This is a genomic window from Rhizobium sp. AAP116, from assembly GCF_001295785.1.
GTDB lineage: Bacteria > Pseudomonadota > Alphaproteobacteria > Rhizobiales > Rhizobiaceae > Allorhizobium.
In genome coordinates this window covers 1-115343 of sequence record NZ_LJIB01000020.1, presented here as the reverse complement: position 1 = coordinate 115343, position 115343 = coordinate 1, and the positions used below count along the sequence as shown (strand labels likewise).

General features: G+C 60.7%; 98 protein-coding genes (1 of these 98 running past the window's edge). 42 read left to right on the top strand and 56 right to left on the bottom strand.

What is annotated here, in order from left to right; all coding sequences use genetic code 11:
* The 3 genes in view from IP85_RS12740 to ccmA are tightly spaced (at most 59 nt apart) and all read right to left on the bottom strand, a layout consistent with a single transcriptional unit that may run on beyond the window.
* Positions 1–289, bottom strand: the beginning of a protein-coding gene (locus tag IP85_RS12740) for a heme ABC transporter permease (protein WP_054150055.1). 479 nt of this gene lie to the left of the window's left edge; only the first 289 of its 768 coding nucleotides appear in the window; it begins with the start codon at positions 287–289; its stop codon lies off the left edge, out of view.
* Between the two features lie 59 nt (positions 290–348).
* Positions 349–1008 (bottom strand): heme exporter protein CcmB, encoded by a 660-nt coding sequence (ccmB, locus tag IP85_RS12735; protein WP_054150054.1) that lies wholly within the window; start codon positions 1006–1008, stop codon positions 349–351.
* On the bottom strand, positions 1005–1652 hold the full coding sequence (gene ccmA, locus IP85_RS12730) for a heme ABC exporter ATP-binding protein CcmA (protein WP_156322870.1): 648 nt from the start codon (positions 1650–1652) through the stop codon (positions 1005–1007). Before ccmA ends, ccmB begins: the two co-directional genes overlap by 4 nt.
* 273 nt (positions 1653–1925) lie before the next feature.
* Here ccmA and acnA point away from each other — a divergent pair, with 273 nt between their 5' ends.
* Together acnA and IP85_RS12720 are read left to right on the top strand one after the other, a co-directional pair.
* Positions 1926–4619: an aconitate hydratase AcnA gene (acnA, locus tag IP85_RS12725; protein ID WP_054150053.1), complete on the top strand. Its 2694-nt coding sequence runs from the start codon at positions 1926–1928 to the stop codon at positions 4617–4619.
* A 162-nt stretch (positions 4620–4781) separates the two neighbouring features.
* Complete coding sequence (locus tag IP85_RS12720; RefSeq protein ID WP_054150052.1) at positions 4782–5570, top strand: thioredoxin family protein; 789 nt, start codon at positions 4782–4784, stop codon at positions 5568–5570.
* A 271-nt stretch (positions 5571–5841) separates the two neighbouring features.
* Here IP85_RS12720 and IP85_RS12715 read toward each other — a convergent pair whose 3' ends face one another.
* The 9 genes from IP85_RS12715 to chvE form a co-directional block, all read right to left on the bottom strand.
* Positions 5842–6474, bottom strand: a complete 633-nt coding sequence (locus IP85_RS12715; RefSeq protein ID WP_054150051.1) for a 2-dehydro-3-deoxy-6-phosphogalactonate aldolase — start codon at positions 6472–6474, stop codon at positions 5842–5844.
* A gap of 3 nt (positions 6475–6477) precedes the next feature.
* A complete protein-coding gene (locus IP85_RS12710; protein WP_054150050.1) occupies positions 6478–7410 on the bottom strand; it encodes a 2-dehydro-3-deoxygalactonokinase in 933 nt (310 codons plus the stop codon).
* A gap of 9 nt (positions 7411–7419) precedes the next feature.
* Positions 7420–8934 (bottom strand): aldehyde dehydrogenase (NADP(+)), encoded by a 1515-nt coding sequence (locus tag IP85_RS12705; protein ID WP_054150049.1) that lies wholly within the window; start codon positions 8932–8934, stop codon positions 7420–7422.
* 21 nt (positions 8935–8955) lie between these two features.
* A complete protein-coding gene (locus IP85_RS12700) occupies positions 8956–9885 on the bottom strand; it encodes a Gfo/Idh/MocA family oxidoreductase (RefSeq protein ID WP_054150048.1) in 930 nt (309 codons plus the stop codon).
* A gap of 11 nt (positions 9886–9896) precedes the next feature.
* Positions 9897–11642, bottom strand: a complete 1746-nt coding sequence (gene araD / locus IP85_RS12695) for an L-arabinonate dehydratase (RefSeq protein WP_054150047.1) — start codon at positions 11640–11642, stop codon at positions 9897–9899.
* A gap of 49 nt (positions 11643–11691) precedes the next feature.
* Complete coding sequence (araD1, locus tag IP85_RS12690; RefSeq protein WP_054150046.1) at positions 11692–12657, bottom strand: AraD1 family protein; 966 nt, start codon at positions 12655–12657, stop codon at positions 11692–11694.
* Positions 12658–12667: 10 nt separating this feature from the next.
* Positions 12668–13879, bottom strand: coding sequence for a multiple monosaccharide ABC transporter permease (gene mmsB / locus IP85_RS12685; protein ID WP_054150045.1), 1212 nt, complete (start codon positions 13877–13879; stop codon positions 12668–12670).
* Entirely contained in the window at positions 13879–15414 is a 1536-nt protein-coding gene (gene mmsA, locus IP85_RS12680) for a multiple monosaccharide ABC transporter ATP-binding protein (protein WP_054150044.1), read from the bottom strand. The genes mmsB and mmsA overlap by 1 nt, the downstream gene beginning before the upstream one ends.
* Positions 15415–15535: 121 nt before the next feature.
* Entirely contained in the window at positions 15536–16606 is a 1071-nt protein-coding gene (chvE, locus tag IP85_RS12675; RefSeq protein ID WP_054150043.1) for a multiple monosaccharide ABC transporter substrate-binding protein, read from the bottom strand.
* 171 nt (positions 16607–16777) lie between these two features.
* Between chvE and IP85_RS12670 the strand changes: the two genes are divergently transcribed.
* Complete coding sequence (locus tag IP85_RS12670) at positions 16778–17716, top strand: LysR family transcriptional regulator (protein WP_054150042.1); 939 nt, start codon at positions 16778–16780, stop codon at positions 17714–17716.
* Between the two features lie 94 nt (positions 17717–17810).
* Entirely contained in the window at positions 17811–18209 is a 399-nt protein-coding gene (locus IP85_RS12665; RefSeq protein WP_054150041.1) for a DUF2794 domain-containing protein, read from the top strand.
* A gap of 3 nt (positions 18210–18212) precedes the next feature.
* Here IP85_RS12665 and IP85_RS12660 read toward each other — a convergent pair whose 3' ends face one another.
* The gene (locus tag IP85_RS12660) at positions 18213–18764 is read right to left on the bottom strand and encodes a GNAT family N-acetyltransferase (protein ID WP_054150040.1); all 552 of its coding nucleotides are present in this window, start codon (positions 18762–18764) and stop codon (positions 18213–18215) included.
* Between the two features lie 411 nt (positions 18765–19175).
* On the opposite strand from IP85_RS12660, the gene IP85_RS12655 reads away from it, so the two are divergent.
* Together IP85_RS12655 and IP85_RS12650 are read left to right on the top strand one after the other, a co-directional pair.
* Complete coding sequence (locus tag IP85_RS12655) at positions 19176–20207, top strand: aspartate-semialdehyde dehydrogenase (RefSeq protein ID WP_054150039.1); 1032 nt, start codon at positions 19176–19178, stop codon at positions 20205–20207.
* A gap of 177 nt (positions 20208–20384) precedes the next feature.
* Positions 20385–21206 (top strand): lytic transglycosylase domain-containing protein, encoded by an 822-nt coding sequence (locus IP85_RS12650; protein ID WP_054150038.1) that lies wholly within the window; start codon positions 20385–20387, stop codon positions 21204–21206.
* A gap of 72 nt (positions 21207–21278) precedes the next feature.
* Here the strand turns inward: IP85_RS12650 and IP85_RS12645 are convergent, their stop codons facing one another.
* A complete protein-coding gene (locus tag IP85_RS12645) occupies positions 21279–21932 on the bottom strand; it encodes a carbonic anhydrase (RefSeq protein ID WP_054150037.1) in 654 nt (217 codons plus the stop codon).
* Between the two features lie 65 nt (positions 21933–21997).
* Positions 21998–22882 (bottom strand): pyridoxal kinase PdxY, encoded by an 885-nt coding sequence (gene pdxY, locus IP85_RS12640; protein ID WP_054150036.1) that lies wholly within the window; start codon positions 22880–22882, stop codon positions 21998–22000.
* Positions 22883–23069: 187 nt separating this feature from the next.
* Between pdxY and IP85_RS12635 the strand changes: the two genes are divergently transcribed.
* On the top strand, positions 23070–27857 hold the full coding sequence (locus IP85_RS12635) for an NAD-glutamate dehydrogenase (RefSeq protein ID WP_054150035.1): 4788 nt from the start codon (positions 23070–23072) through the stop codon (positions 27855–27857).
* A gap of 100 nt (positions 27858–27957) precedes the next feature.
* Entirely contained in the window at positions 27958–29289 is a 1332-nt protein-coding gene (locus IP85_RS12630; protein WP_245280863.1) for an MFS transporter, read from the top strand.
* Positions 29290–29346: 57 nt separating this feature from the next.
* Here IP85_RS12630 and purH read toward each other — a convergent pair whose 3' ends face one another.
* The 4 genes from purH to htpX form a co-directional block, all read right to left on the bottom strand.
* Positions 29347–30963, bottom strand: coding sequence for a bifunctional phosphoribosylaminoimidazolecarboxamide formyltransferase/IMP cyclohydrolase (purH, locus tag IP85_RS12625; protein WP_054150033.1), 1617 nt, complete (start codon positions 30961–30963; stop codon positions 29347–29349).
* A 100-nt stretch (positions 30964–31063) separates the two neighbouring features.
* Positions 31064–32740 carry a heparinase II/III family protein gene (locus tag IP85_RS12620; protein ID WP_054150032.1) on the bottom strand — a complete coding sequence of 559 codons (1677 nt, stop codon included), beginning with the start codon at positions 32738–32740 and terminating at the stop codon, positions 31064–31066.
* Positions 32741–32930: 190 nt separating this feature from the next.
* Positions 32931–34319 carry a transcription antitermination factor NusB gene (locus IP85_RS12615; RefSeq protein WP_054150031.1) on the bottom strand — a complete coding sequence of 463 codons (1389 nt, stop codon included), beginning with the start codon at positions 34317–34319 and terminating at the stop codon, positions 32931–32933.
* Positions 34310–35272 (bottom strand): zinc metalloprotease HtpX, encoded by a 963-nt coding sequence (gene htpX / locus IP85_RS12610; protein WP_054150030.1) that lies wholly within the window; start codon positions 35270–35272, stop codon positions 34310–34312. The genes IP85_RS12615 and htpX overlap by 10 nt, the downstream gene beginning before the upstream one ends.
* A 125-nt stretch (positions 35273–35397) precedes the next feature.
* Between htpX and IP85_RS12605 the strand changes: the two genes are divergently transcribed.
* Positions 35398–35604 (top strand): DUF1674 domain-containing protein, encoded by a 207-nt coding sequence (locus IP85_RS12605; RefSeq protein WP_054150029.1) that lies wholly within the window; start codon positions 35398–35400, stop codon positions 35602–35604.
* 88 nt (positions 35605–35692) lie between these two features.
* A complete protein-coding gene (locus IP85_RS12600) occupies positions 35693–36109 on the top strand; it encodes a thermonuclease family protein (RefSeq protein WP_245280862.1) in 417 nt (138 codons plus the stop codon).
* A 54-nt stretch (positions 36110–36163) separates the two neighbouring features.
* Here IP85_RS12600 and acs read toward each other — a convergent pair whose 3' ends face one another.
* The gene (gene acs, locus IP85_RS12595) at positions 36164–38116 is read right to left on the bottom strand and encodes an acetate--CoA ligase (protein WP_054150027.1); all 1953 of its coding nucleotides are present in this window, start codon (positions 38114–38116) and stop codon (positions 36164–36166) included.
* A gap of 233 nt (positions 38117–38349) precedes the next feature.
* Here acs and IP85_RS12590 point away from each other — a divergent pair, with 233 nt between their 5' ends.
* The gene (locus IP85_RS12590) at positions 38350–39051 is read left to right on the top strand and encodes a DUF1013 domain-containing protein (protein ID WP_054150026.1); all 702 of its coding nucleotides are present in this window, start codon (positions 38350–38352) and stop codon (positions 39049–39051) included.
* Between the two features lie 72 nt (positions 39052–39123).
* On the opposite strand, the gene IP85_RS12585 is transcribed toward IP85_RS12590, so the two are convergent.
* Both IP85_RS12585 and IP85_RS12580 read right to left on the bottom strand, forming a co-directional pair.
* Positions 39124–41061 carry a propionyl-CoA synthetase gene (locus tag IP85_RS12585; RefSeq protein ID WP_054150025.1) on the bottom strand — a complete coding sequence of 646 codons (1938 nt, stop codon included), beginning with the start codon at positions 41059–41061 and terminating at the stop codon, positions 39124–39126.
* Positions 41062–41172: 111 nt separating this feature from the next.
* Complete coding sequence (locus tag IP85_RS12580; RefSeq protein ID WP_054150024.1) at positions 41173–41832, bottom strand: YggS family pyridoxal phosphate-dependent enzyme; 660 nt, start codon at positions 41830–41832, stop codon at positions 41173–41175.
* A 193-nt stretch (positions 41833–42025) separates the two neighbouring features.
* On the opposite strand from IP85_RS12580, the gene leuS reads away from it, so the two are divergent.
* From leuS to holA, 3 genes are read left to right on the top strand one after another with little or no spacing between them, the layout of a single operon-like run.
* Positions 42026–44647 carry a leucine--tRNA ligase gene (leuS, locus tag IP85_RS12575; RefSeq protein ID WP_054150079.1) on the top strand — a complete coding sequence of 874 codons (2622 nt, stop codon included), beginning with the start codon at positions 42026–42028 and terminating at the stop codon, positions 44645–44647.
* The gene (locus IP85_RS12570; protein WP_054150023.1) at positions 44637–45152 is read left to right on the top strand and encodes a hypothetical protein; all 516 of its coding nucleotides are present in this window, start codon (positions 44637–44639) and stop codon (positions 45150–45152) included. The genes leuS and IP85_RS12570 overlap by 11 nt, the downstream gene beginning before the upstream one ends.
* Before the next feature lie 9 nt (positions 45153–45161).
* Entirely contained in the window at positions 45162–46208 is a 1047-nt protein-coding gene (gene holA / locus IP85_RS12565; RefSeq protein ID WP_054150022.1) for a DNA polymerase III subunit delta, read from the top strand.
* Here holA and IP85_RS12560 read toward each other — a convergent pair whose 3' ends face one another.
* From IP85_RS12560 to hemE, 8 genes are all read right to left on the bottom strand, one after another.
* A complete protein-coding gene (locus tag IP85_RS12560) occupies positions 46209–47090 on the bottom strand; it encodes a ParB/RepB/Spo0J family partition protein (RefSeq protein ID WP_054150021.1) in 882 nt (293 codons plus the stop codon). It abuts the gene before it with no gap.
* Positions 47091–47111: 21 nt separating this feature from the next.
* On the bottom strand, positions 47112–47906 hold the full coding sequence (locus tag IP85_RS12555; protein ID WP_054150020.1) for a ParA family protein: 795 nt from the start codon (positions 47904–47906) through the stop codon (positions 47112–47114).
* Between the two features lie 15 nt (positions 47907–47921).
* A complete protein-coding gene (gene rsmG, locus IP85_RS12550) occupies positions 47922–48554 on the bottom strand; it encodes a 16S rRNA (guanine(527)-N(7))-methyltransferase RsmG (RefSeq protein ID WP_054150019.1) in 633 nt (210 codons plus the stop codon).
* Between the two features lies 1 nt (position 48555).
* Positions 48556–50427, bottom strand: coding sequence for a tRNA uridine-5-carboxymethylaminomethyl(34) synthesis enzyme MnmG (gene mnmG, locus IP85_RS12545; RefSeq protein ID WP_054150018.1), 1872 nt, complete (start codon positions 50425–50427; stop codon positions 48556–48558).
* A gap of 28 nt (positions 50428–50455) precedes the next feature.
* Positions 50456–51781, bottom strand: coding sequence for a tRNA uridine-5-carboxymethylaminomethyl(34) synthesis GTPase MnmE (gene mnmE, locus IP85_RS12540; RefSeq protein ID WP_054150017.1), 1326 nt, complete (start codon positions 51779–51781; stop codon positions 50456–50458).
* A 51-nt stretch (positions 51782–51832) separates the two neighbouring features.
* Positions 51833–53098 carry a transcription termination factor Rho gene (rho, locus tag IP85_RS12535; protein ID WP_085942900.1) on the bottom strand — a complete coding sequence of 422 codons (1266 nt, stop codon included), beginning with the start codon at positions 53096–53098 and terminating at the stop codon, positions 51833–51835.
* Between the two features lie 192 nt (positions 53099–53290).
* Positions 53291–53827, bottom strand: coding sequence for a protoporphyrinogen oxidase HemJ (gene hemJ / locus IP85_RS12530; RefSeq protein ID WP_054150016.1), 537 nt, complete (start codon positions 53825–53827; stop codon positions 53291–53293).
* 2 nt (positions 53828–53829) lie between these two features.
* On the bottom strand, positions 53830–54861 hold the full coding sequence (hemE, locus tag IP85_RS12525; RefSeq protein ID WP_054150015.1) for a uroporphyrinogen decarboxylase: 1032 nt from the start codon (positions 54859–54861) through the stop codon (positions 53830–53832).
* A gap of 405 nt (positions 54862–55266) precedes the next feature.
* Here hemE and IP85_RS12520 point away from each other — a divergent pair, with 405 nt between their 5' ends.
* The 5 genes from IP85_RS12520 to dnaQ are packed head-to-tail and all read left to right on the top strand — an operon-like array spanning position 55267 to position 58868.
* A complete protein-coding gene (locus IP85_RS12520; RefSeq protein WP_054150078.1) occupies positions 55267–56088 on the top strand; it encodes a pyruvate, water dikinase regulatory protein in 822 nt (273 codons plus the stop codon).
* 31 nt (positions 56089–56119) lie between these two features.
* Positions 56120–56719, top strand: a complete 600-nt coding sequence (locus tag IP85_RS12515) for a Maf family protein (RefSeq protein ID WP_054150014.1) — start codon at positions 56120–56122, stop codon at positions 56717–56719.
* The gene (locus tag IP85_RS12510) at positions 56712–57572 is read left to right on the top strand and encodes a shikimate dehydrogenase (protein WP_054150013.1); all 861 of its coding nucleotides are present in this window, start codon (positions 56712–56714) and stop codon (positions 57570–57572) included. Before IP85_RS12515 ends, IP85_RS12510 begins: the two co-directional genes overlap by 8 nt.
* The gene (gene coaE / locus IP85_RS12505; protein ID WP_054150012.1) at positions 57569–58174 is read left to right on the top strand and encodes a dephospho-CoA kinase; all 606 of its coding nucleotides are present in this window, start codon (positions 57569–57571) and stop codon (positions 58172–58174) included. Before IP85_RS12510 ends, coaE begins: the two co-directional genes overlap by 4 nt.
* Positions 58167–58868, top strand: coding sequence for a DNA polymerase III subunit epsilon (dnaQ, locus tag IP85_RS12500; protein ID WP_054150011.1), 702 nt, complete (start codon positions 58167–58169; stop codon positions 58866–58868). Before coaE ends, dnaQ begins: the two co-directional genes overlap by 8 nt.
* A 49-nt stretch (positions 58869–58917) precedes the next feature.
* On the opposite strand, the gene secB is transcribed toward dnaQ, so the two are convergent.
* Positions 58918–59394 carry a protein-export chaperone SecB gene (gene secB, locus IP85_RS12495; protein ID WP_054150010.1) on the bottom strand — a complete coding sequence of 159 codons (477 nt, stop codon included), beginning with the start codon at positions 59392–59394 and terminating at the stop codon, positions 58918–58920.
* An 86-nt stretch (positions 59395–59480) separates the two neighbouring features.
* Positions 59481–59969 (bottom strand): FxsA family protein, encoded by a 489-nt coding sequence (locus tag IP85_RS12490; protein ID WP_054150009.1) that lies wholly within the window; start codon positions 59967–59969, stop codon positions 59481–59483.
* 148 nt (positions 59970–60117) lie between these two features.
* On the opposite strand from IP85_RS12490, the gene IP85_RS12485 reads away from it, so the two are divergent.
* The 5 genes from IP85_RS12485 (at position 60118) to gyrB (ending at position 65428) form a co-directional block, all read left to right on the top strand.
* Positions 60118–60816 carry a Tim44/TimA family putative adaptor protein gene (locus tag IP85_RS12485; protein ID WP_054150008.1) on the top strand — a complete coding sequence of 233 codons (699 nt, stop codon included), beginning with the start codon at positions 60118–60120 and terminating at the stop codon, positions 60814–60816.
* Positions 60813–61928 (top strand): murein transglycosylase A, encoded by a 1116-nt coding sequence (locus tag IP85_RS12480; RefSeq protein ID WP_054150007.1) that lies wholly within the window; start codon positions 60813–60815, stop codon positions 61926–61928. The genes IP85_RS12485 and IP85_RS12480 overlap by 4 nt, the downstream gene beginning before the upstream one ends.
* Positions 61929–62486 carry a Smr/MutS family protein gene (locus IP85_RS12475; RefSeq protein ID WP_054150006.1) on the top strand — a complete coding sequence of 186 codons (558 nt, stop codon included), beginning with the start codon at positions 61929–61931 and terminating at the stop codon, positions 62484–62486.
* Positions 62486–62851 carry a helix-turn-helix domain-containing protein gene (locus IP85_RS12470; RefSeq protein ID WP_054150005.1) on the top strand — a complete coding sequence of 122 codons (366 nt, stop codon included), beginning with the start codon at positions 62486–62488 and terminating at the stop codon, positions 62849–62851. The genes IP85_RS12475 and IP85_RS12470 overlap by 1 nt, the downstream gene beginning before the upstream one ends.
* Positions 62852–62992: 141 nt before the next feature.
* Positions 62993–65428, top strand: a complete 2436-nt coding sequence (gyrB, locus tag IP85_RS12465; protein ID WP_054150004.1) for a DNA topoisomerase (ATP-hydrolyzing) subunit B — start codon at positions 62993–62995, stop codon at positions 65426–65428.
* A gap of 117 nt (positions 65429–65545) precedes the next feature.
* On the opposite strand, the gene IP85_RS12460 is transcribed toward gyrB, so the two are convergent.
* On the bottom strand, positions 65546–66136 hold the full coding sequence (locus IP85_RS12460) for a nitroreductase family protein (protein ID WP_054150003.1): 591 nt from the start codon (positions 66134–66136) through the stop codon (positions 65546–65548).
* 275 nt (positions 66137–66411) lie between these two features.
* Between IP85_RS12460 and IP85_RS12455 the strand changes: the two genes are divergently transcribed.
* The 8 genes from IP85_RS12455 (at position 66412) to IP85_RS12420 (ending at position 74258) form a co-directional block, all read left to right on the top strand.
* Entirely contained in the window at positions 66412–67695 is a 1284-nt protein-coding gene (locus IP85_RS12455; RefSeq protein ID WP_054150002.1) for a polyhydroxyalkanoate depolymerase, read from the top strand.
* A gap of 144 nt (positions 67696–67839) precedes the next feature.
* A complete protein-coding gene (locus IP85_RS12450; RefSeq protein WP_054150077.1) occupies positions 67840–68271 on the top strand; it encodes a DUF2852 domain-containing protein in 432 nt (143 codons plus the stop codon).
* 93 nt (positions 68272–68364) lie between these two features.
* Positions 68365–69123: a SprT family zinc-dependent metalloprotease gene (locus tag IP85_RS12445; RefSeq protein WP_054150001.1), complete on the top strand. Its 759-nt coding sequence runs from the start codon at positions 68365–68367 to the stop codon at positions 69121–69123.
* Positions 69124–69196: 73 nt separating this feature from the next.
* Positions 69197–69871, top strand: coding sequence for a phosphoribosylanthranilate isomerase (locus IP85_RS12440; RefSeq protein ID WP_054150000.1), 675 nt, complete (start codon positions 69197–69199; stop codon positions 69869–69871).
* A complete protein-coding gene (trpB, locus tag IP85_RS12435) occupies positions 69868–71088 on the top strand; it encodes a tryptophan synthase subunit beta (protein ID WP_054149999.1) in 1221 nt (406 codons plus the stop codon). Before IP85_RS12440 ends, trpB begins: the two co-directional genes overlap by 4 nt.
* 2 nt (positions 71089–71090) lie before the next feature.
* A complete protein-coding gene (gene trpA, locus IP85_RS12430; RefSeq protein WP_054149998.1) occupies positions 71091–71930 on the top strand; it encodes a tryptophan synthase subunit alpha in 840 nt (279 codons plus the stop codon).
* Between the two features lie 38 nt (positions 71931–71968).
* Complete coding sequence (accD, locus tag IP85_RS12425) at positions 71969–72877, top strand: acetyl-CoA carboxylase, carboxyltransferase subunit beta (RefSeq protein ID WP_054149997.1); 909 nt, start codon at positions 71969–71971, stop codon at positions 72875–72877.
* Positions 72878–72917: 40 nt separating this feature from the next.
* Complete coding sequence (locus IP85_RS12420) at positions 72918–74258, top strand: folylpolyglutamate synthase/dihydrofolate synthase family protein (RefSeq protein ID WP_054149996.1); 1341 nt, start codon at positions 72918–72920, stop codon at positions 74256–74258.
* Positions 74259–74310: 52 nt separating this feature from the next.
* On the opposite strand, the gene trxA is transcribed toward IP85_RS12420, so the two are convergent.
* From trxA to IP85_RS12360, 12 genes are all read right to left on the bottom strand, one after another.
* Positions 74311–74631 (bottom strand): thioredoxin, encoded by a 321-nt coding sequence (gene trxA / locus IP85_RS12415; protein WP_006724193.1) that lies wholly within the window; start codon positions 74629–74631, stop codon positions 74311–74313.
* A 75-nt stretch (positions 74632–74706) separates the two neighbouring features.
* The gene (gene addA, locus IP85_RS12410; protein WP_054149995.1) at positions 74707–78261 is read right to left on the bottom strand and encodes a double-strand break repair helicase AddA; all 3555 of its coding nucleotides are present in this window, start codon (positions 78259–78261) and stop codon (positions 74707–74709) included.
* On the bottom strand, positions 78254–81442 hold the full coding sequence (gene addB / locus IP85_RS12405; protein ID WP_054149994.1) for a double-strand break repair protein AddB: 3189 nt from the start codon (positions 81440–81442) through the stop codon (positions 78254–78256). Before addB ends, addA begins: the two co-directional genes overlap by 8 nt.
* A gap of 1 nt (position 81443) precedes the next feature.
* Complete coding sequence (locus tag IP85_RS12400) at positions 81444–82178, bottom strand: nucleotidyltransferase family protein (protein WP_054149993.1); 735 nt, start codon at positions 82176–82178, stop codon at positions 81444–81446.
* Between the two features lie 4 nt (positions 82179–82182).
* Positions 82183–83712, bottom strand: coding sequence for a tRNA (adenosine(37)-N6)-threonylcarbamoyltransferase complex ATPase subunit type 1 TsaE (gene tsaE / locus IP85_RS12395; RefSeq protein ID WP_054149992.1), 1530 nt, complete (start codon positions 83710–83712; stop codon positions 82183–82185).
* Positions 83709–86195: a PAS domain-containing sensor histidine kinase gene (locus IP85_RS12390; protein WP_245280861.1), complete on the bottom strand. Its 2487-nt coding sequence runs from the start codon at positions 86193–86195 to the stop codon at positions 83709–83711. Before IP85_RS12390 ends, tsaE begins: the two co-directional genes overlap by 4 nt.
* Before the next feature lie 294 nt (positions 86196–86489).
* Positions 86490–87887 (bottom strand): adenosylhomocysteinase, encoded by a 1398-nt coding sequence (gene ahcY / locus IP85_RS12385; RefSeq protein ID WP_054149990.1) that lies wholly within the window; start codon positions 87885–87887, stop codon positions 86490–86492.
* 160 nt (positions 87888–88047) lie between these two features.
* Positions 88048–88335, bottom strand: a complete 288-nt coding sequence (locus tag IP85_RS12380; RefSeq protein WP_054149989.1) for an HPr family phosphocarrier protein — start codon at positions 88333–88335, stop codon at positions 88048–88050.
* Positions 88332–88733, bottom strand: coding sequence for a PTS sugar transporter subunit IIA (locus tag IP85_RS12375; RefSeq protein ID WP_006724185.1), 402 nt, complete (start codon positions 88731–88733; stop codon positions 88332–88334). The genes IP85_RS12380 and IP85_RS12375 overlap by 4 nt, the downstream gene beginning before the upstream one ends.
* 105 nt (positions 88734–88838) lie before the next feature.
* Positions 88839–89309, bottom strand: coding sequence for a serine kinase (locus tag IP85_RS12370; RefSeq protein WP_054149988.1), 471 nt, complete (start codon positions 89307–89309; stop codon positions 88839–88841).
* A complete protein-coding gene (locus IP85_RS12365; protein ID WP_236759379.1) occupies positions 89306–91060 on the bottom strand; it encodes a sensor histidine kinase in 1755 nt (584 codons plus the stop codon). The genes IP85_RS12370 and IP85_RS12365 overlap by 4 nt, the downstream gene beginning before the upstream one ends.
* A 79-nt stretch (positions 91061–91139) precedes the next feature.
* Entirely contained in the window at positions 91140–91865 is a 726-nt protein-coding gene (locus IP85_RS12360) for a response regulator transcription factor (RefSeq protein WP_006724182.1), read from the bottom strand.
* Positions 91866–92205: 340 nt separating this feature from the next.
* Here IP85_RS12360 and IP85_RS12355 point away from each other — a divergent pair, with 340 nt between their 5' ends.
* The 3 genes from IP85_RS12355 to IP85_RS12345 all read left to right on the top strand — a co-directional run bounded on the left by IP85_RS12355 (position 92206) and on the right by IP85_RS12345 (position 95003).
* Complete coding sequence (locus IP85_RS12355) at positions 92206–93816, top strand: phosphoenolpyruvate carboxykinase (protein ID WP_054149986.1); 1611 nt, start codon at positions 92206–92208, stop codon at positions 93814–93816.
* 120 nt (positions 93817–93936) lie between these two features.
* Entirely contained in the window at positions 93937–94371 is a 435-nt protein-coding gene (gene arfB / locus IP85_RS12350) for an alternative ribosome rescue aminoacyl-tRNA hydrolase ArfB (protein ID WP_054149985.1), read from the top strand.
* 2 nt (positions 94372–94373) lie between these two features.
* Positions 94374–95003 (top strand): alpha-ketoglutarate-dependent dioxygenase AlkB, encoded by a 630-nt coding sequence (locus IP85_RS12345; RefSeq protein WP_054149984.1) that lies wholly within the window; start codon positions 94374–94376, stop codon positions 95001–95003.
* A 15-nt stretch (positions 95004–95018) separates the two neighbouring features.
* On the opposite strand, the gene coaA is transcribed toward IP85_RS12345, so the two are convergent.
* From coaA to hisB, 6 genes are all read right to left on the bottom strand, one after another.
* Positions 95019–96014 (bottom strand): type I pantothenate kinase, encoded by a 996-nt coding sequence (coaA, locus tag IP85_RS12340; RefSeq protein WP_054149983.1) that lies wholly within the window; start codon positions 96012–96014, stop codon positions 95019–95021.
* Complete coding sequence (locus IP85_RS12335; RefSeq protein WP_054149982.1) at positions 96011–96334, bottom strand: phosphoribosyl-ATP diphosphatase; 324 nt, start codon at positions 96332–96334, stop codon at positions 96011–96013. The genes coaA and IP85_RS12335 overlap by 4 nt, the downstream gene beginning before the upstream one ends.
* A gap of 16 nt (positions 96335–96350) precedes the next feature.
* A complete protein-coding gene (gene hisF, locus IP85_RS12330; RefSeq protein WP_054149981.1) occupies positions 96351–97127 on the bottom strand; it encodes an imidazole glycerol phosphate synthase subunit HisF in 777 nt (258 codons plus the stop codon).
* Positions 97128–97137: 10 nt separating this feature from the next.
* The gene (gene hisA, locus IP85_RS12325) at positions 97138–97872 is read right to left on the bottom strand and encodes a 1-(5-phosphoribosyl)-5-[(5-phosphoribosylamino)methylideneamino]imidazole-4-carboxamide isomerase (RefSeq protein WP_054149980.1); all 735 of its coding nucleotides are present in this window, start codon (positions 97870–97872) and stop codon (positions 97138–97140) included.
* 17 nt (positions 97873–97889) lie between these two features.
* The gene (gene hisH / locus IP85_RS12320) at positions 97890–98540 is read right to left on the bottom strand and encodes an imidazole glycerol phosphate synthase subunit HisH (RefSeq protein ID WP_054149979.1); all 651 of its coding nucleotides are present in this window, start codon (positions 98538–98540) and stop codon (positions 97890–97892) included.
* 83 nt (positions 98541–98623) lie between these two features.
* Positions 98624–99220 (bottom strand): imidazoleglycerol-phosphate dehydratase HisB, encoded by a 597-nt coding sequence (gene hisB / locus IP85_RS12315; RefSeq protein ID WP_054149978.1) that lies wholly within the window; start codon positions 99218–99220, stop codon positions 98624–98626.
* Between the two features lie 200 nt (positions 99221–99420).
* Here hisB and hslV point away from each other — a divergent pair, with 200 nt between their 5' ends.
* The 6 genes from hslV (at position 99421) to IP85_RS12285 (ending at position 108258) form a co-directional block, all read left to right on the top strand.
* Positions 99421–99948, top strand: coding sequence for an ATP-dependent protease subunit HslV (gene hslV / locus IP85_RS12310; protein WP_054149977.1), 528 nt, complete (start codon positions 99421–99423; stop codon positions 99946–99948).
* 69 nt (positions 99949–100017) lie between these two features.
* Positions 100018–101325, top strand: a complete 1308-nt coding sequence (gene hslU, locus IP85_RS12305) for an ATP-dependent protease ATPase subunit HslU (protein WP_054149976.1) — start codon at positions 100018–100020, stop codon at positions 101323–101325.
* 189 nt (positions 101326–101514) lie between these two features.
* Positions 101515–102441 (top strand): DUF1402 family protein, encoded by a 927-nt coding sequence (locus IP85_RS12300; RefSeq protein ID WP_054150076.1) that lies wholly within the window; start codon positions 101515–101517, stop codon positions 102439–102441.
* Positions 102442–102480: 39 nt separating this feature from the next.
* Positions 102481–103884, top strand: coding sequence for a cytochrome P450 (locus IP85_RS12295; RefSeq protein WP_054149975.1), 1404 nt, complete (start codon positions 102481–102483; stop codon positions 103882–103884).
* Positions 103885–103982: 98 nt separating this feature from the next.
* Complete coding sequence (locus IP85_RS12290) at positions 103983–105986, top strand: hydantoinase/oxoprolinase family protein (protein WP_054149974.1); 2004 nt, start codon at positions 103983–103985, stop codon at positions 105984–105986.
* Between the two features lie 103 nt (positions 105987–106089).
* Entirely contained in the window at positions 106090–108258 is a 2169-nt protein-coding gene (locus IP85_RS12285; RefSeq protein WP_054149973.1) for a malate synthase G, read from the top strand.
* Positions 108259–108334: 76 nt separating this feature from the next.
* On the opposite strand, the gene IP85_RS12280 is transcribed toward IP85_RS12285, so the two are convergent.
* Positions 108335–109000, bottom strand: coding sequence for a L,D-transpeptidase (locus tag IP85_RS12280; RefSeq protein WP_054149972.1), 666 nt, complete (start codon positions 108998–109000; stop codon positions 108335–108337).
* A gap of 177 nt (positions 109001–109177) precedes the next feature.
* Between IP85_RS12280 and IP85_RS12275 the strand changes: the two genes are divergently transcribed.
* On the top strand, positions 109178–109660 hold the full coding sequence (locus IP85_RS12275) for an MmcB family DNA repair protein (protein ID WP_054149971.1): 483 nt from the start codon (positions 109178–109180) through the stop codon (positions 109658–109660).
* On the opposite strand, the gene IP85_RS12270 is transcribed toward IP85_RS12275, so the two are convergent.
* From IP85_RS12270 to IP85_RS12255, 4 genes are all read right to left on the bottom strand, one after another.
* A complete protein-coding gene (locus IP85_RS12270; protein WP_054149970.1) occupies positions 109661–110257 on the bottom strand; it encodes an ActR/PrrA/RegA family redox response regulator transcription factor in 597 nt (198 codons plus the stop codon).
* A gap of 71 nt (positions 110258–110328) precedes the next feature.
* Positions 110329–111630 carry an ActS/PrrB/RegB family redox-sensitive histidine kinase gene (locus IP85_RS12265; protein ID WP_054149969.1) on the bottom strand — a complete coding sequence of 434 codons (1302 nt, stop codon included), beginning with the start codon at positions 111628–111630 and terminating at the stop codon, positions 110329–110331.
* Between the two features lie 25 nt (positions 111631–111655).
* On the bottom strand, positions 111656–114118 hold the full coding sequence (gene hrpB, locus IP85_RS12260; protein WP_082347672.1) for an ATP-dependent helicase HrpB: 2463 nt from the start codon (positions 114116–114118) through the stop codon (positions 111656–111658).
* Positions 114115–115068: an ornithine cyclodeaminase family protein gene (locus IP85_RS12255; protein WP_054149968.1), complete on the bottom strand. Its 954-nt coding sequence runs from the start codon at positions 115066–115068 to the stop codon at positions 114115–114117. The genes hrpB and IP85_RS12255 overlap by 4 nt, the downstream gene beginning before the upstream one ends.
* Positions 115069–115343 lie beyond the last annotated feature (275 nt).

The window sequence follows — 115343 nt, the reverse complement described above, 5'->3', positions numbered from 1 at the left end:
TGACATCCGCCAGCGGATGACGCCAGACCAGCGTGCCGATCGCCGAGAGTGCCATCACGGAATAACACATCATCGAGAGCCAAGCGGCAGGCACATGCACATACATGATGCGCACGGTATCACCCTGCTGGTAGTCCGTCTCTGACGTGAAACCAAGGTATAGCCCCACGACAAAGAGGAGCGCGGTGATGCCGACAAACCACGGCAGGGCCCGCTCGACAAAAGCGAGGAATCGCGTCGGGTTGGCGAGATCGATAATCTTGGTCAGGGCGATGCTATTGTCGGTCATGCCTTGTTCTAGCCTGTCTCAGCCGGCCCTGCAATTGATCCTAGTCAAGCCGAATTGTCTCAATCGCCTGAACTGCGCAAGGCGGCGGCCGCACCCACGGGTCCGATCACGGCAAAGAGAAGCGTGATGGCCGAAAGGAACATGAAGGGCGGCAGGAAAGGGGCAGGATCCTCCACCGCCGCATAGGAGGCACTGACACCGAAGATCAGCACGGGGACGGCAAGCGGCAGCACGAGAATGGACACCAGCAGACCACCGCGGGGCAGGGCGACGGCGACCGCGGCACCGGCCGCACCGATGAAGGTGATCGCCGGCGATCCGACCAGCAGTGTCAGCATCACGGCGCCGATGGCGACCTCATCCATGTTCATGAAAAGGCCGAGAAGGGGCGAGGCGATCACCAGCGGCAGACCGGTAGCAACCCAATGCGCCAGGCATTTGACAAGCACTGTGAGCACGAGCGGTGTTTCCTGCATCAGCAGAATGTCGAGCGACCCGTCGTCGCGTTCGGCCTGGAACAACCGATCGAGGCCGAGCAGGGCAGAGAGCAGGGCCCCGATCCAGACGATGGCAGGTCCGATCCGCGAGAGCAGATTGAGATCCGGCCCCACACCGAAGGGGATGACGGCAACGACCGTGGTGAAGAACAGGACACCGATCATCGCGCCGCCGCCGGCACGGACGGAGAGTTTCAGATCCCGGAGAAAAAGCGCCATCATGCGGAATACTCCAATTCGACGCCATCGAAGCCGAGCATCTCCAAGGTCTGGGCTCCTTCCATCCCGAGCGGCTGATGGGTTGCGGCAAGTGCGATACCGCCAGACTGCCGGTGACGGCGCACGAGCTCTTCGAACATCGCGTCCGCCTTGCGGTCGAGTGCAGCCGTCGGCTCGTCGAGGATCCAGACCGGGCGATGCGCGACAAGAAGCCGCGCCATGGCGAAGCGCCGCTGCTGTCCGGCAGAAAGATAGCCGTACGGAAGATGCGTGATGCCGGAAAGATCGACGGCCGCAGCCGCCTCCTCCACGCTGAGCCCCACTCCTCCGCCGATATCGCCGAGGAAGGATTTCCAGAAGGCGAGGTTCTCGGCGACCGTCAGTTCGCGCTTCATGCCGTTTCGATGGCCGAGGTAATGGCTGAATTCTCCGGCGGGCCGGGCCTCTACGTCCGCGTCGGAGACACAGACCGCCCGGCCTGTCTCCGGACGAAGAAGTCCGGCAATGACGCGCAGAAGCGTCGATTTTCCGGAGCCGTTTCGGCCCGTCAGAACCATCGCTTCTCCTGGAGCCAACTTAAAGGAAACATTAACGAAAATCAGATCCTCGCGACGGCGCGCTGAGAGATTTTCGGCTTCGAACCTGATCATGGTCGCCTTCTGGCAGGATGAGGCCTGCCTCATAAAAAATTCCGTTTTCGTCCTTCGTCGGTCTGGCGCCTTTCTTAGAAATTATCTATAAGACCTGCAACCACGCCAGCGGCCGGCGTGAAGTTCATCCTTGTGCCGAACTTGAATATCGCGAGGAGCGATTTTCACGTGCGGACAGCGGAAATGGTCGTACCCGCATCCTGATGTGCATGAAGTGCATAGGCGTCCGCACGATTGTGTTGGCTATCAGAATATGCGGGGTTTCTATCCGTGGCTAAATCTCTCGACAGCTTCAATTGCCGGTCGGTCCTGACCGTCGACGGCAAAGACTATGTCTACTACAGCATCCCGAAGGCCGAAGCGAACGGTCTTGCCGGTGTATCGAAGCTCCCTTACTCGATGAAGGTGCTTCTCGAGAACCTTCTCCGTAACGAAGATGGCCGTTCGGTCACCAAGAAGGACATTCAGGCCGTTGCCGAATGGCTTGCTAACAAGGGCCTGACCGAGGCAGAAATCGCCTATCGTCCGGCCCGCGTGCTGATGCAGGACTTCACCGGCGTTCCCGCCGTCGTCGACCTCGCTGCCATGCGCGACGCCATGGTCAATCTCGGTGGTGATCCGGAAAAGATCAATCCGCTGGTTCCGGTCGACCTGGTCATCGACCACTCTGTCATCGTCGACGAATTCGGCACGCCGACGGCCTTTGCCCGCAACGTCGAGCTCGAATACGAGCGCAACGGCGAGCGCTACCGCTTCCTGAAGTGGGGCCAGCAGGCGTTCAAGAATTTCCGCGTCGTGCCGCCCGGCACCGGCATCTGTCACCAGGTCAATCTGGAATACCTCGGCCAGACCGTCTGGACCAAGGATGAGGACGGCGAAACCACCGCCTACCCGGACACCTGCGTCGGCACGGACAGCCACACGACGATGATCAACGGTCTCGGCGTTCTCGGCTGGGGTGTTGGCGGTATCGAAGCCGAAGCCGCCATGCTCGGCCAGCCGGTCTCCATGCTGCTGCCTGAAGTCATCGGCTTCAAGCTGACCGGCAAGGTCAAGGAAGGCGTGACCGCGACCGACCTCGTTCTGACCGTCGTGCAGATGCTGCGCAAGAAGGGCGTCGTCTCCAAGTTCGTCGAATTCTACGGCCCCGGCCTTGATTCGATGTCGCTCGCCGACCGTGCAACGATCGGCAACATGGGTCCGGAATACGGCGCGACCTGCGGCTTCTTCCCGGTTGATGGCGAAACCATCAACTACCTGACCATGTCCGGCCGCACCAAGGACCGTATCGCCCTCGTCGAAGCCTATTCGAAGGTTCAGGGCATGTGGCGTGACAGCGACGGTTCGGATCTCGTCTTCACCGACACGCTGGAACTCGATCTCGGCGACGTTGTCCCGTCCATGGCCGGCCCGAAGCGTCCGGAAGGCCGCCTGCCGCTCGAAACCATTGCTCCGAACTTCGCAACGGCTCTCGAAGGCGATTACAAGAAGCCCGGCCAGCTCTCGAACCGCTACGCGGTTGAAGGCACGGACTTCGATCTGGGCCATGGCGACGTGGCGATTGCCGCAATCACCTCCTGCACCAACACCTCGAACCCGAGCGTGCTGATTGCAGCTGGCCTTCTCGCCCGCAACGCCGTTGCCAAGGGCCTGAAGTCCAAGCCGTGGGTGAAAACCTCGCTTGCGCCGGGATCTCAGGTCGTTGGCGAATATCTCGCCAAGTCTGGCCTTCAGACTTCGCTTGATGCACTGGGCTTCAACCTGGTCGGCTTCGGCTGCACGACCTGCATCGGCAATTCCGGCCCGCTGCCGGCACCGATCTCGAAGACGATCAACGACAAGGGCCTGATCACCGCAGGCGTACTTTCGGGTAACCGTAACTTCGAAGGCCGCATCTCGCCTGACGTCCAGGCCAACTACCTGGCATCTCCGCCGCTGGTCGTTGCCTACGCGCTTGCCGGCACGGTCCAGAAGGACCTGACCACGGAGCCGCTCGGTGAAGACCAGAACGGCAACCCGGTCTTCCTCAAGGACATCTGGCCGACCTCGCACGAGATCCAGGAGTTCATCCTGAAATACGTCACGCGCGAACTTTACGAATCGAAGTATGCCGACGTCTTCAAGGGCGACGAAAACTGGCAGGCCGTTCAGGTCCCCGCAGGCCAGACCTATGCCTGGGATGACAAGTCGACCTATGTGCAGAACCCGCCTTACTTCGTCGGCATGGGCAAGACTGGCTCGGGCCTGAAGAACATCAACGGCGCCCGCGTCCTTGGTCTCTTCGGCGACAAGATCACCACCGACCACATCTCTCCGGCCGGTTCGATCAAGGCAGCGTCTCCGGCAGGTGCCTACCTGACCGACAACGGCGTCGGCGTGGCGGACTTCAACCAGTACGGCACACGCCGCGGCAATCATGAAGTCATGATGCGCGGCACCTTCGCCAACATCCGCATCCGCAACCACATGCTCGGCCCGAACGGCAAGGAAGGTGGCTACACCGTCCACTATCCGTCCAAGGAAGAGCTGTCGATCTATGATGCAGCCATGATGTACAAGGAAGAGGGCGTTCCGCTCGTCATCTTCGCCGGCGTCGAATACGGCAACGGTTCGTCGCGCGACTGGGCAGCCAAGGGCACCAACCTTCTCGGCGTCAAGGCCGTGATCGCCCAGTCCTTCGAGCGCATCCACCGCTCGAACCTCGTGGGCATGGGCGTCGTGCCCTTCACCTTCGAAGAAGGTACCACCTGGGCTTCGCTGAACCTCAAGGGCGACGAGATCGTGACGATCGAAGGCCTGGAAGGCGACATCAAGCCGCGCGAGAAGAAGATCGCCAAGATCACCTACTCCGACGGCACCGTGAAGGACGTACCGCTGCTCTGCCGCATCGATACGCTCGACGAAGTGACCTACATGAACAATGGTGGCATCCTGCAGACCGTTCTGCGCGATCTCGCCGCCTGATCGGTTAAATCACAAAACCAAGAAAGGCCGTCGGGAAACCGGCGGCCTTTTCTTTTGCACCAGCACGCTCGGCCGGTGCCGAAAGTTTCACCCCATCGTGACTTCCCGCATGGCGCTCTTGGCGCTATCAGTGCTGCACTCAAGTGAAGGCATCTCGATAGCATGCGGCACAAGAATTCTGACAAGACAACGGCATGGGTCACGGCATGGGCAATGGTGGCCCTCGCCGCCGCAAGCCTGTTCCTCTTTCCGGGGCAAGGCACGGCCGAGGAATTTGTCGAACCTAAGGGTGTCGTCGAGCTCTTCACCTCGCAGGGCTGCCGTTCATGCCCACCTGCCGATCGCGCCTTCGAGAAACTGGTCCGCCAGGGCGAGGTGGTGGCACTCTCCTATCACGTCGATTACTGGAATTATCTCGGTTGGGCCGATACGCTTGCCACGCCCGAGAACACCGAGCGGCAATATGCCTATGCGAAGGCCTTTGGCCGAAGCGGCGTTTACACGCCCCAAGCGGTTCTCAACGGTCGGGAGCACCTGAAGGGTACCGACGCAACGGATATCGACCGCCGCCTCCAGAAGCTCCAGTCTGCCGGCAAGGGCCTGCTTGTGCCCATCCGCGCCTCGCGGCACGACGACCAGCTGACGATTTCGGTGGGTGCCGGACGCGGCAAGGCCAATGTTGTCGTCGTTTACTTCCGCCAGCATCAGACCGTCGAGGTCCTGAAGGGTGAAAACACCGGACAGAACCTGGACTACTGGCACAGCGTGACCGATGTGCAGACTGTCGGCATGTGGGACGGGAAGCCTCTGGACATCACGCTGCCCGCCAGACGAATGGGCGACGACAAGAGCGACGGCTGTGCGATCCTGCTGCAAACGGCAGATGAAAAAGGAAACCCCTCCCATATCGTCGGTGCGACGATGATGATGGTGAAGCCGAATACGCTGTGAGGGAAAACAACCTGGTGTGGTCCGGCCCGGAAGCATTGGGGGGCTGGGGGTAAGGGGTCAATGCGCCAGACCGGACCTTTTGGCGCACCGCGCCAACCAAGTTAGTTATACTATATCGCAAAAAGCGGCGCAGGTATGTTCAAATTTGGGCAGCTGCACGTTTATCTGATTTGACGCGTGATATCGGTCACACGCGATATTCATAAGTTGAAACGAAAAAAGCCCGTCCGGCAGGCGGACGGGCTCTTAATGCAGATAAGGTCGTTCCCACTTAGCCCTGCAGGGCGTCGTAGGCCTCCACGCTTTTAACCGCACGCTCGCCAATCAGCTTGGCATCGTCGCCCGGCTTGTACAGGCTGGAGCCAAGACCGAAGGCACGAACGCCGACTTTCCAGTAATCGGCAAAGTTGGAATCGGAAACACCGCCGACCGCGCCGATCGGCAGATTCGGTGGCAGGATGGCCTTGATCGCCGAAATACCGCCTGGTCCGAGAACGCTTGCCGGGAAGAACTTCAGCGCAGCAGCACCACACTTGGCAGCGAGAAGCGCTTCGGTCGGCGTGAACACGCCCGGCATTGCGACCATTCCATGGGCGACGGCACGCCTGATAACGTCGGGTTCGACATTCGGGGTGACGAGCAGATTTCCGCCGACGTCATGAAGACGATCGACCTGGGCAACCTCGAGCACGGTGCCGGCGCCGATCAGCACGTTTGCGGGAGCGCGCTTGCGCGCCTTTTCGATCGAGACGAAGGGATCAGGGGAATTCAGCGGCACTTCGATCGCTTCGAAGCCAGCCTCGATGAGAACATCGACGGTTGCCTCGATCTCGGTCGGCTTGATGCCGCGCAGGATGGCAACGAGGTTGCGGCGAAGGGCGGGCCAGGCAACGGAGGCAGTCATCGTTCAGTCCTTGAATTCATGATCGAAAAGCGAAAGCGCCGAGGCGAGCAGGCCACGGCGTACGAGCAGGCCGCCATCAAGCAGTACAGGCTCACCGCCGGCCTTGGTGATGGCGCGCGCATAAAGACGAGTCAACTTGCCCGTACCGATCAGATAGGCCTTTCCGTGGCGCAGAAGGTCATCGCGGATGGCAGCGATCTCGGCACCGATGAGAAGGCCAGAAAGACGAGCTGCCGGATTGACCTTTGCGCCTTGGCCAGCAAGCAGGCTTTCGGCACGGATCGAAAACAGCACGGAGGTCAGCGCAAACCCGGGCTGCAGCGCCTGATCGACGGCAGCGTCGAAAATGTCGGGATCGGCTTCCGCATCACCGTCTTCCGGAACGGAAAGCCGCAGGATCGATTGCCGGCTAATCAGATTGAACAGCTCACCGGTCATGACGGTCGAGAAGCGTTTCACCTGACCGTTCTCGACCAAGGCCCATTTGGAATGGGTTCCAGGCAGGCAGAAGAGGGCATTGTCGAGGCCCTGCTCCAGGGCACCGGCCAACTGCGTTTCCTCGCCGCGCATGACGTCAAAGGCACCGCCCTCGCGCTGGCAGACGCCAGGCAGGATATAGACCGGGCGATTGACGCCCTCCGGCTGGACCGCATGCTGGAACAGGCCGACCAGGGGTGCTGGCGTTTCCACATAGGGCGCTTCCCGCCAGCCGGTGCGGGCACCGGCCATGCCGGCCACCACCACCGGCAGATCCGATGGTGCGCCGAGTGCGGAAAGATGCCCTTCCAGCACGGCAGGATAGGCAGCCTTATCCAGGCTGCCCATTCCCTCGGGTGACTGCCTTTCACCAAGGACCGCGCCCTGGCTGTCAACGAGCCAGATACGCAGGTTGCTGGTGCCCCAATCGACGAGCGCGGCAAAGGCTGATGCAGTCACGGGATGTCCTCAGGCGAGATCGGTCGGCAGAAGCGCCGCCGGGATGTCCTGGAAGCAGACCGGCCGCAGGAAGCGACGGATCGACAGCGTACCGACCGAGGTCGCGCCGAAGTTCGTGGACGCCGGGTAGGGGCCACCATGAACCATGGAATCGGCCACTTCGACACCAGTCGGGAAACCGTTGGCGAGCACGCGGCCAGCCTTGCGCTCCAGGATCGGCATCAGCCGCTTGCCAAGCGCTTCGTCACCGGCGTCAACATGCAGAGATGCCGTCAACTGGCCGGAAAGGCTGCGGGCCATGGCAACCATTTCGTCTTCGCTTTCCGCGATGACGATCAGGCCGAGCGGTCCGAAGACTTCCTCGCCGAGCACGTGATTGTCGAGCCAGTCCTTGGCTGTGGTCTGGAACAGGTAAGGTGTAGCGTTGCGCAGGTCGCAGGTCGAGGTGAGCACCGAGCGCACGCCCTCGGTACCGGCGATGCGGGTTGCGCCGTCACGATAGGCCTTGGCGATGCCGTCGGTCAGCATGGTCTGCGGTCCGACACCCGAAAGGGCCTCGGTTGCCGTCTCGACGAACTTGTCGGCGTCGGCGCCCTTGAGCAGCACAACGATACCGGGGTTGGTGCAGAACTGGCCGGCACCCATGGTCAGCGAACCGACCCAGCCCTTGGCGATGGCTTCGCCACGGGTGGCAACAGCCTTGGGCAGCATGAACATTGGGTTGACCGAGCCGAGCTCGCCGAAGAACGGGATCGGTTCAGGGCGCTGGGCGCAGAGATCGAAGAGCGCGCGACCACCACCGAGCGAACCGGTGAAACCGACCGCCTTGATCAGCGGATGCTGGACCAGTGCCTGGCCGACGTCACGGCTGCCACCATGCACCAGCGAGAAGACGCCCGGATGCACGCCGCAACGCTTGATCGCGGCATCGATCGCGGAAGCCACGATTTCGCCGGTGCCCGGATGGGCATCATGCGCCTTGACGACGACGGGGCAGCCGGCAGCAAGGGCTGCAGCCGTATCACCACCAGCCGTCGAGAAAGCGAGCGGAAAGTTTGAGGCACCGAAGACGGCGACAGGGCCGATCGGGCGCTGGACCATTCTGAGGTCCGAGCGAGGAAGCGGCTTGCGGTCGGGCAGGGCTTCATCGTGACGGCGGTCGAGATAATCACCCTTGCGGATATGGGCAGCAAACAGACGAAGCTGGCCGGTGGTGCGGCCGCGCTCGCCGATCAGGCGGGCTTCCGGAAGACCGGTTTCCTGGGAGCCGATCTCGGTGATGGCATCGCCGCGTGCATCGATCTCCTCAGCGATGGCATCGAGGAAAGCGGCACGCTCTTCGCGCGTCGAATAGGCATAGGTTTCGAAGGCCTCTTCAGCGGCCTTCACCGCCTGATCGACCAGGGCAGGTGTGCCCTTCGAAAACGTGTGGGAGGAGCCCGTGGCAGGCGACGAGGTGAAAGTATCCGTGCTGGCAACCCAGTTGCCGGCGATCAGGTGTTTTCCAGTCGGTGTATAGGCCATGGGATGGGCCTCCTTTTGATGTCAGTCTTCAAAGTGAGCGACGACTTTTCGTTCCCCGCAAAGGAACGAATCCGCCACGATGCGCAGCGGCTGATAGTCGGTGTCGCTCTGGCGGGAGCGGATGAGGTGGGCGAAGCGTTCGTAGATTCCAGCATATTCGCGGTCCGGGCCGGACGCCTGTTCCTTACCCCCGATATAGAGTTCCGAGCCGCCCTTTGAAAGGCGCAACTCGCCGGCATTCGTCTGGACTGTGATGTCCCACGTCTGCGGGCCTTCCTGTCGCCAGTCGAATTCGGCCGTAACCGGCGCACCTTCGACGGTCCGCATGGCGATGGAAGCGGCGATCGGCTGCTTCTTGTTTTCCGGGAATTCGAGGACCGACGTCTCGACCATGATATGGTCGGGAACGATCTCGGTGAGGATGGAAAGAGCATTGATACCGGGATCGAAGACGCCGAAACCACCCGGCTCCCAGATCCAGGCCTGGCCCGGATGCCAACGGCGGACGTCTTCCTTCCAGACGATCGAAATCGACTGGATGACCTTGTCTGCGAGCCACTGGCGAGCAGGCTCGACACCGAGCGCAAAGCGCGAATGCCAGGTGGCAAACAAGGTGACACCGGCCTTGGCGGCAAGCTCCGAAAGGGCCTCCGCTTCGCCGAGTGTGGTTGCAGGCGGCTTTTCCATCAGCACATGGCGACCGGCAGCAATCGCAGCCTTTGCCATGTCGAACCGCACTTCCGGCGGCGTGCAGAGCGACACGACCCTGATATCCGGCCTTGCAGCCAGGAATGCATCGAAGTCGGTGAAGTTCTCGGCACCGTCGACTTTGCCGTGACGGCTGACCCCGACGGCAACGACGAAGTCGTCACCGCCTGCGATCGACGGAATATGTTGGTCGCGGGCAATCTTGCCGATGCCGACCAGCGCCAGCGGGATACGTTCTGCCATCTTGATATCCCTCAGTGTGCGTCCTTGCCGACCGGCGAACCGCGGCACCCCTTCAGGAAGTCGAAGTCTGCACCGGTATCGGCACCCTCGACGTGATCGTGGAAGAGCTTGGCATAACCACTGGCCGGCGGCTCGACCGGCGGACGCCATTCGGCCAGACGCCGCTGCATTTCCTCGTCCGAGATGTCGAGATGCACCCGACGGGCTTCGACATCGACTTCGATGAAGTCACCGTTCTTGACGATCGCGAGCGGACCACCACGCGCCGCTTCCGGCGAGGTGTGCAACAGGACAGTGCCGTAGGCGGTACCGGACATGCGCGCATCGGAGATGCGGACCATGTCGGTGATCCCCTTGCGCAGGACTTTCGGCGGCAGGCCCATGTTGCCGACCTCGGCCATGCCCGGATAACCACGCGGACCGCAGTATTTGAGGACCATGACGCAGGTTTCGTCGATATCGAGCGCCTCGTCGTTGATTTTCGCCTTGTAGTCATCGATGTCTTCGAAGACCACGGCACGGCCGCGATGCTTCATCAGATGCTGAGAGGCAGCCGACGGCTTCAGCACGCAGCCCTTGGGTGCGAGATTTCCACGCAGGACGACGATACCGCCCTGCTGGGTCAGCGCCTTGTCGACCGGCAGGATGACGTCCTCGTTCCAGTTGCGGACATCCTTGACCTCGTCCCAGATGTTTTCGCCAGAGACAGTCAGTGCGTCCTTGTGAAGCTTGCCGGCTTCACCGAGCATCTTGATGACGACAGGCAGGCCACCGGCATAGAAGAACTCTTCCATCAGATATTTGCCCGACGGCATGAGGTTCACGATCATCGGTACATCACGGCCCAGGCGATCCCAGTCGTCGAGGGTGAGATCGATGCCGACACGGCCCGCCATGGCGAGCATGTGGATGACGGCATTGGTCGATCCACCGATCGCGCCATTGACGCGGATCGCGTTTTCGAAGGCTTCCTTGGTCATGATGTCGGAAGGCTTCAGATCATCCTTGACCATCTGCACGATGCGACGACCCGAAAGCTGCGCCATCACCTTGCGGCGGCTGTCGACGGCCGGGATCGCGGCATTGCCGGACAGAGCCATGCCGAGCGCTTCAACCATGGAGGCCATGGTCGAGGCGGTGCCCATGGTATTGCAGGTACCACTGGAACGGGACATCGAGGCTTCCGCTTCGACGAATTCTTCCTGGGTCATCTCGCCGGCCTTCACGGCTTCGGAGAACTTCCAGAGGTGGGTGCCGGATCCGACGCGCTCACCACGGAAATAGCCGTTCAGCATCGGACCGCCAGTCACGACGATCGACGGAAGGTCGGTGGAAGCGGCAGCCATCACCAGCGACGGCGTGGTCTTGTCACAGCCGACTAGCAGGACCGCACCATCGATCGGCTGCGCGCGCATGGCTTCCTCGACGGCGAGCGCCGCAAGGTTGCGATACATCATGGCCGTCGGGCGGAAGGTATTTTCCGACGCCGAGAAAACCGGGATCTCGACCGGGAAGCCGCCGGCTTCCCAAACGCCGGCCTTCACCTTTTCGGCCAATTCGCGCAGATGGCCATTGCAGGGGGTGAGGTCGGACCAGGTGTTCAGAATACCGATGACGGGACGACCGTCGAACAGGTCGTGCGGGTGACCCTGGTTCTTCATCCAGCCACGGTGGTAGATGGTGTCACGCGACGTGCCGCCATACCAGTGCTGCGATCTCAGTTGGCGCGGCCAGGCCGCCGGTTTGAACTTGCTCATGGCTATCGTCCTGTCTCTGTTGAATGGGCGGGTCGGAGGGCCGATCCGCTCAGAGCATCTTCACCTTGACGGTCTCTGCAGCAGCCTTTGCCAGGCGATTGCGCAGCGGAAGACCGAATTGCGGCGACTCGATTTCAAACACGTCACCTTCCTGCGTGACGAACCCGTCAGCGACCGAAAGCGTGGCCGTGCCGTACATGTGGATGTGAAGGTCGCCGGGCTGGCAGAAGAGCGCATACTTGAAATGGTGGTATTCAAGGTTCGCGATCGTGTGCGACATGTTTGCCTCACCCGAGAGGAACGGCTTCTCCCATACGGTCTGGCCACCGCGCACGATGCGCGAGGTGCCTTCGACGTGGTCGGGGAGGGCGCCGACGCGCAGTTCCGGACCAAAGGAGGCCGGACGCAGCTTGGAGTGGGCGAGGAAGAGATAGTTGATCTTCTCGGTCACGTGGTCGGAAAATTCGTTAGCAACGGAGAAGCCCAGGCGATGCGCGGTGCCATCGTCGCCGATGATGTAATAACCGGCCATCTCGGGTTCTTCACCACCATCGAGAGCGAACGATGGCGACACGAGGTCGTCGCCGGGTGCGACAGCGTTGAAACCGTTGCCCTTGTAGAACCACTCGGGCTGTACGCCGGTCTCGCCGGGCTTCGGCTTGCCGCCTTCCAGACCCATGCGGAACATCTTCATCGAGTCGCTCATGCCGGCGGTGTCCGCATGCATGTTGTCTCGCGCAGATGCCGAACCCGTATGGGTGAGACCCGTACCGGTCAGGTACATGTGGGCCGGATCCGGATGACGGACCGGGCAATCGAGCTTGCCTTCGGCCGCAAGCGCGACGAGGTCGACGGTGTCGCCTTGGCCATGCTTTTCGATCAGGGCGGCCACGGTGGTCCCGGCGGCTATCGCCGCCTTGGCCAGTTCGTATGTGGAGTTAAATCCAGGGACAAGGCGCGCAGCCTCACCCTGGCGGCAAATGATGCCGCCAGCCTTCAATTGCGAGAGAAACATAAGCCTATCCTCAGACTGCTTTGTTCTTGTTGTAAACGTCGAAGAAGACAGCAGCCAAAAGCACGAGGCCCTTGATGAGCTGCTGGTAGTCAATGCCGATACCCATGATCGACATGCCGTTGTTCATGACACCCATGATCAGGGCGCCGATGACAGCACCGGTAATCTTGCCCACGCCGCCGGATGCAGAAGCACCGCCGATGAAGCAGGCCGCGATGACGTCGAGTTCGAAGCCGACACCGGCTTTCGGCGTCGCCGAATTGAGGCGCGCCGCAATGATCATGCCGGCGAGCGCTGCGAGAACGCCCATGTTGACGAAGGTCAGGAACACCAGACGTTCGGTGTTGATGCCGGAGAGCTTTGCGGCCTTCTCGTTGCCGCCCAGCGCATAGATGCGACGGCCAATGGTCGTGCGGGTGGTGACGAAGGAATAGAGGGCAATCAGAATGCCCATGACGACGAGCACGTTCGGCAGACCGCGATAGGTCGCCAGCTGATAGCCGAGGAAGATCGCGACAACGCTGATGATGCCCATCTGCACGGCGAAGAAGACGAAGGGTTCGTTTTCCGTGCCATGCTCTTCGTTCAGGCGACGGTGCTTCATGCCGTTAAAGATGGCGAGGGCAACGAGCAGCACGACCACGATGATCGCGACATGGTTGGCGATACCCGTCGTCGCAACATCCGTCAGCGGCATGAAATCCGGGATGAAGCCGGTCGACAGCAGCGTGAATTCCTTCGGGAACGGACCGATCGGGCGTCCCTGCAGGACCACATAGGTCAGACCGCGGAACACCAGCATGCCGGCGAGCGTCACGATGAAGGACGGGATCTTCTGATAGGCGACCCAGTAGCCCTGGGCGGCGCCCATGATGCCGCCGAGCATCAGACACAGCGGAACGACGAGGGAGAAATGCCAGCCCCATTTGACCAGCATGATCGCCGATATGCCGCCGATGAAGGCGACAATCGAGCCGACCGACAGATCGATATGCCCCGCCACGATGATCAGCAACATGCCGAGCGCCATGATGACGATGAACGAGTTCTGCAGCACCAGGTTGGTGATGTTGACCGGGCGGAAGAGAACGCCGTCGGTCAGGAACTGGAACAGCAACATGATGACGACGAGTGCAAGCAGCAGTCCGTATTCGCGGATGTTGTTGCGCAGATAGTCGCCCACGGAGACCTTGGGGGTTTCGGTTCTTGTGTCGATGGCCATTAGTGTTTCTCCCCAGAGCGCATGATGGCACGCATGATGGACTCTTGGCTTGCTTCTTCCTTGGACAGTTCCGCGACGATGCGACCTTCGTTCATGACGTAGATGCGGTCGCAGGTGCCGAGCAGTTCCGGCATTTCCGATGAGATCATCAGAATGCCCTTACCTTCGGCGGCAAGCTGGTTGATGATGGTGTAGATTTCGAATTTTGCGCCAACGTCGATGCCGCGGGTCGGCTCGTCGAGGATCAGGATCTCGGGGTTGGTGAACAACCACTTCGACAGCACAACCTTCTGCTGGTTGCCGCCGGACAGGTTGACGGCTTCCTGGTAGATCGAATGTGAGCGGATCCGAAGCTTCTGACGATAGTCGGCCGCCACCTTGGCTTCCTTGCGATCGTCGATGACGGTGCCGCTGGAAACGCCGTCGAGATTGGCGAGCGTGGTGTTTTCCTTGATGTTGTTCTGCAGGACCAGACCGAGATGCTTGCGGTCTTCGGTCACGTAGGCAAGTCCCGCATCGATCGCCTTCGGGATCGTCGAGACGTCGACCGGCTTGCCATGCATCCAGACGTCACCGGTGATCTTGTGACCCCAGGACTTGCCGAAGATGCTCATCGCCGTCTCGGTGCGGCCGGCGCCCATGAGCCCGGCGATACCGACGACCTCACCCGCCCGAACGTTGAAGGCAATATCGTGCAGGAACTGACGATCACGGTGGTTCTGGTGGAAGACGTTCCAGTTCTTCACTTCGAGAAGCATGTCGCCGATTTTCGGATCGCGCTTCGGATAACGGTCTTCCATGTCACGGCCGACCATCCCCTTGATGATCCGGTCTTCCGTGATTTCCTGCGTGTGACAGTCGAGCGTTTCGACAGTGCCACCGTCACGAATGATGGTGATCTTGTCGGCGACCTTGCGGATCTCGTTGAGCTTGTGGGAGATGATGATCGAGGTCATCCCCTGCTTGCGGAATTCCATCAGAAGCGTCAGGAGTGCGTCCGAATCCGTTTCATTGAGAGAAGCGGTCGGCTCGTCGAGGATGAGCAACCGGACCTTCTTCGACAGCGCCTTGGCGATTTCGACCAGCTGCTGCTTGCCGACACCGATGTCGGTTATGCGGGTGGAAGGAGAATCCTTCAGGCCAACCTTCGCCAGCAACTCTTTCGTCCGCGCGAAGGTCTGGGGCCAGTGGATCACGCCCTTGTCGGCGATCTCGTTGCCGAGAAAGATGTTTTCGGCGATCGACAGGAGCGGCACGAGTGCCAGTTCCTGGTGAATGATGATGATGCCGAGTTCCTCGCTGTCGGAAATCCGGCCGAAGCGACGGACTTCGCCGTCGTAGTAGATATCGCCGTCATAGGTGCCCGCGGGATAGACGCCGCTCAGGACCTTCATCAGCGTGGACTTGCCGGCGCCATTTTCGCCGACCAGCGCGTGGATCTCCCCCTCGCGCACCTTGAAGCTGACATTGTCCAGCGCTTTCACGCCGGGGAATGTCTTTGTGATGCCGCGCATCTCGAGAATGATGTTGTCCATGTACAGAATTCCTGCGCCAAGCCAGCGATCCTATCTGGATCGAGCCGGAGGCGCGAGCTCCCTCAATGCGTATAGAAAAGGGGTCCGCGACGGATCGCGGACCCGGATGCGATCCGAAGGATCAGTTGTCGATCTGATCGGCGGTGTAGTAACCGGCGCCGACGAGAACGTCCTTGGCATTCGACTTGTCGAGAGCGACAGGCTTCAGCAGGTAGGACGGAACGACCTTAACACCATTGTTGTAGGTCTCGTTGTCGTTGATCTCGGGCTCCTTGCCTTCCATGATGGCTTCGACCATCGAGACGGCAACCTTGGCGAGTTCGCGGGTGTCCTTGAAGACGGTCGAGTACTGCTCGTCGGCAAGCATCGACTTGATCGAGGGCAGCTCGGCGTCCTGACCGGTGACAACCGGCATCGCCATGTCGCCCGAACCGTAGCCTACGCCCTTGAGAGCAGACAGGATGCCGATCGAGAGGCCGTCATAAGGAGACAGAGCGCCATGCAGCTTGTCTTCGGTGTAGGTCGAGGACAGCAGGTTTTCCATACGAGCCTGGGCAACGGTGCCGTCCCAACGCAGCGTACCGACCTGGTCCATGCCCTGCTGGCCGGACTTGATCACGATGTCGCCGCTGTCGATGAGCGGCTGCAGAACCGACATGGCGCCGTCGTAGAAGAAGAAGGCGTTGTTGTCGTCAGGCGAACCGCCGAAGAGTTCGACGTTCCACGGCTTGGTGTCCGGGAACTTGGCCTTGAGGCCATCAACGAGGCTGGTTGCCTGGAGAACGCCGACCTGGAAGTTGTCGAAGGTGGCGTAGTAGTCGACATTGCCCGAGTCACGGATCAGGCGGTCATAAGCGATGACCTTGACGCCGGCATCGGCGGCCTTCTGCAGGATGTCGGAGAGCGTGGTGCCGTCGATGGCGCCGATCACGAGAACCTTGGCACCCTTGGTGACCATGTTTTCGATCTGGGCCAGCTGGTTCGGAATGTCGTCGTCAGCGAACTGCAGGTCCGGCGTGTAGCCAGCGTCCTGGAACAGCTTTTCCATGGTCTCGCCATCGGAGATCCAGCGGGTCGACGTCTTCGTCGGCATCGAAATGCCGACCATGCCCTTGTCCTGTGCGAAGGACGCGGGCGCGAATGATGCGATGCCGATTGCGAGCGACGCAATCAGGGCGCCAAGTTTCTTCATGGTAACCTCCCTGGTCATACCGTGCGAGGCCAAGCTCCTCCTGGCACTCGCTGAAACAAGAACGAGCGGCTGACGCGGCAGCCCCCAGCTCCGTGGCGAGTCTTATCGTGGCCAATATACCGATCAAATGATTATTTTGACTTTCTGCATACCATGGTTGATATGTCCTTTATGGCCGAAATTCATGTCCACCGATTGCAACCAAAGCATCTGAACCTCATCCGCTCGATCGCGGAGCTCGGGCAATTAAGCTTGGCCGCTCAGGAGCTTGCGCTGACGCAGCCTGCGGCTTCCCGCATGTTGGGCGAAATCGAACGCTATGTCGGGTCACCGATCTTCGTCCGCACGCCCAAAGGCATGGAGCCGACAGCTGTCGGCAGTGCGCTTGCTCGGCGTGCACAGAACGTACTGGAGGAAATGCGCGAAGCCGCCCGCGAGGTGGAAGCCATCCAGCGCGGGCTGACAGGCAAGGTCAGGATCGGCGCCGTCACCGGCGGAGCGGTCGGTTACGTTGTGCCCGCCATCCGCGCGTTGAAGGCTGAAGCCTCCACCGTCGACATACATGTCGACGTTGCACCGAGCGGCGAGATGATCCGCGATCTTCTGTCAGGCCAGTACGACTTCGTTCTCGGGCGCATCCCGGCCGGCATCGACGCGCGACAGTTCCATGTCGACGGCGCGACCATGGAAGAGGTGGAGATCGTCGTGCACCGCATTCATCCGCTGGTCAACGTGGACCGGCTCAACATCTCGGACATGGCCCATTTCCCCTGGGTCATGCAGGCGCCCGGCACCCCCCTGCGCCAGGCGGTGGAGAATGTCTTCATCGAAGAAGGCGCCCCCATTCCGCGCAACATTGTCAACACCACATCTCTTCTGGTCATGATCGCGATGCTCGCCTCGTCCAACGCGATCGCTCCCATGTCGCGTGAAGTCGCCGATCTTCTCTGTCGACAGACGCCCGTCGGCGACCTGACCACGCTGAAACTCGATACGCCGATCGAAGTGACGCCCTATCATCTGATCACCCTGAGCGGCAAACGTCTGTCGCCGATCGCAGCACGGCTGCGTGAGCTGCTGCTCAGTCGATTCCTGAGCAGAGGACGCTGAGACCATGGTCGCGGGACCCCGATAAGCTTGCAATTTCGGGCATGTCAGGCACACTGTCACCCAGCCGTCATGAATCGCAGCTCATGGAGCATTGATGACAGAGCAGCCGGAAGGGCAGCGCCGTGAAGACGAGGGAGCCGAGAAAAGCGCCACCGGCGTAGTCGATCTCGGCATATACAGGCAATCCCTCGACCCTCTTCCCGTCACGTTCCATCGCCGCGAACTGGACGCGATCCTCTGGATCTATGGCCGCATGGTCGGGGAGGGTGAATGGCGCGACTATGCGATCGATCACCTCAAGGATCGAGCCGTTTTTTCCGTCTTCAAAAGGTCAGGCGAATATCCGCTCTACCGCATCGAAAAGAATCCGAAGCTTGCGGCCAAGCAGGGCGCATTTTCGGTCATCGCAACGGATGGCCGGATCCTGAAGCGCGGCCACGACCTTCGCCAGGTCCTCAAGATTTTTGACAAGGCATTGAAAGCCCTCGACTGACGATCAAGGCATCGTGCCGGGATAGCTGGACAGATCGGGCGTGGTGGAATTCCCCTCGCCCAGCACCTTCTGCATGAAGACGGTGTCGAGCCACAGGTCATGCTTGAAGCCGGTTCCGACCAGGCGTCCGGCGGGTTCGAAGCCACAACTGCGATGCACCGCCATGGACGCCTCGCTCGCACCGCCGATGACCGCGATCATCTGGCGAAAACCCAGCGCCTCGCACCGTATCAGCAGTTCTCTCAGCAGAGCCTTCCCGACACCGCGACCGCGAGCCGAAGGGGCGATATAGATGGAATCTTCGACGAGCCATCGATAGGCCGGACGGGTTCTGAAGGCCGATGCATAGGCATAGCCTGCAAGCGATCCCTTTTCATCGACCGCCGCGAGATAGGGATAGCCCTTGGCCTTGAGGGCGGCAAATCTCCCCGACATCTCTTCGAGATCGGGCGAAACGAGCTCATAGCTTGCGGTTCCGTTGACCACGGCGTCTGCGTAGATTGCAGTGACCTGCGGAAGGTCATCAGGGATCAGATCGCGAATTTCGAGATTCATGCAACTACTCCGGTCAACCTGCTTGTTTATCCACGTGCTGACAGGCGAGACAAGCGCCGGAGTGTAACGGTGACACTGCGATCGATCCCAACACCTTCGCTTTTCGCCGAAGCGGCGGGTGTGTCGGCTTGACTCGCGCTGAAAACCTTGTAATCCCTCGCCGCGAAGAGGAATTCGGTCCATGCACGCTTTCGGGCAACCCTTTGCGGTCTTCCACCCCCTGCAGCAGTCTGCTGCCGGTGGCGCATGCCTTTCTCTTGCATCCACGACCAAGGCCAAAACGACGACGAAAACCGTCTGACGTCTTCGGCCACCGCTCTCTCCCCGGCACGGCCGGGGACAAGGAAGGTTGCGCACCCGTCGCGAGCTTCCCCCTCACCACCCGAGGAGAGACAGAAAGAGAGCATAGACATGGGTTTCAAGATTGCAGTCGTAGGCGCAACCGGCAATGTCGGGCGCGAAATGCTGAACATCCTCTCCGAGCGCGGCTTTCCGGCATCGGAAGTCGTGGCACTTGCCTCGGCGCGCTCGCAGGGCACGGAAGTCTCCTTCGGTGACAAGGTCCTGAAGGTTTCCAACCTCGACAATTACGATTTCTCCGACACGGACATTTGCCTGATGTCGGCCGGTGGCACCATCTCCCAGAAGTGGTCGCCGAAGATCGGCGCGCAGGGCTGCGTCGTCATCGACAACTCCTCGGCCTGGCGTTACGATTCGGACGTTCCGCTGATCGTTCCGGAAGTCAATCCGGACGCCATCGTCGATTTCAAGAAGCGCAACATCATCGCCAATCCAAACTGCTCGACCGCCCAGCTCGTTGTAGCACTGAAGCCGCTGCATGATGTCGCCAAAATCAAGCGCGTCGTCGTCTCGACCTACCAGTCGGTTTCCGGCGCCGGCAAGGAAGGCATGGACGAACTGTTCACGCAGACCCGCGCCGTTTTCGTCGCCGATCCGGTCGAGTCGAAGAAGTTCACCAAGCGCATCGCCTTCAACGTCATCCCGCATATCGATAGCTTCATGGAAGACGGCTACACGAAGGAAGAGTGGAAGGTTCTGGCCGAGACGAAGAAGATGCTCGATCCGAAGATCAAGGTGACCTGCACTGCCGTGCGGGTTCCGGTCTTCATTGGTCATTCGGAATCCGTCAACATCGAGTTCGAGAACGAGATCACAGCCGATCAGGCCCGCGACATCCTGCGCGAGGCTCCGGGCTGCCTTGTCATCGACAAGCATGAAAACGGCGGCTACATCACGCCCGTCGAATGCGCCGGAGAAGATGCCACATTTATTTCCCGTATCCGCGAGGATGCGACGGTTGAGAACGGTCTCAACATGTGGGTCGTCTCCGACAACCTGCGCAAGGGTGCAGCCCTCAACGCCATCCAGATTGCCGAGCTGCTCGTCAATCGCGGCTTGATCAAGCCCCGCGCAGCCGCTTGATCTATTGCAGCAGAGGCTTCCCGATTGAACACGGGAAGCCTCGAACGGCGCTTTCAGCTGAAAGTGATCCGATTTGAGACCTTCACGGCCCTACATTAGCTTTGGACGGATGACAGAGTCATCTTTCACTGGCATGGTGCGGCCGAATCGCCCTCCACAGTCCGTTATGAGGCATCAATGCGACTGACATCCACTTTGTCGGCGGCTCTCGTTTCCGTCGTCGCGCTGTTCGCCGGCACGCAACACGCCGCCGCCGCTGCTTGCAGCAACACTTCCGCTGGCTTTGAAGATTGGAGCGCCGCTTTCAAGCAGCAGGCTGCTGCCCAGGGCTTCAGCCCGCGCATGCTCGATAAGGTTTTCTCCGCGGTCAACTATAGCCGCAGCACCATCAGTGCAGACCGCGGTCAGAAGAGCTTCAAGCTCTCCTTCGATCAGTTCATGCAGAAGCGCGGCGGACAGACTATCATCAACCGCGGCAAGACGATGAAGAAGAACAACGCGGCTCTCTTTGCACGGCTTGAGAAGCGTTATGGCGTCCCGGCAGGTCCGCTGATCGCCATCTGGGGCATGGAGACCGGATTCGGCTCCTTCCTCGGCAAGGAGCACACCCTCTCGGCCGTCGCCACGCTCGCCTTCGATTGCCGCCGCAGCGCATTCTTCACCGACCAGTTCTACGCAGCGCTGGAACTCGTTCAGGCCGGCAACCTCGATGTCAACGCCAAGGGCGCAGCCCACGGCGAAATCGGCCAGACGCAGTTTCTGCCGCGCAACGTCATTCGCTTCGGTGTCGACGGTGACGGCGATGGCCATATCGACATGGTCCGTTCGCGCGCCGACGCTCTCGCATCGACCGCAAACTTTTTGCGCGGCCATGGCTGGCAGCCAGGCGCCGGCTATCAGCAGGGTGAGCCGAACTACGCCGCCATCCAGGGTTGGAATGCCGCAAGCGTCTACCAGCAGGCAATTGCCTATATCGGCGCGCGGATCGACGCCGAATAATCGACAAGCAAACGGCGGCCACGGGCCGCCGTTTCGCATTTCAGGTAAAGGTGAAAGTCGATAACAGGCTGATCAATTGCCGGTCTCGGCACCGAGCCGTTCGAAGTCCCTGGTCTTCGGGTCCATGACCCACAATTCCCCATTGCTGATGTCGAACCAGGCACCGTGGATGCGCAGCTTGCCGCGCTCCTCAAGGATCTTCACGCAAGGGAAAGTCCGCAGATTGGCAATCGAATTTCGGATGGAGATGCGCTCGAGGGCCGTCTGGCGCTCGGCTGGCGTCATGGTGGAGTTGCTCTGGATCTGCTCGGCAGCGGGCGCGACGAGGTTCATCCACTTGCCGATGAAATCTCCCGGCGAGAGTGGCTCGGCGTTCGGATCAAGGGCTGCACGAATACCGCCGCATCGCCCGTGGCCCATGACGATGATGTCCTGCACACGCAAGGCCTGGACGGCGAATTCGAGGGCAGCCGAGGTTGAGTGGTACTGCCCGTCCGGCTCGTAGGGCGGCACCATATTGGCAACATTGCGGACAACGAAGAGCTCGCCCGGAATGGAATCGAAGATCACCTCGGGCGCAGCCCGGGAATCGCAGCACGCAATCACCAGCGTATTGGGCTTTTGCCCCTGCTCGGCAAGGACGCGATAGCGGTCACGCTGATCGTGATACCGGCCGCTCATGAAGTTGCGATAGCCGTTGAGAAGTGCGGAGGGAAATTGGCTCATCGCTACCGATTACAGCGCGTGAACGGCACTGGCAACCAAGTGCCGCCAGAGAATTGCCTGGGAAATCAGAAGCCGCTACCGGGCCTCCGCAGGGCGGGATGCAAGAGGCGGCGCATCTGTACCATGGCCATGGGGGTCGAAAGGCTGGAGGCGTCACTCTCCAGAGTCAGCTCGTCACCGCCGCGCTTGGCTGTTTGCATCAGAATTTCGAAGACACTGGACGTCGCCAGTTGCAGCGCTTTTTCTTCGTCCATGCCTTCGAGAAGACGCGCCAGAAAGACGGCGGCCAGGAGATCGCCTAGACCGTTTGGCGGATTGTCGATGAGCCGGTGCTCGGCGAGCAGGGCCGAGCGACCGCTGAGCAGGAGGTTTCCTGTTCCCTTGGCCATCATTGGCACCGCGGAGGTGACCAGCATGCGTTTCGGTCCGAGATCGCCCGCCGCTTCTATGATCGCCTGGTTGCTTGGCAGCTCGCGTCCTGCCATCCACTGCAGTTCATAGCGATTGGGTGTCGCAAGATCGGCAAGCGGAATGAGCCGCTCTCGGATGGCCGTTGCGGTTTCGACCGGCACGTAAAGTCCTCCGAGATCGCCAATCACGGGATCGCACACATAGATCAGATCCGGATTCTTTTCTTTTGCAGCTTCGACGAGACGAGCCACGGCTGCCGGCTGGCGGGCGCTGCCGAAGTATCCGGATAATATCGCGGAAACCTCTCCGAGCCAGGGCGCCCTGATCAGGTCATCGATCACGCTGTCGAAGTCGTCATCGGAAAATCGCAGACGCGTCGCCGGACCATGTCCCGGATGCCAGGGAAGCACGATTGTCGGAAGTGCCCAGACTGGCCGACCCAGGACTTCCAGGGCGAACACGGCGGCTCTGTTGCCCACGGATCCTCGGACCACATGGCTCGAAATGACGATAACTGCACCCTTGCTGAATTCGCGCATTTTATGTGATTCGCTTTCTAAGCCAGCAATCGAACTGGAAAGACACCATCTGGTACAAAAATTTCCTGAATCTTACGAATTTGACCGCATATTTTCGCCTGATTTTTTCCTATTCCTGTTCCATACATACTTTTGCAAGCCATTTGCGTGAAGATGAAGCGCAAAGGCGCGATTTACGGAGGGGTACATGGGCAGGACCGGGTTCAGCAAGCGGGATGAATTGCTGGAAAATGCGGAGCAGATGGCGCGAGAACAGGGCGGTGCCCATGTATCGCCCAAAGTCATATTCGGAAGGGCAAGCAACGACGACCTGGATCGCTACGAAGCGTCCATGCTGGCACGATCGGCCTCGAGAGCCGCAAGTGACATTGCGGGTTGGGATCGCACGACACCCCATATCAGCATCGATACCATCGAGGACGTGAGCCCGAACGGCATTCCGGTCAGCGTTCTCTCCATCGTCGACCATAACAAGTCCTTCCTCTACGATTCGCTGATGGGCGAGGTGACCAGCCACTATCGCGACATCTATATGGCGGTCCATCCTATCCTTGCCGTGACACCGCGCGGTGACATCTCGCTGTCGAACCCGGACTCCGATCCGGAAGGCGCGATCAAGGTCAGCTATATTCAACTTCATCTGGCGCCGCTCTCAGCGGAGCAGTCCGCCGATTTGATAGGGCGGCTCCAGAACGTGCTGGCGCAGGTCAAGATGGCGGCGACCGACTGGAAGCCCATGCTCAATCTGCTGGAAACAGCGCTTTCCGAGCTTCGGGACTTGTCTGCCGGACGGACCGAAGCCGAGCGCGACGAGGCGGTTGCCTTCATCGAGTGGCTCCGTAACAACAATTTCACCTTCCTCGGCATGCGGGAATACACCTATTCGGGCGATGGAGCCGAAGCGACCGTTGAGCGCGACAAGGGCAGCGGCCTCGGCATTCTCTCGGACCCTGATGTTCGCGTGCTTCGCCAGGGGCAGAATCAGGTCACGACGACCCCCGAGATCCTCGCCTTCCTGCAAGGTCCCGACTACCTCATCGTCACCAAGGCGAATGTCAAATCCGTCGTCCACCGCCGCGCCTACATGGACTATGTCGGCATCAAGCGCTTCGGACCGAACAGCAAGGTCGCAGGCGAGCTCCGCATCGTCGGCCTGTTTACAGCCACCGCCTATACGCGCTCGGTCAATCAGATCCCGCTCTTGCGCGCCAAGGTCGAGAAGGTCGTGTCCCATTTCGACTTCGACCCTCGTAGCCATTCCGGCCGCATGCTGCAGAACACGCTGGAAAACTATCCCCGCGACGACCTCTTCCAGATCACACCGGACCTGCTGGCAAAGTTCTGCGAACAGATCAACGATCTCTCCGAACGCCCGCGGGTGCGCGTCTTGCCGCGCATCGACCATTTCGATCGTTTCGTCTCCCTGATCGTTTACGTCCCCCGCGAAGACTACAACTCCATGGTCCGCGAGAAGATCGGCCTCTATTTCCAGTCCGTCTACAAGGGGCATGTTTCAGCCTTCTATCCGGCCTTCCCCGAAGGCGGCGTGGCCCGCGTGCACATTATCATCGGCCGACGCGAAGGGACGACGCCTCAGATCCCCCAGGCGACGCTTGAAGAGGCGGTTCGCCAGATCACTGCTCGCTGGGCGGATCGGTTCGCGGCCCTTGCCGGCAAAGGCGCGCCGACGCTTGAAGTGGGGCAGGCATTCGAGGAAGCCTTTACCCCCGAAGAGGCGGTCAGCGATCTCAAGCACATCAAGGCCTGCATCGCAGGAGCCCCGTTGTCGCTCGAATTCCACCAGGTGACGGACGAGCGCGGCCCGCTTCTCTATCTCAAGATCTTCCACATGGGTGATCATCTGCCCCTGTCGCGTCGTGTCCCTCTGCTTGAAAACCTCGGTTTCCGGGTGATCAGCGAGCGTACCTTCGACATCGGCATCGGTCGCTCCGACGACGACCAGAGTGTTGTCGTTCTCCACGACATGGAACTGCAGGTTCCAGACGGGATAAACTTCGACATCAAACAGCATGCGATACAGGTTGAAGAGGCCTTTCTTGCGGCCTTTACGGGTGCGGTCGATAACGACGCATTCAACCGCCTGATACTGGCGGCAAGCGTCACTGCCCGCGAAGCATCGGTACTGAGGGCCTATGCCGCCTATCTCCGGCAGACCGGCGCGGTCTATCCCCTGACCTACATGGCGGAAACGCTGACCAAACACCCGGCCATCGCAGCCGACCTGGTGACCCTCTTCAAGAACCGCTTCGATGTCTCGCTGGCTGAGAAAAGCCGCAAGACCCGCCACGCAGAACTGCTTGACGCGCTGGAAAGCAAGCTGAACGACGTCAAGATCCTTGATGAAGACCGCATCGTGCGTCGCTACATCAATGCGATCGAGGCGACACTCAGAACCAACTTCTACCAGAAGGGCTATCAACAGAGCGATCGCCCGATGCTTGCCTTCAAGTTCGATCCGCACAAGCTGGAAGGCCTACCCGAACCGCGTCCGTTCCGCGAAATCTTCATCTACGGCGTCGAGGTCGAAGGCGTCCATCTGCGCTTCGGCAAGGTCGCCAGAGGCGGTCTGCGCTGGTCGGATCGCGCGCAGGACTACCGCACGGAAGTGCTTGGCCTCGTCAAGGCGCAGCAAGTCAAGAATGCCGTGATCGTGCCGGTCGGTGCGAAGGGCGGCTTCTTCCCCAAACAGCTCCCGCCTGCGACCAACCGCGAAGCCTGGTTCGCAGCCGGCACGGAAGCCTACAAGACCTACATCCGCACCCTCCTGTCGATCACCGACAACATCGTTGCCGGTGAGATCGTTCCGCCAGCAGACACCCTCCGGCCGGATGGCGATGATCCCTATTTCGTCGTGGCCGCCGACAAGGGCACGGCGACCTTCTCCGACACGGCGAACGGCCTCGCTCAGGAAGCCGGCTTCTGGCTCGACGATGCCTTCGCCTCTGGCGGTTCCGCCGGATACGACCACAAGAAGATGGGCATCACCGCCCGCGGCGCCTGGGAAACGGTCAAGCGTCACTTCCGTGAAATCGATACCGACATCCAGAAGACGCCGTTCACCGTGGCTGGCGTCGGCGACATGTCGGGCGACGTCTTCGGCAACGGCATGCTGCTGTCGGAACAGATCAGGCTGATCGCGGCCTTTGACCACCGCGACATCTTCATCGATCCCAATCCCGATCCGGCCATCTCGTTTGCCGAACGCAAGCGGATGTTCAACCTGCCGCGATCCAGTTGGCAGGACTATGACCGCTCGACCCTGTCGGCCGGGGCGATGATCATCTCTCGTGCAGAGAAATCCGTGAAACTCACCCCGGAGGCGGCCGAGGCAATCGGCCTTGCAACGACCACCGCCACGCCGATGGACATCATGACGGCAATCTTGAAGGCGCCGGTCGATCTCCTCTGGTTCGGCGGCATCGGCACCTACATCAAGGCGGCGGCGGAGACCGACGCCGAGGTCGGTGATCGCGCCAATGATGCGATCCGTGTCAGCGCCGCGGATGTCCGCGCCAAGGTCATCGGCGAAGGTGCCAACCTGGGTGTGACCCAGAAGGGCCGTATCGCCTACGCCTTGAATGGTGGCCGCTGCAATTCCGATGCGATCGACAACTCGGCCGGGGTGAATTCCTCGGACGTCGAGGTCAACATCAAGATCGCCCTGAGCCCGGCCATGCTGGAGGGGCGTCTGCCACGGGAGAAGCGCAATGTGCTGCTCGCCGAGATGACGGACGAAGTTGCAGATCTCGTGTTGCGCAACAACTATCTCCAGTCGCTGTCGATCTCACTTACTGAAGCCAAGGGTGCCGGCAACCGCGAAGAGCTGAGCCGGCTCATGGATTATCTCGAGGGCATGGGACGCCTTAACCGCAAGGTCGAGACACTTCCGGATTCCGCAGGCGTCGCAGAGCGCTACGTCTCGGGCAAGGCGCTGACCCGACCGGAAATCGGCGTGCTTCTCTCCTATGCGAAGATCGTGCTCTTCGATCAGTTGATCGAGTCGGATCTTCCGGACGACAGTTATTGCGAGGCGACGCTGTTCAACTACTTCCCGGCCGCCATGCGCGATACCTTTGCGACCGACATCGCTGCACATCGCCTCCGCCGTGAAATCATCGCGACGGTTCTTGCCAACCACGCCATCAACCGAGGCGGCCCCGGCTTTGTCGTTTCGGTCTGCGACGCGACGGGGAGCTCTCCTGACACCGTCGTCAAGGCAGCACTGGTCACCCGCGAGGCGCTCGGTCTGACGCCGCTCTGGGACAAGATCGACGCCCTGGACGCCCGCATCCCGGGGCAGACGCAGAACAGGCTCTACGCGATCATCTCGGAGATCTATGCGGCCATGACCCGGTTGCTGATCGATACCGGCTTCGTCAAGGGATCGATCGGCGATGCCGTGACGCAGTTGAAGGCTGCGGTGGCTTCGGCGTCACCCGTGTTCAAGAAGACGGTTCCGGCCGCCCTTCGCCAGCATTTCGATGACCAGATTGCCGCCCTCATCGAAGCCGGCGCACCGCAAGCCCTGGCGGCTGAGGTCGTCAATCTGCAGACCATGCAGCTGCTGCCCGAGATCCTGCAGATTGCCGAACGAACCGGCGCCGATTTCGCCGGAGCCATGCGCGGCTTCTTCGCTGTCTCCGAGGCCTTCCGTATCGGCCGCATCATCGAGAATGCCGGACGGATCCAGACGACGGACCACTATGACAGTCTGGCCCTGACGCGCAGCCTCGACCGGATCGGTCAGGCACGCAGACAGATCGTCTGTGTGGCGCTGACGAGCCACGGCCAGGATCCACAACCGGTTCAGGCATGGATCGCGACGGACAAGAACCGTGTCGAGCGGATCGGCAAGGAACTGGCATCGATCGTCGACAGCGGCGAACCGAGCATTTCCAAACTCGCGGTCGCTGCCGGACTTCTGGGTGATCTTGCACAGGACCACGTGAGGTGACACTGTCCCGGGGCTTTAGAGCCTCTGGGGGATGCCTGTGACGACAAGTGAAGACGTGAAGACCAGCCACGGCCCCATCGACAGGGGTGTCCGTGGCTGGATGTTTTTTGACTGGGCAGCGCAGCCCTTCTTCACCGTAGTCACGACCTTCATCTTCGGTCCGTATTTCGTCTCACGGATGACCGATGATCCGGTGAGCGCCCAGACCGCCTGGAGCAATGCCGCGACGATTTCCGGCGTCATCATTGCCATCCTTGCACCCATTCTCGGTTCAATCGCCGACGAGTCCGGGTCCAGGAAGCCCTGGATCGCCTTCTTCGCGCTGATCAAGATCGCCTGCCTCGCCCTTCTCTGGACAGCCGCTCCGGGCTCGCCCGTCGCTCTCGTGATGCTGTTGATGATCCTCGCCAGCATCGCAGCGGAGTTTTCCATCGTCTTCAACGATTCCATGATGCCGCGCCTCGTCAGCCAGCAGGATGTCGGGCGCGTGTCCAACATTGCCTGGGGCATGGGCTATATGGGCGGCATGATCGTGCTGATCTTCGTGGTGCTCTTCCTTGCCGGCAATCCGACGACCGGAAAGACGCTGATCGGCTTCGATCCGCTGTTCGGGCTGGACCCGGCAGCTGGGGAGGATGCTCGCATCACCGGCCCGATTTCCGCGGTCTGGTATCTGATCTTCATCTTGCCGATGTTCTTCTTCACCCCGGATGCAGCGAAGGGCAAAGCTTTGGGCGCGGCCGTCCGGTCGGGTCTTCGCGAGATCCGCTCGACACTTGGCGAATTACGCCACCGCAGCAATATCCTGCGTTTCCTCGTCGCCCGGATGATCTACCAGGACGGCGTCAACGGACTTCTCGTGCTGGGCGGTGTCTTCGCTGCCGCCATGTTCGGCTGGTCGACGATGGAAATCGGCATCTACGGGATCATCCTCAACATCGTCGCGATCTTCGGCTGCCTCGTGGCCGGTCGCGTGGATAGGGCACTCGGCTCCAAAGTGGTGGTCCTGGTGAGCTTGGGATTGCTGATCATTGCCACCTTCGGGATCATCTCGACCGGCGTCGACTTCACCCTCTTCGGGCTGGTAAGCCTGCCGATCACAGGCACCGACGGACTGTTCGCCACCCCCGCCGAAAAGGCCTACGTCCTCTACGGCCTGTTGATTGGCATGTCCTTCGGCCCTGTCCAGGCCTCGTCGCGCTCCTATCTCGCCCGCAGCGTCGAACTGCACGAAGCCGGCCGTTATTTCGGTATCTACTCCTTGTCAGGTCGCGCGACGAGCTTCCTCGCGACGCTCTCCTTTTCGGTGGTAACGGCCTGGTCGGGCTCGCCACGCGCCGGCATGGCCACACTGCTGGTTTTTCTGATTGGCGGCCTCGTCCTTCTCTTGAGGACGAATTACCCGGCAACGGACAAGGGGACGAGCCTATAAAAAAAGGCCGGTGGATCGCCCCACCGGCCATTTGTTTTCATCAGCGATCGGGCTTCCTCAATGGCGGAAGTGACGGACGCCGGTAAAGACCATCGCCACGCCGTGCTCGTCGGCGGCTGCAATCACTTCTTCGTCGCGCATCGAACCACCGGGCTGGATGACAGCCGTGGCACCTGCTGCGATCGCTGCCAGAAGACCGTCAGCGAAGGGATAGAATGCCTCGGATGCAACGGCCGAACCCTTGGTCAGCGGTGCCGCAAGGCCGAGAGCCTTGGCAGCGTCTTCGGCCTTCAGCGCTGCAATGCGGGCGGAATCGACGCGGCTCATCTGGCCGGCGCCGATGCCGGCGGTCTGGCCGTCCTTGGCGTAGATGACGGCATTCGACTTCACGTGCTTGGCGATCTTGAAGGCGAACTTCATGTCCTCGAGCTCGGTGGCGGTCGGCGCGCGCTTGGTCACCACCTTGAGGTCGAGATCCTCGACCATGACATTGTCGCGGCTCTGGACAAGCAGACCACCGGAGACCGTCTTGGCCATGACGCCGCGGGCGCGCGGATCGGGCAGGGCGCCCGTGGTCAGCAAGCGCAGGTTCGGCTTGGCGGCGATGATCGCCTTGGCCTCGTCGGTGACTTCAGGGGCAATGATCACTTCGGTGAAGAGCTTGACGATTTCCTGCGCGGTCTCGGCATCGAGGATCTGGTTGAGCGCGATGATGCCGCCGAACGCCGAGGTGCTGTCGCAGGCGAGCGCTCGCTTGTAGGCCTCGACCATGCTTGAACCTGTCGCGACGCCGCAAGGATTGGCATGCTTGATGATCGCGCAGGCCGGGCCGTTTTCCGGCGGGAATTCGGCGACGAGTTCGAACGCCGCATCCGTATCGTTGATGTTGTTGTATGAAAGCTGCTTTCCCTGCAGCAGCGTCGCGGTCGCAACACCGGGACGGTTGTCGCCGGTGACATAGAAGCCCGCGCTCTGATGCGGGTTCTCGCCGTAGCGCATCTTTTCCTTCAAGACGCCGCCAACGGTCCGGTAGGCAGGCATCTCGATCTCGAGCGCTTCTGCAAACCAGTTGGAGATCGCAGTGTCATAGGCAGCGGTGCGGGCATAAGCTTTGGCCGCAAGCCGTTGGCGCAGCGCATAGGTCGTCTGGCCGTCATTTTCGGAGAGCGCGGCAATCACCTCGGCATAGTCGGCAGCATCGGTGACGACCGTGACATAGGCGTGGTTCTTCGCCGAAGCGCGGATCATGGCCGGTCCACCAATGTCGATGTTTTCAACGGTGGTCGGATAGTCGCCACCGGCCGCGCGAACCTGCTCGAAGGGATAGAGGTTGATCACCGAGAGATCGATGGCTTCGATGCCATGCGCCTTCATCGCCTCGACATGCTCTGCATCATCCCGGATCGACAGCAGACCACCATGGACCAGCGGATGCAGCGTCTTGACGCGGCCATCCATGATCTCGGGGAATCCCGTGATCTCGGAGACGTCGATGACCGGCAAGCCGGCCGCAGCAAGAGCCTTGTGGGTACCGCCAGTCGACAGAAGACGTACGCCGCGCTGGTGCAGCGCCTGCGCGAATTCGACGATACCGGTCTTGTCGGACACCGAGAGAAGTGCGGTACGCACGCGCACGAGGTCAGGGGCGGGGATCTTTTTGGAAACGACGGCCATGGTTCACTCCGAGCTGGCGGGCGCCCGGAAATGCGGCAGCGGGCGCTATGCCGCCGCCTAGCACAGCTTCACCTGTGAGGAAACCGCAAGATGCCCGCCATCAGGCGTGATGCGCGAGAAACCAGCGTATTTCCGGCCCCTCGAAGACGATCTCCAGCTGCTGCGACGGACGGATGCCCGAAACATCGGCGAAGAAGACATCTTCACCAATGGCGATTTCGCCGACCGGGATGGAGAAGGACCAGCTCTCGCCATCAGGAGCCACCAGCCTGATCTTCCGATCGTCGGAACGCTCGACGGTGATTGTCGGATGAACATGGAAACGCGCAATGACCTCTGCACCCGGCAGATTGGGAGTCGGCAGGCCGTCCGGCAACAGCAGGCGGTCCCGCCCGGCGATCTTGGTGCCCTGCTCGTTGATCCGGATCTCTCGCTCATGCAGGACACCGAAGCGCTTCACATAGCCGTCGTGCCGTGCCGACAGCCGGTCACTGCCATCGGGACCGGTCTGTCGTTCGACCTCGATTTTGGAGGGGCCCGACAGCATGATCGTGCCGAGGCGGGACGACTGCGCGATCCGCGCCGAGGAAACGTCACCAATGCACACGGTGCTATGGGCAGCCGTAGCACGCGCCAATTGACGGAGCCGCTCCCCTGCAAAGCGCGGTGAGCCGCTATTGATGAGGAAACGGTTTCGTCCAGAGGACAATTCGAACGAGAGACAACCGGCGTGGGCCGTGCTCGAAAGCCGCGCCGAGAGGGGTTTGCCTGTGTCGACCAGGATCGTCGTGTCACCACCGGAAAGCCGCTGATAGCCCCCATGCGGCAAGGCCTTGAAGGGCTGCCCAGCCGTTTCGTCATATCTGAGAACACTCATGAGATCGGTGGCCAGCGAGGAACTTGCACCGTTGAACAGAGCCACATCGCCGCTGCTGTGGCGGAAGAAACGCACGGCCGGGTACATGCGGTCGATGACCGGAATAAGCTTGGCGGGAACCTCATGACCGAGATTGATATAGCTTTGGCGCAGCGGCAGAAGGTCGAAAAGCAGATCGACAGAGGCCTGCGGATTGCGGGAGACATGGCTTCCATCCGCCAAAACCTGCCGCTCAAGCTCCCGGTCAAGCAACCGTCCCGCGCGGCGGACTGCCGCCGGACGCGCCTCGGCTGCGATCGACGCCATGGCGATGGCGATGCGCGCCTTGAGGCGCGGGAGACCGTCGGGCATCGAATCGGCACGGCGCTGAAGGTGGCGCACCTGCTGCCCAAGTGAGGACGTGAACCGACGGTAGAAGCCCGCATCGGCTTCGTGCAGCACGATCGGTGAATGCGAAAGCCAGCTGATGATCCGCCGGGACACGACCTCATTGTCCCAGGCGACACCCTTGCTACGGCCGCCATGCAGGCTGATCCACTGGTCCGTGATCCATCGCGCGTTGTCGCAGGCGGCAGCCGTCTTGTCGGCGCGAATATGGCGCAGCCAGCCAAAACCGTGCAGGCGGCGTGCAAACTGGACGGACGGCAGCTCCAGTTCGAAGGGAGATTGACCCCCGGTATCCAGAACACGCCCGGCGAGTGGAAAGCGCCCGTTGACGATCTCATCCGCCACAAACGAGTCGATCGCCCTGAGATCTGTCGGTGCCACGACGACTCGGTTTACGCGGAAAGCCCCGCGCTGCACCGCCGAAGGCATAACGATGGCAGCCGCCTGCCGCATGCGTCGCCAGGTTTCGGCGACGTGCAGCGAGATCAGTCGGGCGCGATCATTGATTCGCATAATGGTTCCTGTCACCAGATCATGATGATCCAGCCATTCCGGTTGTCCGAGCCCGAGCAATGCGAAGGGATAGGGCCTTCGGGCTCCTGGCGATGGGCACGAAATGACAAGTCATATCGCCGTGCCCCGGTCATGCGGAGCAACGGTCCACGTTCACGCAGACTTCCCAACAGGTTTATTGAGATATTAGTTAAGTTTTAGCAATGACCGCTGCGTAGAAGCCATCAAGTCCGCCATTTTCTCGAAGCATGTCGGGCGTGGTCCTGAACTCACCCTTGGCGGTGATCGCTGCTTCCAGCCCGAGCCAGTCGGCCGGATCGATCGACTGCAGGCGCAGGTCAGGGATCTCCGCCAACACCCGGGCAACAATCTCTTCGCCTTCGGAAGGGTCAATGGAGCAGTTGGAAAAGACCAGACGGCCACCCGATTTCAACAGTGTTACGGCGTGACGCAGCAACTTCTCCTGCAGCTCGGCGAGCTTGGCGATATCGGCCGCATTCTTCGTCCAGAGAACATCCGGGTGGCGACGCGTCGTACCGGTCGATGAACAGGGTGTATCGAGCAGGATCGCATCGAACGTCTCGTTCTCGTCGAGGTCGAGCAGGTTCGCACACCGGATTTCGACCGAAACTCCCAGGCGCTGGAGATTGGACTCCAGACGCTTCAGGCGCGACTTCGATTGCTCGACGGCCAGAACATCGCCGCCGGCGAGCACCAGCTGTGCCGTCTTGCCGCCAGGTGCGGCGCAAAGATCGGCAACCCGTTTTCCTGTGAGATCACCGAACAACTTTGCCGGAATCGCGGCGGCGGCATCCTGCACCCACCACTCACCATCCTCGAAACCTTCGAGCGCGGTCACCGATCCACGAAACCGCTCGAGACGGACACTGCCGGTCGGCAAAACCTGTCCGCCAAGCCGCGCAGCCCAGCCGGCTGCATCCGACTTTACGGTCAAATCGATCGTCGGGGACTCCAGCTGGGACGCAGCGATCGCAAGTGCTCGCTGATCACCATAGACTGCCGTCAGGCGCGCCATAAACCAATCCGGCATGCAGGGAAGATCATCCACGGCAGCGAGAAGCTCCGCCTTCTCACGACCGATGCGGCGAAGGATGGCATTCACCAGCTTCGAGAAACGACGGCTTCTGGGATCGCCATTGGCCTGCTCCACGGCAAGGTCAACAGCCGAATGATCGGGCACATCGAGATAGAGCATCTGCGCCGCAGCCACGATCAGAAGGTGATGCAGGGAGCGGGCACCGTCCGGCAGCGGGGTGTCGAGCAGTTCCGCGATAATCGCCTCGATGCGCGGCAGATGGCGCAGTGCGCTCTGAAGGATGGCCTTCACGAGGCCGCGATCGGCATCGTTCAACGGCAAAAATGCAGGATTGCCATGCTCTGAATCCAGCATGCCGTCGAGCGACGTTTTCCGATCAATTACGGCTGCCAGGATCCTGCTTGCGGCAATTCGGGCTTCGAGCCCCGGCTTCAAGGGCTGCCGAGAGGCATGATCTCCATGCTTCCTGTTGCCATTGTGCTTGCTTTTCGGTTTGCCCGTCGATGTGTCGTTCAAGACCATGGTCCCTTGGGTGGTTCGGCTTTACCGCGTCCCCAACCGGTGGTCGGAACAGAACGCGCAGTTCGCGTTGCCTTAACAGGGGCCTCAGGCGGCGTCGATCCCCCAGGCCGGATATCGCTCATGGCCATCAGCGCTTCGATGCGATTGCGCGTGTTGGGATGAGTCGAAAAGAGATTGTCCATCCGCTGACCGTTCAAGGGATTGATGATGAACATATGGGCGGTCGCCGGATTGCGCTCCGCCTCCACATTCTCGATGTGAGACGCGTCGCCGGCGATCTTCTGCAGGGCCGATGCGAGCCAGCGGGGCTGCCCGCAGATCTCCGCCCCGCGGCGGTCGGCCGCATATTCGCGCGTCCGGCTGATTGCCATCTGGACCAGCATGGCAGCCAGGGGGGCAACAATCATCGCGATGAGGACACCGACAAAGCCGAGCGGATTGTTGCGATCGTCACGCCCGCTGGAAAACAGGAAGGCGAAGTTCGACAGCATCGAGATCGCACCCGCCAGTGTGGCGGTGATGGTCATGGTGAGCGTGTCGCGGTTCTCGATATGGGCCAGCTCGTGGGCCATGACACCTGCGACCTCTTCCGGGCTGAGCCGCTGCAACAGTCCGGTGGAAGCAGCAACGGCTGCATTCTGCGGATTGCGCCCTGTCGCAAAGGCATTCGGCTGCGGGTTGTCGAAGACATAGACCTTTGGCATGGGCAGACCGGCATTGCGGGCCAGATCCCGCACCATGACGTAGAATTCGGGAGCCGTCCGCTCATCGACCTCCTGGGCGCGATAGGCGCGAAGCACCATCTTGTCAGAATTCCAATAGGAAAAGAAGTTCATGCCCGCGGCGATGACGAAGGCAATCATCATGCCGCCCCTGCCACCGATCAGGAAGCCAACGCCCATGAAGAGGGCGGTCATGAAGGCGAGCAGCATGGCAGTCCGCATGGTATTCATGTCGTGGTCCTCTAAAAGCAGCGCTCTTGGCAATTCTGTTGCCGTTTTCGCCTGTTGATTTAAAAAGCGCCGACCCCAATTTCAATGTTTGCGCATGAAATGCCGTCTCAGCAAAGGACGATGTGATGTCAGAAGATCGTGAAGCCGAAGTCAGTGTCGAAGAAATGCCGCGTGAACTGAGCCCGGCTGCGAAACGGGCACTCGCGGAAGCGGAGGAGCGACGCCGGAAGGAGGAGGCTCAGCAGATGCCGCCCGAAATTGGCGGACGCGGTGGTGCCGATCCTGCGCGCTTCGGAGATTGGGAGATCAAGGGTCGCGCGATCGATTTTTAAGGAATAATTACCCATTGATTTGCGTCAGATATCGGAATACATTCCTATAATGTTCCGATCAGCACTTGTTCCTTTGACAGTTTTCCTGATGCTGGCGTCCGAAGCGCCGGTAAGCGCATCCAGCCGCCAGATCGAAGGGCCTGTTACGGCCGAGGTCGTGAAGATCATCGATGGCGACACGGTCCTTGTGGAAGCAATGCCTTGGCCAGATCACAAGGTTAGCACCTATGTGCGCCTGCGCGGCATCGATGCGCCCGAGCTGCGGTCGAAATGCCCCGCCTTTCGTGAGGCGGCCCTTGAGGCGAAGAGCGAGCTCACGAGCCTGGTCGCGGGCGAGCGGATGGTGCAGTTGACCGCAATCTCCGGCGACAAGTATTTCGGCCGCGTAGTCGCCGATCTCAAATTGTCGAATGGCACTCGACCGGCGGAGCTTCTCCTACAGGCAGGTCTGGTCGAGCCCTATAACGGGCGGACGAAAAGCAAGCGGCCCTGCCCGAATGACTGACACGAAAAAGGGGCTCCCGGCGGAAGCCCCTCTTTTGATTGAGATCTGTATTGATCAGGCGATCTTGTTCTGGCGGTTCGCGATCAGGTCGTCCACGACAGCCGGATCGGCCAGCGTCGAGGTATCGCCAAGCGCGCCGAAATCGTCCTCGGCGATCTTGCGCAGAATGCGGCGCATGATCTTGCCCGAGCGCGTCTTCGGCAGACCAGGTGCAAACTGGATCTTGTCCGGCGTCGCGATCGGACCGATTTCCGTCCGCACATGCTTCACCAGATCGGCTCTGAGCGCATCATTGCCCTCGTGACCCGACATCAGGGTGACATAGCAATAGATGCCCTGGCCCTTGATGGTGTGTGGATAGCCGACGACGGCCGCTTCGGAAACGAGATGGTGCGAAACCAGAGCCGATTCGACTTCCGCCGTTCCCAGGCGGTGACCGGACACGTTCAGGACGTCGTCGACGCGGCCCGTGATCCAGTAATACCCGTCTTCGTCCCGGCGGCAGCCGTCACCCGTGAAGTACTTGCCCTTGTAGGTGGAGAAGTAGGTCTGCACATAACGGTCGTGGTCGCCATAAACAGAGCGTGCCTGACCAGGCCAGCTGTCGGTGATGCAGAGATTGCCGTCGGTCGCCCCCTCCAGAACATTGCCTTCATTGTCGACAAGCTCAGGCTTGATCCCGAAGAATGGCTTGGTTGCCGAACCCGGCTTGAGATTGGTCGCACCCGGCAGCGGCGTGATCATGATCCCGCCGGTTTCGGTCTGCCACCAGGTATCGACAACAGGCGACTTCTGCTCGCCGACGACGTTGTAATACCATTCCCAGGCTTCCGGATTGATCGGCTCGCCGACGGAACCCAAAAGACGGAGCGACGAACGGTCCGAACGCTTGACGAAATCGTCACCCGCACCCATCAGCGAGCGGATCGCGGTCGGGGCGGTGTAGAAGATGTTGACCTTGTGCTTCTCGATCACTTCCCAGAACCGTCCCTGATCGGGGAAGGTCGGAATGCCTTCGAACATCAGCGTCGTCGCGCAGTTCGAAAGCGGCCCGTAGACAATGTAGGAGTGCCCGGTGACCCAGCCGACATCGGCCGTACACCAGTAGACGTCCCCATCGTGATAGTCGAAGACATATTCATGCGTCATCGAGGCATAGACGAGGTAACCGCCCGTGGTGTGCATGACACCCTTCGGCTTGCCCGTTGAACCGGAGGTGTAGAGGATGAACAGCGGATCTTCTGCCTTCATCTTCACCGGCGGGCAGTCTGCCTTGACCGTATGCACTTCCTGGTGATGCCAGATGTCGCGGCCCGGTGCCCAGCCGATCTTGCCACCGGTGCGGCGCACGACCAGAACCTTGTTCACGATGACGTACTGCTTGGCGGCGATGTCGATCGCGATGTCGGTGTTTTCCTTGAGCGGCACCGGCTTGCCGCCGCGAACGCCCTCATCGCAGGTAATCACGAAGGTTGATTCGCAGTCGACGATACGGCCTGCGAGTGCTTCCGGCGAGAAGCCGCCGAAGACGACCGAATGGATGGCACCGATACGGGCGCAGGCCAGCATTGCATAGGCCGCTTCCGGAATCATCGGCATGTAGATGGTGACGCGATCACCCTTCTTGACGCCGTGCTTCTTCAAGACGTTCGCCATACGGCAAACATGCTCGTAGAGCTCGTTGTAGGTGATCTTCTTGTCGATATAGGGGTTGTCGCCTTCCCAGATGATGGCGGTCTGTTCGCCATGCGTCTTGAGGTGGCGGTCGATGCAGTTATAGGAGACGTTGGTGAGGCCGTCTTCGAACCACTTGACGGGAACCTTGCCCTTGAAGGACGTATTCTTGACCTTCGTATACGGCTTGAACCAGTCGATCCGCTTGCCGTGTTTGCCCCAGAACTTCTCGGGGTCCTCGATGCTCTCCTGATACCATTTCTGGTATTTGTCATCATCGATCAGGGCGCGGGTTTTTGCCGATTTCAGCACCGGATAGGTTTTGGCTGACATGAACTCCTCCTCATGTTGACGGGCCACTAATGGCGACCAGGACCGTCCTCCCCGGCCTATCGCCGCCATTCATAGCAGGTGCAACATGGCCAGCAATTAGACAAAGGTCATTCGTGACTTCGCGAATTGCAATTTCGTTACATAATCGCTATAAGGACGCCGAATTCCCGGAAATAGTGGTTTAAACCCACGGCCCGCGACAACCGGCGCGGACCCTCAGAAGGATTGTATCCATGGCCCAGACACTGCTCATGCCGAAGGCGACCGCTGTATGGCTCGTCGACAATACCGCGCTGTCATTCGATCAGATCGCGCAGTTCTGCAAGCTGCACCCGCTCGAGGTGAAGGCAATTGCAGACGGCGAAGCAGCTCAGGGCATCAAGGGCCTCGACCCGATCGCAACCGGCCAGCTCTCGCGCGACGAGATTGGCCGCGCTGAAAAGGACGTGAACTACAAGCTGAAGATTTCCGAGCCGAAGGTCCGCGTCCCCGACTCGAAGCGCCGCGGCCCGCGTTATACGCCGGTCTCGAAGCGTCAGGATCGTCCGAATGCCATCCTCTGGCTGGTTCGCAACCATCCGGAACTGAAGGACGCCCAGATCTCGCGTCTCGTCGGCACCACCAAGTCGACGATCGAGCAGATCCGCGAGCGCACGCACTGGAACTCGGCCAACCTCGCACCGATGGACCCGGTCACGCTTGGCCTCTGCAGCCAGATCGACCTCGATCTCGAAGTCGAAAAGGCATCGAAGGGTCGTCCGCTGCCGACCGCTGCCGAACTCGGCGCGACTCTGCAGTCTGCAAGCGAGACTGAAAACCTCGGCTTCGGCTACGAGCGCGAAGAAGAGAAGGAAATCGACGCCAACGCCGTCTTCGCCAAGCTGCAGTCGCTCAAGTCCGACCGCAAGAATGACGACGAAGACGACCAGTACTGATCAGAGATCGGTACAAGCGATGCACCCCGGCAGCCCAAGGCGGCCGGGGTTTTTTCTTGCCCGCCTGATGGTTCAGGCGCTTGCAACCGCTTTGGTGGATGCCGGGACCTGACCATGCGCCTGCAACACGGCGGTGATCTCGTCGAGGATCGCAGGATCGTCGATCGTCGCGGGCATCTTCCAGGGCAGACCGTCGGCGATCTTCTGCATCGTGCCACGCAGGATCTTGCCCGAGCGCGTCTTCGGCAGACGATCAACCATCAGTACCATCTTGAAAGCTGCCACTGGCCCGATTTCGTCGCGCACCAACTGAACGACTTCCTTGGCGATCACAGCATGGTCGCGATGCACATTCTTCTTCAGGATCAGGAAGCCGCAGGGGATCTGTCCCTTCAATTCGTCGGCAATCCCGATAACAGCGCATTCCGCCACATCGGGATGCATGGCGCAGACCTCTTCCATGGCACCGGTCGAGAGACGGTGACCAGCGCAATTGATGATATCGTCGGTCCGCGCCATGACGAAGACATAGCCGTCTTCGTCAATGACGCCGGCATCCGCCGTCTTGTAGTACCCGGGAAACTCTTCGAGGCAAGAGGCGCGAAAACGCTCGTCGGCATTCCAGAAGGTAACCAGACAACCCGGAGGAAGGGGAAGCTTCGCGACGATGTTTCCAAGCGTGCCAGGAGCGACCGGATGTCCTGCGTCGTCGAGCACGTCGAGCGTGTAACCCGGCATGGCCTTGGTTGGTGATCCGTGTTTCACGGGAAGCAGCCCCAGGCCCGCCGGGTTTGCGGCGATCGCCCAACCTGTTTCCGTCTGCCACCAATGGTCGATGACAGGTATCTTCAGGATCCGTTCCGCCCATTTCAGCGTCTCCGGGTCAGCCCGTTCGCCAGCCAGGAAGAGGGCGCGAAGACCGGAGATGTCATAGCGCGCGACATGTTCGCCCTCCGGATCGTCACGACGGATCGCGCGGAAGGCCGTCGGCGCCGTGAACAGCGCCTTCACATCGTGGTCGCTCACCACACGCCAGAAGGTGCCGGCATCCGGCGTGCCCACCGGCTTGCCCTCGAAGATCACGGTGGCATTGCCGGCCAAGAGCGGACCATAGACAATGTAGGAATGGCCGACGACCCATCCGATGTCGGAGGCGGCCCAGAAGACTTCTCCAGGCTTGACGCCGTAGATGTTCTTCATGGTCCAGTTGAGAGCGACCATATGGCCGCCATTGTCGCGCACCACGCCCTTGGGCTGACCGGTCGTTCCCGATGTATAGAGAACGTAAAGCGGGTCGGTCGCGGCCACCGGCACGCATTCGACAGACGAGCCGTTGATCTTTTCCTGTTCGATCGCCTGGGCCAGATCGACATCGCCATGCTCGTAGCGGAGCGGCGCGTGATACTGGTCGCGCTGCAAAATCAGGCAGTAATCGGGCTTCATCTTAGACATGTCGATTGCCTGGTCGAGCATCGGCTTGTAGGGAACGATACGTCCAGGCTCGAGACCGCAGCTCGCGCCGATAACCACTTTGGCGCCGGAATCGTCGATGCGGGTCGCGAGCTCATGCGCCGCAAAGCCGCCGAAGACCACGGAATGCACGGCGCCGATACGCGCGCAGGCAAGCATCGAGAAGACGGCTTCCGGGATCATCGGCATGTAGATGATGACCCTATCGCCCTTCGCGACGCCGTGATTGCGCAAGACGGCCGCAATCGCAGAGACTTCGGTCAGGACCTGGTCATAACTGTAACGCGCCGTTTGACCGGTCATCGGACTGTCGTAGATGACGGCCGTATCAGCACCACGCCCGGCTTCCACATGACGGTCGATGCAATTGTAGCAGGTATTGGTCTCTCCACCGGGAAACCAGCGACCATAGGTGCCTTGTGAGGCGTCGAAGACCGCCTCCGGCGCCTTGAACCAATGAACCTGTTCCGCAGCCGTGGCCCAGAAGCCCTCCGAATCTGCTGTCCAGGAATCGTAGATGTCCTGATAGCTCTCGCGCATGTCGATCCTCCCATGACAACGCTTGAGGCTTTCGCCTTTAGCATCATTTTAGGATCGACGAAGGAAGGAGGAAAGAGAGACCAAAGCGCTATGCCGAAGGTCTAAGGCAACTTAACGTGTGCCAAAAATTGCCGATCCGACTCTGACGCTCGTTGCTCCAAAGCCGATGGCGGTCTCGAAATCGCCGGACATGCCCATCGAAAGCTTCGAAAGCCCGTTTTCTTCGGCGAGTTTGGTAAGCAGAGCGAAATGCGGCCCGGGATTCTCATCGACCGGCGGGATGCACATGAGGCCCTCAACCTGCATTGCAAGTTCATCGCGGCAGAGCGTAACAAAGGACCCAACCTCATCGGGCGCAATGCCGGCCTTCTGAGGCTCGAGACCGGTGTTGACCTGGATGTAAAACCGTATCGACCGGCCCTGCCGCTTTGTCTCCTCTGCGAGCGCTCGGGCGATCTTCTCGCGATCGACTGTCTCGATGACATCGAACAGCGCGACAGCATCGGCTGCCTTGTTCGACTGAAGCGGGCCGATCAGATGCAGTTCGAGATCAGGAGTTTCCGCCTTCAGTTCAGGCCATTTCCCCTGGGCTTCCTGCACGCGGTTTTCCCCGAACACCCGCTGACCTTCGACAATCGTCGGGCGGATATGTTCGGCATCGAAGGTCTTGGAAACCGCGACGAGTGAAATAGAATCCGGCTCACGACCGGCCTCCTGTGCAGCCTTTGCGATTTTGCCCCGGACGTCCTGGAGCCGCTCTTCAACCGACATGCCCAACCCTCGTTTTCATCTGCCCGATATCTGGTGTCATCAGATCGTTCGGCAAGGGGTTAAAGGCAGGCTGCGGCCATGGCAAGCGCTTGGCGGGAAAGGCCTTGCGAATGCCTCAAAAACTTGACGCTTGGCCGGTTTCATGATGAAGGTCGGCCCTCTCTTTTTGATGCTATTCCCGGAAATGCGATCCATGGCTACCGAACGTTACAATCCGCGCGACGCCGAGCCCCGTTGGCAGGCGAAATGGTCCGAAGACAAGGTCTTCGAGACCGACAATGCTGACCCGCGCGAGAAATACTACGTGCTTGAGATGTTCCCCTACCCGTCGGGACGCATCCATATGGGCCATGTCCGCAACTATGCGATGGGCGATGTCGTCGCGCGCTACAAACGCGCACGGGGCTACAATGTGCTGCATCCGATGGGCTGGGACGCCTTCGGCATGCCGGCGGAAAACGCCGCGATGAAGAACAAGGTCCACCCCAAGGCCTGGACCTATGAGAACATCGCGACCATGCGCGGTCAGCTGAAGTCGATGGGTCTGTCGCTGGACTGGTCGCGCGAATTCGCGACCTGCGATGTCGATTACTACCATCGCCAGCAGCACCTCTTCCTGGACTTCCTGGAAAAGGGCCTGGTCTATCGCAAGAATTCGAAGGTCAACTGGGACCCGGAAGACATGACCGTGCTCGCTAACGAGCAGGTCATCGATGGCCGTGGATGGCGCTCCGGCGCGCTGGTCGAACAGCGGGAACTGACCCAGTGGTTCTTCAAGATCACCGACTTCAGCCAGGACCTGCTCGACGCGCTCGACAAACTCGATAACTGGCCGGAAAAGGTCCGGTTGATGCAGAAGAACTGGATTGGCCGCTCGGAAGGCATGGCCATCCGCTGGGAAGTCGCCTCCGGCAGCGAAGCCGGCGAAGTGACCGTTTACACCACCCGGCCCGATACCCTATTTGGCGCATCTTTCCTGGCAATCGCCGCTGATCACCCCTTGGCCAAGGAAGCCGCCGCGCGCGACGCAGCCGTAGACGCCTTCTGCCAGGAATGCCGCCATGCCGGCACGTCGCTCGCAGCACTGGAGACGGCCGAGAAGAAGGGCATCGACACCGGTATCCGCGTGAAGCACCCGCTCGATCCAAGCTGGGAGTTGCCGGTCTATGTCGCGAACTTCGTGCTCATGGAATACGGCACGGGCGCGATCTTCGGCTGCCCCTCCGGCGACCAGCGCGACCTCGATTTCGCCCGCAAGTATGACCTGCCCGTCGTCCCTGTCGTTATGCCGAGGGATGGTGACGCCGCAAGCTTTGCAGTCGGCGACACCGCGTTCACCGATGACGGCGTGATGATCAATTCGCGCTTCCTGGATGGGCTCTCCACAGCGGAAGCCTTCGAAGACGTCGCAAACCGCCTTTCGTCCCAGCAGCTCAACGGCACGCCGCAGGGCGAGCGCAAGGTCAATTTCCGCCTGCGCGACTGGGGTATCTCCCGCCAGCGCTATTGGGGCTGCCCGATCCCGGTCATTCACTGCGACGATTGCGGCGTCGTGCCGGTCCCGAAGAAGGACTTGCCGGTCAAGCTTCCTGACGACGTGAGCTTCGACAAGCCGGGCAATCCTCTCGACCGTCACGCGACCTGGCGACACGTTGCCTGCCCCCACTGCGGCAAAGACGCCCGTCGCGAGACGGACACCATGGATACCTTCGTCGATTCGAGCTGGTATTTCGCGCGTTTCACGGCACCCTGGGAGGACAATCCGACGGATCCCGCCGTTGCCAACCGCTGGCTGCCGGTCGACCAGTATATCGGCGGCATTGAGCACGCGATCCTGCACCTGCTCTATTCGCGCTTCTTCACGCGCGCCATGCGCGAAACCGGTCATCTCGATCTGAAGGAACCCTTCAAGGGCCTCTTCACGCAGGGCATGGTCGTGCACGAAACCTACAGCATCGGCGAAGGTCTGCAGCGCGAATGGGTCGCCCCGGCAGATCTGCGTATCGAAGAGACCGATGGTGCACGTCGCGCGTTCCTGCTCAGCAATGGTCAGGAAGCCAGGATCGGCTCGATCGAAAAGATGTCGAAGTCGAAGAAGAATGTCGTCGATCCCGATGACATCATCGGCTCCTACGGTGCCGATACCGCCCGCTTCTTCGTTCTCTCAGACTCGCCGCCGGATCGTGACGTCATCTGGTCGGAATCCGGCGTCGAGGGCGCACACCGCTTCATTCAACGCGTCTGGCGTCTCGTGTCGGAAGCTGCCGAGCGGTTGAAGTCCGTACCTTCGAATCCGGCTAAGGACGGCGACGGACTGGTAATCTCGCAGGCGGCGCACAAGACCTTGAAGGCTGTCCAGGGTGACCTCGACAAGCTGGCCTTCAACAAGGCGATTGCGCGCATCTACGAACTGGTCAATGCGCTGGCTGCACCGCTGACGAATGTTGCGGCAGGGCAGGGAGATGCAGCTTACGTTGCAGCTGCCCGCAATGCGGCGGAGATCCTGGTACATCTGATCGCGCCAATGACGCCGCATCTCGCCGAGGAATGCTGGTCGGTCCTCGGCAACGAGGGGCTGATCGGCAAGACAGACTGGCCTCAGTTCGACGAGGCGCTGGTAGCCGAGAACGAGATCGTTCTACCGGTGCAGATCAACGGTAAGAAGCGTGCCGAATTGACAATCGCGCGCGACGCAGACCAAAATGCTGTGCAGGAAGCCGTCCTCGCCCTCGACGCCGTAAAGGCCGTTCTCAATGGCCAGGCCCCGAAGAAGATCATCGTTGTCCCGCTAAGGATCGTGAACATTGTCCTCTGAATTCAAGCCTTCCAAGCTGCTTCGGCGCTCGGTTCTGATCGGCGCGGCTCTGCTGATGGCGGGCTGCCAGGCTCGTCCGCTCTATCAGGACACCAATGGCGAAACCCGCGGCGCATTGGCTGCGATCGCCTATTCCGAAGCGACCAGCCGCATCGGCCTCGAGACGCGCAACCGATTGATCTTCTTGACTAGTGGCGGTGACGAAACGAAGACCCCGGAATATCGGGTCGACCTGACTGTCAGCGGTGGTGTCGAGGGTATTCTTCTCGATGAAACCTCCGATACGGCAAACTCGGGTCGAGCCGTTGTCATGGGCACTTATACGCTGAAGCGGATATCGGACGACACGGTGCTGAAGACAGGCCGTCGTTCGGGCGTAGCTCTCTTCGATTATCCGCGCCAAGAGTTCGCAAAGCTCCGTGCCGTGCGTGACGCGGAGACACGGGCCGCCCGCGAGCTTGCTGAAATCATCTATGCCGATCTTGCCATGGCTCTCGGTCGCTGATCTGCGGCCATGGTTGAGGTCAAATCGCATGAATTCGAAGGGTTCCTGGCCAAATCGGCCAGGCACTATCGGATGTTCGTTATCTACGGACCTGATCGTGGACTCGTTGCAGAGCGCGCCTCACAGGTTGCAAAGACAACCGGTGTTGATCTCAACGACGGCTTTGCACTGATCCGTCTGGATGCCTCCGACATCCAATCTGATCCGGGTCGCCTCATCGACGAGGTCAACGCCTTCGGGCTGTTCGGCGGTGAGAAGCTGATTTGGGTTCGAGGCGCCGCCAACGAGAAACAGTTGGTCGATGGTTTGGCGCATCTCGCGGCACATCCACCCGAGGGCAGCTATCTTCTGATCGAAGCCGGTGACCTCAAGAAGGGGTCAGCACTTCGCAAGGTCGCCGAGGGAGAGCGCAGCATCGCCTGCATCGCCTGCTACCAGGATGATGCACGAGCGCTGAATAGCCTGATCGACGCGGAACTGGCGGCTGCCAATTTGCGCATTACGCCGGCAGCACGCGAACTTCTGCTGGAATCGATTGGTGGCGATCGGATTGCGTCTCGCAATGAAATACAGAAGCTGGTCCTCTACTGCATGAAGGACGAGTTGATCGACGAGAACCATGTGCTCGAGATCGTTGGCGATGCGAGCGCAGTATCGACTGACGAAGTGGTCGATGCCGTTTTGTCAGGCGATCCTGATGGATTTCTCCATGCCGTCCAGAAGGTCATTGCCTCCAAGACCGCTGTCTTCCTCGTCCTGCAGGGCACGATGAAACAGATGCAGCTGCTGGAAACCATGCGCCTGGAGATGGAAGAGCGCCAGCAGCAGGCTTCGCAGGTCATGCAGACGCATGGGCGGGGAATTCACTTCAAGCGCAAACCGATAATCGAGAAAGCGTTACGGAACTGGAACAGTTCTGAGCTGGCCCGGGAAAGCGCAAGACTGAACGCCGCGATCCTCCAGAGCCGCCAGAACGCGCAGCTTGAAGACAATCTGGCAATCCAGACGCTTCTTGCGACAACGCTTCAGTCAGCTCGAAGGAATCGCCGCGCCTGATCAGCGTGCTTCGAGCAAGCGGCAGATCTCTTCGAGCTGATCGAGCGTCTTGTAATTGATCTTCAACTGACCGCCGCCGCCCTTGTGGTTGATCGACACGGATAATCCGAGGCGATCTGAGAGGCTGCGCTCCAGGGCGATGGTATCGGAATCCTTGGATTCACGCACATCCGCGGGCGCAGGGGACTGCTGTGCCTTGATATGGTTCTGCGCCAGCTTCTCGGCATCGCGAACGGAAAGACCCTTCTGGGCGATCGTCTTGGCAAGAACGAGGGGATCCGGAGTGGACACAAGCGCGCGCGCATGACCCGCTGAGAGGCTGCCATCAGCCAGCATGTCCCGAACCGGATCAGGGAGTTTCAACAGTCGAAGACTGTTGGCAACATGGCTGCGGCTCTTGCCGATGATCTCACCCAGATCATTCTGGGTATAGCCATGTTCGGCGATGAGCTGCTCGTAGCCAAGAGCTTCTTCCAGCGGATTGAGATCGGCGCGCTGAACGTTTTCGACGATCGCCAGCTCAAGTGCTGTCCGGTCATCGACATCGCGAACGATGACGGGGATCTCAACGAGGCCGGCGAGTTGTGCCGCGCGCCAGCGACGTTCGCCGGCAATGATTTCGTAGCGATCGCTGCTCGTGGTCCGTACGACGACAGGTTGAACGATCCCGTGCTGGCGAATGGATCCGGCCAGATCCTGAAGTTCGGCCTCGTCGAAATACCGGCGAGGGTTCTTGGGGCTACGGGCCACGAATTCGATCGGAACGGTCCGGTCCGCGCTAACGGTCGGGCGCGCCTCGCCGACGGGAACTGGCTGATCCATCTCGCCGATCAGCGCTGCAAGTCCACGCCCGAGGCGCCGTTTCGATACGTCTTCGCTCATACTCACACCCTTGTACGAAGATTAGGCGGCTTTACGCTGCCGTTCGCGCTGAATGACTTCCGAAGCCAGCTGCAGATAGGCCTGGCTGCCGGCGCATTTGAGATCATAAAGGATAGCCGGCTTACCATAAGACGGCGCCTCGGATACCCGCACATTCCGCGGAATAAGCGTAGCGTAAACCTTCTCGCCGAGATGCTCCCGCACATCGCTAACGACCTGCTGCGCGAGATTGTTGCGGGAATCGAACATCGTCAGCACGATACCCTGGATATCGAGGGTCGGATTCACCGTCTGACGCACTTGGTTGATGGTGTCGAGCAGCTGGCTGAGACCTTCGAGCGCAAAGAACTCGCACTGCAAAGGCACCAGAACCGAATGCGCCGCCGCCATGGCATTCATCGTCAAAAGGTTGAACGAGGGCGGGCAGTCGAGCAGCACATAGCTGTAAGCGCGCGCATCATCCTGGTTGAGGGCTCTTCTCAGACGAAAGACCCGATCCGCCTGCTGCGAGATTTCCATTTCGAAACCGAGCAGGTCCATCGTTGATGGGACGATCGAGAGGTTCGGCACAGCCGTTTCGAGGACCGCTTCGCTGACCGAATGGGTCCCGATCAGCACATCGTAGGAAGACAGGCGCCGGTCACGACGATCGATACCGAGGCCGGTACTGGCATTTCCCTGCGGGTCCAGGTCAACGATGAGCACACGCTCTCCGATCGCCGCCAGGGCTGTCGCCAGGTTGATCGCTGTCGTGGTCTTGCCCACGCCACCCTTTTGGTTGGCGATGGTAATGATGCGGTTTTTCTCGAGACTCATTTGGCACCCGAACCGTTAAACCCTGCGCGTCAGAGAGGTGATCTCCAAGATCACGGAATCTGCCTCGACAACGCTTTGATGTTTTACCAGATCGAAGTCCCAGCGACCACGCGCTTTATCGATCTCGGACTGGTAATCCCGACCTTTATGGAAGATCAACTTGAGATTTGGATTGGCAAGTGCCCAGGGATGGGCGTAAGCGAACAGCAAATCAAGTTCGGCAAGTGCACGCGCGGATATGAAGTCGGGCGCGGGAAGCTTCGAAGAGGCATCCTCGATCCGGAGAGGGTGGACGGACGCCCGAGCACCTGTCTCCAAAATCGCCGTCCGCAGGAAGCCACACTTCTTATTGTTGCTTTCGACGAGATCGACCCATCCAGCTTGGCTTTCCGCCAGGGTGATCGCCGTGATGATACCCGGAAATCCCCCGCCGCTTCCGAGATCGATCCACTGGCCCGGAGTCGGCACAATGTTTCGGAGTTGCAACGAGTCCGCAATATGCCGCGTCCATAGCTGTTCCAGCGTCGAAGGCGCTATGAGATTGATTCTAGCAGCCCATTTCAGAAAGAGGTTGGCAAAGCGATCAAGGCGCTCCTGCGTTTCACGTGAAACATCGATTCCATAAGGAGCACTTTTCGTTCTTTGCATATCAGGATGCCAATTTATTAACTTGGGTTTTGCGCAGGTGGGCGACAAGCAAAGCGACAGCCGCAGGAGTCATCCCTTCGAGCCGACTTGCCTGGGCAATATTGCGGGGCTTTCTGGCAATCAACTTGGCCTTCAGCTCATTAGAGAGACCAGATAACACCGAATAGTCGAAATCATCGGGAATCACGCGCTCTTCCTCGGCCCGCAAGCCTTCGATATCCGCCGACTGCCTTTCAAGGTAGACATGGTAGAGACAATCGATCTCGACGGCGGTTGCGATCTTCGCATCCGTGGACTTTAGTTCAGGCCAGACTTGAACAACCTGATCCCAGCTTATGTCCGGATAGGACAGGATCTCTCGAGCCGAACGACGACGACCATCCTGGTTGATCGCAACTCCGGCGATAGCCATCTCATTAGGCGAGGCGGTAAGCGCTCCAAGCTGTTCATACAGCCCTTCCCGCTGAGCGCGATAAGTCTCAAATTTTCTGGCCCGTTCAGAAGATACGCAACCAAGCTCAATGCCATAGGGCGTAAGCCGCATGTCGGCATTGTCAGCCCTCAACGACAACCGATACTCGGCCCGCGAGGTAAACATACGATAGGGCTCTGCAACGCCGCGCGATGTCAGGTCATCGATCATTACGCCGATATAAGAATTCGTACGGCTGAAGGAGAGACCGCTTTCACCGGCCGCGAGCCGGGCTGCGTTGATCCCTGCCAGCAAGCCTTGAGCCCCGGCCTCTTCATAACCAGTTGTACCATTGATCTGACCAGCGAGATACAAACCCTTCATACCTTTCACTGCCAGAGATAGGTCCAGCTGCTGTGGATCGACATAGTCATACTCGATGGCATAACCGGGCTGGAGGATTCGGACATTCTCGAGGCCTGGGATCGACCGTATGAACAGCTCCTGGACATCCTCCGGCAGCGAGGTCGAGATTCCGTTCGGATAGATGGTGTCGTCATCCAATCCTTCCGGCTCGAGAAAGATCTGATGACCATCACGATCGCCGAAGCGATTGATCTTGTCCTCAATGGACGGACAATACCGCGGACCGACACCTTCGATTTGGCCGGAATACATGGCAGAGCGGTGGATGTTCTCCCGGATGATCCGATGGGTTTCAGTCGTCGTTCGCGTGATGCCGCAAGCGATCTGTGGCGTAGTGACCGTTTCCGTCATGAATGAGAATGGGATGGGATTCTCATCCGCTTCCTGAACTTCAAGCTCGTCCCAGCGGATCGTTTTGCGATCGAGGCGCGCCGGGGTCCCGGTCTTGAGGCGACCAAGCTTCAGGCCCAACGCTGCCAAGTCATCGCTGACACCCAGGGCAGGGGCCTCGCCAACACGGCCAGCAGCGATCTTTTTGTCACCGATGTGGATCAGACCGTTGAGAAAGGTACCGGTTGTCAAGACGACTGCTGCAGCACGAAGCTGCAGCCCGTCACCAAGGATCACGCCATTTATTTCGGTAGAGTCACGAACAAATCCCACCACGCCACCTTCGATGATGTCGAGATTAGGAATGTCCGCGAGCAGACGCTGAACAGCCCGTCGATAGAGCTTTCGATCCGCCTGCGTGCGCGGCCCCCAAACAGCCGGGCCCTTCTTCCGGTTCAGCATACGAAACTGAATGCCGCCCTCGTCCGCCGCGCGACCCATGATGCCGTCAAGCGCATCAATCTCACGGACAAGATGCCCTTTTCCCAAGCCGCCGATCGCCGGATTGCAGGACATGACGCCGATTGTTTCAGCCTTGTGGGTCACGAGCGCGGTTTTTGCACCCATGCGTGCAGCCGCTGCGGCTGCTTCGGTACCGGCATGACCACCACCAACAACAATTACATCGAAATGTCTCTTAGACATGATCGCGATACAGCCTGTTTCACGTGAATCACTTGCCGACACAGAATTCGGAGAAGATTTTACCCAGAAGCGTTTCGGTATCGATTCGACCGGTCACTCGCGCCAATTCGACGGACGCCAATCGCAATTCTTCGGCACGGATCTCGAGAGGTAACAAAATGCCCTCCAGCGCGGACGCAAGATGTCTCGACGCCAACCGAAGGCGCTCTGCATGCCTCAAACGACTGGGAATTGCAAGACTCTCGACCTGCGTATGGCTACGCACTGCATCGAGCAGCCGATCTCTCAGGACATCAAGCCCTTCTCCTGAAGCGGACGACACGTGGAAAGCGCAAGCAGAATTAGGCACTAGATCGCTGGCAAGGTCGCTTTTCGTCCCGATACACAGTGTGGGGCGGTCGAAATCTATCGGCTGCGCTTTCGGCTGCTCGGACAGATCGATCAGATGCAGAACAAGATCAGCATCATTGATCGTCCGGAAGGCACGACGGATCCCCTCCTGCTCAACCAGATCGTCTGTGTCTCTGAGACCAGCAGTATCGGAGAGTTCAAACTTGTATCCGTCGATGTCCAGTTCACAGCGAACAACATCGCGCGTCGTACCGGCTACAGGTGTCACAATTGCCACGTCGCGCTGCGCCAACGCATTCAACAGGCTTGATTTCCCGGCATTCGGCAGGCCGGCAAGGGCCACCTTGAAACCATCACGGATGATCTCGCCGGCTCGAAGATTGCCGATTGCCCGGTCCACCTGTGACTTTAGCTCGCCGACGTCGGCCCAGATACGATCGGACACCGAACCTGGAATGTCGCCCTCGTCACTGAAGTCCAGTTCTGCTTCGAGCATGGCGCGTACGAATACAAGTTTCTCACGCCATTCGTCGTAGACAGCGGACAGATGACCATTGGCCTGTTCACCCGCAAGTCTTCTCTGCATCTCGGTCTCGGCGCTAAGGAGATCGGCGAGACCTTCGACCTCGACAAGATCCATCTTGCCGTTTTCAAACGCGCGTTTCGAGAACTCTCCGGCTTCGGCCAATCTAATCCCGTTGAATCCGGCTAATGATCGAAGTGCCGCGTTCACAACGGCGCGGCCACCATGCAGATGCAATTCCACACAGTCCTCACCGGTGAAGGAATTGGGTGCTGGGAAAACGAGAACAAGACCCCGATCAAGAAACTCACCGCTCGTGGTCCGCAATGTCCGCAGGGCTGCCAGGCGCGGTTCGGGCAGTGAGCCAACCATCTGACTGACAGCTTCGAAGCTGCTAGGACCACTGACCCTGATAACAGCAACGCCGGCGGGTAAACCGCCGGACGCAAGAGCACAAATCGTATCGGAACGAGCGGTCACGAGATCACTCACAGGCGAAGCCTGAGGCTGCCGGCCGAAACCGGCACCACATCAGGTGTTCATCGAGTCGAAGAAGTCGCCGTTGTTCTTCGTCTGCTTGAGTTTGTCGATGAGGAATTCGATGGCATCGGTCGTGCCCATCGGCGCAAGAATACGGCGCAGAACGAAAATCTTCTGGAGATCCTGGCGCGGGACCAACAGATCTTCCTTACGCGTACCGGACTTGAGGATGTCCATGGCCGGGAAGATGCGCTTGTCCGCGACCTTGCGATCGAGAACGATTTCCGAGTTACCGGTGCCCTTGAACTCTTCGAAGATGACTTCGTCCATACGGCTACCAGTGTCGATCAGTGCCGTTGCGATGATCGTCAGCGAACCGCCTTCTTCGATGTTGCGCGCTGCACCGAAGAAGCGCTTCGGGCGCTGCAATGCATTGGCATCGACACCACCGGTCAAGACTTTGCCGGACGACGGCACAACGGTGTTGTAGGCGCGGCCGAGGCGCGTGATGGAATCGAGCAGAATAACGACGTCTCGGCCATGTTCGACAAGACGCTTGGCCTTCTCGATGACCATTTCCGCCACCTGAACGTGACGAACGGCAGGCTCGTCGAAGGTCGAAGACACGACTTCACCGCGGACCGAACGCTGCATGTCAGTCACTTCTTCCGGACGTTCGTCGATCAGAAGGACGATCAGATAACATTCCGGATGGTTGGCCGTGATCGAATGCGCGATATTCTGGAGAATGACCGTCTTACCGGTGCGCGGTGGTGCGACGATCAGACCACGCTGGCCTTTGCCGAGTGGCGCCACGAGATCGATGACACGTGCAGACAGGTCCTTCGACGTCGGAACATCGAGTTCCATCTTGAAGCGCTCGTTCGGATAGAGCGGCGTCAGGTTGTCGAAATGCACCTTGTGGCGGATCTTTTCGGGATCCTCGAAATTGATCGTGTTGACCTTCAGCAGCGCGAAATAGCGTTCGCCTTCCTTCGGTCCCCGGATTGGACCCTCGACGGTATCACCGGTCTTCAGCGAGAAGCGGCGGATCTGTGAGGGCGAAATGTAGATATCGTCAGGGCCTGGGAGATAGTTCGCATTGGCCGAACGCAGGAAACCGAAGCCATCCTGCAGTACTTCCACCACGCCTTCGCCGATGATCTCAACATCCTGGCTCGCCAGCATCTTCAGGATCGCAAACATCAGCTCCTGCTTGCGCATCGTGCTCGCGTTTTCAACTTCGAGCGATTCAGCAAAGGTCAGGAGATCGGTCGGCGATTTGCTTTTGAGTTCTTGTAGCTTCATTTCAGCCATGAAGAGGGACCACGTCAGATAGAATTTTCAAGGGGAACGGCGAGCTGGTGGAATTCGGTACGATCGCGAGAGCCGCAAATGACTGAATAGTACGCAAGCCAAGGGAGGAAGTAGCGCGAAAATAGCGACTCGCGGATTCGACCGCAAGCGAAAAGCCGGCACCACCGAAAATAATGCGTGATCGTACCGAGATCAGAAGGGCTTCACGACCGCAAGAACCACAATCAGGATCATCAGCAGGGTCGGGGCCTCGTTCATCATGCGCCAGTAACGCGGCGTTCCCACGTAGTCGCCACGCCCGAACGATTTGACAGCCTTGGCGAAATAGCCGTGAACGCCGGACAATGCGACAACGGCTGCGATCTTGGCATGCAGCCAACCACCCTGGAACGCAAAAACCTGCCAGGCCAGATACAATCCCAGAATCCAGGAAACGACCATCGCCGGCGTCATGATCACCTTCATCAGCCTGGTTTCCATGACGGCAAACGTTTTTGCCTGCTGTGACGATGGATCACAGTCCGAATGATAGATGAACAGTCGCGGCAGGTAGAGCATGCCTGCCATCCACGAGATGATCGCGATGACATGCAGCGCTTTGATCCAGGGGTAAGCCTGATCTGGTCCGGCCAGCATGATACCGGCACCGACGATCCCGAAAAACACGAGAGCTGTCGCAGCCTTTCTCGCTGCGCGCATCCCGGGCTTGTCGTCGATCTGCTTTTCCATGGTTAGCCGAAACTCCGAACCTGGGCGACGAGTTCGGTCACATGCTGCGGATCAGCCTGCGGCGTAATCCCGTGGCCAAGATTGAAGATCAGCGGTCCATGGCCGAGTGCCTGGAGGATCGCATCGATCCCGTCCTTGAGCGCTACACCGCCGGCCACCACACGCATCGGATCGAGGTTACCTTGAACAGGACCATCCTTCTGCAGCTCCACAGCAAAGCTCAAGGGAACCGACCAATCGAGACCAATGGCGTCAGCACGGGTGTCCTGGCGATAATTCTTCAACAAGATGCCGGCGCCCTTGGCAAAGGCGATCACCTTCGCCTGAGGACGACGCGACTTGACCGAGTCGATGATGCGGCGAACGGGCCGCACGGCGAAAGCCTCGAATTCTGCCTCGCCCAGAACACCTGCCCAGGAATCGAAGATCTGCACGGCGTCTGCACCGGCATCGATCTGCGCGACGAGGTAGTCGGCGGAGACATCGGCGAGAAAATCGAGGAGACGGGCAAAAACCTCCGGATGACGATAGGCGAAGAGACGGGCAGGCGCCTGGTCGGGTGTGCCATGTCCAGCGATCATGTAGGTCGCCACCGTCCAGGGAGCCCCACAGAAGCCAAGCAGGGTGGTTTCGTTGGGCAGTGCCCCACGCAGCCGTGAAACCGTCTCCATGACCGGCGTGAGGTGATCCAGGACGCCTTCCTGCGAAAGCGCCAGCATGCCGTCCGTGTCGATGGGGTCCATCTGCGGACCATGGCCTTCAGTGAAGGTCACGTTGCGATGAAGCGCATCCGGGATGACCAGAATATCCGAAAACAGGATGGCCGCATCAAAGCCGTATCGGCGGATCGGTTGAAGGGTCACCTCCGTCGCATACTCGGGGGAGTAACAGAGATCGAGAAAGCTCCCGGCCTTCTTCCGTGTTTCCCGATACTCCGGGAGATAACGGCCTGCTTGTCTCATGAGCCAGATGGGCGGTGGCGTGACCGTTTTCCCATTCAGAACGTCGAGGACTTTTCGGTTCGGCGTGCTCAAGGCTCAAGCCCTTTCAAAAAAGAAAAGAGATATTGAATCTTCTTCTATTTCTAAGAGTCTCTGACTATCAAGGATTAATCGACGATCACAGCTTGTTCGCAATCCGGGATTTCAGTCGATAGTCGAGGCCACCAAGTTCGCTCCGGCTCTGGGATAATGGGGATAACTGCAAATTAACCCGTGATTCCATGGATTTGCGATCCGGACAGAATCCGGGTTAACGGAGGAGGAGGAGTCGAAATGCGAAGAACGATCTTCTGTCATTACCGTAATTCACAGCCCCCTGGAATCGAGAGCCTCTCGGGGTCCAATTGTGGATAAATCGGCACTTTTCCCGTCCCTGATCCGCCCCGCCCGCCGTGGCCTCTGTTTATCCCAGACTATCAACAGGGTGCGGTGAAGAACGTGGAGAACCGGAAAAACTTCTTCCATCTCCACCTGATTTCTGACTCAACGGGGGAAACTCTGATCTCGGCAGGCCGAGCAGCAGCCGCGCAATTTCGCGGTTCCAATGCCATCGAGCATGTTTATCCCCTGATCCGCAGCAAGAAACAGATCAAGGCGTTGATCGATGCGCTCGATCGCGAACCCGGTATCGTGCTCTACACGATCGTCGACCAGGATCTCGCAGCACTTGTCGAAACGGGATGTCATGAACTGGGCTTGCCCTGCGTCAACGTGCTGGCCCCGATCATCGAGAAGTTTCAGGACTATCTGGGTGCGCCGTCCCGCGGCCGCGTCGGTGCTCAGCATGTTCTGAACGCCGAATATTTCGCACGCATTGAAGCGTTGAATTTCACCATGGACCATGACGATGGCCAGGCGCCGGAGGATTATGATCAGGCCGATGTCGTGATCATCGGCATCAGCCGCACCTCCAAGACCCCTACGAGCATCTATCTCGCCAACCGCGGCATCAAGACCGCGAACTTGCCGATCGTCCCGGGCGTTCCGCTGCCCGACGGATTGCTGAAAGCAACACGGCCTCTGATCGTTGGGCTCATCGCCACGTCGGATCGGATTTCCCAGGTTCGCGAGAACCGGGTCCTTGGCGCGACAACCGGCTATGACCGCAGCGAGTATGTCGACCGGGCCTCAATCACGGAGGAGCTGAAATATGCCCGCTCGCTGTGTGCGCGCAACAACTGGCCTCTGATCGACGTGACGCGCCGGTCGATCGAGGAGACGGCGGCGGCGATTGTTGCTCTGCGTCCCAAGCCGCGCTAATTCAGGACACTACCATCACGAAGGTCTCAGCATGGGCTCACCCTTGATTCTCGCGTCGGGCAGCACGGCGCGCCAGATGCTTTTGAAAAATGCCGGCCTCGGCTTTATCGCGATCCCGGCGACGGTGGATGAAAGAGCGATCGAGGAAAACCTGCCGCTCGCAGGACGAGACCCGGTATCGGTTGCCCGGCACCTGGCGCTGGCCAAGGCCATGGATGTGTCGGAGCGCGCTCCAGGCGCCTTCGTCATCGGCTGCGACCAAACCATGTCTCTCGGAAACCAGATCTTTCACAAGGCCGCTTCTCTGGATGAGGCACGGCAGACCTTGATCAGCCTGCGCGGCAAGGCACACTTCCTGAATAGCGCAGTCTGTCTGGTTCGGGATGGCGAGTTGATCTGGAGCGACGTGACGAAAGCCTGCATGCAGGTTCGTGACTTTTCAGATGAGTTCCTGGACGGCTACATCGAGCGCAACGGCAAGTCGATCTTGTCCAGCGTCGGCTGCTATCAGCTCGAAGGGGAGGGCATTCAGCTCTTTGATGCCATCGCCGGCGACTATTTCACCATTCTCGGCCTACCGCTTTTGCCTCTCCTCGCAGCCCTTCGTCAGCACGAGATTAACCATGCGTGATTCACGTGAAACATCTTTTGCTCGTGCTTTTGTCGCCGGCTATCCAATCAAGCATTCTCGCTCGCCTGTGATCCATGGGCACTGGCTTCAATCCTACGGTCTGCCGGGTACCTATGAGAAGATTGCGGTGGCCCCGGAGGACTTTGGCGATTTCATGCTTCGTCTCAAAGACGCCGACAGTCCCTATCGGGGTGGCAACATCACGATCCCGCACAAGGAGGCGGCGAGCAGACTTGCCGATCGGATTGACCCGGTGGCAGAAGAGCTCGGAGCAGCCAATACGCTCTGGCGTGAAGACGGCTTGCTTCACGCGACGAACACCGACGGCATCGGCTTTGTTGCAAATCTCGATGCACAGCACCCGGGATGGGATAAGGTCGATCGCGCCGTGGTTCTGGGAGCAGGGGGAGCCAGCCGTGCCATTCTGCAGGCTCTTCGTGATCGCGGCATCTCAGAAGTTCATGTCGTCAACCGGACGGTCGATCGCGCCCGGGAACTCGTGGACAGGTTCGGGGCACCGCTCCATGCGCACGGCATGGACGCCCTCAATTCCCTTCTGGAAGGTGCCGGGCTGTTCGTGAACACGACATCTTTGGGCATGGATGGCTCGGCTGCGCCGCTTCTTCCCTTTGACAGGATGAAGAACGACGCCCTTATCACCGATATCGTCTACGTCCCTTTGAAGACACCCTTCCTTCAGCAGGCAGAGCAGATTGGTCTGCCGACGGTCGATGGTCTTGGCATGCTTCTGCACCAGGCCGTGCCAGGATTTGAACGATGGTTCGGACAAAAGCCCGAAGTGACTGCTGAGTTGCGCCAACTCGTGCTCGACGACATCGAGGCGCACTCATGATCATCGTGGGGCTCACAGGCTCGATCGGCATGGGCAAGTCCACAACGGCTGCGCTCTTTGCCGACGAAGGTGTGCCCGTCAATGATGCGGATCGCGTGGTTCACGAACTCTACCGCTCGGAAGCCGTCGAGCCCGTCGCACGCATCTTCCCCGATACCATTGTCGACGGCGTTGTCGATCGCGCCAAACTGTCGGCGAATCTGGCAAAGAATCCGGCTAAATTTAAAGAGCTCGAAGCGATCGTGCATCCTCTGGTGCGGAAGAGGGAATTGACTTTTCTCGAGCAGCAACGCGCACTCGGCCAAGCTTTCGTCCTGCTCGACATTCCCTTGTTGTTCGAGACCGGCGGTGAAAAGCGTGTTGACCGGATCGTTGTCGTGAGTTGCGAACCCGAGATGCAGAGAGCGCGGGTGCTGGCACGGCCGGGGATGACCGAAGAGAAGTTCCAGTTGATCCTCTCCAGGCAGGTTCCGGACGCACAGAAGCGTGCGAGGGCCGATTACGTCATTGATACCGGTCACGGGATTGACAGCGCGCGGGCGCAGGTCAAAACGATCGTCAAAGAACTACGCGAACAGGCGGAGCGGACAGACAATGCGTGAGATCATCTTCGATACGGAAACGACCGGGCTCGACAACAAGGCCGACCGGGTGATCGAAATCGGTGGCATCGAATTGTTCAATCATTTTCCGACCGGTCGCACCTTTCATGTCTACATAAACCCTGCCGACCGAAAGGTTCATCCCGATGCATTGGCGGTGCACGGCATCACCGACGAATTTCTGAAGGACAAGCCGGTCTTCGCAGAGATCGTTTCCGAGCTCCAGGAATTCTTCGAAGGCGCCAAGTGGATCGCGCACAACGCCTCATTCGACATGGGTTTCATCAACGCTGAGTTCGAGCGCCTGAGCCTCGCACCGGTCCCGTCCGATATGGTGATCGACACGCTGGCGCTCGCACGCCGCAAGCATCCGATGGGGCCGAACTCGCTGGACGCCCTCTGCCGTCGATACGGCATCGACAACTCGCACCGTACGAAGCACGGCGCTCTGCTCGACTCCGAACTGCTGGCCGAAGTCTATATCGAGATGCTCGGCGGGCGGCAGGCAGCACTGGGTCTGACGACCATCGACACGCGCCGGAGCCAGACGAGCGAAGTCGATGACGTGATCGAGATCAGCTACGACCGTCCGCGTGCTCTTGCACCACGTCTCTCCGCGGCCGAGGTGGAAGGCCATGCCAAACTCGTCGGGCGTCTTGGCGGCAAAGCGATCTGGTCAAAATACGACGCATGAAAAAAGGGCCCAAAAGGGCCCTTTGCTTTGGCAGATAGAGAATGCCGTCTCAGTTCGGCACCGACTGCGTCTTCGCGCGGGACTGCTCTTCGGCAACACGCTGAGCGAACATCTGGGCGAAGTCGATCGGATCGATCATCAGCGGCGGGAAGCCACCGTTGCGGGTCGCGTCGGCGATGATCTGACGGGCAAACGGGAAGAGCAGGCGCGGGCACTCGATGAAGAGAACCGGCAGCATGTGTTCCTGCGGGAAGCCTGAGATGCGGAAGACGCCGCCATAGATCAGTTCGGTCACGAACACGACCTTGTCGCCATCCTTGGCTTCCGCATTCAGCGCCAGGACGACGTCGAAGTCGTTGTCGGAAAGCGGGTTTGCATTGACATTGACGTTTATGTTGATGGCCGGCGCCTTGTCGCGCGCTTGAAGCGAGCGGGGTGCACCCGGATTTTCAAACGAAAAATCCTTGATGTACTGGGCGAGAATATTGAGGGACGGAGAAGCCGTTCCCTGATTGTTGTCGGCCATAGGGCGTGTCCTTGAAGATGAATTGCTAAGGCCATCTAACATTTGAAACTGGCGCTTACAACCCTGCCGGCCAGTGCCGCGGAGCGTCAGTCGCGGCCGATCCGCGGATCGCGCCAGGGCGAGTTCGGGTCGGGTTCACGCTGATACTCGTCGTCGCCGAGGTCGACCACATTCTCGTCTTTTGGGCGGTTTGTCCTGAAACCTGCCTCGGAAAAACTGCTGCGGACAACGAGCCGCGGCTTGATCACACGCCAGGCGAGATCACGAACGAAGGGCAGGAAGAGCAGAATTCCAATGATATCGCCGAAGAAGCCGGGCACGATCAGAAGAAAGGCAGCAACCACCAGAAGGGCACCGTGAACCAGTTCCCGTCCGGGATCCATGCCGCGCTGCGCCTCGCTCTGCAATCGGCGCAGGATACCCGCCCCCTGATAGCGGAGCAGTACGACACCTGCGAAGGCCGCGAGAATGATCAGCGCCAGGGTCGGCAACACGCCGATGGCTTGTCCGACCAGGATAAAGCTGGCGATTTCAATGAGTGGTGCGATGAGAAAAAGCACCAGGGGAAGGCGCATGGGCTGCTCCAAACGCCTTTGTGATCCGGATATCGCAAGAGTCGGCGCTTACTCGATGCAAAGAATGCATTGCGCCATTTGAATGATGCGGCGCTGCGGACTATATGGGAGAAGGAAAAATCAAATTCAATCAAGCCTGGCGGTATTCATGGGGTCTAGTGATTTCGTTACATTGTTCTTCCTGGTCGCGGCGGTACTGATCTTCTTTCAGCTCCGTAGCGTGCTTGGACGACGCACGGGCCATGAAAAGCCGCCGTTCGATCCGTTCGCACAGCGCGATCTGGCCAAGGGTGCAGCGCGAGACGATGGCAAGGTTGTCACCCTTCCGCGCCGTGAGGATGGCAACGCTGAAGATCGCTATGTGGCCGTGGACGCCTACGCGCCTGCCGGCACAGCCCTGAACGATCAGTTGCGCGAACTTCTGCGCCACGACGCGAGCTTCAACCCGAAGGAATTCCTGAACGGTGCCAAGATCGCTTACGAGATGATCGTCATGGCCTATGCCGATGGCGACCGGAAGGCTTTGAAAGGACTGCTCTCCCGCGAGGTCTTCGACGGTTTCGAAAGCGCAATCGCCGATCGCGAGAGCCGCGGCGAGATCGTGAAGTCGACTTTTGTCGGCATCGAGAAGGCGGACATCATCCAGGCATCCGCTCGTGAAAACGAGGAGCAGGTGACCGTTCGCATCGTCAGCCAGTTGATCACGGCCACCTACGACAAGGCAGGCGTCATCATTGATGGCGATGCCGAGGCGGTGTCCGAGGTGAACGACGTGTGGACCTTCGCCCGCGATGTGCGCTCGCGCGATCCGAACTGGAAGCTGATCGCGACCGAAGCAGAACAATGACCGATCTCAGCGCCTGTCGTCTGAGGCCGGCATCCTTCGATGATCTGCCCGGCTGGTCATCCGACGATCCGTCATCGCTTTGGCCTGCCTTGACCGACTGTAGGAGATACCTGCAGTCGGTCAAACCATATAAGCCAGGTGCCTTGGGACTGACCGCCGAAGATCTGATGCCTCTGCTGGACGCTGCATCGACGCACAGTCCGGACAACGCAGCTCAGGCGCGGCTTTTCTTCGAACAGCGAACGCGACCCTTCCTGGTCGAGCCCAGCGGCCAAAACGCAGGTCTGGTCACGGCATTCTACGAGCCTGAAGTCGCTGTCAGCGATCAGCCCGATGACGAATACCGCCATCCCTTCTATCGTCGTCCTCTGGATCTCGTAGACGTGGATGACGCCAACCGAACCGCCGACCTCGACGCCGGTTACGCATTCGCTCTACGCACAGACGATGGCCTCAAGCCGTATCCGGATCGCCGCGACATTGATCGGGGCTGGCTCGAGGGCAGGGGGCTCGAAATCGCCTGGGCTCGCTCGAAGGTCGATGTGTTCTTCGCCCATGTCCAGGGTGCTGCACGGTTGCGATATCCCGATGGACGCCTGCGTCGGATAACCTATGCGGCCAAGGCTGGTCATCCTTTCTCCGGCATCGGGCGCCTGCTGATCGATGGGGGGGAGATCCCGGAGGTCAATATCTCCATGCAGTCGATTCGGGCCTGGCTCGCTGCACATCCGGATCGCGTGGACGAGATCCTCTGGCACAACCGATCCTACATCTTCTTCCGGGAGGCGGAGGTTGACGATCTCACCCGTGGTCCGATTGCGGCCGCCAAGGTACCGCTGATTGCGGGCCGATCTCTCGCGGTCGATCGCCAGATCCATACTTTCGGATTTCCTTTCTTCATCCATGCCAAGGGATTGACGCATATGGATGGCGGACGCGATTTCGCGCGGACCATGCTGGCGCTCGATACCGGTTCTGCAATCGTCGGACCTGCACGCGGGGATATCTTTACGGGCTCCGGAGACGAGGCGGGCGAGTTGGCAGGGGCCGTGCGCAACACGGCCGACTTCTATATACTCATCCCGAAGCAGGCGGCAGAGAGGTTTGTCTGAGTGTCGGGTGGACCAAAGCTCAATCCGGAAGATCGCATCCTCTGGGGCAAGGTCGCGCGTTCGACCCGCCCGATGCCCGGACGTATGGAAGACCTGCTGAGTTTCGAAGAGCAGTTCGAGACTCCGGTAGAAGAGAAGGACGTGCCCGCTCTCAATCGGACTGCCATCTCATCGTTGAGTGCGAGCACCGATCCTGATCGCAAATCCGCACCCCGAATCCACCACCCCCTCGAAAAACCGGTCAAGCGCAAGCTCTCTCGCGGTCACCTGGCGCTTGAAGCTCGGATCGATCTGCACGGACTGATCCAGAGTGAGGCGCATGGAATGCTGCTCGATTTCCTCATCCGGGCGCATGATCGGGGTTTGCGCCATGTCCTCGTGATTACTGGCAAGGGAAGCTCGCTGGGGAGTGAAGGCGCCTTGAAGCGCGCGGTGCCGCTCTGGTTTTCCCTGCCGGAATTCCGTTTCCTGATTTCCTCCTACGAGCCTGCCGCACGTCAGCATGGCGGGGAGGGGGCTCTCTATGTGCGGCTCGCCCGCCGCGGACAGGAGCGCTGATGACGCCTTTCGGTGACGCGTTACGGCAGTTGCGGGAACGCAAGGGTGTCTCTCAGAAGGAGATGGCCGCAGCGATCGGGGTCTCTCCAGCCTATCTCTCGGCACTCGAACACGGCCGGCGCGGCCTACCAAATTTCGACTTTCTCCAGCGCGTTGCAGGCTATTTCAATATTATCTGGGACGAGGCGGAGGAGCTCTTCTCGACGGCCGGCCGTTCCGATCCCCGAGTGGTGGTGGACACATCAGGCATGAAGCCGGAATACACGGCTTTCGCCAACGATCTTTCGAAGCTGATTCGCCAGCTCTCCCCGGATGTGATACGAGACATGCAGGATATTCTGGATGGCGCCAAAAAACGGCCGTGATGGGGTTGAAAAGCCCTCTCTATCCACCAGAAACAACGCCCTCGCCTTTGGAACTCAGGCCAAAACCCCTATAGTCGGGGCACTTGAAGCTGCTGATTCGAATCAGCTGGGCCTTTGAGAATTGACTGGAAAGATTGCTGAATGACCGACTTGCCGATCGCGGAAAATGATGCACCGGCCGAATATGGCGCTGACTCGATCAAGGTTCTGAAGGGACTGGACGCCGTCCGCAAGCGCCCCGGCATGTATATCGGTGACACCGACGACGGCTCGGGTCTTCACCACATGGTCTATGAAGTCGTCGACAACGCGATCGATGAGGCCCTGGCTGGTCACGCTGACATCGTCACGGTCACCTTGAACGCGGATGGTTCGGTCACGGTAACCGACAACGGTCGCGGTATTCCGACGGATATTCACACCGGCGAAGGCGTTTCGGCTGCCGAGGTCATCATGACCCAGCTGCATGCCGGCGGTAAGTTCGACCAGAATTCCTACAAAGTCTCCGGCGGTCTGCACGGCGTCGGCGTATCCGTCGTCAATGCGCTATCGGTCAAACTCACCCTCAAGATCCGCCGCAACAACAAGCTGCATGAAATCACTTTTACCCATGGCGTAGCCGACGGTCCGCTGAAGGTGATCGGTGAATATGAGGGCCGTTCGGGAACGGAAGTCACCTTCCTTCCGAGCACCGAGACCTTCACCAAGGTCGATTTCGACTATGGAACGCTCGAGCATCGCCTTCGCGAGCTCGCCTTCCTGAATTCCGGTGTCCGCATTCTTCTGACCGACAAGCGCAAGTCCGACATCCGCCAGGAAGAGATGCTCTATGACGGCGGTCTCGAAGCCTTTGTCCGCTATCTCGATCGCTCCAAGAAGCCGCTCGTCGACAAGCCTGTCGCCATCAAGGGTGAGAAGGATGGGATCACCGTCGAAGTCGCCATGTGGTGGAATGACAGCTACCACGAGAATGTGCTCTGCTTCACCAACAACATTCCCCAACGCGACGGCGGCACCCATATGGCCGGCTTCCGCGCCGCTCTGACCCGTCAGGTGACGTCCTATGCGGATAGCTCGGGCATCACCAAGAAGGAGAAGGTGTCGCTGCAGGGTGAAGACTGCCGCGAAGGTCTTTCGGCTGTCCTCTCGGTAAAGGTACCGGATCCGAAGTTCTCGTCCCAGACGAAAGACAAGCTCGTTTCGTCCGAGGTACGCCCGGTCGTCGAAAACCTCGTCAACGAAGCGCTCAGCACCTGGTTCGAGGAACACCCGACGGAAGCCAAGATCCTGGTCGGCAAGGTGGTCGAGGCCGCTGTTGCCCGCGAAGCCGCTCGCAAGGCGCGTGAACTCACCCGCCGCAAGGGCGCACTCGATATCGCTTCTCTGCCCGGCAAGCTCGCCGACTGCTCCGAGCGCGATCCGGCCAAATCCGAACTCTTCCTCGTCGAGGGTGACTCGGCAGGTGGCTCCGCGAAGCAGGGCCGTTCGCGCGAAAACCAGGCGATCCTGCCGCTGCGTGGTAAGATCCTCAACGTCGAGCGCGCCCGCTTCGACAAGATGCTCTCGAGCCAGGAAATCGGCACGCTGATCACAGCGCTCGGCACATCCATCGGCAAGGACGAGTTCAACGCCGACAAGCTGCGCTACCACAAGATCATCATCATGACCGATGCTGACGTCGACGGCGCACATATCAGAACGCTTCTGCTGACATTCTTCTTCCGTCAGATGCCGGAGCTCATCGAGCGTGGCCATCTCTACATCGCCCAGCCGCCGCTCTATAAGGTCTCGCGCGGCAAGTCCGTCCAGTACCTGAAGGACGAGAAGGCGCTGGAAGACTATCTGATCACCATGGGTCTCGAAGAGGCAACGCTGACGCTCGCCAATGGTGAAGTCCGCGCCGGCCAGGACCTGCGCGACGTGATCCAGGACGCGTTGCGTCTGCGGTCACTCATCGACGGCCTGCATTCCCGCTACAACCGCAATGTCATCGAGCAGGCTGCCATCGCCGGCGCGCTGAACCCGGAGCTGACGGGTAACCGCCAGCAGGCCGAAGCGACCGCAGCGCTGGTCGCGAGCCGTCTCGACATGATCGCCGAAGACACCGAACGTGGCTGGCAGGGCTTCGTCACCGACGAAGGCGGCCTTCGCTTCGAGCGCATGGTCCGCGGCGTCAAGGAAGTGGCCTCAGTCGATGTCGCCCTCATCGGATCGGCGGACGCTCGCCACATGGACCAGATGTCCGCCCGCCTGCGTGAGATATACTCCGAACCGCCGGTTCTCACCCGTAAGGACGGCCGTAGCGACATGTCCGGCCCGCGCGCCCTTCTTGATTCGATCTTTGCAACCGGTCGCAAGGGCCTTTCCATGCAACGATACAAGGGCTTGGGCGAAATGAATGCCGAGCAGCTCTGGGAAACCACGCTCGACCCGAATGTCCGCTCTTTACTTCAGGTCCGGGTCAACGACGCGACCGACGCCGACGGCCTGTTCTCGCGCCTGATGGGCGACGAGGTCGAACCTCGTCGCGAGTTCATTCAGGACAACGCGCTCAGCGTCGCCAACCTCGACATCTGAGATCTGCAGATAGCAAGTCAAAAGGGCCGCTCCTCAGGAGCGGCCCTTTTTCTTGATCAACAGGTTTCGTTGTTGAGATGGTTAACGTGATTCACGTGAAACCATGAATGCGCGGGCTCAGAAACGTCCCTCGAATGCCACTTCAGCCAGAGCCTTGCGACCATTCGGCGTTTCCTTCGAACGCAGACCCTCCGGCAAAGCTTCCTTGTCACCCAGCTTTCCGATGGCCACCGCTGCATTGATGTGGAAACCGTCAGGCGCGCCCAGCTCGGAGACGGCCCGATCGAAGTCGAAGCCGGTCATTGCGTGGGCAAAATAGCCCGACTTGATGGCCTGAACCGAGAGCAGACCCCAGGCAGCACCCGCGTCGAAACTGTGGCTGCGATAGGACTTCGGCTCCGAACCATCAGCCGGACGGCTCAGCGTGTCGGAAAAGATGAAGACGAGGGCCGCGGCATTCTTGGCCCAACCCTGGTTGAACTCGATCAAGATATCGAGAAACTTGTCGAACTCAGGTGTTCCCTTCAGGGCGTAGATGAAGCGCCAGGGCTGGTAGTTGAACGCTGACGGCGCCCAATGCGCGGCATCGAGGATGGTCAGGAGATCTTCCTTCGGCATCGTGCTTCCGTCAAACGCACGCGGCGACCATCGATCGAGAAAGATCGGATCGACATTGTATTCGGACTGGCGGTGATTGCTGCTGGTCATGGTGTTCCTTCACACATGTCTTGGGATGACGGATGGAACAAACATCAATTCGCAAGCCTCGGAAAGGGTCGCGGCTGCAAATTCGGGTGAACACTGTGATCGTTGTTTAACCCCGCGCCGGGGGAGGAACTTTAAGGCTTTTCGAACATCATCCGAAGTCATGAGACGTTGTGTGCTGCGAAAGGAGGGATAATCCGGGCTTTTGCGATGCACAAAGTCTGTTAGTGTAGCGAATGAACGAGGACCCTCTGGTCCGACAAAAAGGTACAGAACCCATGTTCTATCAGCTCTATGAACTGAACCATGCATTCATGGCGCCATTCCGGGCAACAGCGGACGCCATGAACCTGGCATGGAGAAACCCGCTCAACCCTTGGTCCCATACGGTCGTCGGGCGTTCATTCTCAGCGGGCTTTGAAGTTTTCGAACGTGTGACGCGCCGCTACGGCAAGCCGGCCTTCGGTCTCCCGACAACCAGGATCGGGGATGAAAGCGTCACGGTCGAGGAAGAAATCGTCTGGCGCAAGCCTTTCTGCGATCTGATCCATTTCAAGCGCCATCTTCCAGCCGGCACCGAAAAGGGTCCGCGCATCCTCATCGTCGCACCCATGTCGGGCCACTACGCGACCTTGCTCCGTGGGACGGTCGAGGCACTGCTGCCGAGTGCGGACCTTTACATCACCGACTGGATCGATGCCCGTATGGTGCCGGTGACCGAAGGCGATTTCGATCTCGACGACTATATCGATTACGTCATCGACATCCTTCATCACCTCGGTCCTGACACCCATGTGGTCGCGGTCTGTCAGCCCTCCGTTCCCGTGCTGGCCGCCGTCGCCGTCATGGAAGGTGAGGGGGACGTCTGCGCACCGTCCTCGATGACACTCATGGGTGGCCCCATCGACACGCGCATCAACCCGACGGCCGTCAATCAACTGGCCCAGGACAAGCCGCTCGAATGGTTCCGCGACAACGTCATCATGCAGGTGCCGTGGCCGCAGCCCGGCTTCATGCGTCAGGTCTATCCGGGCTTCCTGCAGCTCTCGGGATTTATGTCGATGAACCTTGATCGGCACATGATTGCGCACAAGGAGTTTTACATGCACCTCGTCAAGAACGACGGGGAACCGGCCGAGAAGCACCGCGACTTCTACGATGAATATCTGGCGGTCATGGACCTCACGGCGGAATTCTATCTTCAGACCGTCGAGACGGTGTTCATCAAGCACTCCCTGCCCAAGGGTGAGATGATGCATCGCAACAAGCGCGTCGACACGACAGCGATCCGCAACGTCGCGCTTTTGACAGTCGAAGGCGAAAACGACGACATCTCGGGTCTCGGTCAGACCAAGGCGGCGCAGACGATCTGCACCAACATTCCCGACGATATGCGCCTGCACTACATGCAGCCTGACGTTGGCCACTACGGCGTCTTCAATGGCTCGCGTTTCCGTCGCGAAATCGCGCCGCGCATTGTCGAATTCGCCCGCACACACGGCAAGAAGGCCAAGACCACCAATCCGGTTAAGCGGGTCATCAAGGGCGGCAAGGCTCTCTGACATTTTCGTCATTCCGAATTTAAGAAGCGGATTCAGTCGGTTCTCCGATTGGGTCCGCTTCTTTCTTGAAGGGCAGGGCGGCATTTCCCACATCGAAACCATCGGACGGCATTCCGCTGTCCGCGCAAAACGAGGTTATCGATGATGAACCAGTCAGCACTGCTTCGGCCGGATTGGACTCCGGCAACCGTCGCCTTGATGGTGCTCGGCTTCATGGTCTTCTGGCCGCTCGGTGTGGCCATGCTTGCCTACATCCTGTTCGGCGAGAAGTTTCAGAACTTCAAGCGGGAAGCCAATCAGAAGGCGGATAGTGCCTTCGCCTGGTGCCGCTCCAACAGCTACACTGCGCCTGCCTCCACCGGCAACGTCGCCTTCGACGACTGGCGCAAGACCGAACTCGAGCGTCTCGACGCAGAACGTCGCCGTCTCGATGAAATGCGCGCCGAATTCGACAACTACGCCCGCGAACTGCGCCGGGCGAAGGACCAGGAAGAGTTCGACCGCTTCATGCGCGACCGTCAGCAGATGAAGACTTCAGGCGAGGGCGGTCCCGCCCAGGGTTTCACCGGCAACTGACCGGTCGAGCCATCCTGTCGCAACCGGGGTCGGCGCTCGTGCGCCGACCTTTTTTGTTGCAAGAAGAGCTCCCGAATCGGCTAGAACACACGCATGTTTCCCCTGCTGAAAAAGCTGACACCGCAGAGAACCCCGGCGATCCAGCTGGAGCGGGCGATTGCCGTGGATGGACGGTCCATTCCGCTGACCATCAGAAAGAACAGCCGCGCGACCCGCATCACGCTCAGGATCGAGCCCGGCGGGCGCGCTTTGAAGATGACAATTCCGCCAGGGCTGCGCGAACGGGACATCGATGACTTTCTCGATCGCCACCAGGGCTGGCTCAGCACCAAGCTCAAGCGCCAGAAAACGGTCGGCGCCATTGAGGATGGCGGAGACATTCTACTCCGAGGCATTCCCCATCGTATCGTCCATACAGGTCAGTTGCGCGGCCTGACCCAGTCGATCGACAGCGAGATTGGCCATGTCCTCAGCGTCAGCGGCCTCGAGGACCATCTGCCGAGGCGCGTCGCCGATTTCCTCAAGAAGGAAGCACGCCATGACCTCGAGCGCCTCGTGGCACTGCATGCCAGAAATGTCGGCAAGCCAGTCAAGAGCATGACGCTGAAGGATACCCGCAGCAGATGGGGATCCTGTTCCTGGGACGGCAAGCTGAGCTTCTCCTGGCGCATTGTCATGGCGCCGCCTCTGGTCATCGACTATCTCGCTGCCCACGAGGTTGCGCATTTGCGGGAGATGAACCACGGTCCGGCCTTCTGGGCACTTTGCAAGGAGCTCTGCCCACCCATGGACGAAGCGAAGTCCTGGCTGAAGCGTCATGGCTCGGCCCTTCATGCCATAGACTTCGACTGATTGACCCCGCGACCTTTCAGCCTCTGTCGCAAATTGGCTCGACTCTTTTTTGATTTCGTGCGACTTCGCTGCCATGAGACCCGATATCAAGATCTGCGGACTGAAGACGCCGGAGGCGGTCGATCGTGCGGCCGACCGCGGCGCGAGCCATATCGGCTTCATTTTCTTTGAAAAGAGCCCGCGCAACATCGAGCCTGATATCGCAGGCGTGCTCGCAGACCGCGTTCGCGGCCGGGTGAAGAGCGTCGCGGTGACAGTCGATGCAGATAATGACGATCTCGACGAGATTATTGCGCTTATGCGTCCTGATATCCTGCAGTTCCATGGCCACGAAAGCCCGGAACGGCTGCTGACAGTCAAGGCGGTCACCGGTCTTCCGATTATGAAGGCATTTTCCATTCGCGATGCCGATGACCTGAGGCGCATAGAGCCCTATATCGGGATTGCCGATCGTTTTCTCTTCGATGCCAAACCGCCTGTGGGCTCCGATTTGCCCGGCGGCAATGGCGTCACCTTCGATTGGCGTCTCTTGCGTTCGCTTGACGACAGCGTCGATTACATGCTTTCCGGAGGCCTCAACAAGGCCAATATCGCAGAGGCCCTGCGGGAAACCGGAGCACGGGCAATCGACGTATCCTCTGGCGTGGAATCTGCGCCGGGCGTCAAGGATCTGCAGATAATGGATGAGTTTTTTGCGGCCGTTGCCGAGGCAAGTCGTGCACAGCCGGTTTCAGGGAGTGTCAAGTGAACCAGTCACCGAAACCCAATTCCTTCCGTGAAGGTCCAGACGAAGACGGCCGCTTCGGCATCTTCGGTGGCCGTTTCGTCGCCGAGACGCTGATGCCGCTGATCCTGGACCTGCAGGCGGAATGGGAAAAGGCGAAGACGGATCCGGAATTCCAGGCCGAACTGGCGCATCTCAACACCCATTACACCGGTCGCCCAAGCCCGCTCTATTTCGCCGAGCGTCTGACGGAAGAACTCGGTGGCGCGAAGATCTACTTCAAGCGCGATGAGCTGAACCACACCGGTTCGCACAAGATCAACAACTGCCTCGGCCAGATCCTGCTCGCCAAGCGCATGGGCAAGACCCGTATCATCGCTGAAACCGGCGCCGGCCAGCATGGTGTGGCCTCTGCCACGGTCGCCGCTCGCTTCGGCATCCCTTGCGTCGTCTACATGGGCGCGACCGACGTCGAGCGCCAGGCGCCGAACGTTTTCCGCATGAAGCTGCTCGGTGCCGAGGTGAAGCCGGTAACCTCTGGCCATGGCACCCTCAAGGACGCAATGAACGAGGCGTTGCGCGACTGGGTCACCAATGTCGACGACACCTATTACATGATCGGCACAGCCGCCGGCCCGCATCCCTATCCGGAAATGGTCCGCGACTTCCAGTCGGTCATCGGCCGCGAAACGCGCGAGCAGATGCTGGCTGCGGAAGGCCGCCTGCCGGACATGCTGATTGCTGCCGTCGGTGGTGGTTCGAACGCGATCGGCCTCTTCCATCCCTTCCTCGATGACGAGAGTGTCCGCATCGTTGGCGTCGAAGCTGGTGGCAAGGGTCTCGAAGGCGAGGAGCACTGCGCTTCGCTGACCGCAGGTACGCCCGGCGTCCTGCATGGCAACCGCACCTATCTGCTGCAGGACGGCGACGGCCAGATCAAGGAAGGTCACTCGATCTCCGCCGGCCTCGATTATCCGGGTATTGGCCCGGAGCATTCCTGGCTGAAGGATATGGGCCGCGTCGAATACGTTCCGATCAGGGACGACGAGGCGCTCGCCGCCTTCCAGCTGCTGACGCGCACCGAAGGCATCATCCCGGCGCTCGAGCCGAGCCATGCGCTCGCCGAAGTCGTCAAGCGCGCCCCGAAGATGGACAAGGACCAGATCATTGTGATGAACCTCTGCGGCCGCGGCGACAAGGATATCTTCACTGTCGGCAAGATTCTCGGTATGGGGCTCTGATCATGACTGCGCGTATGGACCAACGTTTCGCTGCACTGAAAGCAGAAGGCCGCCCGGCTCTCGTCACCTATTTCATGGGTGGCGATCCGGACTACAACACGTCGCTCGCGATCATGAAGGCTCTGCCGGAAGCCGGCGCCGACGTTATCGAGCTCGGCATGCCCTTCTCGGATCCCATGGCCGATGGCCCGGCGATCCAGCTTGCCGGCCAGCGGGCCCTCAAAGCCGGCCAAACCCTCGTTCGCACGCTCGATCTGGCGCGTGAATTCCGCAAGACGGACAACGAAACGCCGATCGTCATGATGGGTTACTACAACCCGATCTACGTCTATGGCGTCGAGCGTTTCCTCGACGACGCATTGGCTGCCGGCATCGATGGCCTGATCGTTGTCGATCTGCCGCCGGAAATGGATGACGAACTTTGCATCCCGGCCCGTAGCCGGGACATCAACTTCATCCGTCTGGCAACCCCGACAACCGACGACAAGCGTTTGCCCACCGTTCTCAAGAACACCTCGGGCTTCGTGTATTACGTCTCGATGAACGGCATCACCGGTTCGGCACTGCCGGATCCCTCGCGTGTTGCCGGTGCCGTCCAGCGCATCAAGGCGCATACGGACCTGCCGATCTGCGTCGGCTTCGGCGTCAAGACCGCCGAGCATGCCCGCCTGATCGGCGCCAATGCCGATGGCGTCGTGGTTGGTACCGCGATCGTCAATCAGGTTGCTACAAATCTCACAGCCGATGGCAAAGCGACGGCGGATACGGTTCAGGCCGTCGCCACGCTGGTGCGCGGACTGGCAACCGGCGTGCGGTCTGCACGCCTTGCTGCTGCCGAATAAGCACCCCATATGGGCTTTAAATATCAGGAGTAAGCCGCGTGAATTGGATCACCAACTATGTGCGCCCGCGCATCAATTCCATGCTGGGCCGCCGCGAAGTTCCGGAAAATCTCTGGATCAAGTGCCCGGAAACGGGCGAGATGGTCTTCCATAAGGACCTGGAAGAGAACAAGTGGGTGATCCCGGCTTCCGGCTATCACATGAAGATGCCGGCGAAGTCGCGCCTGATCGATCTCTTCGACGGAGGCCAATTCGAAGCCCTGCCGCAGCCGAAAGTCGCGCAGGATCCGCTGAAGTTCCGCGATTCCAAGAAATACACCGACCGTCTTCGTGACAGCCGCGTGAAGACGGATCAGGAAGACACGATCGTTGCCGGCGTCGGCACGGTGCAGGGCCTGAAGCTCGTTGCCGTCGTCCACGAGTTCAACTTCATGGGCGGTTCGCTCGGCATTGCCGCTGGCGAAGCGATCGTGAAGGCCTTCGAACGCGCCATCAAGGAAAAGTGCCCGCTGGTCATGTTCCCGGCTTCGGGTGGCGCCCGCATGCAGGAGGGTATCCTCTCGCTGATGCAGCTGCCGCGCACCACGGTTGCCGTCGACATGCTGAAGGAAGCCGGCCAGCCCTACATCGTCGTCCTCACCAACCCGACTACGGGCGGCGTAACGGCATCTTACGCCATGCTGGGCGACCTCCACATTGCCGAACCGGGTGCCGAGATCTGCTTTGCCGGTAAGCGCGTTATCGAGCAGACGATCCGCGAGAAGTTGCCGGAAGGCTTCCAGACCTCTGAATACCTGCTGGAACACGGCATGGTCGACATGGTCGTCAAGCGTCACGACATTCCTGACACGCTCGCGCGCGTCCTGAAGATTATGACCAAGCGCCCTGCCAACGACACGGCGGTCCCTGCGAAGGTGGCAGAGCCGGTCGAGAAGGCCTCGGCCTGAGCCGCGTTTTCTGTGAGGCCGCGGTCGCGGAACGAAAGTGATGACAGCCCCCATCGTCAGCCAGGCCGATGCCGAGATCGAAAAACTCATGGGGCTGCACCCCAAGGGCTACGATCTGTCGCTCGACCGTATCCGCCGCCTCCTTGAGGTTCTGGGTAACCCGCATCTGAAGCTGCCGCCGGTCATTCATGTGGCCGGCACAAACGGCAAGGGGTCGGCCTCGGCCTTTTGCCGGGCGCTTCTGGAGGCCCAGGGCCTGTCCGTCCACGTCCACACCTCACCGCATCTGGTGCGCTGGCATGAGCGCTATCGCATCGGCGTAAAGGGTGGCCCCGGTCAGATCGTCGACGATGAACTGTTTGCCGATGCTCTGCGCCGCGTTGCCGAGGCAAACGGCGGCAAACCGATCACCGTCTTCGAGATCCTGACGGCGGTGACATTCATTCTCTTTTCCGAACAGCCTGCCGACGTCGTCGTGCTGGAGGTCGGTCTTGGCGGCCGCTTCGACGCCACCAATGTCGTCGAAAAGCCGGCTGTCTGCATCATTCAGCCGATCTCGCTCGATCATCAGGCCTATCTCGGCGATCGCGTCGAACTGATCGCCGCCGAAAAGGCCGGAATCATGAAGCGCGGCGTCCCCGTCGTGATTGGACACCAGGAGTTCGACGGCGCCAAGGATGTGCTGATCAGCACGGCCGAACGCCTCGGCTGTCCTCTCACCGTCTTCGCCCAGGATTTCCTGGCGTACGAAGAATTCGGACGGCTCGTCTACCAGGACGAATTCGGTCTGATGGACCTGCCGCTGCCGCGTCTGCCGGGTCGGCACCAGATCGGCAATGCCGCAACCGCCATCCGTGCGGTCAAGGCAGCCGGCTACTCCGTCACCGAAGAGATTGCCGAAAAGGCCATGCTGTCGGTCGAATGGCCGGGCCGCCTGCAGAAGCTCACCGAGGGTCGGCTGGTGGAGCGTGCGCCGGCCGGCGCTGAAATCTGGCTCGACGGAGGCCACAATCCCGGCGCAGGCGAAGTGATCGCGGAGGCCATGGCATCCATGGAAGAACGCCAGGCGCGACCGCTGCATCTGGTCATCGGCATGATCAACACCAAGGATCCGATCGGCTTCTTCCGCGCTTTCGTGGATATCGCCCATAACGTCTACACTGTCCCGATAACGGGCTCTGACGTTGGCCTCGACCCGGTGGCACTTGCCCAGTCGGCAGCTGAGGCTGGTTTGAAGGCCCTTCCGATGGAGTCGCTTGGCCAGGCGCTGGACGCAATCCGCGAACGCAGTGAAGATGGCGTTCCGCCCCGCATCATGATCGGCGGCTCGCTTTATCTGGCGGGCAATGTGCTCGCCGAAAACGGCACCATCCCCAAATGAAAAAAGCCCGGCTGTAACCGGGCTTTTTCTTTATTCATCAATGTAGTGAGGCTTATGCCGCACCGGCGATCCAGCTGGAAAGCGCAGTCTTCGGAGCCGCACCCACCTTGATATCGGCCACTTCACCACCCTTGAAGACGGCCAGCGTCGGGATCGAGCGAACACCGAACTGGGCAGCCAGTTCCGGGTTTTCATCGATGTTGAGCTTGGCGATCTTCACCTTGCCGGCGAGTTCGTTGGAGATTTCTTCGAGGCTCGGTGCAATCATTTTGCACGGGCCGCACCATTCGGCCCAGAAATCCACGACGACCGGTTCGGAAGCGTTGAGAACCTCGGCCTGGAAATTGGACTTGTCGACTTTAACGGTAGCCATGGGGCTCTCCCTTCATAAATACGGAATTGACTAGATATGTGATGCCGCGCGGCAGCAATTTCAATATGCGGTATCTCACGATGTTTCGAGGTCGGCAAGGGACCGCTGAAGAAGGCTTTCATCAAGGGGAATGAGGCTGCCGTTTTCGGTGTAGATCAGCCAGCATTCGACTTGTTTGCCGGGATAGAGCGGCTGCAGGATCTCGCGATAGATGGCGAGCTGCACCCGATGCGAGAGCGGGCATTGGGCCGCCTCCAGTGGTGGATTCCGGTTGGTCTTGTAGTCGGCGATGATCACCCGGTCGGCAAGCACGGTCATGCGGTCGATCCGGCCGGAGACCGCACGCAATTCTCCCTTCAGCCGCATCGTGCCCATGACCGAAACTTCCGCGCGACTGCCGGTATCGAACAGCGGGCGAAGCGCCTCGTCTTCGAGAACGGTGATCACGGTGGAGACCAACCTGGATCGCTGCTCAGCCGGCCAGAACCGGGCGGCCCGTTCCGCATAACGCTCGGCTGCCTCACGGCGGTCACCCTCCGGAACGCCGGGCAAGTTTTGCAGCATCCGATGGATGAGCCGCCCGCGCTGCAGAGCGAGATCCGCCTTTTCCGTCGTTGAGAACAGCGCAGAGGCCGTCAACGCATCCTCGTCTTCGTCGATGACGATGCTGCCGGCACCGGAGGGGCTGAGTGGTCTTGGCAGGCTGACCGGCGGTGGCAGCGGCTTCCAGAGCGTAGGCGGAAGGCTGTGGCTGTCCTCGCTTTCGGCGCCCTCTTCGGTCACCGGCAGATCATGCTCTGCCTCGCCGAGAGACCAGCGCAATCCGGTCCAGCTGCCATCTGGGCCGATGAATTCGACCTCTTTGCAGCGCGTTTCGTCAGCACTGAGCGCCCGCGCGATCATCTTGTGCCAGATCTCACCCGTGTCCTGCACGCCGCGATAGCCGCCCACGATGAGTCGGTCTGCAGCGCGGGTCATCGCGACATACAGCAGCCGGCGATATTCCTCCTCGGCCTGATCCTTGCGCCGATCCATGTCGCCAGCGGAGATCGAATTGCCGAGCGACTTCGACGGCACCCAGATCGGGAAGGGCAAGCCTTCAGCCGTTTCGATGATCCTGAGCTTTGCCACATGGTTCGAATTGAAGGGCTTCGAGCCGCCATCGATCAGGAAGACGATCGGCGCCTCAAGTCCCTTCGAGGCATGAACCGTCATGATCCGGACTTCGTTGCGCTCCTTGTCCTGTTCGCGCTTGACCTCAGGCGCTTCCATCTCGAGCGTCGAAACGAAGGATTGCAAGCCGGGCAATCCGCTGGTCTCGAAGGAGAGGGCAAAGGTCAGGAACTCGTCGATGATGTCGCTGACCTCGGAGCCTAGGCGCCCAAGATAGGCCCTTCGACCACCATGAACGCTGAGCACCCGGGCATAGAAATCATGGACGGAGTACTCCCGCGCCTGTTCGAGAAACAGTGTGAGGCGGTCGTAGGTCTTCTTCCAGGCTGTATCCGTCTCAGCCTGTTCTGTCAGTCTCGCCCAGAGGCTCTGCGCTTCCGGCCGCTCGGCAAGCTGCATCAAGTCGTCTTCGCTATGGTTGAAGAGCGGGCTCTTCAGGAGCGAAGCGAGCGACAGATCGTCTCCGGGCAGCAGCAGGAAACGCCCGAGCGCCAGCATGTCCTGCACGGCAATATGGCTTGTCAGCTTCAGGCGGTCTGCACCGGCGACCGGTACGTTATACGGGCGTTTCAGCGCGCGTGTCAGCGCATTGACGAAACCATCGCGCTTGCGCACGAGCACGAGAATGTCGCCCGGGCGGATCAGCCGCTTGTTGCCCTTCTCGATGATCGTTTCCCGTCCGACGATCTGGCTGATCTGATGCGCCACGCGTCGTGCGAGGATGGCCGAAGGTGCGCTTTCCGGCGTCGCATCGAAGGGGGCGGTCCAGTCCTCGTCTTTCTCCTGCTTCTCCGCCGCAATCATGTCCCAGACGTCGACTGTGCCGGGATGTCCGATCCGGCTCGACTGGTGGATGACGGGGTCCCCGCCGGCGCTGAGGCCCCGGCTGTTTTCCGGCAGGCTGAAGACCTGGTCGACCGCCGCGAGCACCGATTGCGTCGAGCGGAAGGAGAGCGGCAGACGCACCGTGTTGAAGCTTTGCCCGCTTTCGGTGACCGCGCGCGCAGTCTGGCTTGCCTCCTGCGAGAACTGCTCCGGGCGTGCGCCCTGGAAGGAATAGATCGACTGCTTCTCGTCCCCAACCGCAAAGAAGGTGCGGATCCCCGGCCGGGCACTCAAACCGGTAAAGAAGTCTTCGCGCAGCGACCGGATGACATCCCATTGCACTGGGCTCGTATCCTGCGCTTCGTCGACGAGGATATGGTCGATGCCCTGGTCCAGCTTGTAATGCACCCAGGCGCCGACATCGCCGCGCGTCAGAAGCCGCGCGGTTCGCACGATCAGATCCTCGAAATCGAGCTGCGAACGCCGCTTCTTCAGTTCCTCGTAGTCGGTGTCGAGACGCACGGCCAGCGTCAGTGCAGACCGCGTCGCCTCATACATGCGGAAGATCCGCAGCCCGTCCCGCATCGCGACCACATGATCCCGGGCCGCAATCACGGCATCCTTGAGATCCGGCGCCACCTTGGTCATGGCGGCGGCAATCAGCGAGCTGTCGGCCTTTGGCGCTTCCTGTGCCGTCAGGAAAGCCTGGTCCAGAAGCTTCGCTCGCTCCAGCGGATCGGCTTCCACCAGCGCCCGTTCCAGCACTTCCGCGACGGCCCGCACCTTCTCGCCGCCCTTTTCGAGGGCAAGCTGGATGTAGCGGCTGAAATTGCCCCCCGACAGGCCGGCAAGCGGCCAGTAATCCTCGGCACGGCTGGTCTCGCTCTCCAGCGGACCGATGCCAAGGCCCCTCCTTAAGGTCGCATCAAGCCCACCCGTCTTTTCTGCCCGCTGCCGGAAGTCTCTGACAGCATGGCGGTTGGCCACGGTATCGGCAATGAGGCCTTCGAGCCCGCTTTCATCGGCAATGCTCAAGACCTGCGAGAAGGCTTCGGCGAGTGCTGCATCATTCTCCGTCGATGTCGCGGTCAGCAGCAATCGCCGCGCTTCGGCAAGAACGGTCACGGCAGCTCGATCGTCGAGGACGTTGAAATGCCCGGCGACATTGGCTTCGAGTGGAAACTGGTGCAGCAACGCTTCGCAGAAGGCGTGGATCGTCTGGATCTTCAGGCCACCCGGCGTTTCCAGCGCCTTGGCGAACAGCCGCCGTGCGGCCGCGAGCGTCGCCCGATCCGGCTCCCTCTGCTCGATGGCCGCAATCCGCTTGGCCAGCTCCCGGTCATCCAGCGTCGCCCATTCCGCGAGGCGCTCGAATACGCGGTTCGACATTTCGGAGGCGGCGGCCTTGGTATAGGTGAGGCAGAGGATGGACGAGGGGCGGGCGCCGGCGAGCAGCAGCCGGATCACCCGCTGCGTCAGCACATGCGTCTTGCCGGAGCCGGCATTCGCCGACACCCAAGCCGACTGGCCGGGATGGGATGCGCGCGACTGGGCAAGCGTCGTCCAGCCGAGCCAGGCGGCGGGATCGTTGCCGGTCGGTAACTCGTCCAGGGCAAAGCGCTGATCACTCATCGCCGGCTCCTTCCTCGGCTTCCGCCGTCGACCATTCCGCGACGCGCGCCAGATGATCGTATTCGCCGCCATAGGCGTTCTGTTCGGCCGGGATGAGACGGGAGACGTAACCGCGCTCGCCGCTCTGCAGGGCCTGAACGAAACGGCCGAGTTCGTCGACCGATTGCGTGGCAAGCTCAAGCGCAGACTTCTTGTTGTCGCCCCGCGTCGCCATCTCGTTGTTCACCTGGTCCGCCGAGAAACGGTCGCCGGGCCGCAGACGCACATAGACAAGATTGAGAGGTTTCACGTCACCGGCAGGCTTGAAGGCGCCTTGGAGAAGGGCCGCCGCCTCCAGCGCCAATTGTGGGTCAAGCAGGCTGCGCGCCTGATTGGCGCTCGGGTTGAGGCCCGTCTTGTAGTCGATGATATCGGCAAAGCCGCCGCCTCGGATATCGATCCGGTCCGCTATTCCGCTAATGGTGATATCAACAGGGCGAAGCAGCACATTGCCTCTGACTTCCGTCAGCGAGCGCTTGATCTCCGGTCTCCGCTGCCGCTCCCAGCTGAGAAAGGCCGAGGCGACACTGTAGAAGCGCTGCCGCCAGACGATATCGATGTGCAACGGCAGAGCCTCCGTCAGGAACTCCTCATCGGTGATCCGGTGCAGGATATCGAGCGCGTCCAGCCGGGCCGGGTCATGATCCTCGCGGATAAACCGCTCGACGATACGGTGATAGAGAGTTCCACGCTCGGCCGCCCCCGGATCTTGGTTGAAGGGATCGACGGGATCGAGACGCAGGATTCGCCGCGCATAGATCGAGTAGGGATCGCGCCGGAAGCGTCCGACTTCGGAAAAACTGAAGGAGCGTGGCTGCAGTTCGGCGCGCGGTCGTGGCGCGGGGCGCTGTGCCGGTGCCTGGTTTTCGCCCTGGTCGATCAGGTCGGCATAGCGCCGATAGATCTGGCCACGCTTTCGCATCTCGTCTTCCAGCAGGAGCCCGCCGAGCGCCATCAGGCGCTGCAGCCAGCGCGAGGCAACCGTCGGTGCAGAGCCTTGGCGTAGCGAGCGCGAGAAGATCAGTTTCCGCGTGCCACAGGCCATCTGGAAGTCATGCGCCACCTGGCCGATCTGCCGTTCCGGCGGCTCAAGCCCGACTTCGGTCTTCATGACGCGCGACAGGAAGGGATTGTTCTTGGTCTGGCTTGGCCAGCTCCCCTCGTTCATGCCGCCGATGACCATCATGTCGACATTCTGCAGGCGCGCTTCGAGCGTCCCGAAGATGAACACGCGCGGATGCCGCATGGCGCGTGGCTTGACCGCCTGGCCGGCCATCAGCGCCGTCAAGATATCCACCCATTGCGGGCCGTCGGCCTCGATCTGCCCGTCCGTCTCCAGAACCTCGGCGAGAAGGCGTGCCAGAGCCTCTCCCGCCGCATCGCCCCAGAGACCGGCAAGGTCACCCCGCTCGTCGACAGTGACGGCTTCCAGCACGCGGCCCGTGCGCTCTGCCCAATCGCTGACGGTCAATCTCTGCGACAGCACGCGCCCGTCGGTCGACCGGATGACCGACGAGACGAGCGGTTCGACCGCTGAGGTGACACGGTTGGCCAAGAGACGAGCGAGTTCGATCTCCTCCGGCGCAATCGAGATGCGCCATTGCGGCTTGTGGCGGTCCGCCAGATGCGCTTCGAGCCCTTCGGCAAACAGCGGTTCCATCTCCGCAAGGTCGAGGCTCTTCATGCCTCCGCGCAGCGCGATGCGTTCGAGCGCATCGGCGGCCTTGCGCATGTCTTCGGCCGTGAAGCCGAAGCGTGCCAGCGGATGCTTGATGAGCGAGACGATCGCCACAGGGTCACCCGGACGCAGGCAGGCCTCGGCCACCACCTGGGTCAGCATGGCAGCCTGGGTCCCGGTCATCGGCGTGCCCGCCGAATCATCCGCCTCGATCCCGAACCGCGCGAGCTCGGACATGACACGCCGCGCCAGCGCGCGATCGGGCGTGATCAGCGCCACCCGGCTTTCGGGATTGTCGGAAACCTCTTCGAGCCCCAGCCGGAGCGCAATTGCAATCGCCGTTGCTTCTTCGCGCTCATTGGCCGTCTCGATCAGGGCGACATCGCGAAATGCCGCGAGCAGGCGTGAATCGTCGATATCCTGCCGCCAGGCCTTCCAGGTGTCGGTCGCCTCGGCGGGCGCCATGGCACGCGACAGAAATTCGGCTCGATCCCGGAGCGCCGGATCGGAGGCTTCGAGAGCCTGAACATCGGCGCGTTCAAGTTTCATATGCCGCAGCAGATGGGCAAGGCCATATTGCGGATGCCCGCGCACGGCAGGGCTTGGACGTATCACGGAGATCTCGCGATCGTTGAGCTTCGCCCAGTCCTCGTCCGGCATGTCGAGGTCGAGCCCGGGCAGCACCACGACACCCTGGTCGAGTTCTGCAATTGCGGCAATGAGCTCGGCCGCTGCCGGGATCGAGCCGGTCGAACCTGCAACGATGACGGGACCGGAAGCACCCTGTCTGCGGAATCGCTCGGCCTCGGCCCTCAGCACCGCATCGCGGTGGCGGGCCGGAGACGACCGCACCAGCTCCTGCAGCCGTGCAGGCCAGAACAGGGTCGCAATTTTCAGAAACTCCAGTGTCAGCTGCCACCAGGAGCCGAAGTCGGCCGATTGAAGGCTCTCCAATTCCGTCCAGTCGCAACCTTCCGTCTCGGCTGCTTCGATCAGCTCCACCAGCGCCCGTGCCAGCCAGACGGCATCTGCCGGGCTCGCCGGTGCCACGAGCGGCGTGTCCGAATGGATTGACCGGACGATCTCCGGCAGCTGGTTGCGCCAGGCAAGGATCAGCCGGGCAAGTTCCAGAAGCATGACGGTGCCGCTCACCGGCGGGGCAAGATCCATCAGCTGCGGCGCATCGAGATCGAAGAAGCCACTGTCGTCATCCGTCTCGCCGAGCGTGCGAATGTCGGGAAGGATCGCCGCGCGACCACCGAGCAGATCGACGAATTCCGAGCGCAGCACGCGTGCCGCGCGTCGGGTCGGAACGAGCAGAGTGACGCCTGCCAGAGAAAGCGGATCGGTCGGGTCGTAGCGAAAACAGTCGGTGAGACGGCCGTCGAGCAGCGCTTCCGTCAGCGTCCTGAGAAAGGGCCGGCCTGGAGGGATCGTCAGCAGACGCGGCGCCTTGCTCACCATCTCAACTGCTCCCGCCGTAGCGGGCCACCACGGCTTCGGCAGGCGCGATCGCGTCAGGGGTGCCGACGGTCAGCCACTGTCCATTAAGGTCCGTGCCGAAGAGCCGACCAGCGGCAATCGCACGATCGAAATAGATGTTGAGGTTGAAGGGGCCATCCGGCGCATCGTCGAAGAGATGCGGCATCAGCGCTAAGGCCCCGGCATAGACGACCGGGTTCGGTGCGCCCGAGACATAGCGGGTGAGCTTGCCGTCATCCGCCATCGAGAAATCGTTCTTGCCGTTGTGGCCCGTGGTCCGTTCCTGCTCGACACAGAGCATCGCAATGTCCATCCGGGAGGGATCGAACTGTTGCGCCAGCCGGACAAGATTGCGCGGCTCATCATCCCGTTCTCCGACCCAGAACAGGTCCGCATTCATGACGAGTGCCGGCTGGTCTTGGTCCAGCAGCTTGAGGCCCTTGGCCAGACCACCGCCCGAATCCATCAACCGCTCCCGTTCGTCGGAGATCCGGATCTCGGCCCGTGTCTCCCCGGCGAGATGGGCCTCCATCTGATCGGCATGGTGATGCACGTTGACGACCACCGTCTTGACACCGGTTTCAACAAGCGCGTCGAGCACATAGTCGATCATCGGCTTTCCGCCGATCTGAACCAGCGGCTTCGGGGTCGTCTCTGTAATGGGGCGCATCCGCGTACCGAGTCCGGCCGCGAGCACCATGGCTTGCTTGATGATCATTTGCTCAGGCCGGTGATTCGGGAAGCTCGATTCCAGCCTCTATGCACCAGTTCCGCAAGGGGGCCAGAACAGGATGCTCAAAAGCCACGTTGAGATGCCAAAGGGTCCGCGGCAGATGGCGCATATAGCCCGGCTTGCCGTCCCGGTCCTTGAGGCGCACCCAGAGCCCGTTCAGCTTGCAGGCGCGCTGCGCCGACATGATCGCCCAGCTCCTCAGGAATGCGGCTTCGTTGAAATCCGCTTTCCTGGCGCGTGCCGAAAGATAGTCTGCCATCAGCTGGTCCATCAGCGGCCGCTCAATCGTCACCCGCGCATCCTGGACCAGCGAGACGAGATCATAGGCCGAGGGGCCAATCATCGCATCCTGGAAATCGATAAGGCCGACCCTGTCATGCCCTTCGCGATCATCGCGCCAGATGATGTTGGGCGAGTGGAAGTCACGCATGACGATGGACGTATCGGAGCCCGCCAGTTCGTCGATCAGTTGGTCCCAGATGGCGAGATAGCTGGCACGTTCTTCCGCTGTCGCCTGTTGCCCCTTACGTTTCCAGGGCAGGTGCCAGTCAAGAAGCAGCTCCACCTCGAACTTCATCGCCGCGCGATCGAAATCGGGAATGACGTGTTTATGCCCGCCCGCAATGACGATCTCCCGATCGAAGGGCGTGTCATGAATGGCGGCCAGACAAGCCGCACTGGCACGGTAGCGGTCAGCGATCGGCTTTCCCTGTTCGTCGAGAACACCGCCTTCGCCGAGATCTTCGAGAAGCAACAGACCTGCGTCGAGATCCTGTTCCAGGACTTCGGGAGCGGCAAAGCCGCGCTCGCGCAGCGCCTGTCCGATGGCCACGAAGGGACGCACATCCTCGGCCAGATGCACGAGCTGCGAATAGGGCTTGCCGTCCCGGATCGGCGGACCGTTCGGCCGCTTGGGCGCATCCATCAGGACGAGGCGGGCACTGCCGTCGGCAGGATAGACGTGCTCATAGGCCCGGTTGGAAGCGTCGCCCGTCAAATGCCGTCGATGGGCATCTCCGTATCCGCATCTCTTCAGGAAGCGGCGGATTTCATCCACGCGCCGAAGCCGAGCCAGTTTTGCCTCTGGCGCGCGGATTACCAGGTTTCGCCCGCCATTGGACGCGAATTGAAACTCGATCTCGATCCGGGTTCTAGGAAGCGCGCGGCCTGCCTTGCCCGGCCACTCGACGAGGCATATGCCATCGGCCAAGGCTTCTTCCAGCCCCAGTTCATCCAGTTCGCTCGGATCGGAGAGCCGGTAAAGGTCGAAGTGGGCAACGGGAATACTGAGATCATAATTCTGAACCAGCGTGAATGTCGGGCTGGGCACTTCGAGATCGGGATCATCGGCCAGGGCGCGTATGAATGCCCGGCTCAAACTCGATTTGCCGGCCCCGAGATCGCCGTCCAGCGCGACACAATCGCCGACCTGAAGTGCCAGCAACAGATCCTCGCCGAACAGTGCCGTGGCGGCATCATCGGCGAGGTGAACGACAAGCGTGGACGGCTCGGAGTTCATTCTGCGGCGGCGATCATCTGCGGTATGCTGGCATTGGGGATGCGGCAATGAACCGTGGTACCCTGACCTGGCTCGCTCTCGATCTTGACGTCTCCCTTGTGGAGATTGACGAAGCTCTGGACGATCGACAGACCAAGGCCCGGTCCGCTGCGCTTGCCACCCTTGGCGCTCGTCGAAAATCGATCGAAGGCCGAGGACAGGAGATCGGCGCTCATGCCGCAGCCACTGTCAGTCACCGAGAACGAGAAGTCGGTGCCGTCGCGCCAGCATTTCATGGAAACCACGCTGCCTTCGGGTGCGAAATTGACGGCGTTCGTCAGGATCTTGATGAGGATCTGCTTCAACCGCTGCCGGTCTGCGATCAGGTGGCCGAGCTGGGCAGGGGCAGCAATCTCCAGCGTCACGCTGCTCTCCTGGAGCCGATCGGTCATCTGCATGGAGACATCGTCGAGCAGGTCGCTCAGATCGATCTCTGAATAGTCGAGCTGCATGATCCCGGCATCCACGGTCGCGAGATCTAGGATGTCGTTGACGATGGTCAGGAGGACGGACGACGACGTCGAAATATGATCGATGTATTCGGCCTGCCGCTCGTTGAGCGGACCGATCGTCGGTGTCTTCAGAAGATCGGTGAAGCCGATGATGTTGGTGAGCGGCGAGCGAAGTTCGTAGGAGACGTGCTGGACGAAATCGTTCTTCAGCTCGTCGGCCTTCCGCAGCGCTTCATTCTTCTCCTTCAAGGCCCGTTCCGCCCGGACGCTGTCCGTCATGTTGACGAAGGTCAGCATGGTCTGTGCGTTGGGCAGTGGCGTCACGGCATAGTCGAGGACGAGGCCGGAATAGAGTTCGAGCGTCCCCTGGCTGGAAGGACGTTCGTCCTCGAAGCTGGTGATCATCTTGCCGTAGGCTTTCCAGCCGTCCGGCTTGTCATAGGACGGTGCACAGGCGGCTTCGAGCAGCCGGATATGCGTGCCGACCGCCGCCTGGGTCTCGGTGATGCCCCAGATTGCCCGGAAGGCGGGGTTGGAGAGCTGAATCCGGCCATCGGGCCCGAAAACGGCAACACCCTCCGACAGATGGTCGATGGTTTCGCCCTGCACCTGGACCAGCGTATTGTAGCGGGTTTCCAGATTGAATTGTTCGGTCAGGTTTTCAAAGACCCAGGTCGCGCCGCCCTGCGGGTGAGCCGAGGCGATCACGCGCAGCGTCTGGCCGTTGGGCAGATGCCATAGGTCGGTCTGGGTTTCGAGCGCCCGATAGACAGAAAGGCAATTGTCCTTCCAGGCTTTCCAGCTCAGCTGCTCCGGCAGCTTGTGCGCGGCGCGCAAGCGGTCGAGCAGTTCGGCATGATCCGGTCGGCTCTCGAGGAACTTGGTCTCGAGACCCCAGAGCTGGAGGAAAGCCTGATTGTAGAACTGCAGGCGACGATCAGCGTCGAAGATCGCAACCGGGGTCGCGAGATGGTCGAGCGTATCGGCGTGGCTCTTGAGCGTCCGCGCAAGTTCCTCCCTGAGTGTCTCGGAGGAGGAGACGTCGATTGCCATGCCACAGGAGCCGCCAGGACCCCGCACATCGACGACGTCGAAGAAGGTGCGTGCGCCGCGGACGGCGGTCGAAACGGTATCGTGGAACGGTGATTCCGGCGTTGCGGAAGCCTTGATCTTCTCACGCGTCAGAGTGCCCAGGATCTCGCGTCCTTCCTGCACCGCCTGTTGCGGTGACGTGGATTCGACGGCATCGCTATAGGCCTGGTTCACCCAGACGAGACGCCCGTCGCCATCCCGCTGCCAGACCGGCTGTTCGATCGAATCGAGCAGCGATTCGAAGGTCGCGATCGAGCTTCGCAACCGGTTGCGTTCGATCTTGAGTTCAGCGAGTTCTGCACGCAGATTGTCCAGCGCCACGAAATGCGCATAGGCGCGGCCACCGTAGAGGTTGCCCTGAACCTCCAGAACGTCTCCGCGCTGCGTCTCGACCACGAGATCGAAAGTCTTGGCGTTCAGCCGGAGTGCCTCGATTGCGCGCTCCACCTCGCTTGCGGAATGAGGCTTCAGCCAGCGTCCGAACGCCAGAAAGTCCGGATCCTGCTGGGGAGCACCCGTCTCCGCCGGGAGCTGTCCGAGAAGCTCGGCGCGGCCGTTGTGACCGTCCCAGATCACCGTGCGGCGATTCTTGTCGGCAATCAGCGTCTGATAGCGTGAGATCTTCTGCTGGCTGTCCGAATAGGCGGAGCGCAGTTCGCGCACTTCGCCATCGAGTTTGTTGCGTTGACGCAAGAGAACAGCCGCGAAGATCAGGGCGGCCGAAACCGAACCGAGAAGCACCGCATATCCGGCGACGTCGATGCTGTTGAAGCCGCGCATGGCGGTCGTCGCCTGCGCATACGCAAGGCCCGGAGCAAACAGGCTCGCGAGCGCACTTCCGCAAGCCAGAACACGCCTTCTCATCGCCAAGGCGGGACGATGGGACAACTCGTGGAGCATCCCGTTTTTTCGCTCAGAAACTGGCCGCCAGAGGCTTGGAAAACCGGCCGTCATAGCCGTATCCCGCTGACGCGGGGCGCGTTGATCTACCGACATTCTCGGTCTGTCTCCGTCTCATTATGTGCCGCATCGTCGACAAGACATCCGTATCCGCGGACCGCTCGTGCAGTTCACGAATCAAGTTCTAAAACAATACCTTTGATGGGAAGGGTCGGGAAGGCCGGGCCCCAAAAAAGAAAGCGGCGCCTTTGTCAAGGCGCCGCCCACTAGATGTAGATATTATCCAGCTATATTTTAATAGCGGTAGTGCTCTGCCTTGAACGGACCCTGCGCCGTGACTCCGATATAGGCGGCCTGTTCGTCCGAGAGCGTCGTCAGCTTCACGCCGAGCTTTTCGAGGTGCAGGCGAGCGACCTTTTCGTCGAGGTGCTTCGGCAGGACGTAGACGCCCGGCTTGTACTCGTCGGTCTTGGCGAAGAGTTCGATCTGGCCGAGAACCTGGTTGGTGAACGACGCAGACATCACGAAGGACGGGTGACCCGTTGCATTTCCGAGGTTCAAGAGACGACCCTCAGACAGCAGGATCATGCGGTTGCCCTTCGGGAACTCGATCATGTCGACCTGCGGCTTGATGTTCGTCCAACGCAGGTTCTTCAGAGAAGCGACCTGAATTTCGTTGTCGAAGTGGCCGATATTGCCGACGATCGCCATGTCCTTCATCTCGCGCATATGCTCGATGCGGATGACGTCCTTGTTGCCGGTCGTGGTGATGAAGATGTCGGCCGAGGAGACCACGTCTTCCAGCGTGACCACTTCAAAGCCGTCCATGGCGGCCTGCAGGGCGCAGATCGGATCGACTTCCGTCACCTTGACGCGGGCGCCGGCGCCGCGCAGCGAGGCGGCCGAACCCTTGCCGACGTCGCCGTAACCGCAGACGACAGCGACCTTGCCGGCCATCATCACGTCGGTACCGCGGCGAATGCCGTCGACGAGCGATTCCTTGCAGCCATACTTGTTGTCGAACTTCGACTTGGTGACCGAGTCGTTGACGTTGATGGCCGGGAAGGGGAGGAGGCCCTTCTTGGCGAGTTCATAAAGGCGATGCACGCCGGTGGTGGTTTCTTCGGTGACACCCTTGATCGCATCGCGCTGCTTGGTGAACCAGCCAGGCGAAGCGGCGAGACGCTTCTTGATCTGCGCAACCAGGATTTCTTCTTCTTCCGACTGCGGATTGGAGAGAACGTCCTCGCCGGCTTCGGCGCGGGCGCCGAGCAGGATGTACATGGTGGCATCGCCGCCATCATCGAGGATCATGTTGGAGAAGCCGCCGTCGGTCCACTGGAAGATCTTGTCGGTGTATTCCCAGTAATCGGTGAGCGACTCGCCCTTGATCGCAAAGACCGGGATGCCGGCAGCGGCGATCGCTGCAGCGGCGTGGTCCTGGGTCGAGAAGATATTGCAGGATGCCCAGCGGACATCGGCACCGAGCGCGACGAGCGTTTCGATCAGAACAGCGGTCTGGATCGTCATATGCAGCGAACCGGTGATCCGTGCACCCTTCAGCGGCTGGCTCGCGCCGAATTCTTCGCGGCAGGCCATCAGGCCCGGCATTTCGGTTTCAGCGATGCTGATTTCCTTGCGGCCGAAATCGGCAAGACCGATATCAGCGATCACATAGTCATGTTTGCTCATGGGATTCTCCGGCTGGATCCGACCCGATCCGCATCTCATGGCGGATGGATTAACTGGCTCTCCCGCAGATCTGGCTGCAGGGCTGGTCGTCTTCTAGCAGGGAACCGCATCAAACGCAATCTGACATAAAGAAGTCTTTATGTCTTTATGTCGCGATGCTTTACATCTCTTCACCAAAGCGGTCCGCGACCAGGGCGGCAAGTGCGTTCATGACGTCCTCGGCCTGACTGCCCGAAGCCGATACACAGATCGAGCACCCCGGGCTTGCCGCCAGCATCATCAAACCCATGATTGAGGTGCCGCCGACAGTCGTTCCATCCTTGGAGACACTGACGCTCGCATCGAAGCCGCTGACGGTCTGTACGAATTTGGCGGAGGCGCGCGCATGGAGGCCACGCTTGTTGATGATCAAAAGATCGCGGGAGATCGGGTCGGCCATCGCAGTCATTTGCCACTCAATACGCGGCTTGCAACATTGATGTACTTGCGCCCAGCCTCGGAGGCCTCGACGAGGGCGCGATCCATGTCGTTGTCGCCGCGAACGCCGGCAAGCTTGATCAGCATCGGCAGATTGACCCCGGCGATCACTTCGATCCGGCCGGTGTTCATCACGGAGATCGCGAGGTTCGAGGGCGTACCACCGAACATGTCGGTGAGGATGATTACGCCATGGCCATCATCGGCACGTGACACGGCATCAAGAATGTCCTGACGACGCTGATCCATGTCATCTTCGGGGCCGATCGAGACGGTCTCGATGCATTTTTGTGGGCCTACGACGTGCTCCACCGCGTGGTGAAACTCTTCAGCCAGCTTGCCATGCGTGACAAGCACAAGTCCGATCATTCTCTACTGCCCCTTAGCGCAACTCTCGCCAAATAGCTCAAGATTGGCGTTTCGTCCATCAGTAGGACGCCATCTTGTCGATCAAAGCGGGAAGTGCAAGCCAAATCAGCGTGTAAATTGCCGGTTCGCTGCAAGGCTTCGAATACGCGCCAAGATCAGGCTGAGTGGAAAACGGCTCCACATCGGCACCCTGACGACCGGAAGGCTAAGTCCCGCGATAAGCTCGGCTTGCTCGTCGTCCGGCGGCAACCGATGTCTTTCATCCGCGCCGACCGGCAGCACGATATAGCTCAGTTCGGCGCGGTCCACATGATCGACGGAGACGATACCGCTGTATCGGAGTTCGATCAGACCGCGGATCGGTTCGGGGCAGGAGGCAAAGACCTGGCCGTTCTCCAGCGATATGATGACACGGTCATCCGAGATTAGCGCAGCCGGGATATTGGCGAGCCTGGCTTCTGCGAGGCAATCGAAAGCAAGGCTCGACTTGCCGCTGCCCGATGGCCCGACAAATGCCAAGCCGAGACCATCGACGCTGATCGCCGTCGCATGGATGTTGTGGGTCTCGCCCGTCATGCCGCAGTCTCTACGGGCAGGGACAGGACGAAGCGGGCGCCGGTGATGCGGCCCGATGCCGGGTCCACGACGTTTTCGGCCCGCAGGGTGCCGCCATGGGCCTCGGCGATCTGTCGGCTGATCGATAACCCGAGACCGGAATTCTGGCCGAAGCTCTCGCCCTCTGGTCGGTCGGTGTAGAAACGTTCGAAGATGCGGTCGATGTCCTCGGCCTGAATGCCGGGCCCGTTGTCCTCCACCTGGATCTGGCACCGCGTGCGATTGCGCGACAGCTTGACGAGGATCCGGCCGCTGTCTTCTGGCACGAAGGACCGTGCATTCTCGATCAGGTTGGTGACGATTTGTCCGAGACGCAGGTCGTGCCCGTGGACCACGAAATGCTGGTTCGATCCGGGTTTCTGATCGATCACGTAGTCGATCTGAACGGCCTTCTTGCCGCTGCGGATTTCCCTGGAGATGTCGACGAGGCTGGAAACGAGCACCCCGAGATCGACAGGCTTTGCGTCCGAGCGCGCCAGTTCCGCGTCGAGGCGTGAGGCGTCGGAGATGTCGCTGATCAGACGGTCGAGACGGCGGACGTCGTGCTGGATGATATCCATAAGCCGCTGCCGGGACTGGTCTGTCTTGGCGAGCGGCAGGGTTTCGACGGCCGAACGCAGCGAGGTCAGCGGGTTCTTGAGCTCGTGGCTGACGTCGGCAGCGAAACTCTCGATCGCATCAATGCGATCGTAGAGCGCTGTCGTCATTTCGCGCAGCGCGATGGAAAGGTTGCCGATCTCATCCTGTCGGATGGAGAAGTCGGGGATTTCCTCACGCTCCTTTGCGCCACGGCGAACACGGATGGCGGCTGCCGAGAGGCGGCGCAGCGGATTGGCGATGGTCGAGGACAAGAGCAGCGACACAACGATATTGACGAGGGTCGCAACCCCGAAGACCCGCAGGATCGCGAGGCGTTCAGCATGGACGATCTTGTCGATGTCCCCGGCCTGGGTTGATAGCAGGAGCACACCGAGGACAGCACGCGAGCGCTGTACCGGCACTGCGACAGAGACGATCAATTCTCCCTGGTCGGTCACGCGGACGACCGCACCGCGAACCCCGGTCAGCGCGTTCATGACCTCCGGATAGATCGAGCCGTCACCGCCAGGCGCTTCCCGATAGACCGGCAGATTGCCGGGCTGCAGGATCGTGTTGAAGAGGCGGGTGATCCAGTCGGTAAAGCTGGTGGAATCATTGTCGACCGGCGGCAGGTCGAAGCGCAGAACCTGGCCGCGCGAATAGAGATGCCGCGAATCAAGCAGCAGGTTGGCATCGGCGTCGAAGAGGCGGGCGCGGATGCGCGTCGGGGAGATCAAGCGCCGAAGAACCGGTGCCACGCGTTCCGGATTGATCGGAAACTCGAGATCTTCGTCGTTCGGAACCGGCGTGATGCTCTGTCCGGCCTGCAGTTCGAGCAGTTTCTCCGGATCGATCGTGATCGAGTTCGTATCGACAGAGGCAGACGCCGATACGGCCGCCGCGATGATCTCGCCCTGCGTCAGAAGGCTCTCGACGCGCGCATCGATCAGTCCCTCGCGGAACTGATTGAGATACATGATGCCGCCGACGAGCACGATGAGTGCGGCGAGATTGAAGAAGACGATCCGGCGCGTCAGGCTGGAAAACAGCGCGTGGCCGAAGATCCGGCGGATGAGCGTGAAGGGATGGCTGAACAGCCGACGCTGCTCGGAGCCGGAATCCGTCTCCTCCAGATGTCCCTCGTCAACCTGCTGGGTCAAACCTTTGCCTTTCGCCCGTCCTGTCAGCCATCAAGGCTGCTACGGCGGGATCTTACGCTGCTTCGCGGAAGCGGTAGCCGACACCGTACAGCGTTTCAATCATGTCGAAGTCGGTATCGACCATCTTGAACTTCTTGCGCAGCCGCTTGATGTGGCTGTCGATCGTGCGGTCGTCAACATAGACCTGCTCGTCATAGGCCGCGTCCATCAAGGCGTCACGACTCTTGACCACGCCGGGGCGCTGCGCCAGCGACTGCAGGATGAGGAATTCGGTCACGGTCAGCGTCACCGGATCACCCTTCCAGGTGCAGGTATGGCGTTCCTGGTCCATCACCAGCTGTCCGCGCTCCAGCGTGCGGGCCTGTTGCTCGGGGCTTCCCTTTGCAGGGCCGTTACCCGCAGCAAAGCTCTCGCGGCTTGCAGACCGTCGCAGGATCGCTTTCACGCGCTCCACCAGCAGGCGCTGCGAGAAGGGCTTGGTGATGAAATCATCAGCGCCCATCTTCAAGCCGAAGAGCTCGTCGATTTCCTCGTCCTTCGAGGTCAGGAAGATCACCGGGATATCGGACTTCTGGCGCAGGCGACGCAGCAGCTCCATGCCATCCATGCGCGGCATCTTGATGTCGAAGATGGCGAGCTGTGGCGGTCGGGCCAGAAGACCGTCAAGAGCCGAGGCGCCATCGGTGTAGGTTTCGACCTTATAACCTTCCGCTTCGAGTGCGATGGAAACCGAAGTCAGAATATTGCGGTCGTCATCCACGAGGGCGATCGTCTGCATAGGGTACGTCTCCGTCATCGTTGCGCTGCTCCTGGTCTGTCCAGCCCAGCTCTGGTTCCATGGCAGTGCGATATGGGGATAAAGGTGGAACAAATTGTGGCAGAGGGGAAGGGGCAGGGACAGCGGATTTCGTTTCGTCCGCCGTTTTCCGTCCATCGCGGCCCCCGATGATGGCGGAATGGAAGCGGAACTAAACGATTTAAAAAGAGTGTTTTCCGTTTTAAATCGATTAAATAATTGATATCATTATATTTTTTGCCCTGCTGCCTTGCATTTCACTGCTCTGCCGTTTAGGTTTCGCTCATTCAAAGTTCTGGCCCATGTGAGAGGAAAGCGGACCATGGAGGAATTCGGCGTGAGGAACCCGGCTGCGGGGATCTCGGAAATCGGCTTGGGGAAGGCTGCCAGCGTTCGCTACAACTTCCTGGAAGCGGCTCTTTATGAAGAGGCGATCCGTCGCGGCGAGGCGGAGCTGACAGCAGATGGTGCACTTCGTGCGCTGACCGGTCAGCACACCGGCCGTTCTGCCAAGGACAAGTTCGTCGTCCGCGACGGCAATACCGACGGCCAGATCTGGTGGGACAACAACAAGCCGATGTCGCCGGAACATTTCGCCGTGTTGCATCAGGACATGCTGGCCCATGCCGAAGGCCGCGATCTTTTCGTTCAGGACCTGATCGGCGGCGCCGACGCGGATAACGCCTTGCCAACGCGGGTAGTGACCGAATTCGCCTGGCACTCGCTCTTCATCCGCAATCTGCTGATTCGTCCCGAGCGTGACGCCTTGGAAGGTTTCCTGGCGAAGCTGACCATCATCGATCTGCCGAGCTTCCGCGCCGATCCGGCCCGCCATGGCTGCCGCACCGAAACCGTCATTGCCTGCGACCTGACCAATGGCATCGTCCTCATCGGCGGCACGTCCTACGCCGGCGAGATGAAGAAGTCGGTCTTTACCGTCCTCAACTACCTGCTGCCGACGAAGGGCGTCATGCCGATGCATTGCTCGGCCAATGTCGGTCCCGATGGCGATGCGGCTGTGTTCTTCGGCCTGTCCGGTACCGGCAAGACGACGCTCTCGGCCGATCCAAAGCGCACACTGGTCGGTGACGATGAGCATGGCTGGGGCGAAAACGGCATCTTCAACTTCGAAGGTGGCTGCTACGCCAAGACCATCCGTCTCTCGGCCGAAGCCGAGCCGGAGATCTTCGCAACGACCAAGCGTTTCGGCACGGTGCTGGAAAACGTCATTCTCGACGAGAACCGCGTGCCTGACTTCAACGATGGCTCGTTGACGGAAAACACCCGTTGCGCCTATCCGCTGCATTTCATCCCGAATGCGTCGGAAACCGGAATCGCGCCGCATCCGAAGACGATCATCATGCTGACGGCGGATGCCTTCGGCGTGTTGCCGCCGATCGCGAAGCTCACGCCGGAACAGGCCATGTACCACTTCCTGTCCGGCTATACTGCAAAGGTAGCCGGCACTGAAAAGGGCGTGACCGAACCGGAAGCGACCTTCTCGACATGCTTTGGCGCACCCTTCATGCCGCGCCATCCGACCGAATATGGCAACCTGCTGCGTGATCTGATCGCCCGTCATCAGGTCGATTGCTGGCTGGTCAACACCGGCTGGACCGGAGGTGCCTACGGGATCGGTAATCGCATGCCGATCAAGGCGACGCGCGCGCTGCTGACCGCTGCACTGACCGGCGAATTGAAAAAGGTCGAGATGCGCACAGATGCGAACTTCGGTTTCGCGGTTCCGGTCGCCGTTGATGGCGTCGATACCAAGATCCTCGACCCGCGTTCGACTTGGGCCGATGGTGCGGCCTACGACGCGCAGGCCAAGAAGCTGGTCGGCATGTTCATCGACAACTTCGCCAAGTTCGAAGCTCATGTCGACGGCAAGGTTCGTGATGCGGCCCCGGGCATTCGCCTCGCGGCGGAATGAACGACTGAATTCCCGAAGATGAAGGAGGCCCGGTAGCTTTGCTGCCGGGCCTTTTCTGCTTCCGGCTTGCCTTTGCTGCGGTCACGGCCGATATGGAGGCCTGACCAAGAGACCGATGACATGGCAAGCGAACCACTCGAGATCAACAACCGCATCACGATAGCCGGCTGGGAATTGACGGAGCAGTTCGTGCTGGCCGGGGGCCCTGGTGGCCAGAACGTCAACAAGGTTTCGACTGCGGTCCAGCTCTTCTTCAACCTGCTCGGATCGCCCTCGCTGAACGACCGCGTGAAGCAGAATGCGGCGAAGCTCGCCGGCAAACGCCTGTCCAAGGAAGGCGTGTTGATGATCGAGGCCAGCCGCTTCCGCAGCCAGGATCGCAATCGCGAAGATGCACGGGAACGGTTGAAGGAATTGCTCCTCGAGGCCGCCAAGCCACCGCCGCCGCCGCGCAAGAAGACGAAACCGACCAAGGGTTCGATCGAACGGCGCCTCAAGGCGAAATCCGGCCGCTCGGATGTGAAGAAGATGCGCGGCAAACCGACGGGAGACTGAGCATGGCCGCAGCGAAAGCCGAGATCAGTCTTTCATCCGGTCTTCGTTACCTGCCTGGCCGGCTGGCGCGCGAAGAGCAGGCAAACCTCGTCGAGATCATTCGCGGCATCGTTGCTGAAGCGCCGCTTTATGTGCCGGTCATGCCGGGTTCCGGCAGGCCCATGTCTGTCCGGATGACAAATTGCGGACCGCTTGGCTGGGTGACGGACAAGGAGCGCGGCTATCGTTATCAGGCAACCCACCCGATGACTGGCGAGCCCTGGCCGGCAATCCCGGACGTTCTTCTTGATCTCTGGCGCGAGCTTTCAGGCTATCCGAAAGACCCGGAGGCCTGTCTCGTCAATTTCTATGCCGACGACGCCAAGATGGGCCTGCATCAAGATCGCGACGAATCGGAATTTGCCGCACCGGTGCTCTCGATCTCACTCGGCAATACCTGCCTGTTTCGCATCGGGGGATTGGCACGGACCGATCGCACCCAATCGCTGAAGCTGGAAAGCGGCGATGTTTTCTTGCTGGGAGGGGAGGGGCGCCTCTGCTTCCACGGGGTAGACCGCATCTATCCCGGGACCTCGACCCTTCTGAAATCGGGTGGGCGCATCAATCTGACCCTGCGCCGGGTCAATCCATAGCCGGCGATCGATCGCCTACAGTTTTCTCAGCGCCACGGTTTCGACGAGGTGATTGTCACCCTTGCGCAGGATGAGATCGGCGCGTGGCCGGGTCGGCAGGATGTTTTCCCTGAGGTTCTTCAGGTTGATATTCGTCCAGAGGCCCTCGGCGATCTCCTTGGCCTCATCCTCACTGATGGTCGCATAGCGATGGAAGTAGGAGTTAGGATCGCGGAACGCGGTCTGCCGCAGTTTCATGAAGCGGTCGACATACCAGCGGTGGGTCGCGTTCTCATCGGCGTCGATATAGATCGAAAAATCGAAGAAGTCCGAGACCATTGGCACGATCTTGCCATCGGCCGGAAGGTTGCGCGACTGAAGGACGTTGATGCCCTCGAAGATCAGGATATCCGGACGGTCGATCACCCGGTGCTCGTTCGGCAGCACGTCATAGGTCAAGTGCGAATAGCTGGGCGCCTTGACATTCGGCAGTCCCGCCTTGATCGCCGACAGGAAGCGCAGGAGCGCACCGATGTCGTAGCTTTCCGGGAAGCCTTTGCGGTTCAGGATGCCGTTCTTCACCAGATGCGCGTTCGGATACAGGAAGCCGTCGGTCGTCACGAGGTCGACCTTCGGGCTGGATGGCCAACGCGCCAGAAGTTCTTTCAGAACACGCGCGGTCGTCGATTTGCCCACGGCAACGGATCCGGCAATGCCGATCACAAACGGCGTCTTGAAGACGTCGGAAAGGCTGAGGAAGCGGTTGCGCTGCTCGAACAACAGCTGCGAGGATTCTACATGTGAAGACAACAGGCGCGAGAGCGACAGATAGATCCGCCGGACTTCATTGAGATCGATCGGATCATCGATCGAGCGGAGCCGGTGAACCTCGTCAGCTGTCAGGGTCAGCGGCGTATCGGCGCGGAAATGCGCCCATTCTTCGGAATCGAAGAAGTGATAGGGGGAATAGCCGTTCGCCTGGAAATGGTCGAGGACGTCTGGCGTTTCGGGGTCCCGCATAGCTATCGTCATGGATCCTGCCGACTGGCCTTCTCGCTCAGGCCTGTCTGAGCAGTGCGGCGCTCAAGTTCCTGCATTACTGCTTGTAAAGGGATGTCCGCAATTTTCAATACGACCATCAGGTGATAAAGGAGGTCCGCGCTCTCGTAGACGAGGTTCTCGCGGTCTTGTTTGACTGCGGCCATCACAGCCTCGATCGCCTCTTCGCCGAGTTTTTTTGCAGCCTTGTCCTGGCCGCCTGCCACGAGTTTTGCCGTCCAGGATTGGCTTGGATCCGCCTGGGCCCGGCTGGCTACAATGGCTTCGAGATCGGCAAGGGTGAAACTGCTCATCACGGGTCCTTCCGCGTCAGTCGAGACGCATGGCGATGCCGGCTGCGGCCATATGGGCCTTCGCCTCTGCAATCGAATAGGTGCCGAAGTGGAAGATCGAGGCGGCAAGCACCGCAGTCGCATGTCCGTCTCGAATACCCGCGACCAGATCGTCCAGATTGCCAACGCCGCCCGAGGCGATGACGGGGACGCGGACGCTGTCGGCGATCGTGCGGGTGAGGCCGATATCGTAACCGCTCTTCGTGCCGTCCCGGTCCATCGACGTCACCAGCAGTTCACCGGCGCCGCGCTCGACCATCTTCACCGCGAATTCGACCGCATCGATGCCGGTCGGCTGGCGTCCGCCATGGGTGAAGATCTCCCAGCGATCTGTCTCGCCGGCTAAGGAAACCTTCTTCGCGTCGATCGAGACGACGATGCACTGGTTGCCGAACTTGTCGGCGGCTTCTGCCACAAAATCGGGGTTCTTCACCGCTGCCGAATTGATCGACACCTTGTCGGCGCCGCAAAGCAGGAGCTTGCGGATGTCGGCGACGGCGCGAACGCCACCGCCAACCGTCAGCGGCATGAAGCAATGATCGGCCGTCTGGGCAACCACGTCGAAGATCGTATCGCGGTTGTCGGAGGACGCGGTGATGTCGAGGAAGCAGAGCTCGTCGGCGCCAGCGGCGTCGTAAGCCTTGGCAGCCTCGACCGGGTCACCGGCATCGATGAGATCGACGAAATTGACGCCCTTGACGACGCGGCCGTCCTTGACGTCGAGGCAGGGGATCACGCGGGCCTTGAGTGTCATGGTCTTGTCCTCAGCCTCTCGCAGCCTTGATCAGCGCGAGCGCCTCTGCTGGGTCGATGCGCCCATCATAAAGCGCGCGCCCGGAAATCGCACCTTCGAGCTTCTTCGCATCAGGTTCCAGCATGCGCTTGATATCTTCGATCGAGGCGAGACCGCCCGACGCAATCACCGGGATCGAAACGGCAGCGGCAAGCTCCAGCGTCGAGGCCCAGTTGATCCCCGTCAGGATCCCGTCGCGGTCGATGTCGGTATAGATGATCGCAGCGACTCCAGCGCCTTCGAAACGCTGGGCGAGTTCGATTACGCCGAGTTCGGAGGCTTCCGCCCAGCCCTCGACGGCAACCTTGCCGCCCTTGGCGTCGATACCGACGGCGACCTTGCCGGGGAAGCGCTTGCAGGCTTCGATGACCAGCGCCGGATCACGCACGGCAACCGTACCCAGGATCACCCTCGACAGCCCACGCGACAGCCAGCTCTCGATGTGGTCGAGCGTACGGATGCCGCCGCCGAGCTGTACCGGGTTCTTCGTGGCCTTCAGGATTGCATCGACGGCAGCGCCATTGACGCTTTCACCGGCAAAGGCGCCGTTCAAGTCGACGACATGCAGCCATTCGAAGCCCTGGTCTTCGAAGGCGCGCGCCTGAGCGGCCGGATCGGGATTGTAGACAGTCGCCTGGTCCATATCACCAAGCTTGAGGCGTACGCACTGGCCGTCCTTGAGGTCGATGGCGGGAAAGAGGATCATGGGAGTATCCGTGCCCTTCAGGGCGTCCAGGTCAGAAAATTGGCGATCAGCTTCAGGCCGAGTGCCTGGCTCTTCTCGGGATGGAATTGCGCACCCACCATGTTGTCACGCCCGACAAAGGCGGTCATCGCGCCACCATAGTCGGTTGTTGCAATCACGTCCTCGGGCTTGCGCGCAGCGAGGTGATAGGAATGGACGAAATAAGCGTGCAGCCCGTCCGACCCCGTCGGAATGCCGTCGAACAGCGGATGTGGCCGGTTGAGTGTGAGCGTGTTCCAGCCGATCTGCGGAATCTTGAGGGATGGATCGGACGGCGTCATTTCGACGACATCGCCTTCAATCCAGCCGAAGCCGTCGGTCACGGTCTTCTCGAGACCACGCGACGACATGAGCTGCATTCCGACGCAGATGCCGAAGAATGGACGCCCCTTGGTCTCGACCACTTCCGTGATCGCGTCATGCATGCCGGGAACGGCATCGAGCCCCTTGCGGCAGTCGGCATAGGCCCCGACACCGGGAAGCACGATTCGGTCGGCGGTGGCGACCCGGTCTGCCTTGTCGGTGAGTTCGATTTCGGCGTTAAGGCCGGCCTCGCGGGCGGCCCGTTCAAAGGCCTTGGTGGCCGAGCGCAGATTGCCCGAGCCGTAGTCGATGATAGCTACACGCATGTCTTCCAGTCCTTTCTGCTCGACGGTTCGGCTTCAACGTCCGAACCGGAGCAAGGTGGCAGTCTCACTCGGGAAACTGCCCCTTAAACCAGGGTGCCCTTGGTGGAGGGGATACGGTTTGCCTGCCGCGGATCGACTTCCGTTGCCGTCCGAAGCGCGCGCGCGACTGCCTTGAAGCAGGTCTCGGCGATATGATGGTTGTTCGCGCCGTAATGGTTCAGCACATGCAGCGTGATCCCGGCGTTCTGGGCGAGAGCCTGGAAGAATTCGCGCACCAGTTCGGTGTCGAAAGTGCCGATCTTCGGCGCACTGAAATTGACGTTCCAGACCAGAAACGGGCGGCCAGAGACGTCGATAGCCGCCTTGGTCATCGTCTCGTCCATGGCAAGGTCGATCGAGGCATAGCGCGTGATGCCCTTGCGGTCGCCGAGCGCCTTGGAAATGGCCTGACCGAGCGCAATGCCCGTATCCTCGACGGTATGGTGATCGTCGATATGCAGGTCGCCCTTCACATCGATATCCATGTCGATCAGCGAATGGCGGCAGAGCTGGTCGAGCATGTGATCGAAGAAGCCCACGCCGGTCGAAATCTTGCCCGTGCCGGTGCCGTCAATATGGACGGAAACCGAGACCGAGGTTTCGTTGGTTTTGCGGGAAACTTCGCCTTTACGCTCTGCCATTTGGCTGCTCCATGAGGATCTCGGCCCTCCCATAACAGCAGGGCGGTGAAATATCCAGAAGTTACATTGCGCTGCCGCAAGGCGGCGCTGGAGCTTTTGCCGCAGATTGCAATCGTTGAAAGCCCACTTACATAGGAACCGACAAACCGGGCCTCAAAGCCCGTTCCACAAGGCCCGCAGAGGCGGGTGACAGGTGATTGATGACAACGATTGTTACCGTACGCAAGGACGGCAAGGTGGTGATGGCCGGTGACGGACAGGTCAGCCTTGGCCAGACCGTGATGAAGGGCAATGCCCGCAAGGTCCGCCGCATCGGCAAGGGTGGCGATGTGATCGCAGGTTTTGCCGGCGCAACAGCCGATGCCTTCACCCTCCTCGATCGTCTCGAAAAGAAGCTCGAGCAATATCCCGGCCAACTCATGCGCGCAGCCGTCGAGCTCGCCAAGGACTGGCGCACCGACAAGTATCTTCGCAATCTCGAAGCCATGATGCTGGTGGCCGACAAGTCGATCACGCTCGCGATCACCGGCAATGGTGATGTGTTGGAACCCGAACACGGCACCATCGCCATCGGCTCCGGCGGCAACTTCGCCTATGCGGCTGCCCGCGCCCTGATGGATACCGATCGCTCGGCCGAGGACATCGCCAGACGTGCGCTCACCATCGCCGGCGAGATCTGCGTCTACACCAACAACAACATGGTGGTCGAAACCCTCGACGCCGACTGACGGCTGCCGATCGAATTCCACACCAAGAGACGATGCGCGGGTCCGCGGCATCGTGAGGAGCAACCCGAAATGACCAATTTCTCCCCGCGCGAGATCGTTTCCGAGCTCGACCGCCATATCATCGGCCAGCATGACGCCAAGCGGGCGGTCGCGATCGCCTTGCGCAACCGCTGGCGCCGCCAGCAGCTTTCGGAAGATCTGCGCGACGAGGTCATGCCGAAGAATATCCTGATGATCGGACCGACCGGCGTCGGCAAGACGGAAATCTCCCGCCGCCTGGCCAAGCTCGCCGGCGCGCCCTTCATCAAGGTGGAGGCGACAAAGTTCACCGAAGTCGGTTATGTCGGCCGCGATGTCGAGCAGATCATCCGCGATCTGGTCGAGATCGGCATCGCACTCATCCGCGACAAGAAGCGTCTGGAAGTGCAGGCCAAGGCGCATCAGCTGGCCGAAGAGCGCGTGCTCGATGCCCTTGTCGGCGCCACGGCATCTCCCGCCACACGGGACAGCTTCCGCAAGAAGCTCCGCAACGGCGAGCTCGATGACAAGGAAATCGATATCGAAGTGGCCGACAGCGGCTCCGGCGCGCCCGGCTTCGAAGTTCCCGGCATGCCCGGTGCCAATATCGGCATCCTCAACCTGTCGGAAATGTTCGGCAAGGCCATGGGCAACCGTACCAAGAAGGTCCGGACCACCGTCAAGGCATCCTATGCCGACCTGATCCGCGACGAGTCCGACAAGCTGATCGACAACGAAGTCATCCAGCGCGAAGCGCTGCGTTCCGTCGAGAATGACGGCATCGTCTTCCTCGACGAAATCGACAAGATCGCCGCCCGCGAGGGTGCCATGGGTGCAGGCGTTTCGCGCGAAGGCGTGCAGCGCGACTTGCTTCCACTCGTCGAAGGGACGACGGTCGCGACCAAATACGGTCCGGTGAAGACCGACCACATCCTCTTCATCGCGTCTGGCGCATTTCATGTGTCCAAGCCCTCCGACCTTCTGCCGGAGCTTCAGGGCCGCCTGCCGATCCGCGTCGAGCTGAAGCCGCTGACCAAGGAAGATTTCCGCCGCATCCTGACAGAGACCGAAGCGAGCCTGATCCGCCAGTACAAGGCGCTGATGGCAACCGAGGAGCTCAATCTCGACTTCACCGAGGATGCGATCGATGCTCTCGCCGATGTCGCGGTTCAGCTCAACGAAACGGTTGAGAACATCGGTGCCCGTCGCCTGCAGACGGTGATGGAGCGGGTGCTCGACGAGATTTCCTTCCATGCACCGGACCGCGGTGGCTCGGAAGTGATGATCGACTCGGCTTATGTGCAGGAGCATGTCGGCGATCTCGCCGCCAACACGGACCTTAGCCGCTACATCCTGTGATCTTTGTGCATCTATGGGTCGCTTTCGCCCCCGGCGTGCCGGGAAAGTGAAAGCGGCCCATATCGACAATACAGGTGCCTCTTATGTAAGGAGGGCCGCAGTCGGACGCTGCCCGCGAATGCGCTGGCAATCCGTTCGAGGACAAATGTCCAGGGGCCGCGCATCGTGCTTACTATTGCCAGAAATCTCATCGTCGCCATTACGCTCGCCGGGCTTGTGCCCGCAGTGTCGCTTGCTGACGACAAGGTCCCCTCGGGAAATCGCAATGCCGAACAGCCGGCCATTCCCGGCGCCTCCGTGCGGCGTACCAAAGCGGGCAAGACCAGCTTCGATCTGAAATATGAAAAGGTCCGCGATCTCCTGAAGACGGACTCGAAGCTGGTGGGCAAGCTCAAGAAGACGGCCGCCGCCTATGGCATTGCGCCCATCCATATGGTGGGTGCCATCGTCGGCGAGCACACCTACAATGTCGACGCCTATGACAGCCTCCAGAGCTATTACGTGAAGGCCGCATCTTACGCCGGCAACAGCTTCCGATTCGGCTACAAGGACGAGAGCATTGCCGACTTCGTCGGCCGGCCGGAATTTGCCGAATGCAACGGCTATTCTGACTCCTACCGTCTCTGGACCTGCCGTGAAGATGTGTGGCAGGATCGCTTCCGCGGCAAATCCGTCGGCGGCAAGTCCTATCCGAACAATCGCTTCAGCGCCGTGTTCTTCCAGCCCTTCTATGCGGGTCAGACCTTTGGTCTGGGGCAGATCAATCCTTTGACGGCCCTCATGCTGTCGGATCTCGTGCATCAGAAGTCCGGCTATGCCCGGCTCGACGAGAACGACGCGGCGGGCGTCTACAAGGCGATCATGGATCCCGACATCTCGCTCGCCTTCATGGCAGCGGTCATCCGCAAGTCGATTGACGACTACAGACAGATTGCCGATGTCGATATCTCGGGGAACCCGGGTGTTACGGCGACGCTTTTCAACATTGGCGGCTCGCAGCAGCGGGCCCGTGCTCTGGCGGCAAAGCGGGCGAGCGGTGCGGCGAATTGGCCGGAAGAGAACTATTACGGCTGGCTGATCAATGATCGGCTGGACGAGTTGGAGTCCCTGCTCTAATTCCTCTAGGGGGGCTCCAACCCTTCGAGGGAGCATCACATGGACGCCAGTCTGCGCAAATCGACTTTCGAGCCGCCGGCGCCTGTGCCGCGGACGGTCCCGCCCAGCCGACTGGAAATCATCCGCACAGTGCTGAGGAACCCGCTCGAACTTTGGGGGCAGCCGTCCTACACCTGGCCCTGGATCGTCACTCGCTTTTTTGGCCAGACCACCATCATTGCCAATGACCCAGGTCTGATCCGCCACGTGCTCGTCGACAACGCCTCGAATTACGAGATGTCCGAGATCCGCCAGCTTGTCCTGCGCCCCATTCTGCGCGATGGCCTACTGACGGCCGAAGGTCCCGTGTGGAAACGCTCGCGCAAGGCCATGGCGCCGGTCTTCACTCCTCGCCATGCCCGCGGCTTCGCCCGCCAGATGCGCGAGCAGAGCGAACTTTTTCTTGAACGTTACGAAGCGGGGACCGAGGGCGTCGTCCGCGATATCGCCGTCGACATGACCGAACTGACTTATGCGATCCTTTCCGAAACTCTCTTCTCCGGCGGGATCGTCTCCGAACAGGGCGATTTCGCCAAGGATGTCGACGATCTCCTGCACAGCATGGGACGGATCGATCCGCTGGACTTGTTGAAAGCTCCGAGATGGATCCCGCGCCTGACCCGAATCCGGGGTCTCGGCGTCTTGCGCAAGTTCCGCGAACTCGTGCGACGGACGATGGATCACCGCCGGGCCATCATCAAGACGGATCGGGAGAACGCACCGGACGATTTCTTGACATTGCTTCTCGAGCTGGAAGGACCTGACGGTCTGACCTCGGAAGAGATCGAGGACAATATCCTGACCTTCATCGGGGCCGGGCACGAGACGACGGCGCGTGCCCTGGCCTGGACCTTGTATTGCGTGGCCCACTGTCCGGATGTCAGGGACGCAATGGAGCGGGAAATCGATGAGGTCATAGCGTCCGGCGCCGATCCGGTCGATTGGCTTGAGCAGATGCCGCATGTGCGAGCCTCTTTCGAAGAGGCGATGCGGCTCTATCCGCCGGCGCCCTCAATCAACCGCGATGCGATCGCCGACGATCGCTATACGGCGCCCAGTGGCGAGACCGTCGAGATTGCGAAGGGCGCCACTGTCCTTGTCATGCCCTGGACGCTGCATCGCCACGAGCTTTACTGGGACAAGCCACGGATCTTTGACCCCTCCCGCTTTCTGCCAGGGGAGCGCGAGAAGATCGGCCGCTTTCAGTATCTGCCATTTGGCGCCGGTCCACGCGTCTGCATCGGCGCCACCTTTGCGTTACAGGAAGCCGTGATCGCGCTCGCGGTGCTGATGCAGCGATATCGTTTCGCGACGACGCCGCAGACGAAACCCTGGCCGGTTCAGAAGCTTACCACCCAGCCGGCTGGCGGCCTGCCGATGCGGGTCACGCCGCGCAAGCCGTAATGCGGCGTGTTCCTGCCGCTCCCTCGCTGGAAATCGCACTAAGCCCTGTGCCATAAGGGATGTGTCGCCGTAGTGGCGGGGAAGATGGGGAAGACTGCGTGACATCCGATTACATGCTGGGCATCGATACCGGCGGCACCTACACGGACGCCGTGATCTACAGCGAGACGCATGGGATCGTCGCCAAGGCGAAGTCGCTCACCACCCGGCACGACCTGTCGATCGGCATTTCCGGCGCGCTTGAAAGCGTGCTTGCCGAATCAGCAATTGATCCCTCGGCGATCGGCCTCGTCTCGTTGTCGACGACGCTCGCGACCAATGCGCTGGTGGAAGGGCAGGGCGGCCGCGCCGGTCTGATCATGATCGGGTTCGGGCCAGACGATATGAAGCGCGATGGCCTGGCCGATGCGCTTGGCAATGATCCGGTCCTCTTCATTGCCGGCGGTCATGACGTTCATGGCACCGAGACACTTTTCGACCAGGCGGCGCTGGAAGCAGCACTGCCCGAGCTTTCGGCCAATGTCTCATCCTTCGCGATCGCCGGTTATTTTGCGGTTCGCAATCCGGCGCACGAGCAGCGGGCGCGCGAGATCATTCGCCGGCATTCCGGCCTGCCCGTCACCTGCAGCCACGAGCTTTCCTCCAAGCTCGGCGGGCCAAGACGGGCACTGACAACCCTTCTCAATGCCCGCCTGGTCTCGATGATCGACCGGTTGATCGGCTCTGCCGAGCGCTATCTCGGGGAGCGCGGCATCCATGCGCCACTGATGGTCGTGCGTGGTGACGGCGCGTTGATCTCGGCAGCCGAAGCTCGGTTGCGACCGATCGAGACCATTCTCTCCGGTCCCGCCGCGAGCCTCGTCGGCGCACGCCACCTGACCGGCCTTGATGATGCCGTCGTGTCCGATATCGGTGGCACGACGACCGACGTCGCCGTCATGGAGGCCGGTCAGCCGCGGCTTGATCAGGATGGCGCCGTCGTCGGCGGTTACCGAACCATGGTGGAAGCAGTCGCCATGCGCACCTTTGGCCTTGGAGGCGATTCGGAAGTCCGCTTTGACGACCGGGGCCTTGCGGCGAAGATCGACCTCGGCCCACGCCGCCTTGTCCCCTTGAGCCTTGCGGCAGCCCTGCATGGAGCGTCCATCACTGACGTACTCGAGCGCCAGCTCCGCGCGCCACATCTCGGACGTCACGATGGGCGCTTCGCGGTCCGCACCGGCGTCCCGGATCATCTGGCGGCCGGTCTCCAGCCGCAGGAGGCAGCACTCTTTCAAAAGATCGGCAGCGTGCCGCTTCCCCTGGACCAGCTGATCAGCTTCACCCAGCAGAAGGCGACACTCGACCGTCTCGTCGCCCGTGGCCTCGTGCATCTGTGTGGGCTCACGCCATCCGACGCCATGCATGTCCTTGGGCGTCAGGGCCAATGGGATCGCAAGGCGGCCGAACTCGGCATGGCGCTGGCGATCCGACAGAAGGATGGTTCTGGCCAGCCGATCGCGTCATCGCCGGAAGTGCTTGCCCAGTTGATCGTTGATCGCCTGACGCGCCAGTCGGCCGAAGTCATTCTCTCCGCAGCGCTTGCCGAAGATGGCCTTGCCGACATCGAGCCTGCGAAATCGGTGCTGATCGATCGCGCGCTCAAGCGACAGGCGGGTATCGCCCGCTTCAACCTCTCGCTCGACCGGCCATTGATCGGCCTCGGTGCCTCGGCCGGCGTCTACTACCCGGCGATCGCCGAGATGCTGGCTTCCGATGTCGCCGTGCCTGCGGATGCCGATGTGGCCAATGCCGTCGGCGCTGTCGTCGGGCAGGTGCGCAGCAGTGTTTCCGTCACTGTCGGATCGCCGGAGGAGGGGCTTTTCATGATCACCGGCGGCGGCGACAGCGAGCGGGCGACGGATGAAGCCGTTGCCCTGGAAAGGGCGAGGGCAAGGGCGACCGAACTCGCGCGTGCAAGGGCCGAAGCCAGTGGTGCTGTGGATGTCGTGCTGATCATCCGGGAGGAGCTCGATGCACCTGAGATCGAGGGACGCCGCAAGCTCGTGGAAGCGCGGATCACGGCGACGGCCTCGGGTCGCCCCAGGACTGCACGCGGCTGACTTTCGAATTTGGAAACAATATTTCGTATTTATGACGGATTGACTGCTAATCGGTTTCAGCCATGCTGCGTGCCAAAGCCAGTCCAGTAAGAGGAATGACGTCATGACATCTATTGAAGCTCACGGCCTTTCGATCGACAAGCGCCTCTACGATTTCATCGTGACCCAGGCGATCCCGGGAACGCAAGTCGAGGCCGATGCCTTCTTCGCCGGCTTCTCCCGGATCGTTCACGACTTGGCGCCGAAAAACCGCGCCTTGCTCGCCAAGCGGGATGACCTGCAGGCCCAGATTGACGCCTGGTATCGCAAGAACGGCGCGCCCGCCGATCTCGCCGCCTATGAAAGCTTCCTGCGTGAAATCGGCTATCTCCTGCCCGAGGGCCCCGACTTCAAGATCGAGACGGCCAATGTCGATCCGGAGATTTCGTCGATCGCCGGTCCGCAGCTCGTCGTGCCGGTCATGAACGCGCGTTATGCGCTGAATGCCGCCAATGCCCGCTGGGGTTCGCTTTACGACGCGCTTTACGGCACGGATGCAATTTCCGAGGCTGATGGCGCGGACAAGGGCAAGGGCTACAATCCGGTTCGCGGTGGCAAGGTCGTGGCGTGGGCGAAGTCCTTTCTCGACCGGAGCCTGCCGCTCGCCGGCGGCAGCTGGGCTGACGTTACAGGCTTCGACTTTGAAAACGGCGCGCTCTTCGTCGAGACCGCCAGCGGCCGGACAGGCCTTTCCAGTCCCGACCAATATGTCGGCTTCAAGCGTGAGAGCGAAAAGGCATACCGCCTCTATTTCCGCACCAATGGCCTGCACACCCTCGTCTTCGTCGATCCGGACAGCCTGATCGGCAAGGACGACCCCGCCGGCATCGCCGATGTCGGGCTTGAATCGGCACTCACCACCATCATGGACTGCGAGGATTCGGTCGCGGCCGTCGACGCTGAGGACAAGATCGCCGTCTATTCCAACTGGCTCGGCCTGATGAAGGGTGACCTGACGGAGGAAGTTACGAAGGGCGACAAGACCTTCACCCGTTCCCTGAACAATGACCTCGAACTGACCGGCGCTGACGGCGGTGAGGTGACACTGCCGGGCCGATCCCTGATGCTCATCCGCAATGTCGGTCACCTCATGACCAATCCCGCGATCACCGACAGGGACGGCCATGAGGTGCCGGAAGGCATCCTGGATGCCGCGATCACCGCTCTCGTCGCGCTGCATGACATCGGCCCGAATGGCCGCCGGAAGAACTCCCGCGCAGGCTCGATGTATGTCGTGAAGCCGAAGATGCATGGTCCAGAAGAGGTCGCCTTCGCCTGCGAGATCTTCTCCCGCGTCGAAGAACTCGTCGGCATGGCTCCCAACACGATCAAGATGGGGATCATGGACGAGGAGCGCCGCACCACCGTCAATCTCAAGGAGTGCATTCGCGCGGCCGGAGACCGCGTCGTCTTCATCAACACCGGCTTCCTCGATCGCACGGGCGACGAAATTCACACTTCGATGGAAGCGGGCCCGATGATCCGCAAGGGCGACATGAAGCAGGCCGCCTGGATCGCAGCCTATGAAAACTGGAACGTCGATATTGGCCTTGAATGCGGCCTGTCCGGCAATGCCCAGATCGGCAAGGGCATGTGGGCCATGCCGGATCTGATGGCGGCCATGCTGGAGCAGAAGATTGCCCATCCGAAGGCCGGGGCCAACACGGCCTGGGTTCCGTCGCCGACGGCAGCAACGCTGCACGCCACACACTATCACAGCGTCAATGTCGCGGGCGTTCAGGAAAGCTTGAAGTCACGGCCGCGCGCCAAGCTGTCGGATATTCTGTCGGTTCCGGTCGCGACGCGTCCGAACTGGACCCCGGAAGAAATCCAGCGGGAACTCGACAACAATGCCCAGGGTATTCTCGGCTATGTCGTCCGCTGGATCGACCAGGGCGTCGGCTGCTCCAAGGTGCCGGACATCAACAATGTCGGTTTGATGGAGGATCGCGCCACGCTCCGCATCTCCGCCCAGCACATGGCAAACTGGCTGCATCACGGCGTGGTGACGGAAGAACAGGTCGTCGAGACGCTGAAGCGCATGGCGATGGTCGTCGACGACCAGAATGCCACTGACCCGGTCTATGTGCCGATGGCGAAGGATTACGACGGCTCGGTTGCCTTCCAGGCGGCGCTTGACCTCGTGCTGAAGGGCAGGGAGCAACCGAACGGCTACACCGAGCCGGTTCTCCATCGTCGTCGCATCGAACTGAAGGCACAGTCTGCGGCCTGACAGCCGGCCTTTGGCGAAACGAAAAGCCCCGCCGGATCGCTCCGGCGGGGCTTTTCGTATTCTGCGTTGGTGCAGCTTACTGCTGAACCACGACCTTGGAGTTCCGGCCCGGCTTGACGCGGTTGTAGAGGTCGATCACGTCCTGGTTCATCATGCGGATGCAGCCCGATGAAGCAGCCGTTCCGATCGATGCCCATTCCGGCGTGCCGTGCAGGCGGAACAGCGTGTCCTGTCCCTTCTCGTTGAAGAGATACATGGCGCGGGCGCCGAGCGGGTTGCGCAGGCCGGGTTCCATGCCCTTTTCGACATACTTGGCGACTTCGGGCTTCCGTTCCGCCATTTCCTTCGGCGGATGCCAGGTCGGCCAGGCCTGCTTCCAGGCGATATAGGCCTCACCCTGCCAAGCAAAACCCTGCTTGCCGACGCCGATCCCATAACGGACCGCTTTGCCGCGCGGCAGCACGTAATAGAGGAAGCGCTCGCGCGTGTTGACAACGACCGTGCCGGGTTTTTCCTTGGTCGCATAATCGACAATTTGTCGGTGAAACTTCTTGTCGACTTTCTGGATCGGAATCGCCGGCAGGGCATAACCTGCATCCGTTACCGAACCATAGGTGTCGCTGAAGATCTCGACCTTGGTGGTTTCGGCCACTTCGGCCTTGTCGCCGGTCGTCGTTGTGCAGCCCGCGAGGCCTAGGGACATAACCAGGCCAAGCGCGGTCAAGATGTTGCGGAAGCGCATGATAAAGCTCGTGGGTGATGGCTGAGAGACGGTCTTGTGACCATCTTTGATTATGGTTTATTTTGAATTAATCTCGGCGACGCAAGTGCCGTACTTCCGCCGAATGTCTTCGGCGCTGCAAAATGACTCCGCATTGCTTTTTTGCAACAGACTTGAGCGTGCGGAGCGGAGTTGTCCATGACCTTAGTCTCTGTCGCAGTAAACAATCCCTTAATCGACGGGCGGCAGTCGGATCGCGCCATGATGATTCGGCGTGGTGTCCAGATCCTTCTGGCGGAGATGCGTTTTGCCATCCTGCCGGAACTGACGCTCTCCAATGGACGTCGTGCTGACCTGATCGCCCTTTCAGACAAGGGCGAGATCTGGATCGTCGAGATCAAATCCTCGGTCGAGGACTTTCGCGTCGACCGGAAGTGGCCGGATTATCGTCGCTACTGCGACCGATTGTTTTTTGCCACCCACGCCGGTGTGCCTCTCGAGATCTTCCCGGAAGACTGCGGCCTCTTTCTATCGGATGGGTATTCGGGCCACCTGTTGCGGGACGCACCCGAGCACCGCCTTCCGCCTGCAACGCGGAAGTCGGTTACCCTCGATTTTTCGAGGACTGCCGCCCAGAGGCTCATGGCCGCGGAATGGGCGGCCCAGCTCAAGTCTGTCTGATTACTTCGGGGCGCGTTTGGCCAGTATGCGCTGCAGTGTCCGGCGATGCATATTGAGGCGACGAGCTGTCTCGGAGACGTTCCTCTCGCAGCTTTCGTAGACGCGCTGGATATGCTCCCAGCGGATCCGGTCGGCCGACATCGGGTTTTCGGGGATCTCGGCCTTCTCGCCTGGTCGTTGGGTCAGTGCCAGATAGACATCGTCGGCGTCTGCGGGCTTCGCCAGATAGTCGAGCGCCCCGAGTTTGACCGCGGTAACGGCCGTGGCGATATTGCCATAACCTGTCAGCACGATGATCCGTGTGTCGGAACGGCGCTCCCGGATCGCCTCGATGACGTCGAGCCCGGTTCCGTCACCCAACCGCAGATCGACCACGGCATAGGCAGGTGCTGCTTCCTTGACTTTCGCCATGCCCTCAGCGACGGAGCCGGCGAGCTCCACCGTGAAGCCGCGGCTTTCCATGGCGCGCGCCAGGCGACGCAGAAACGGCGCATCGTCATCGACGATCAGCAGCGAAGGGTCAGGGCCGAGATCGTGACTGCCCGCTGCTTGCGTGCCGGCGGCTGGTTTTGCGACCTGTGATGCTGCGTCTGCCATCTTCTCGTTCCTGCGACTGTTCCAAAAACTTCGCTGCCGACCTTATGCGTGCCAAGACCCTACAGGTAAAGTCATAACGACGTGTCCAATTCCATGTATTCACGGGGCCAGATCACCATGACGCGCGCTCCGGACCCTTCCGGGCTGCGATTTTCGAAGCGAAGGCTGGCTCCGGACCGTTCGAGCAGTGTCTTTGCGATAAACAGCCCAAGGCCGAGACCCCCGGCGCGCGTTTCATTCTGCCTGCTTGTAACATAGGGCTCGCCAATTCTTTGCAAGACCCCCGCGGAGAAACCGGCTCCGTCGTCTTCGATCGTGACGGTTACCTCGGCGGCTGTATGCTCCACGCTGACCATGACTTTGGACTTGGCATAATCGACCGCATTCTCGAGCAGGTTGCCGAGACCATAGAGAATGGCGGGATTGCGGGTCCCGACTGGCTCGAGTGCCCGGTCGGACAGCTCGATCAGCTCAACCTTCACCCCGAATTCCCGATGCGGCGCAATGACCTCCTCCATCATCGAGGAGAGCGGCAGCTCGCGCATGTGGGCTTCGCCTTCCGTGGCGAGCGAGGTCAGGCGGCGCAGGATGTCGCGGCAGCGCTCGCTCTGGCTGCGCAGCAGCTGCACATCCTCCCGGTAGCGCTCGTCCTGACCAAGGTCCCGCTCCATCTCCTTGGCTACCACGCTGATCGTTGCCAGCGGTGTACCCAGTTCATGCGCAGCCGCTGCTGCGAGACCATCGAGCTGATGCAAATGCTTTTCCCGCTGCAGGATGAGTTCGGTCGCGGTCAGGGCGTCGGCAAGCAGGGTCGCTTCCTGGGAGACGCGATACGCATAAAAGGCGGCAAAGGCCGTCATCGAGACAATAGAGCTCCACATGCCGAGCTGCAGAAGCGGGTGCACCTCGAGCGTGCGACCCTCGAACCAGGGCAGGGGATAGGGTGTGAACGCAAGCAGGGTGATGAAGGCGAGCGCGGTTACAAAAAGCGCGATCGAGTGACGGCTCGGCTGCGACGCAAAGGAGATGATGACGGGAATGCAGATCAGCGGCGCGAACGGGTTGTTGAGCCCGCCGGTGATGAAGAGCAGCGCACCCATCTGGAAGAGATCGAGCGCAAGCACCGCAAAGGCTGCCGCCGGCTCCAGGCGGTAGGTGGGCGGGAAGGCCACCGACATCAACGAATTGGCCGCAGCCAGTGCGGCGATCAGCCCCAGACATGTCACGAGCGGCAGGGGAAATTCGAACCAGAGCGCCACGACCAGAATGGTCAGCAATTGCCCCGCCACGGCCACCCAGCGGAGCTTCACCAGGGTTTCGAGACGCAGGCGCCGGCTGCTCGGACCGAATTTGGCTGCCAGATCCATGGTCATCACTATTCCCTGTTCTGCCGCGCCATCAGGTTCCGCGGGGTTTCGCTCGTGTCGTGGGATCTGCCGCAGCAGGGTCCTCTGGCCAGGGATGCTTCGGATAGCGACCACGCATGTCGGCGCGCACATCCTTCCACGATCCGGTCCAGAACCCCGGAAGATCCCGTGTTGTCTGAATGGGTCGATGGGCGGGCGAGGTCAACTCCAGAAGCAGTGGCAATTTGCCGCCGCCGATCGTGGGGTGCGTCTTCAACCCGAAAAGCTCCTGCACCCGGATCTGCAGGACAGGCTCATCGCCCTCGTAGCGGATCGGATGGGATTGTCCGGTCGGCGCGGTGAAATGCGTCGGGACGAGCCGGTCGAGCTCCCGCTGCGATCCTCCAGGGACCAGCGCCATCAGTCCGTCATGCAGGCTGCCGGCACCGATCTCCTGAAAGCTCGTCACGCCCGACTGGAAGGGCACGAACCAGTCGTCCAGCCTCGCGATGAGACCGTTATCGCTGGTATCCGGCCATGGCTCGCCGAGGCTTCGGTAAAGAAAGCCGAGCCTCTGTCGCAACTGAGCCGCCGCCTTCGAGAAGGGCAGGGCGGCGACACCCAGAAGGCGGACCCCTTCGGCAAGTGCTCTGGCAGCATTGTCTCCCTTTGGCTTCGGCAGGGGTTGTTCGTCGAAGATGATCGCCCCCAACCGTGTCACCCGTCTCGCCCGCACCTGGCGGCTCGCCGTATCGAAGCCGCTTTCCTCCGACGTCGTGATAGCCTTGGGGAGAAGTGTCTCGATGTCGCCGTGTGAGGTTTCCGCTGCTGCGAGCACACGCCCCTGCGCCGCCTTGCCGGTCAGATCGGCGATGACAAGCAGCTCTGCCCCCGCAAGACGCTCGGAAGCGTGGATCTCCGCGCCCCGGCCATTGGCCATCACGAACCGGCCACGCCCGCCCCGTTGGCGGGCGATCCTGTCCGGGAAAGCATGGATGAGTAGACCCCCGGCGGAGACAGGTGCATCGGCATCATCCCGGTGCTTGAGACCGGAAGATAGCCGTTGCGCAAGGTTGCGGGCGTTGCGGGCCCGCTCGCCGCGATCCCGGCGGAACTGCCTCAGTCGCTCATCGAGATCGAGATCATTGCCGCCCAGTCCTTGTTCGGTGAGGAGAACCGCCAGCTCTGCGGCGGCCCGGGCGTTTCCATGCTCTGACGCGCCAAGCACCATGGCAGACAGCCGGGGTGGCAGTCCGAAATCCCGCATGCGTCGCCCCTTGGCGGTCAACTGCAGCTTTTCGTCGAGCGCCCCGAGCCCGATCAGCAACTGGCGCGCCTCCTTGAGGGCAGCCTCAGGCGGCATGTCGATGAGAAGGAGCTGGCCTGGATCCGCAACGCCCCAATGGGCAAGGTCCAGCGCAAGACCGGAAAGGTCGCTCGACAGGATTTCCGGTGGCGTGAAGGCGGGAAGGGCTGCTGTCTGTCCAGCATGCCAGAGCCGGATCGCAATCCCCGGTTCCGTTCGCCCCGCGCGACCGGCCCGCTGGTCGGCGGAAGCTCGGGACACCCGGACCGTTTCGAGACGTGTGATCCCTGTCGATGCTTCAAACACGGGAAGCCGCTGCAACCCGCTGTCGATGACCACGCGCACACCGTCGATGGTGATCGAGGTCTCCGCGATCGATGTCGACAGCACGACCTTGCGTTTGCCCGGTGCCGCCGGACGGATCGCCGCGTCCTGGTCCGCCTGGCTCAGCACGCCATAGAGAGGTGTGATGACGACATCCTGCCCGATCCTGTTTTCAAGCCGCTCGACTGTCCGCCGGATCTCCGCCTGTCCCGGCAGAAAGACGAGGATCGATCCCGTCTCGTCCGACAGAGTCTTCAAAATGGTCGCGGTGACCGCATCTTCAATCCGCTCGTCGCCCGAGCGGTCCCGGTGGCGGATCTCGACCGGAAAGCTTCGCCCCTCACTGATGATGACAGGTGGATCTTCAAGCAACTGCCCGATGCGCTCGATATCCAGTGTTGCCGACATCACGACGATCCGCAGATCCGGCCTGAGCGCCGATTGGGCATCGAGCGCCAGCGCCAGTCCGAGATCGGCGTCCAGCGACCGTTCGTGGAACTCGTCGAACAGGACGGCAGACACACCGGTCAATTCCGGGTCGTCGAGGATCATGCGCACGAAGACGCCTTCCGTGACCACCTCGATGCGCGTCCGGCCACTGATCCGGTTGTCCAGCCGCATCCTGTATCCAACGGTTTCGCCGACGGCTTCGTCGAGCAGCCCGGCCATGCGGGACGCGGCCGCCCGTGCGGCGAGTCGCCGAGGCTCCAGCAGGATGATCCGGCCGTTGCCACGCCAGGGCTGGCCAAGCAGATGCAAGGGAACGATCGTCGTCTTGCCGGCGCCGGGGGGCGCCGACAGCACCGCCCGGTTGCCCTGCGCGAGAGCCATGCCGAGCTGGTCGAGACGATCGCTGATCGGAAGAAGCGGAAGCGAAGGTGTCACGAAGCTGCACTGTCCTGGCTGGCGGTCTCGTAAGCGAGGATCGCGCCGGCAAGATCCTCGAGCGCCGCGCCCACGGATTTAAACAAAGTGATGTCCTCGCCGCTCCGGCGCCCACCATGACCCTTGACCAGCTCCGCCAGTTCCCCCTGGACATGATCTCGGGAGATAGCGCCGGAAGCGATCGGTTGCAGGATATCGCCGGCTTCGGCAAAGGCACCGGCGCGTGTATCGACAAAGACGCGGGCCCGACGAACGGCCTCGTCATCGCTCTCGCGCATGTCTTTGGTGAAGGCGCCGATCAGGTCGAGATGGCTGCCAGGCTTCAACCACTCCCCCCGGATCAGCGGCGCACGCGACAGGGTCGCGCAGGAGATGATGTCGGCCTGGCGGGCCGCACTTTCCAGATCGGCGGCAACCTCGACGGCAAAGCCGAGCGCCCGGGCCTCGTCGGCCGCGCGCTCCGCTTTCTGCCGATCCCGCCCCCAGACCGAGATCGCCCGAATGGGTCGCACGCGGCTATGCGCTTCAATGAGATTGACGCTGAGCCGACCTGTCCCAACGACAAGCAGTCGGGACGCATCCTCGCGCGCCAAATGGCGTGCAGCGAGCGCCGAGGCAGCGGCCGTGCGCCGCGCCGTCAGTTCGCCGCCGTCGATCAGCGCAAGCAGTTCACCGGTCTTCCCGGAGGAGAGGAGATAGCTGCCGTGGATCGCAGGCAGTGATCGCAGATGATTGTCCGGGAAAACCGAAACCAGTTTCACGCCTATATAGTGTCCGGGTTGCCAGGCCGGCATCAGGAGCAGCGTCGCATCGGCTTCTCCGGTCACATCCACCGCATGATGGTGCCGGACTGGCATGACGCAGTCTCCCTGGAACATGGCGTCGAGTGCGGCAATGAGCGCGCTCCATTCAAGGCAATGGCTGGTCTGGTTTTGATCAAGGATAAGCATGCGAGCAGAACTCCGGGATGGGGATGTCAGACACTAGCAAGGCAAGACAGGCTTGCAAACGCATGGAGAGGGTCTGAAGCCGGGCAGGGGACCGCCAGACAACTATGGATTCCTGCTCAAATGGTGTCACTTGCCACCAACGATCCGCATCAACGGAAAAAAACATAATACATTCAATAGCATGTCGATTTTTTGCACTTTTGTGAAAACCGGCTGTTGACGGTTTGTGGGAGTGGCCGTATAAGCCGCTTCACCGAACGAGAGGCGGCGCCGAA

What these genes read in the sequence shown, in the direction of transcription:
- ccmB (WP_054150054.1), bottom strand. Translation starts at nt 1,008, where the DNA reads ATGATGGCGCTTTTTCTCCGGGATCTGAAACTCTCCGTCCGTGCCGGC.
- IP85_RS12720 (WP_054150052.1), top strand. Translation starts at nt 4,782, where the DNA reads ATGCGGCACAAGAATTCTGACAAGACAACGGCATGGGTCACGGCATGG.
- IP85_RS12715 (WP_054150051.1), bottom strand. Translation starts at nt 6,474, where the DNA reads ATGACTGCCTCCGTTGCCTGGCCCGCCCTTCGCCGCAACCTCGTTGCC.
- IP85_RS12705 (WP_054150049.1), bottom strand. Translation starts at nt 8,934, where the DNA reads ATGGCCTATACACCGACTGGAAAACACCTGATCGCCGGCAACTGGGTT.
- IP85_RS12700 (WP_054150048.1), bottom strand. Translation starts at nt 9,885, where the DNA reads ATGGCAGAACGTATCCCGCTGGCGCTGGTCGGCATCGGCAAGATTGCC.
- araD (WP_054150047.1), bottom strand. Translation starts at nt 11,642, where the DNA reads ATGAGCAAGTTCAAACCGGCGGCCTGGCCGCGCCAACTGAGATCGCAG.
- araD1 (WP_054150046.1), bottom strand. Translation starts at nt 12,657, where the DNA reads ATGTTTCTCTCGCAATTGAAGGCTGGCGGCATCATTTGCCGCCAGGGT.
- mmsB (WP_054150045.1), bottom strand. Translation starts at nt 13,879, where the DNA reads ATGGCCATCGACACAAGAACCGAAACCCCCAAGGTCTCCGTGGGCGAC.
- mmsA (WP_054150044.1), bottom strand. Translation starts at nt 15,414, where the DNA reads ATGGACAACATCATTCTCGAGATGCGCGGCATCACAAAGACATTCCCC.
- chvE (WP_054150043.1), bottom strand. Translation starts at nt 16,606, where the DNA reads ATGAAGAAACTTGGCGCCCTGATTGCGTCGCTCGCAATCGGCATCGCA.
- IP85_RS12670 (WP_054150042.1), top strand. Translation starts at nt 16,778, where the DNA reads ATGGCCGAAATTCATGTCCACCGATTGCAACCAAAGCATCTGAACCTC.
- IP85_RS12665 (WP_054150041.1), top strand. Translation starts at nt 17,811, where the DNA reads ATGACAGAGCAGCCGGAAGGGCAGCGCCGTGAAGACGAGGGAGCCGAG.
- IP85_RS12660 (WP_054150040.1), bottom strand. Translation starts at nt 18,764, where the DNA reads ATGAATCTCGAAATTCGCGATCTGATCCCTGATGACCTTCCGCAGGTC.
- IP85_RS12655 (WP_054150039.1), top strand. Translation starts at nt 19,176, where the DNA reads ATGGGTTTCAAGATTGCAGTCGTAGGCGCAACCGGCAATGTCGGGCGC.
- IP85_RS12650 (WP_054150038.1), top strand. Translation starts at nt 20,385, where the DNA reads ATGCGACTGACATCCACTTTGTCGGCGGCTCTCGTTTCCGTCGTCGCG.
- IP85_RS12645 (WP_054150037.1), bottom strand. Translation starts at nt 21,932, where the DNA reads ATGAGCCAATTTCCCTCCGCACTTCTCAACGGCTATCGCAACTTCATG.
- pdxY (WP_054150036.1), bottom strand. Translation starts at nt 22,882, where the DNA reads ATGCGCGAATTCAGCAAGGGTGCAGTTATCGTCATTTCGAGCCATGTG.
- IP85_RS12635 (WP_054150035.1), top strand. Translation starts at nt 23,070, where the DNA reads ATGGGCAGGACCGGGTTCAGCAAGCGGGATGAATTGCTGGAAAATGCG.
- IP85_RS12630 (WP_245280863.1), top strand. Translation starts at nt 27,958, where the DNA reads ATGTTTTTTGACTGGGCAGCGCAGCCCTTCTTCACCGTAGTCACGACC.
- purH (WP_054150033.1), bottom strand. Translation starts at nt 30,963, where the DNA reads ATGGCCGTCGTTTCCAAAAAGATCCCCGCCCCTGACCTCGTGCGCGTG.
- IP85_RS12620 (WP_054150032.1), bottom strand. Translation starts at nt 32,740, where the DNA reads ATGCGAATCAATGATCGCGCCCGACTGATCTCGCTGCACGTCGCCGAA.
- IP85_RS12615 (WP_054150031.1), bottom strand. Translation starts at nt 34,319, where the DNA reads ATGGTCTTGAACGACACATCGACGGGCAAACCGAAAAGCAAGCACAAT.
- htpX (WP_054150030.1), bottom strand. Translation starts at nt 35,272, where the DNA reads ATGAATACCATGCGGACTGCCATGCTGCTCGCCTTCATGACCGCCCTC.
- IP85_RS12605 (WP_054150029.1), top strand. Translation starts at nt 35,398, where the DNA reads ATGTCAGAAGATCGTGAAGCCGAAGTCAGTGTCGAAGAAATGCCGCGT.
- IP85_RS12600 (WP_245280862.1), top strand. Translation starts at nt 35,693, where the DNA reads ATGCTGGCGTCCGAAGCGCCGGTAAGCGCATCCAGCCGCCAGATCGAA.
- acs (WP_054150027.1), bottom strand. Translation starts at nt 38,116, where the DNA reads ATGTCAGCCAAAACCTATCCGGTGCTGAAATCGGCAAAAACCCGCGCC.
- IP85_RS12590 (WP_054150026.1), top strand. Translation starts at nt 38,350, where the DNA reads ATGGCCCAGACACTGCTCATGCCGAAGGCGACCGCTGTATGGCTCGTC.
- IP85_RS12585 (WP_054150025.1), bottom strand. Translation starts at nt 41,061, where the DNA reads ATGCGCGAGAGCTATCAGGACATCTACGATTCCTGGACAGCAGATTCG.
- IP85_RS12580 (WP_054150024.1), bottom strand. Translation starts at nt 41,832, where the DNA reads ATGTCGGTTGAAGAGCGGCTCCAGGACGTCCGGGGCAAAATCGCAAAG.
- leuS (WP_054150079.1), top strand. Translation starts at nt 42,026, where the DNA reads ATGGCTACCGAACGTTACAATCCGCGCGACGCCGAGCCCCGTTGGCAG.
- holA (WP_054150022.1), top strand. Translation starts at nt 45,162, where the DNA reads ATGGTTGAGGTCAAATCGCATGAATTCGAAGGGTTCCTGGCCAAATCG.
- IP85_RS12560 (WP_054150021.1), bottom strand. Translation starts at nt 47,090, where the DNA reads ATGAGCGAAGACGTATCGAAACGGCGCCTCGGGCGTGGACTTGCAGCG.
- IP85_RS12555 (WP_054150020.1), bottom strand. Translation starts at nt 47,906, where the DNA reads ATGAGTCTCGAGAAAAACCGCATCATTACCATCGCCAACCAAAAGGGT.
- rsmG (WP_054150019.1), bottom strand. Translation starts at nt 48,554, where the DNA reads ATGCAAAGAACGAAAAGTGCTCCTTATGGAATCGATGTTTCACGTGAA.
- mnmG (WP_054150018.1), bottom strand. Translation starts at nt 50,427, where the DNA reads ATGTCTAAGAGACATTTCGATGTAATTGTTGTTGGTGGTGGTCATGCC.
- rho (WP_085942900.1), bottom strand. Translation starts at nt 53,098, where the DNA reads ATGGCTGAAATGAAGCTACAAGAACTCAAAAGCAAATCGCCGACCGAT.
- hemJ (WP_054150016.1), bottom strand. Translation starts at nt 53,827, where the DNA reads ATGGAAAAGCAGATCGACGACAAGCCCGGGATGCGCGCAGCGAGAAAG.
- IP85_RS12515 (WP_054150014.1), top strand. Translation starts at nt 56,120, where the DNA reads ATGGGCTCACCCTTGATTCTCGCGTCGGGCAGCACGGCGCGCCAGATG.
- IP85_RS12510 (WP_054150013.1), top strand. Translation starts at nt 56,712, where the DNA reads ATGCGTGATTCACGTGAAACATCTTTTGCTCGTGCTTTTGTCGCCGGC.
- coaE (WP_054150012.1), top strand. Translation starts at nt 57,569, where the DNA reads ATGATCATCGTGGGGCTCACAGGCTCGATCGGCATGGGCAAGTCCACA.
- dnaQ (WP_054150011.1), top strand. Translation starts at nt 58,167, where the DNA reads ATGCGTGAGATCATCTTCGATACGGAAACGACCGGGCTCGACAACAAG.
- secB (WP_054150010.1), bottom strand. Translation starts at nt 59,394, where the DNA reads ATGGCCGACAACAATCAGGGAACGGCTTCTCCGTCCCTCAATATTCTC.
- IP85_RS12490 (WP_054150009.1), bottom strand. Translation starts at nt 59,969, where the DNA reads ATGCGCCTTCCCCTGGTGCTTTTTCTCATCGCACCACTCATTGAAATC.
- IP85_RS12485 (WP_054150008.1), top strand. Translation starts at nt 60,118, where the DNA reads ATGGGGTCTAGTGATTTCGTTACATTGTTCTTCCTGGTCGCGGCGGTA.
- IP85_RS12480 (WP_054150007.1), top strand. Translation starts at nt 60,813, where the DNA reads ATGACCGATCTCAGCGCCTGTCGTCTGAGGCCGGCATCCTTCGATGAT.
- IP85_RS12470 (WP_054150005.1), top strand. Translation starts at nt 62,486, where the DNA reads ATGACGCCTTTCGGTGACGCGTTACGGCAGTTGCGGGAACGCAAGGGT.
- gyrB (WP_054150004.1), top strand. Translation starts at nt 62,993, where the DNA reads ATGACCGACTTGCCGATCGCGGAAAATGATGCACCGGCCGAATATGGC.
- IP85_RS12460 (WP_054150003.1), bottom strand. Translation starts at nt 66,136, where the DNA reads ATGACCAGCAGCAATCACCGCCAGTCCGAATACAATGTCGATCCGATC.
- IP85_RS12455 (WP_054150002.1), top strand. Translation starts at nt 66,412, where the DNA reads ATGTTCTATCAGCTCTATGAACTGAACCATGCATTCATGGCGCCATTC.
- IP85_RS12450 (WP_054150077.1), top strand. Translation starts at nt 67,840, where the DNA reads ATGAACCAGTCAGCACTGCTTCGGCCGGATTGGACTCCGGCAACCGTC.
- IP85_RS12445 (WP_054150001.1), top strand. Translation starts at nt 68,365, where the DNA reads ATGTTTCCCCTGCTGAAAAAGCTGACACCGCAGAGAACCCCGGCGATC.
- IP85_RS12440 (WP_054150000.1), top strand. Translation starts at nt 69,197, where the DNA reads ATGAGACCCGATATCAAGATCTGCGGACTGAAGACGCCGGAGGCGGTC.
- trpA (WP_054149998.1), top strand. Translation starts at nt 71,091, where the DNA reads ATGACTGCGCGTATGGACCAACGTTTCGCTGCACTGAAAGCAGAAGGC.
- IP85_RS12420 (WP_054149996.1), top strand. Translation starts at nt 72,918, where the DNA reads ATGACAGCCCCCATCGTCAGCCAGGCCGATGCCGAGATCGAAAAACTC.
- trxA (WP_006724193.1), bottom strand. Translation starts at nt 74,631, where the DNA reads ATGGCTACCGTTAAAGTCGACAAGTCCAATTTCCAGGCCGAGGTTCTC.
- addA (WP_054149995.1), bottom strand. Translation starts at nt 78,261, where the DNA reads ATGAGTGATCAGCGCTTTGCCCTGGACGAGTTACCGACCGGCAACGAT.
- addB (WP_054149994.1), bottom strand. Translation starts at nt 81,442, where the DNA reads ATGGTGAGCAAGGCGCCGCGTCTGCTGACGATCCCTCCAGGCCGGCCC.
- IP85_RS12400 (WP_054149993.1), bottom strand. Translation starts at nt 82,178, where the DNA reads ATGATCATCAAGCAAGCCATGGTGCTCGCGGCCGGACTCGGTACGCGG.
- tsaE (WP_054149992.1), bottom strand. Translation starts at nt 83,712, where the DNA reads ATGAACTCCGAGCCGTCCACGCTTGTCGTTCACCTCGCCGATGATGCC.
- IP85_RS12390 (WP_245280861.1), bottom strand. Translation starts at nt 86,195, where the DNA reads ATGCTCCACGAGTTGTCCCATCGTCCCGCCTTGGCGATGAGAAGGCGT.
- ahcY (WP_054149990.1), bottom strand. Translation starts at nt 87,887, where the DNA reads ATGAGCAAACATGACTATGTGATCGCTGATATCGGTCTTGCCGATTTC.
- IP85_RS12380 (WP_054149989.1), bottom strand. Translation starts at nt 88,335, where the DNA reads ATGACTGCGATGGCCGACCCGATCTCCCGCGATCTTTTGATCATCAAC.
- IP85_RS12375 (WP_006724185.1), bottom strand. Translation starts at nt 88,733, where the DNA reads ATGATCGGACTTGTGCTTGTCACGCATGGCAAGCTGGCTGAAGAGTTT.
- IP85_RS12370 (WP_054149988.1), bottom strand. Translation starts at nt 89,309, where the DNA reads ATGACGGGCGAGACCCACAACATCCATGCGACGGCGATCAGCGTCGAT.
- IP85_RS12360 (WP_006724182.1), bottom strand. Translation starts at nt 91,865, where the DNA reads ATGCAGACGATCGCCCTCGTGGATGACGACCGCAATATTCTGACTTCG.
- IP85_RS12355 (WP_054149986.1), top strand. Translation starts at nt 92,206, where the DNA reads ATGGAGGAATTCGGCGTGAGGAACCCGGCTGCGGGGATCTCGGAAATC.
- arfB (WP_054149985.1), top strand. Translation starts at nt 93,937, where the DNA reads ATGGCAAGCGAACCACTCGAGATCAACAACCGCATCACGATAGCCGGC.
- IP85_RS12345 (WP_054149984.1), top strand. Translation starts at nt 94,374, where the DNA reads ATGGCCGCAGCGAAAGCCGAGATCAGTCTTTCATCCGGTCTTCGTTAC.
- coaA (WP_054149983.1), bottom strand. Translation starts at nt 96,014, where the DNA reads ATGACGATAGCTATGCGGGACCCCGAAACGCCAGACGTCCTCGACCAT.
- IP85_RS12335 (WP_054149982.1), bottom strand. Translation starts at nt 96,334, where the DNA reads ATGAGCAGTTTCACCCTTGCCGATCTCGAAGCCATTGTAGCCAGCCGG.
- hisF (WP_054149981.1), bottom strand. Translation starts at nt 97,127, where the DNA reads ATGACACTCAAGGCCCGCGTGATCCCCTGCCTCGACGTCAAGGACGGC.
- hisA (WP_054149980.1), bottom strand. Translation starts at nt 97,872, where the DNA reads ATGATCCTCTTTCCCGCCATCGACCTCAAGGACGGCCAGTGCGTACGC.
- hisH (WP_054149979.1), bottom strand. Translation starts at nt 98,540, where the DNA reads ATGCGTGTAGCTATCATCGACTACGGCTCGGGCAATCTGCGCTCGGCC.
- hisB (WP_054149978.1), bottom strand. Translation starts at nt 99,220, where the DNA reads ATGGCAGAGCGTAAAGGCGAAGTTTCCCGCAAAACCAACGAAACCTCG.
- hslV (WP_054149977.1), top strand. Translation starts at nt 99,421, where the DNA reads ATGACAACGATTGTTACCGTACGCAAGGACGGCAAGGTGGTGATGGCC.
- hslU (WP_054149976.1), top strand. Translation starts at nt 100,018, where the DNA reads ATGACCAATTTCTCCCCGCGCGAGATCGTTTCCGAGCTCGACCGCCAT.
- IP85_RS12295 (WP_054149975.1), top strand. Translation starts at nt 102,481, where the DNA reads ATGGACGCCAGTCTGCGCAAATCGACTTTCGAGCCGCCGGCGCCTGTG.
- IP85_RS12285 (WP_054149973.1), top strand. Translation starts at nt 106,090, where the DNA reads ATGACATCTATTGAAGCTCACGGCCTTTCGATCGACAAGCGCCTCTAC.
- IP85_RS12280 (WP_054149972.1), bottom strand. Translation starts at nt 109,000, where the DNA reads ATGCGCTTCCGCAACATCTTGACCGCGCTTGGCCTGGTTATGTCCCTA.
- IP85_RS12275 (WP_054149971.1), top strand. Translation starts at nt 109,178, where the DNA reads ATGACCTTAGTCTCTGTCGCAGTAAACAATCCCTTAATCGACGGGCGG.
- IP85_RS12270 (WP_054149970.1), bottom strand. Translation starts at nt 110,257, where the DNA reads ATGGCAGACGCAGCATCACAGGTCGCAAAACCAGCCGCCGGCACGCAA.
- IP85_RS12265 (WP_054149969.1), bottom strand. Translation starts at nt 111,630, where the DNA reads ATGACCATGGATCTGGCAGCCAAATTCGGTCCGAGCAGCCGGCGCCTG.
- IP85_RS12255 (WP_054149968.1), bottom strand. Translation starts at nt 115,068, where the DNA reads ATGCTTATCCTTGATCAAAACCAGACCAGCCATTGCCTTGAATGGAGC.